The organism is Streptomyces fulvorobeus (assembly GCF_013167895.1).
Classification (GTDB): domain Bacteria; phylum Actinomycetota; class Actinomycetes; order Streptomycetales; family Streptomycetaceae; genus Streptomyces; species Streptomyces fulvorobeus.
Genome location: NZ_BLWC01000001.1, coordinates 6,391,809 through 6,507,151, shown reverse-complemented (window position 1 = coordinate 6,507,151; position 115,343 = coordinate 6,391,809). Strand labels below are relative to the sequence as shown.

24 protein-coding genes and 4 pseudogenes (2 of these 28 cut by a window edge) are annotated in these 115,343 nt (G+C 72.2%); 5 read left to right on the top strand and 23 right to left on the bottom strand.

Features of this window, described 5'->3' with window-relative positions:
• A protein-coding gene (locus Sfulv_RS28995) for an IS630 family transposase (RefSeq protein ID WP_218900487.1) crosses the window boundary here: on the top strand, positions 1-88 show its 3' portion. 1,256 nt of this gene lie to the left of the window's left edge; 88 of the gene's 1,344 nt are visible here — the last part of the coding sequence; its start codon lies off the left edge, out of view; its stop codon occupies positions 86-88.
• Between the two features lie 247 nt (positions 89-335).
• Here the strand turns inward: Sfulv_RS28995 and Sfulv_RS31325 are convergent.
• From Sfulv_RS31325 to Sfulv_RS28870, 19 genes and pseudogenes are all read right to left on the bottom strand, one after another.
• Positions 336-844: pseudogene (locus Sfulv_RS31325) on the bottom strand (SRPBCC domain-containing protein).
• Entirely contained in the window at positions 841-1,218 is a 378-nt protein-coding gene (locus Sfulv_RS28985; RefSeq protein WP_173317357.1) for an ArsR/SmtB family transcription factor, read from the bottom strand. The pseudogene Sfulv_RS31325 and the gene Sfulv_RS28985 overlap by 4 nt, the downstream one beginning before the upstream one ends.
• Positions 1,219-1,607: 389 nt before the next feature.
• Positions 1,608-2,381: a transposase gene (locus Sfulv_RS28980; RefSeq protein WP_173317354.1), complete on the bottom strand. Its 774-nt coding sequence runs from the start codon at positions 2,379-2,381 to the stop codon at positions 1,608-1,610.
• A gap of 613 nt (positions 2,382-2,994) precedes the next feature.
• Complete coding sequence (locus Sfulv_RS28975; protein WP_256669190.1) at positions 2,995-3,945, bottom strand: PfkB family carbohydrate kinase; 951 nt, start codon at positions 3,943-3,945, stop codon at positions 2,995-2,997.
• Positions 3,942-4,931 (bottom strand): zinc-dependent alcohol dehydrogenase family protein, encoded by a 990-nt coding sequence (locus tag Sfulv_RS28970; RefSeq protein WP_173317352.1) that lies wholly within the window; start codon positions 4,929-4,931, stop codon positions 3,942-3,944. Before Sfulv_RS28970 ends, Sfulv_RS28975 begins: the two co-directional genes overlap by 4 nt.
• The gene (locus Sfulv_RS28965) at positions 4,928-5,812 is read right to left on the bottom strand and encodes a carbohydrate ABC transporter permease (RefSeq protein WP_173317350.1); all 885 of its coding nucleotides are present in this window, start codon (positions 5,810-5,812) and stop codon (positions 4,928-4,930) included. The genes Sfulv_RS28970 and Sfulv_RS28965 overlap by 4 nt, the downstream gene beginning before the upstream one ends.
• Positions 5,809-6,792: a carbohydrate ABC transporter permease gene (locus Sfulv_RS28960; RefSeq protein WP_173317348.1), complete on the bottom strand. Its 984-nt coding sequence runs from the start codon at positions 6,790-6,792 to the stop codon at positions 5,809-5,811. Before Sfulv_RS28960 ends, Sfulv_RS28965 begins: the two co-directional genes overlap by 4 nt.
• Positions 6,789-8,156, bottom strand: coding sequence for an ABC transporter substrate-binding protein (locus Sfulv_RS28955; RefSeq protein ID WP_173317346.1), 1,368 nt, complete (start codon positions 8,154-8,156; stop codon positions 6,789-6,791). The genes Sfulv_RS28960 and Sfulv_RS28955 overlap by 4 nt, the downstream gene beginning before the upstream one ends.
• Before the next feature lie 85 nt (positions 8,157-8,241).
• Entirely contained in the window at positions 8,242-9,003 is a 762-nt protein-coding gene (locus tag Sfulv_RS28950; RefSeq protein ID WP_173317344.1) for a DeoR/GlpR family DNA-binding transcription regulator, read from the bottom strand.
• Between the two features lie 497 nt (positions 9,004-9,500).
• Complete coding sequence (locus Sfulv_RS28945; protein ID WP_173317342.1) at positions 9,501-9,749, bottom strand: DUF6545 domain-containing protein; 249 nt, start codon at positions 9,747-9,749, stop codon at positions 9,501-9,503.
• Between the two features lie 671 nt (positions 9,750-10,420).
• Complete coding sequence (locus tag Sfulv_RS28940) at positions 10,421-11,065, bottom strand: helix-turn-helix transcriptional regulator (RefSeq protein ID WP_256669308.1); 645 nt, start codon at positions 11,063-11,065, stop codon at positions 10,421-10,423.
• Positions 11,066-11,483: 418 nt separating this feature from the next.
• Entirely contained in the window at positions 11,484-14,264 is a 2,781-nt protein-coding gene (locus Sfulv_RS28935) for a helix-turn-helix transcriptional regulator (RefSeq protein WP_173317340.1), read from the bottom strand.
• Positions 14,265-15,011: 747 nt separating this feature from the next.
• A complete protein-coding gene (locus Sfulv_RS28930; RefSeq protein WP_256669189.1) occupies positions 15,012-16,907 on the bottom strand; it encodes a helix-turn-helix transcriptional regulator in 1,896 nt (631 codons plus the stop codon).
• On the bottom strand, positions 16,868-17,914 hold the full coding sequence (locus tag Sfulv_RS31015) for an AAA family ATPase (RefSeq protein WP_256669188.1): 1,047 nt from the start codon (positions 17,912-17,914) through the stop codon (positions 16,868-16,870). Before Sfulv_RS31015 ends, Sfulv_RS28930 begins: the two co-directional genes overlap by 40 nt.
• Before the next feature lie 367 nt (positions 17,915-18,281).
• The gene (locus Sfulv_RS28925; RefSeq protein WP_173317339.1) at positions 18,282-19,046 is read right to left on the bottom strand and encodes a thioesterase II family protein; all 765 of its coding nucleotides are present in this window, start codon (positions 19,044-19,046) and stop codon (positions 18,282-18,284) included.
• 365 nt (positions 19,047-19,411) lie between these two features.
• Complete coding sequence (locus Sfulv_RS28920; protein ID WP_256669307.1) at positions 19,412-34,576, bottom strand: type I polyketide synthase; 15,165 nt, start codon at positions 34,574-34,576, stop codon at positions 19,412-19,414.
• The gene (locus tag Sfulv_RS31010) at positions 34,573-52,158 is read right to left on the bottom strand and encodes a type I polyketide synthase (protein WP_256669184.1); all 17,586 of its coding nucleotides are present in this window, start codon (positions 52,156-52,158) and stop codon (positions 34,573-34,575) included. The genes Sfulv_RS28920 and Sfulv_RS31010 overlap by 4 nt, the downstream gene beginning before the upstream one ends.
• Positions 52,159-52,247: 89 nt before the next feature.
• Positions 52,248-61,862, bottom strand: a complete 9,615-nt coding sequence (locus Sfulv_RS31320; RefSeq protein ID WP_305961395.1) for a type I polyketide synthase — start codon at positions 61,860-61,862, stop codon at positions 52,248-52,250.
• 295 nt (positions 61,863-62,157) lie between these two features.
• Positions 62,158-65,964: pseudogene (locus Sfulv_RS28870) on the bottom strand (type I polyketide synthase); the annotation flags it as partial.
• Positions 65,965-66,239: 275 nt separating this feature from the next.
• On the opposite strand from Sfulv_RS28870, the gene Sfulv_RS28865 reads away from it, so the two are divergent.
• The 4 genes from Sfulv_RS28865 to Sfulv_RS28850 all read left to right on the top strand — a co-directional run bounded on the left by Sfulv_RS28865 (position 66,240) and on the right by Sfulv_RS28850 (position 70,199).
• A complete protein-coding gene (locus Sfulv_RS28865) occupies positions 66,240-67,643 on the top strand; it encodes a glycosyltransferase (RefSeq protein ID WP_173317338.1) in 1,404 nt (467 codons plus the stop codon).
• Between the two features lie 12 nt (positions 67,644-67,655).
• Positions 67,656-68,711, top strand: coding sequence for a DegT/DnrJ/EryC1/StrS family aminotransferase (locus Sfulv_RS28860; protein ID WP_173317337.1), 1,056 nt, complete (start codon positions 67,656-67,658; stop codon positions 68,709-68,711).
• A gap of 31 nt (positions 68,712-68,742) precedes the next feature.
• Entirely contained in the window at positions 68,743-69,918 is a 1,176-nt protein-coding gene (locus tag Sfulv_RS28855) for a cytochrome P450 (protein ID WP_173317336.1), read from the top strand.
• Between the two features lie 86 nt (positions 69,919-70,004).
• Entirely contained in the window at positions 70,005-70,199 is a 195-nt protein-coding gene (locus tag Sfulv_RS28850; protein WP_173317335.1) for a ferredoxin, read from the top strand.
• A 21-nt stretch (positions 70,200-70,220) separates the two neighbouring features.
• On the opposite strand, the gene Sfulv_RS28845 is transcribed toward Sfulv_RS28850, so the two are convergent.
• The 4 genes and pseudogenes from Sfulv_RS28845 to Sfulv_RS31775 all read right to left on the bottom strand — a co-directional run.
• Positions 70,221-71,405: a cytochrome P450 gene (locus tag Sfulv_RS28845; protein ID WP_173317334.1), complete on the bottom strand. Its 1,185-nt coding sequence runs from the start codon at positions 71,403-71,405 to the stop codon at positions 70,221-70,223.
• 101 nt (positions 71,406-71,506) lie between these two features.
• A pseudogene (locus Sfulv_RS28840) lies at positions 71,507-77,674 on the bottom strand (type I polyketide synthase); the annotation flags it as partial.
• 50 nt (positions 77,675-77,724) lie between these two features.
• The gene (locus Sfulv_RS28835; RefSeq protein WP_173317331.1) at positions 77,725-94,017 is read right to left on the bottom strand and encodes a type I polyketide synthase; all 16,293 of its coding nucleotides are present in this window, start codon (positions 94,015-94,017) and stop codon (positions 77,725-77,727) included.
• Between the two features lie 273 nt (positions 94,018-94,290).
• A pseudogene (locus Sfulv_RS31775) lies at positions 94,291-115,343 on the bottom strand (type I polyketide synthase) (its annotated part continues 7,174 nt past the right edge of the window); the annotation flags it as partial.

Below are 115,343 nucleotides of genomic sequence, written 5' to 3'. Positions count from 1 at the left end.
GACCAAGACAGCCGACGAGATTCTCAACTCTCTCGCCGACTACCTCACCAAGGTCGGAACCACCGGCCAGAAAACAGAGCAGAACTAACCCTCAAGATTTCTGGCGCATCACACTAGTGCTGTGACCTCATAGGTTCGCCGGGTTGGTGGTTGGGGCGGTTGGATGTGCGGTGATGCCCGATGCCGTCTGGTGGAGGTGCGGTGGCCGAGCCCTGTCCGTGTGCGCAGACTGACCGACCAGGAAAGGCAGAGGCTGCTGCAGGTTGTGCGCCGGGGCAGCAGCCCGCCGGCGTCCGACAGAAATGCAGCCCTCGTACTTGGCGTCCTCGTCGGGCTCAGCTGAACATGTCGAGGTAGTGCTGTGCGTGGACCGGGTGGTAGTCGCCGAAGTCGACGGATGCCGGGTCACCGCCGGTCTCGGCGACGACGAGCCGGTCAAGGTAGTAGTCCCAGCCGGGGCCGACTCCGCCCGCCATCGCTGGGTCGTCGCCGACGGTCTGGGTGAAGGTGAGTGTGGTGGTGCCCTCGTGCTCAACGAGCGTGAGAGTCATGTGCCAGATGAGTTCCTGGCCGGGCACCTGCGACTTGAGGACCAGACGGTGGGGGCCTGGCACTCCTGGATGGTGAGGAGCTCGGCCTGGTGCTCGTCGCCTTCGTAGAGCATCCGGAAGTCGACCGAGCCGGTCGACGGGTCGCCAATCCATTCGCCGATCCATCGGGCCAGACGGTCCGGCTCGGTAACCGCCGCCCAGACGTCCTTGATGCCGGCCCGGAAGGTGCGGTCGAAGGCGATGCTGTCCAGGCCGTCGACGGTCACGCGACGCCCGGTGGGGGTACTGGTCATGCGGATTCCTCCTGAGGTCTTCCGGTGCCGGGATCTGCGTCGGTGCCGGCCCGGCGGTCGTGGACGGTTCTGCGGACCTCCAGGTCGAGGGCGTCGAAGGCGCTCGCGGGGATCGGAGGGCGGCGCCCGGCGAGCTCGTCGAGCAGGACGCGGACCGGGGCGAGGCCCGCGCGGGCGAGCGCGTAGTGGCGCTCGCGCCCGTGGTCCTCGACGGTGACCAACCCTGCCTCGGTGAGGAGTCGCAGATGTTTGCTCACCGCGGGCCGGCTGATCGGGTGCTGTGCGGCAAGGTCGACCACTCGGGCCGAGCCGGAGGCGAGTGCGCGCAGCAGGTCACGGCGTACGGGGTCGGCCAGGGCGATGAACGGGTCCACCCCTTATTGGTAACCTATTGGATACCAATCGGCAAGTCCTCGACTCCACACCTCCGGAAGTCCCCGAACAAGGAAGCGACCTCCCGGCGGGCCACTCCCCGCACCCGGCGCAGCGTGACCAGCACGATGAGTACGGCAATGCCTTCCACCAGGGCGGCACGTGCATCTGCGACCTCATCGAGGGGGCCACCCTCCGGACGCGACTACTACTGACCGCTCCCGCACCGACCGTGCCCCGGGCCTCTCGGTCAGGCCCGTCGTCGGCCGAACGCGGGCGCGCCCCTGCGACACGGAGTGAAAGGCGTCTGCACCCCCTCCCTCTTGCGCACGTTCTAGAGGTTGTCCCGTAAATGATCTGAGGTGTGCAGGATGACCTGCTCGTTTGCCTGTCATCTGGTGAGGGTGAGGTTGTACAGGCGTGCGATGCCGAGCATGGCGTGGTGGACGCCTTCGCCTTTGAGTCGGCAGTCGCGCAGGATCTTCCGGCTCTTCATGCGGGCGAAGGTGTGCTCGACGCGGGCGCGGGCCTTGCGGTGGGAGGCGTTGTGTTCCTCCTTCCAGGCCGGCAGTTCTTCATTGTTGTGTCGACGGTAGTGCGGGATTGTCAGACCGGTGCCCCGGTAGCCGCCGTCGGCGATCACGGTGGGGGTGGTTCCGACGGCGGTCTTCGTGCCGGAGTCTTCCCAGGCCCGGCAGTCGTTGCGGTTGCCGGGCAGCGGCTTGCCGACGGCGACGACCAGACGGGTGTCGGCGTCGATGACGACCTGATGGTTGGTGGAGTAGCGGTAGTTCTTGCTGGAGGCGGCCACGGTCCGGTCGCGGGTGGGGACCAGCGTGCCGTCCACGATGAGCACGGTGTTCTTGCGGAACCGCCGTCGGGGCTGGAGCGCGAGAGCCGGTCCGAGGTGGTCCACGATCCGGTCGGCCGCCGACTTGGAGACGCCGAACAGCAGGGCGAGCTGGCGCAGGGTGAGGTTGGTGCGCCAGTACGCGGCCACCAGCAGCACCCGGTCCTCGAGCGGCAGCGACCACGGCCGGCCCTTGCGGACCGGATCGGCTCCCTCGCGCCGCAACGCGGTGATCAACTTGCTGAACTGCCGCGGACTCAGCCCGGTGAACGGACCTGTCCACGAGGGCTCCGACGCCATGATCACACCAGCCACGGCAAGATCATCTCACCTCTGACCAGCAGTTACGGGACAACCTCTAGGAGAGCGACAGAAGGCCAGTGGTGTCGACCTTGACGATCTGAGCGGTGTCGATCCCTCCCAGCTCCGCCAAGTAGCACGGGGCGGCGCGATGCCTCGCGAATGAGGGTGAAAGCAGGGCCGGGCTGTGCTTGCGTCGCCCGATGCAGTAAGAGAGCGTCAGCCCCGCGAGGTTCTGACCTGCATAAACGCGAGAGTCGACCCGACCCGGGGATTGGGATGATCCGACCAGCCTGGAACCCGGTTCAAGTCGCGCCCGGTGAGTCCGGTTTCGCCAGATGATCCAGCGGCGGATCACGCTGCCTGCTCTTCGTGGCCGATGTGATCGGTGCGGTCGATGGTGGCCGCACAACGGCGCGCCTGCGGGCGGGAGTTGGGCTTGGCGCCTACGACGGATCTGCTGGGCGACGTCGCTGGCGAAACCCGGTCGCGCGCCGCCGCGGACCTCGTGCGCTCCTTCGCGGGCGGGGCGTGCGAAGGCGGCTTGAGCCGCACGGCTATGGCGGCCGGGCGAGCCTGATCCCCAGGTCCGCCCGGCCGCCGGGCCGGTGTTCTGTTGAGCTGCGGCTCAGCTACGGGCCGGCTGCGACACCGAAGGCTCGGTACCGGCGCGCCCGCACACCGAGGCCGCGACCCCGGCAGCGAAGGCGAGCGTCTCCCGCACCTGCTCCTGGCTGAGCGCCGGGGCGGCGCCCACCCGGTGCGCGCCCGAGGTGATGAGGGCGCTGAGCACGGCTGCCGTGAAAGCGTCCCCGGCGCCGATGGTGTTCACCACGTCCACCGGGACCGCCGGCACCGAGACCGGGGGCCCGGTCGGCGGGTACGCCGTGCTGCCGCCGGCGCCGCGGGTCAGCACCACCAGACGGCCGCCCGCGGCCAGTGACCGGCAGGTGGCCTCCGGTTCGGCGTCCGGCCACAGCCGGGCCAGGTCCTCGTCGCTGGCCTTGACGACATGCGCCAGGTCGCACAGTTCACGCAGCCGGGCGTGGCCGTGGTCCGGGCCCAGCGTGCGGTCCTGGCGGACATTGGGGTCGACGACGAGCAGCGAGCTCTCGGCCGCCGCGCGGGCGGTCGCCGCCACCGCCTCGGCCGCCGGTGCGACGACGGCGGCGAGCCCGCCGACGTACACCGCCGCGAAACGGGAGACCTCGGCGGTCCGTTCGGGCAGCTCGAACGTGGCGGTGTCCTGGAGGTGGAAGTGGTAGCCGGTGCCGTGCGCGCCCGGGTCGGCGACCGCCAGGGCGGTGGGGTGCGTGGAGCGCGCGGTGAGCGTCAGGCCGACGCCCGCCGCCTCCAGCCGCGCCTCGATGGTGCGCGCGAACCCGTCGGCGCCGAGCCCCCCGGCGAAGGAGACCGGGGTCCCCAGCCGGGCCAGCGCGACGGCGACGTTGGCCGGCGCCCCGCCGGGCTGGGCGCGCAGCAGGTCGGCCGCGTCCTCGGCGTCCGGCCCCGGCGGCGCGGGGACCAGGTCGATGAGGGCCTCGCCCATCACCAGGACGGCGTCGGGGCCGCCGGTCACGGCTGGACCACGATCTTGCGGCCCTGGCCCGCCTTGAACTGGTCGATGGCCTGCGGGTACTGCTCCAGCGGCAGCCGGTCGCTGATGAACACCGCCGGGTCGAGGACTCCGGCGGCGAACAGCGCGGCGGCCCGCTCGAAGCTGTGCAGGACCGCCATGGAACCGGCGATGGTGATCTCCTGGTTGTAGATCCGGTACGGCTCGATGACCGCCGTCGTGGCGTAGTCCGCGACACCGAACTGCAGGAACGTGCCGCCCTTGGCAACGCGGCCGATGCCGTCCTGGATGGCCCGCGCGTTGCCGGTCGCGTCGATGACGACGTCCCAGCCGCGCGGCTGGTCCAGTTCGTCCGCGGCGGCGCCCGACCGGGAGCAGCCGAGCAGGTCCGCGGTGGCGAGCCGGTCCGGGTTGACATCGAGAACATCGACGGCCGCCGCTCCGGTGCGTTTGGCGAGCTCCAGCATCATGAGGCCCATCGTTCCCGAGCCGTAGATCAGCACCTCGACGCCGAGGTTGCCGCGCAGGACGTCGTAGCCGCGTACGGCGCACGACAGCGGCTCGATCAGCGCCGCGTCCCTGACGTCGATGTGCTCGGGCAGCCGTACGCAGTTGGCGACGGGCGCCACCGCGAACTCGGCCGCGCCGCCGGCCACGGTCACGCCGATGGCCGCCCACCGGTCGCAGAGGTTGCCTCGGCCGGAGCGGCAGTAGCGGCATTCGTGGCAGTGCAGGGAGGGGTCGACCGCGACCCGGTCACCGACGGCCAGTTCGGTCACGTCCGCGCCGACGCCGACGATCTCACCGGCGAACTCGTGCCCGGGGACGATCGGCAGGGTGGGCGCGAACTCGCCCTGCAGGATGTGCAGATCGGTACCGCACAGCCCGCAGGAGGCGACCTTCACGACGACCTCACGGCGGCCGGGCGTCGGGTCCGGGACGGTCGTGACGGACACCTTGCCGGGGGCTTCGACGATCGCTGCTCTCATTTCACAGCTCCAAGCGACAGGCCCTGGACGAGTTTGTCCTGGGCGGCGAAACCGGCGGCGAGCACCGGCAGGGAAACGACGACGGAGGCGGCGCACAGCTGGGCGAGGAACAGGCCCTGGCTGGTGACGAAGCCCGTCAGATAGACGGGGGCGGTCTGGGCGACCACCCCGGTGAGGACCCGGGCGAAGAGCAGTTCGTTCCAGCTGAAGATGAAGCAGATCAGCGCGGTGGCGGCGATCCCGGGGGCCGCGATCGGTGCCACCACCCGGAAGAGGATCGCCGGCAGCCGGGCGCCGTCCATCTGCGCGGCCTCGATGATGGACACCGGCACGTCGGCGAGGAAGGACTGCATCATCCACACCGCGATCGGAAGGTTCATCGAGGTGTAGAGGATGACGAGCAGCCAGACGTTGTCCAGCATCCCGACGTTCTTGGCGAACAGATAGACCGGCAGCAGCCCGGCGACGACCGGCAGCATCTTGGTGGACAGGAAGAAGAACATCACGTCGGTCCACTTGCGGACCCGCCTGATGGACAGCGCATACGCCGCGGGCAGCGCCAGGACCAGGACGAAGAGCGTGGAGAAGAGGCTGGCGGTGACGGAGTTGATCAGCGGCGGCCAGGGGCTGGCGCCGGCGCTGAAGAACTCCCGGTAGCCGTCGAGCGTCAGCGGCGCCAGGATCGACGGCGGGTTGGTCGCCGCGTCCGGCTCCGAGTGCAGCGAGGTGAGCAGCATCCACAGTGCGGGCAGGCAGAAGGCGATGCCCGCCACCCAGGCCAGCAGGCCGAGCGCGCCGGAACGCCGGTTGCCGCGGCGCGCGGTGGGCGCGAGGACGCGTGGGGTCACGGTGGGGGCGGGTGGGGCGGCCGGGGCGGTCATGCGCGGTTCGCCTCCTCGTTAAAGAGAGACGAGACGACGCGCAGCGCGAAGGTGGCGATCACGATCGTGCCGAGCACGACGACGACTCCCGCGGCTGACGCCAGCCCGTACTCGTGGGCCTGGTAGAAGGTCTGGTAGATGGTGTACGGAAGGTTGGCGGTGCCGAGTCCGCCCGAGGTGATGGTGAACACGGCGTCGAAGTTCTGGACGATGTAGACGGAGCCCAGCAGGATGCCCAGTTCGAGGTAGCGGCGCAGGTGGGGCAGTGTCAGATAGCGGAAGATCTGCCAGGGGCTCGCGCCGTCCAGCCGGGCCGCCTCCATCATGTCGACGGGCCTGCTCTGCAGCCCGGCGAGCAGGATCAGCATCATGAACGGCGTCCACTGCCAGATGAGGGCGATCTCCACCGCGGCCAGCGGCATCTGCGACGTCCACTCCGGCTGGGCCGGTGAGGAGTCGCCGAAGAGCCCGGCGATCCACGCCCAGGCCCCGTTGAGGAGACCGTACTCCGGGTTGTACAGGGCGTGCTTCCACAGCAGTGCGGCGGAGACGGGCACGATCAGGAAGGGCGTGATGAGCAGGGTGCGCACGAAACCCCGGCCGAAGAAGGTCCGGTCGAGCAGCAGGGCCAGGAGCAGTCCCGCCACCACGCTGACGATCACCACCGTGACGGTGAGCAGCACGGTGGTGAGCACCGATTCGCGCAGCGCCGCGTCGGTTGCCACCGACTGGTAATTGGACAGTCCGGTGAAGGCCCGATCGTCGGGGTCGAGCGAGTTCCAGTCGAAGAGCGAGATCACCAGCGTCGCCACGAAGGGCAGTTGGGTGACGACGATCAGGAAGATCAGGGCGGGCATGAGGGGGGCGCGGGTGGCCCAGGCGCGAGCCCGCCCGGACCGGACACGGACGGGCGCGGCCGGTTCGGTGGAGCGCGCGGGGCGCGCGGGTGCTTGCGGCGGCGTGCCGACGGGGGCGCTCATCGGTACTCCTCGGCGACCTTCTCGGCCAGTTTCTGCGAGGCGCGCAGGGCCTGGTCCACCGATTGGTGTCCCGCGATGGCCTCGCTGATCTCCTGGGCGACCTTGGTGCCGAGGTCGGTGAACTCGGGCACGCCGACGAACTGGATGCCGGCCGTGGGGCGGGGCTGGACGCCGGGATTGCGCGGCTGGGCGCTCGCTATCGCCTGGTGGGTGACCTCGGCGAAGGCCGAAGCGGCCTTGCGGTACTCGGGGTGGGCGTAGGTCGAGGCCCGTTTGCCGGCCGGCACATTGGCCCAGCCCGCCTGCTGACCCGCCAGCGTCTCGTACTCCTTGCCGGACGCCCAGGAGATGAACTCCCATGCCTTGTCGTGCTTCTTGGACGCCTCCTGCATGCCCCACGCCCAGGTGTAGAGCCAGCCGGAGCTCTCGGTCCTGTCCACGGGTGCCGGTACGTAGCCGATCTTCCCCTTGACCGGTGAGCCCTCGGCCTCCAGCGACCCGGCGCCCGCGGTGGCGTCGTACCACATCGCCGAATTGCCCTGCGTCATGTTGTTGAGGCACTCGGCGTAGCCGGCCTGCGCCGCCCCGGCCTCGCCGTGTTCCCGCACGAGGTCGACGTAGAACTTGGTGGCCTTCTTGAACTCCGGTGCGGTCAGGCGCGGTTCCCAGTCCTCGGTGAACCAGGTGCCGCCCATGGTGTTGACGACCGTGGTGAGCGGTGCGATGACCTCGCCCCAGCCGGGCAGGCCGCGCAGGCAGATGCCCTTCATCCCGCCCTGCGCGCCGTCCGCCTCGGCCGCGAGGTCGGCGACCTGCTGCCAGGTGGGTTTCGGCGGCATTTTCAGTCCCTTCTCGGCGAAGACGTCCTTGCGGTACATCAGGAAGGAGGACTCGCCGTAGAAGGGCTCGGCGTAGAGCTTGCCGTCCTCGGCGGTGAGCGAGTCGCGCAGGGGCTTGAGGATGTCGTCCTGGTCGAAGGCGGTGTCCTGGGCGGCGTAGTCGTCGAGTTGGCGCAGCCAGCCGTTCTTCGCGAAGAACGGCACTTCGAAGTTGCTGATGGTGGCCACGTCGTACTGGCCCGCCTGGTTGGAGAAGTCCTGGCTGATCTTGTCGCGTACGTCGTTCTCCGGCAGCACCGTGAAGTTGATCTTGATACCGGTCTCCTTGGTGAAGTGCTCGGCGGTGAGCTTCTGCAACTCGACCATCTGCGGGTTGTTCACCATGAGTACGTTCAGGGCGTCACCGCCGCCGAAGGAGGTGCCGCCGGCTCCGGCGCACCCGGCGACGAGCGTCATCACCGCCACGACGGCTGTGCCCGGGCCGACACGCGCGCCTGGGCCGCGTGGTCGTTGCTTGAGGTGCATGGGTTCTCCCGGTGGTTGAGCATGGCGGACCGGCCCCCGGCGGTCGGGGGCACAGTCCGGTGGGGGGACGTGAGGGGCTGCGGGGTCAGACGCGGATGACCTGCGGGCCCAGGAGCGAGTAGCGCTGCGCCTCCGCCGAGGGCAGCCCCGCGTCGGTGACGATCGCCTCGAAGTCGCCGACCTCGGCGTACCGGCAGAAGCTCACCGCGCCGAATTTCGTGTGGACGCCGACGAACACCCGCCTGCGCGCGCTGCGCATGGCCTGCGCCTTGACTTCGCCGACGGCCGGGTCGGGGGTTGTCAGACCGTATTCGCGCGAGATCCCGTTCGCGCCGACGTACGCCAGGTCGATGACGAAGTCGGCGAGCATCCTGGTCGCCCAGTGGTCGACGGTGGCCATGGTGGAGCCGCGGACCCGGCCACCGAGCAGCAGCACGCTGGTCTTCTCCGCGTCCGCCAGCACCGTCGCCACGGCGAGCGAGGCGGTCACCACCGTCAACGGCCGGTCGCGCGGCAGTGCCTTGGCCACGAGCTGCGGGGTGAAGCCCTCGTCGATGAACACGGTCTCCGCGTCACCGAGCAGTTCGGCCGCGGCCGCCCCGATCCGTGACTTCTGCGGCACCAGGCGGGTGATGCGGGTGGCGAGGGTGGTCTCGAACCCGGCGCTCTCCACCGGATAGGCGCCGCCGTGCGTGCGCCGCACCAGGCCGTGTTCCTCCAGTGCGCGAAGGTCGCGGCGGACGGTCTCCCTGGCCACCATCAGCTCCACGGCCAGCGCGGTCACGCCGACCGATCCGTCGCGTCTGGCAACCTCCAGGATGGCCCGTCGGCGTTCGTCGGTGTCCACGACCCACACTTCCCTGTTTCTTCTGCTGCCCGTTGATGCGGCCCGGCGTCCGTTCGGGCCCGTGCGTCGTTTGTACAAGGAGGCGACCCGCCGCGACCAGCGTCTTCGCCAGACGTACTGCGCCCGTTCGTGCCCGCTTCGCCAATATCGTCGTCGCTGGTCACCTGGACGGTCGTGCGACGGGCCGCCGCCGGTGCTGCCCGGTTGGGCGCCTGGGCGTGCCCGTTTGGCGCCCGATGCGATGCGGGCGCCGGTGCGCGGCACGGGAATCGGGGGCGGCGCGGCTGACTTGACGACGTAGGGGACGGCCCGTGAACGGCGGGAGCGCCCGGTCCGTATTGCTACCGATCATCCCGTCTGGTCCTTGACGCACCCGACGGGACCTGGAAGCACGGGAATGACCGGTAGAGCCCGGATCGGCGCACCGGGACACAAGGAGGGCCCGGCTCGGGCAACCGGGCGGGGAACGAAGCCGGTTGCGTCGTTCTGCCGGACCGTCACCTCCGGCAGCCATAGGGCTCCGCGTGCCGGTGGAGTCGCTGGAACTCCTCCGCCACGTTCTCCAGCCACGTCAGCTCGTCCCAGAAGTCCGCCCCCGCCTGCGCCGTGCCCTGCGCGTAGGGCTGAAGCGCCCGCTGCCCGTCCCGGATCTCGATGAGGATGCGGTAGAGGCGGGTCTGGAGATCGCGGATCCATACCCGGCCGGGGCCCTCGTGGACCGGTGCACGCCGGGTTCCAAGGTGCACGTCGTGTCCGACGCGGACGGACCGCCTCCACGCGTCGGGCTCTCCGCGGCCAACACTCTCTCGGGCTCGCCGCAGCAATCTGCCGCTACAAACGTTTCCTCAAACCGACCATGAGGACTCCACCCAAGGGCGAGATACCGCGCACTGGGCCCCGACCGCCGCCGCACCCCACGGGCAACACAGGTCGATGCGGGCACGAGAACCACAAGCAGAGACACCCAAACTCACATGGCGGCCATTCCATTGGGACACCGGGCGCCTTAAATTTGGCCATCGCACCTAATTACCGAGGAAGCCCCGGCTCCCCTATCGCAGGTACACGTGAACAGGCGAAGCAGAAGTCTTGTCGCAGCAGAACGATATGAATCAACGGATTCACGGATGGTTCCCCGGGCCTGCTTCCCGCAGGACGCACCATCGGTAACACCGATTCCCCGAAAGCCACAGCAAGCGGGCAACCTCGCCGCACAAACGGTCGCACAAGGAGCTATCTCCGTGCAATGGGCAACCAAATGCGTGGGTAGCGGGCCGAAAGAGCGGACCGGGAGTGCGGGCGGAACGCAGGAACCCGCCGGACCGTGGTATTTTCCACGATCCGGCGGGTTCCTGCGTCTGCTGCGGTTGCTGCCCTCGGCGGGCGTGGCCGTTGGCGGTCGGCTACGCCCGCGCCGCTACTTGACGAAGTCCTCGACGACCTTGGGCGGCCAGGTGCCGACGTTGAGGACGCCCATGGAGTAGGCGCGGGAGACCAGGGCGGCCCGGTTGGGCACCCGGAGCTTCCGGAGCAGCCCGGTGACGTGGTACTCGACCCCCTGCCGGCTCAGGTAGAGCCTGGAAGCCAGGGGAATAGTGGACTGACCTGCGGCGATGCCTTCGAGTATGCGGGCGTCGATCTCGGAGAGGATCTTCTTGCGATGGGTCACGACGCCCGCGTCCTGTCCCTCGTCCGAGGAGCTCATGAGCACCAGGATCGCGGCCACGTCGGGGGTGTCCCCGCTCACGGCCGCGGCGGTGAGAGTTCCGGCGAAGGCGGAGTCCTCCGGCCCCACCGCCACCACGTGCGAGGCGAACCGCTGGCGCTTGCCCTCCACGAGCCGGGAGAACTGGCGCATCAGCGGCTGCTGGACACTGGGGTGCACCAGGTCGCGGAAGTTGCGGCCGCAGACGTCGGCCGAGGAGTCGCCGAAGCGCCGGAAGAACTCCTCGTTCGCCTGCTGGACGGTGAGTGTGGGATCGAGTGACGCCATGCACAGCCCCGACTGGTCGAAGTGCTGGGCGTGTGCGTACCCGTTCTGGCCGGGTTCGAGGTCACTTATTATGATCTGAGCCGATTCTGCGGGTACAGCAATCACCACGAGGCCGCCATCCTTTCGGGTCCCCCGATTCACTGAGCATATTGAACATTTTCCTGCGCGTAGGATAACTCTGCCGGTCGGGCCTCACTCACCCTCATCAAGGGTTATCCGTTACCGAATGGAGAGTAGGTAGTGGCATGGTTGGACGTCAACAAGCCCCCTCTTCGCGTAGCTAAAGCTGTGGTCCCAAGCATGGATGGTTCGGTGGTCCGCGAAGGCGCCGGGACAGGAAGTGCTCGACATGCCGCATTGGCGGCATCCACCCAATTCGGTCCGACTTGAGGTTCTCTTGAGGTTGGCGGCGGTGAGCCGGACAGGGCCATGCGAGACGGCAGGCACGGCTTTCTGTAGCATGCCGCTGACAGTTGAGCGCGGGAGCCTACGCGGGGAGGGTGTCCGCCAGCTCATGGCGGCCCGAGATGCCAAGTTTCCTATAGCAATTCGTCAGATGTTTCTCTACGGCCCGTGAACTCACTCCGAATTCATCCGCAATTTCCTGGTTGGTGAGGCCCCGGCTCGCCAGGGTGATCACCTTGCGCTCGCTGCGGGTGAGGATCGCGGTCTTCGGTTCCGTGGGGGCGCCCAGACCGTTTTCCGCCCGTTCGACCAGCCACGGGGCACCGCAGGCCGCCGCGAGGGTGCCCGCCTCGCGCAGTACGGCCTCCGCCTCGGGGCCGCTGCCCAGCTGCCGTCCCAGCAGTACGAGCGTCCTGGCGAGTTCGAGCCCGAACGACGAATCGCGCAGGACCGTGACGGCCTCGCGCAGCAGGGGGACGCCCTGGGCGCCCTGCAGCCAGCCCATCAGCCGCAGGGCGCGGCCCAGCGCGGCGGGTGCCCCCCACGAACGGGCCCAGGCGAGTTCCTCCTCGGCGAGCCGCAGCGCGGAACGGGAGTCACCGAGGCGCTGATAGAGACCGATGGCCTGCGGGCGCCAGGGGAAGAGCGCCGAATTGCGCCATCCCGATACGTCCAGTTGCCGACCGCACGCGAGCAGACTCTCCAGCGCCTGCGCCCGCAGGCCCCGCTGGGCGTCCACCGATGCCCGCAGAATCCGCAGCGAGGCCGCCAGGGCCAGACCCGTCGGCCTGCGCCGCCCGGCCCTGGCCAGGACCTGCTCGCTGAGCAACGGATCGCGCAGTTCGAGCACCACAGAGGACAGGATTATCGTGGACACCTCACGCCAGTTGGCGTCGGGCAGCGCCAGAGCGCGCTCGACGTATTCGCGGGCCAGAGTGGGTTTGCTCTGCGAGACCAGGACGAACGCCCGCTCCGCGAAGAGGAGCACCGCGTCGGCACCGGCCGGGTTGCGCCGTCGGTTCCGATGCTGGGTGGAGAGCCAGGTAGCCACGGTCTCCACCGACTCGGCGGCGAACAACGTGGCGACCACCAGGGGAAGCACCGTGTTCGCACACCCCGATGCGACCGGCTCGCGCTCCAGGATCCGGCCGGCCGTGCGAGCCGCCTCGGCCGCCGGCAGGCGGCCGGTGAGGGTGACGGAGAAGAGCAGCACGGTCATCAGTTCGCGTTCGGCCGCGGAATACACCGGGGGCTCCTGCCCCAGCCCGTGCAGACGCTCCACGGACGAGGCCAGTTCGCCCGGGTTCTCGTGCCCGCAGTGCCGCAGCCGGGCTTCCAGTCGCAGTCCCAGCTCGCGCGTCGGACCGTCCAGTCCGGCGTGCGGGCCGAGTCCCTCGGCGGCCCTGCGCAGCAGCTCGGTGGTGGAGGAGTGCACCGCGCCGAGCAGCGGCGGCGGTATACACAGGACGGCGACGGCCCGGTCGCGTGCCGTCGCCAGCAGAGGGATGGCCTGCACGACATGGCGCAAACAGGCTTCGGGGTCGAAGTCCGCCTCAGCGGTGGCCAGTTCGACCAGCAGCCCGGCCCGGGCCTGACCCTGGGCACGGTGGCTGAGCAGCACCCGGCGCAGATAGCGGGCGGCACGCTCGGGCGCGCCCTGCCGTATCGCGGTGGCGGCCGCGGCCCGCAGTACTGTCGTCGCCCAGGGACGACCGATGGCGGTGGTGGCCATCAGGTGGTCGGCGATCTGCTCGGTGGGACGGCCGTTGGTGTACAGCAGGTCCGCGGCGGCGGCGTGCCGCCGCTCGCGCTCGGCCACCGTCAAGGTGGATTCCACGGCATCCTGCACGACGCGGTGCACGAAGCGCAGTTCGCCTGCGTCGGTGAGCAGTCCAGCCTCGCGCAGCGCGCGCCGCGCTGTGCCCAAGCCGTCTTCGTCCACTCCGGCCAGTTCCCTGATGAGCGCCGGGTCCCCCTGGCCGCCGAAGGCGGCGACCGCCACGGCCACCTCGCGCACCACACGTGGCCGGGTCCGCAGATGGCTCGCCAGCCGCTCCCGGAGCCCTGCGGGCCGCAGGGCGCGCACCCGGTCGGCGTGTTCGTCGGCCACAGTGTGGCCCTGTGCTTCCATGCCCAGCAGAAGCGATGTCAGGAACAGCGGGTTGCCGCGGCTCACCTCATGGCAGGCGCGTACGTACTCCTCGTGTCCGGCCGCGCCGCACCGTTCGAGGATCATGGCCCGGACGGCGTCGCGCGACAGCGCGGCGGGGCGCAGGGTCCGCGTGGCGTCGACGAGCTGACGCACCAGGGCAGGGCCCGCTCCCTGATCGCCGTCCAGCAGCGTCCAGACGAGCATCACCCGCAGACCCTCCAACTGTCCGGCCAGGCGGGCGAGCCAGCGCAGGGAGGAGGAGTCCGCCCACTGGAGGTCGTCGACGAGGATCAGCAGCGGGGTGTGCTCACTGACGTCGGCCAGAAGCGAGCGCAGGCCGTGCAGGCATTCCTCGAACGCGGCTGCGGAGGGCGGGTGCACCGTCGGCAGATCGTCGACGCCGGACATCAGCCGGGCCACGCGGTCGGGCCGCCGCGCCCACCGGTTGCGTTCCGTCTCGGTCGCGCCGGACAGCAGACTGTCGAGCAGCTGGCGCACCACGCCGAACGCGAAGTCCCGCTCCATCGGGGCGGCGTTCGCCCGCAGGACGCGTACGTCCGCGGCGCAGGCCGTACGGGCAAGTTCGCGCAGCAAAGCGGTTCTGCCGATGCCGAGCGGCCCCGCCAGCAGGATCACCGAGGAGTCGCCTTCCTGGGCGGCTCGCAGCGCGGCTCTCAGCCGGTCCAGCTCTCCTTCCCGCTCAAGAAGCATCGCTCGGCCGATCTCTCATGTCCCTCAGCTGCACACACAGTTCCTGACGCCCGGTGACACCGAGCTTTCGACGGGCAACCCCCGAAAGCGGGTGCATCACGCATCCGTCCTGGGAGAGCCGATCCGCGATCTCCCGGTTGGTCTGTTTTCGGACGGTGCAGGCGGCCGCGCCCCGGCCAATGTTCCGTGGATTGCTCGACCGCCGGGGCGGGGTGGCGGCCACCGGTGTCTCCCCTCGTTCTGTGCAGCCGGACGCTGTCGCCACCGGCCGGCTCGGCGGACCCGACCGGTGACCCACCGTCGGCGTCCGGCGCGGGGGCGGTGGACAGGCCCGCGTCACGGGCCGGACACCGCACGTCCGCCCCGTGGGCGGACGGCTTCTCGGGGCCGCCTCGACCGAGTTAGGCAACGATGTCATGGCTCGATCGAACCGGCGGTCACGCTGCCGGCCCGGAGCCGGGGCCGGCCGGGCACAGAGCGGTCGCGGCCCGGTCTTACCGACATGCCGGACGGCCGCGTACAGCACGTCGGGCCTCGCGCGGCCCAGCCGCCCCACCCGGGGCTCCCAGCCCCAGCGCCCCTCGTCCGGGGCGGCGGACGGGAAGACCGGTGTCCTGCGCGCACGGCGCTGTCCAGGCGGACAAACACTTCCCCGGTAGCCGTCCGGCCCGCATGTCGGCTCCAGGGGTCGCACAGTCGGATTATCGGTGTTCTGGCCAGTCACACGCACGGCCCCGCCCGTTCGCCTCAGCGTCGCCAACGTGATTCGGATTCCCGGCCGGGACGTGGCCCCTCAGGGATGTCCGGTGTGCACAGCGCGGCCCCGAGTTCGGTACGCCCACTCACGCCCAGCTTTCGGTAGACACCGGTCAAATGCGTCTCAATAGTGCGTACGGTGACGAACAGGGCTTCTGCGATGGCGCGGTTGCTGGCGCCGGCCGCGGCGAGACCCGCCACCCTGCGTTCCATTCCGGTCAGCATGTCCAGAGGCGAGGCGCTCATCTTCCGCATCCTGCCGCCCGCGGTGACCAGTAGTCTGCGCGCGGCGCCACCGAGCGCCAGGGCTCCGCAGCGCTGCGCGAGGTCGGTGGCGGTGCGCAGATGCTCCCGGGCGCCGCGGTGGTCGCCCGTCTTCAACAGGGCGCGGCCGAGGATGAATTCGGCCTTGGCGTGATCCGCCCTGGCAGGCGAATCCGCCAGGGCGGCGACCGCTTCGGTGAGCGTCTCGATGCCCGCGGCGCCGGGGGTGATCGCTCCGCGGGCGAGTGCGGCGAGCCCGAGTGCGCGCGGTGTGCCCCAGCGCTGGGCCAGTTCGGTGCCGTACTCGGTCATCTCGCCCGCTTCGCCACCCCGGTTCATGACCGCCAGCAGACAGGCCGCCTCGGACCACCAGGGCGCGAAGACCGGATTGCTGAACCGGGACTCATCGAGGGACCGGCCGCATTCGAGATACAGGGCGAGAGCCGCGTCCCAGTCACCGACCGCCCAGCGGGCCCGCGCCCGCGCCATCAGACTCAGGTGGTACTGCAGTACGTACCGCTCAAGACCGGAGCGTCTGATCGCGCGGAACACCGTCTCGGCCTGTTCGGCCTCTCCCCGCTCGACCAGGAGGGTCGCGAACGTGATCTGCGGCAGTGCGCTGCCGCTCCCCCACTTCTCCGCTCCGACGATCTCGAACGCGGTCTGCGCGTCGGCCAGCGCGTCGGGAAACGCGCCCGCTCCGTGCAGCACCAGGGCGCGGGTGGACAGGGCGAGCACGAAGGTCCAGACCGCGGCGTTCTCCTGGCTGCGCTCCAGCGTGCGGTCCAGCGCGCCCAGCGACCCTTCGACCTCGTCGGCGAGGCTGAGGGCGAAGGAGGAGGCGAGCGACGACCATGCCTCCGGCTCACCCCCGGGCGAGGTGAGCGCGCGACGGGCCTGCTCGACCGTCTGTTCCGCCGAGCGACCGTCCATCGCGGACAGGACGGTCATCATCGCGAGCATCTGGCGCTGGGCGGGCGTGTCTCCGGGAGGCGCGGTCAGCAGCGCGGCCCGGTCCAGCGTCGCGGCGACGGTCGACTTCTCGTCCGACCCTACGATCAGCAGGGTCGACTCGACCAGTGTGTGCAGTTCACGGTCGGACGGGTCCGGGCAGGGCCCCAGTTCGGCCTCCAGCTCCGCCAGAACCGCTTCGAGGACTCGCACGCCTTCGGGCGAGCGCTGAACGGCCAGGCAGACCATGCCGTACCGCACGGCGGCCATGGCCCTGGTCCGTACGTCGTCGGCCAGGCCCAGTGCCTCTTCGAGCACCCGGATGGCGTCCGGCGGATTGGTCTCCGCGAGCGATGCCGCCAGCTGGATACGTACCGGCACACTGTCCGGTTCCGCCTCAAGCACCCGGTGCAGATAGCGGACGGCGGCTTCGGGCGCGCCCCGCCCCTCGGCCTGGGCAGCCGCCTCACGGAGCACCGCCGGCATCCAGGGTTGTGTGAGGGCCGGCAGGAGCATGAGCCGGCCCGCGACCTCCTCGGCGGGCCGCCCGGCGTCACTCAGCAGCAGCGCGGCTCTGGTGCGCAGCTCGGCCAGTGCCTCCGCGCCGACGGGTTCGAGCGCGGACGCGCGGATCACGTCGTGCGCCAGGTCCGCACGGTCCGCCGCGAGCACCTCGGCACGCCGCAGTACGGCGATGCCCTGTGCGACGCGCGCGGGGGCACTTCGGCGAGCATGCCGACCAGCTCGGGGGTCTCCTCGCCCAGGACCGCGATGGCACGCGCCACCTCCCGCACCCACAGCGGCAGGCTGTCCAGCAGCGCGATCACGGAGGACGCGATCACGGAGGCCCCCACCTCGGCGACTCTGCGTACTCCTTCTTCGTCCGGCCGCACGCCCCTGGCGCGCAGCTCGCCCAGGAGCCGGCTGAGCCTGAGGGGGTTGCCGCCGGAGACGGTGGCGGCGCGGTCGGCGAAAGCCGATGCGACCGGCGTCCGGAAGACCTGCCGCGCCAGCTGCCCGACGGCGGCGCGAGTGAGCGGCGCCAGCCTCACCATGGTGGGGCTGCGCTGCGCCGCGATGTCGGCCAGCACGGAGGGGGCGACCGGTTCGGCCTCACTGCGGTGGGCGAGCACCACCAGCAGCGGAAGATCCTCCGCGCGCCGCAGCAGGAAGTCCACCCAGGCCAGGGAGCGTTCGTCGCACCAGTGCACGTCGTCGAGCACAAGGACGAGCGGGCGGTCCACCATCAGGTTGGCCGCTAACCAGTACAACCCGTGCAGCGCCGGATAGGCGGCGGAGGCGCTGGGGTTTTCCTGGTCGATCTGTCCGGAGGTGAGCGCGGGCAGAGCACGACGGGCGGGGCCGCGCAGCAGAGGGGAGCTCCTGGCGTCCGCACCGCTCAGCCCCAGCGAACCGAACAGCTCGCGCACGCCCCCGTACCCCGTCCCCGCGACAACTTCGCCGCAGGAGCCGTTCAGCACGGTCATGTCGCGGCACGTGTCGCTGTTGAGGAACGTCTGGAGGAGGCTGGTTTTCCCAATGCCCGCGGGACCGGAAAGGATCACCAGCCCCGCGCGCCCGGAGCGTGCGGCCTCGGCCTGCCGGGTCAGAACCCGCAGCTCATGACTGCGCCCGACCAGGGCGCTGGACAAACCGGAGAGGTCGGCCTGTTCCAGCATCGAGGTCTCCTCGCCTCTCGGGGAACGCGACGGGCGCAGTCACACGTCGCCGCTTTCCGCCCCATCCCGCAAAAGCAGTTGACACGCAACGATGAACGGACGTGAGATACATGATCACAAATCCCGCACCATAGATCACGCGACGCCGCCCGGAATGCGGCGTACACCTACGCGAACTGGTCGAGTGCCCTCCGCGCCGGTGACCAACGCGCCGTACGGGAGCCGTATTTGGGCTCGGTCGCACGGGCACCGGCCGTGCGGGCGGCACTGGCGGCCGGGCATCCGGCCGGCCCCCACGAGAAGGCGGACCGGACGCGAACGGACGAGTGGACGCCCCCGGGGAGCGCTCACCCGGACGGGCGGCCGCTCACCTGCCGGTGGACAGATGTTTCCGCAGTAACGCGATCACCGCCGGAGCCTGTGCACTCAGGTAGAAGTGCCCGCCGGGGAAGACCTTCAGATCGAAGGCGCCCGTGGTGTGCCGGCTCCAGTCCTCAGCCTCGTCCAGCGAGGTTTTCGGGTCACTGTCGCCGGTGAGCGCCGAGATCGGGGCCCGTACCGTTGTGTCCGGGTCGCAGCGGTAGGTCTCGATGGCCTGATAGTCGCTGCGGATCGCGGGGAGGATCATCCGAAGAATCTCCTCGTCGCCGAGCAGCGCCGTGTTCGTACCGGACAGCAGCTTCAGCTCCGCGACGATGCCGTCGTCGCTGCGTGTGTGCACACTCTCGTCGCGGTGGCGGGACGGTGCGCGCCGGCCCGAGACGAACAGATGGGAGAGTTCACCGCCGTCGGCCTCGAAACGCCGCGCGACCTCGAAGGCGATCGTCGCGCCCATGCTGTGCCCGAAGAACGTGGTGGGCCGGGCCCTGAGCTGCTTGCGCAACGCCTCGTAGACCTGGTCGGCCAGGACTTCCAGATCGCCGGGGCTGGTTTCCTTGCGCCGGTCCTGACGGCCGGGGTACTGAACCGCGAACACCTCTGCCACGGAGGAGAGCTGAGCGGAGACCGGGAAGTAGAAAGACGCCGAGCCACCCGCGTGGGGAAACAGAAGAGTTGCTCCGAGCTGTCCGGTGCCGGATGGAAGCACCGTGCCCAGAGACTCTCCTCGGTGGAGGTCGTCATCGTCTTGCATCCTCCTAGAGCTGGGCCGGACGCCCTGAACCGCGCAGCGGTCCGGGGACCGGACCACTGTCACGAGAGCGCGCCGGAACGCCGCACACCGCGCGCACCTTGCCCGCGCCGATGCAGCCGACGTTCCATGCGGTGCTCCTGCCGAACAGAGCGGACGGACGACTGACGTCGCCCGCCTCGCCGGCCGGTACTGCCGACCCGGTGGCCGACGCCCCCATTCCACTAGGCGGGACAGTGGGAAATTCCCTAGTCTCTGCGCGGACATTGGTGACGGAACCCCCTCGTGAGGGCACGAACCGCCTGCAAGTCCCCCGTGGGCGGAGGCTTCGGGGAGGGAGTTCCGCCCCTGCCCGAAGCCTCCGCGGTTCAGGACAGTCCGAGTTCGTCGTCCAGGAGAGCGAACACGTCGTCGTCCGACGCCGCCTCCAGGTCGAGCTCTCCGGTGTCGTTCGCCGACTCCCGGCGCAGCTCGGCCCACTTCGTCCGCAGCACCTCGATCCGTCCGGCGACGTGCTTGAACTCCTGCGCGTCGACCGTCATCTCCGTGATCGCCTTCTCCAGACGGTCGAGCACGGCAAGCACCGATCCGGCGCCGCCGGCCTCCTCCGTCACGAGCCGGGACCACAGGTGGTCCACGACGGCGACGGGGGTGGGGTAGTCGAACAGCAGGGTGGCCGGCAGGCGCAGCCCGGTGGCCGCGTTCAGCCGGTTCCTGAACTCCACCGCCGTCAGGGAGTCGAAGCCCAGTTCCTGGAACTGCCGCGAGGCCCCTACCGCCGACCCGCCCGCGTGCCCCAGAACCGCTGCCGCCTGATCGCGGACCAGCGTCAGAAGAACGTCGCGCCGCTCCTCCTCCGGCATGGCGTTCAGCCGCTGACCGAGCGACTCGGCCGACTGCGGAGCTGCGGTCACCGCCCGCCGGGACGGCGTACGGATCAGCCCGCGGAGCAGAGCCGGTATCTCACCCTGCGTCCTGAGAGCGGCCAGGTCCAGCCGCACGGGCAGTACGAGGGCCCGCTCTCCGGCGAGTGCGGTGTCGAACAGGGTGAGGCCCTGCTCCACGGAAAGCGGAGGCATACCCGAACGGGCCAGCCGCTGCATATCCGCCTCACTCACACCCCCCGTCATGCCACCCGCCTGGTCCCACGGACCCCACGCCAACGACACACCCGCCAGACCCTCGGCCCGACGCCGCGCCACCAACCCGTCCAGGAACGCATTCGCCGCCGCGTAATTACCCTGCCCCGCCCCACCGAACACACCAGCCACCGACGAGAACACCACAAACGCCGACAACCCAGCCTCACGCGTCAACTCATGCAGATGCCACGCCGCATCCACCTTCGGACGCAACACCCCATCCAGCCGCTCCCGCGTCAGCGAACCCACCACACCGTCATCCAGCACACCCGCCGCATGCACCACAGCCGACAACGGACACTCAACCGACACACCGGCCAGCAACTCCGCCACAGCCACCCGATCAGCGACATCACACGCCACAACAGACACCGACGCACCCCGCGCCGACAGCTCCGCGACCAACTCAGCCGCACCCACAGCCTCCGCACCCCGCCTGCTCACCAACAGCAGATGACGCACACCACGCTCCACCACCAAATGCCGGGCCAAAACCGCACCCAACCCACCCGTACCACCAGTAACCAGGACCGTACCCTCACCGAACCCCACCACAGGGGCCTCGTCAGTCTCTCCTGTCTCGCCGTCTGCCGGGACGACTGGCTCCGGGAGCGGCACGCGGTCCAGCCTGGCGGCCCTGACCTCGCCGCCCCGGAGGACCACCTGCGGTTCGTCGGAGCCGAGAGCCCGCAGGGCCGGCGCCGATACGTCGGCGCCGGCCGCCGGGTCGAGATCCAGCAGTCCGAAGCAGCCCGGGTTCTCCGAGTGCGCCGCTCGGACCAGACCCCACACGGTGGCTGCCGCCAGGTCGGCCACCGTGCCGCCGTCCACGGCCACAGCGCCGCGGGTGACGAACACCAGCCGCGAGCCGGCGAACCGCTCCTCAGCCAACCAGCCCTGCACCAGAGCCAGGACCTCAGCGGCCAGCGCGTGCGCCGACCCCGGGATGTCGCTGCCGGACGTATCGGCGACACCGACCAGAACAGTGCTCGGCACCGGGGACTCCCCCGCCGCCAGCGCCACCGGATCGGCGTACGTCTCCACGCTCGCACCGGACTCGGCCAGTACGTCGGCGAGGCCGAACGGATCCGGGCCGAGGACGGCGACCGGCTGCTGGACATCCAGCGCGGTCACGGCCGTGACCGGCATCCACTCCACACCGAACAGGCAATCCCTGCCGACTCCGGCGGGCCCGTTCAGCTGTTCGCTGGAGACCCTCCGCACCAGCAGCGAGGCGACCGAGGCGACCGGCACCCCGGAGGTGTCGGCGGCGGCCACGGAGACCGCGTCCTTGCCGAGCGGCGCGAGCCGCACCCGCAGAGTCGAGGCGCCTGTCGCGTGCAGCGACACGCCCTCCCACGAGAACGGCAGACCACCACCGCCCTCGCTGCTCGCCTCACCGACGAGCATGGAAGCGTGCAGCGCCGAGTCGAGCAGAGCGGGGTGCAGACCGAACGCGGCCGCATCACCCTGCGCGCTCTCCGGCAGGCTCACCTCGGCGAAGACCTCACCGTCCCGCCGCCACGCGGCCCGCAGACCCTGGAACACCGGGCCGTAAGCGAAGCCCAGCTCGGCGAACCGCTCGTAGCAGCCCTCGACGTCCAGCGCTTCCGCACCCGCAGGCGGCCACACCGTCGCATCGAAGCCGCTCTCCGTTTCTTCGGAACGGCCGGTCAGTTCGCCCGTGGCGTGCTGCGTCCACGGTGCGTCCGCCGCTCCTTCGGGACGGGAGTAGACGCCGACGGAACGCCGGCCCGACTCGTCGGGGGTACCGACTGCGACCTGCAGCTGCACCGCTCCGCGCTCCGGAAGGGTCAGCGGCGCGGCCAGCGTCAGCTCCTCCACCCGGTCGCAGCCGACCTCGTCACCCGCCCGGATTGCCAGCTCCAGCAGAGCCGTCCCCGGAAGGAGGACCCGGCCCATCACCACATGGTCGGCGAGCCACGGGTGCGACTGGACCGACAACCTCCCGGTGAACAGCACCCCTTGGCCCGCGGCGAGTTCGACGGCCGCACCCAGCAACGGATGCTCGGCCGAACCGAGCCCCGCACCTCGTACGTCCCCGGCCGCACTGGCCTGCGAACCGGCCGGCCAGAACCACTGGTGCTGGAAGGCGTACGTCGGCAACTCGACCCGACGCGCGCCCGTTCCGGCGAACACCGCGGTCCAGTCGGGCACCGTACCGCGCACGTGGAGGCGAGCCAGCGCGGTGAGCGCGGTCAATTCCTCGTCCCGGTCCTTGCGGAGCATCGGTATGAGCGCCGCGTCCTCAGGTGCGGATTCCTGGGCCATGGCGGAGAGCACGCCGTCCGGGCCCAGCTCCAGGAACGTGGTCACGCCCTGTTCGGCGAGGTTCCGGATGCCGTCGGTGAAGCGCACGGCCTCGCGGACGTGACGTACCCAGTACCCGGCCGAACACAGCTCCTCGGCGCTCGCCACCACCCCCGTCAGGTTCGACACCACCGGGATGACCGGCTCGGCAAACGACAGACCCTCCGCGACCGTCCGGAACTCCTCCAGCATCGGATCCATCAACGGCGAGTGGAACGCGTGCGAAACCCGCAGACGCGTCGTCTTACGCCCCAGCTCGGCCAGTTGCGCCGCGACCTCCAGGACCTTCTGCTCGTCACCGGAGATCACCACGGACGACGGGCCGTTGACGGCCGCGATCGAGACCTGGCCCTCCCGCTCGGCCAGCAGCGCCAGCACCTCGTCCTCCACCGCCTGCACCGCCACCATCGCACCACCGGCCGGCAGCGCCTGCATCAGCCTCGCCCGCGCCACCACCAGCCGGGCCGCGTCCTTGAGCGAGAACACCCCCGCCACATGCGCCGCCGCGATCTCACCGATGGAGTGCCCCGCCACGAAGTCGGGCTTGACACCCCACGACTCCACCAGCCGGAACAGCGCCACCTCGATGGCGAACAACGCGGGCTGAGTGAAGCCCGTTTCGTTCAGGAGCTCGGCGTCCTCGCCCCACATCACCTCACGCAGCGAACGGCCCAACTCGCCGTCCAGCAGCACCAGTACGGAATCCAGCGCCTCCGCGAACACCGGGAAGCGGCCGTACAACTCCCGGCCCATCCCCAACCGCTGCGAACCCTGACCCGAGAACAACACCGCCGACCTGCCACCGACCACCGCACCCGACACCACCGAAAGATGCGGGGCACTGGATGCCAAAGCCGCGAGGGCTCGTACCGCATCGGCAGAGTCACCCGCCAGCACCACCGCACGGTGCTCGAACACCGACCGGCTCGTCACCAGCGAGTAACCGACGTCCACCGGACGGGGAGCCGTCTCGGCGTCCACCACCGACAGCAACCGTGCCGCCTGGGCAGCCAGCGCCTCCGGCGTCCTGCCGGACAGGACCCACGGCACCACGCCCGGTGATGCGGACGTGGAAGCGGCCGGGTCGTGCACGATCTCGGCGACCTGCTCGGGCTGTTCCAGGATGATGTGCGCGTTCGTACCGCTGATCCCGAAGGACGACACACCCGCGCGCCTCGCCCTGCCCGCTTCCGGCCACGGGGCCGACTCGGTCAGCAGCTCCACGGCACCGGCCGACCAGTCCACATGGGACGACGGCTCGCTCACGTGCAGGGTCTGCGGGAGCACTCCGTGCCGCATCGCCATCACCATCTTGATGACACCGGCGACACCGGCGGCGGCCTGGGTGTGGCCGATGTTGGACTTCACCGAGCCCAGCAGCAACGGCCGGTCCTCGTCACGGTCCCGCCCGTACGTCGCCAACAACGCCTGCGCCTCGATCGGGTCACCCAGTGACGTACCGGTGCCATGCGCCTCGACCACATCCACGTCCCCGGCCGACAACCCGCCGCTGGCAAGCGCCTGACGGATCACACGCTGCTGCGAGGGACCGTTGGGCGCCGTCAGACCGTTGGACGCACCGTCCTGATTGACCGCACTGCCCCGCACCACGGCCAGAATCTCGTGACCGTTGCGCACCGCGTCGGACTGCCGCTCCAGCACCACCATGCCCACGCCCTCCGACCAGCCGACACCGTCGGCCGACTCGGAGAACGCCTTGCACCGGCCATCGGGTGACAGACCCCGCTGCCGGGAGAACTCCACGAACGTGCCGGGGGTCGACATGACCGTCACACCGCCGGCCAGGGCCAGGGTGCATTCACCACTGCGCAGGGCTTGAGCGGCCAGGTGCATGGCCACCAGCGAGGACGAACACGCCGTGTCCACCGTCACCGCCGGACCCTCAAGACCCAGGGTGTACGACACCCGGCCCGAGGCGACACTCCCGGCGCTGCCCTGGCCCTGGTGGCCCTCGAACTGCTTGCCGTTCAGGGTGGTGCCGTAGTCGTTGTACATCACACCGGCATACACGCCGGTCCGGCTTTCCCGCAGCGACGCCGGGTCGATGCCTGCTCGCTCGATCGCCTCCCACGACGCTTCGAGCAGCAGTCGCTGCTGGGAGTCCGTCGCCATCGCCTCACGCGGCGACATCCCGAAGAACGCCGGGTCGAAATCGCCCGCGTTCTGGAGGAAACCGCCCGACCGGGTGTACGACGTGCCCGCGTGGGCCGGGTCGGGGTTGTAGAGCCCGTCGACGTCCCAGCCCCGGTTGGTCGGGAAGCCGGAAACAGCATCCGTCCCCTCCGTGACCAGTCGCCACAGATCCTCCGGCGAGGCGACCTCACCCGGGTACCGGCAGCTCATGCCCACGACCACGATCGGATCGTCGGCCACCGGCGGCAGCACCCCGACCGGGACCGCGGCCTGGGTGTCGGTGCCGAACAGCTCGTCCCTGAGGTGGTCGGCCAGCGCTGTCGCGGTCGGGTAGTCGAAGATCAGCGTGGCGGTCAATCGCAGACCTGTCACCGCGCTCAACTGGTTCCGCAGTTCCACCGCCATCAGCGAGTCGAAGCCCAATTCCCTGAACTGGGACGTGGGGCTCACGGCTGCCACACCGGTGTGGCCGAGCACAAGAGCGACCTGATCGCGCACGAGATCCAGCAGTGCCTCGCGGCGGGCAGCCGCGGTCAGTCCGGCCAGTCGGGCGAGCAGCCCCTGGGCAGTGACCGATCCCGCGACCGCGCTCCGACGGGAGTGAAGGCGGGTTCGAACCAACGCCCGCAGAAGCGAGGGCGCTTCGCCCTGCGATCGCAGGGTGGCGAGATCCAGCCGGACCGGCACCACTGCGGTCTCGCCCGAGGCGAGTGCGGTGTCGAACAGGGTGAGGCCCTGCTCCACGGAAAGCGGAGGCATACCCGAACGGGCCAGCCGCTGCATATCCGCCTCACTCACACCCCCCGTCATGCCACCCGCCTGGTCCCACGGACCCCACGCCAACGACACACCCGCCAGACCCTCGGCCCGACGCCGCGCCACCAACCCGTCCAGGAACGCATTCGCCGCCGCGTAATTACCCTGCCCCGCCCCACCGAACACACCAGCCACCGACGAGAACACCACAAACGCCGACAACCCAGCCTCACGCGTCAACTCATGCAGATGCCACGCCGCATCCACCTTCGGACGCAACACCCCATCCAGCCGCTCCCGCGTCAGCGAACCCACCACACCGTCATCCAGCACACCCGCCGCATGCACCACAGCCGACAACGGACACTCAACCGACACACCGGCCAGCAACTCCGCCACAGCCACCCGATCAGCGACATCACACGCCACAACAGACACCGACGCACCCCGCGCCGACAGCTCCGCGACCAACTCAGCCGCACCCACAGCCTCCGCACCCCGCCTGCTCACCAACAGCAGATGACGCACACCACGCTCCACCACCAAATGCCGGGCCAAAACCGCACCCAACCCACCCGTACCACCAGTAACCAGGACCGTACCCTCACCGAACCCCACCACAGATGCCTCGTTCCCGTCCTGACTCTCGTCACTGGGGAGGGACACGCGGGTGAGTCGTCCAGCGCGGACGATGTCGTCGCTGATGATCAGTTGCGGTTCGTCGCTGCCGAGTGCCTTTCGCAGCGCGGACGGGGACGGAGCGCCGGTGGCGAGGTCCAGCAGTCCGAAGCTGCCGGGGTTCTCCGTCTGTGCCGTCCGCACCAGCCCCCATACGGAGGCCGCCGCCAGGTCGGCCACCGTGCCGCCGTCCACGGCCACAGCGCCGCGCGTGACGAACACCAGCCGCGAGCCGGCGAACCGCTCCTCAGCCAACCAGCCCTGCACCAGAGCCAGGACCTCAGCCGTGAGTGTGTGAACCGACTCCACGACATCGCTCTCGCCCGTACTGGCGATGCTCACCAGAACAGTGGCCGGTACCGGGGGTTCACCGGCCGTCAGCGCCGCCGGATCGGCGTATGTCTGCGCATTGGTACCGCACTTGGCCAGTACCTCGGCGAGGCCGAACGCATCCGGGCCGAGGACGACGACCGAGCCCGGGGCGTGCGCCTCGGACACCGCCGTCACCGGCATCCACTGCAGGCCGAACAGCGAGTCCGCGGCCCCATCGGCGGAGCCGTTCAGTTCCTCCTTCGTCACCGCGCGTACAAGCAGTGAGTCGACTGAGGCGACCGGCGCCCCGGACAGGTCGGCCACGGAGATCGACACCGCGTCCCGACCGGTCACCGGAGCGATCCGCACCCGCAGCGCGGAAGCACCCGACGCGACGAGCGACACACCCTCCCACGAGAACGGCAGACCACCACCGCCCTCGCCGCTCGCCTCACCGACGAGCATGGAAGCGTGCAGCGCCGAGTCCAGCAGAGCCGGATGCAGACCGAACGCGGCCGCATCACCCTGCGCGCTCTCCGGCAGGCCCACCTCGGCGAAGACCTCACCGCCCCGCCGCCACGCGGCCCGCAGACCCTGGAACACCGGGCCGTAAGCGAAGCCCAGCTCCGCGAACCGCTCGTAGCAGCCCCCGACGTCCAGCGCCTCCGCACCCGCAGGCGGCCACACCGCAGTATCGAAGTCATCAGCCGATGCCTGGTCACCCACCGCCAAAACACCCGAGGCATGCTGCGTCCAGGGTGAGTCCGCGCCCTCCAGGCGGGAGTGAATCTCCACCGAACGCCGGCCCGACTCGTCGGGAGCACCGACTGCGACCTGAACCTGAACCGCACCATGGTCGGGCAGGACGAGCGGCGCGGCCAGTGTCAGCTCCTCGACGCGATCACAGCCGACCTCGTCGCCCGCCCGGATCGCCAGCTCCAGCAGAGCCGTCCCCGGAAGGAGGACCCGGCCCATCACCACATGGTCGGCGAGCCACGGCTGCGCCTGTACGGACAGTCGGCCTGTGACCAACGCGCCTTCGGTTCCGGCCAATTCAACCGTGGCACCCAGAAGCGGGTGTCCAGCGGATTCCAGCCCGGCGGCGCGTACGTCCCCAGTGCCCCCGAGGGGCCCGGCCGGCCAGAACCATTGGCGTTGGAAGGCATAGGTGGGTACAGCAACTCGTCGCGCCCCGGTGAACAACGCCGTCCACTCTGTCGGAACACCCCGGACGTGCAGCTGAGCCAGCGCGGTGAGCGCGGTCAGTTCCTCGTCCCTGCCCTTGCGGAGTGCCGGTACGGTCACGGCCCCCTCGGGCACGGATTCCTGGGCCATGGCGGAGAGCACCCCGTCCGGGCCCAGTTCCAGGAACGTGGTCACGCCCTGTTCGGTGAGGGTCCGGATGCCGTCGGCGAAGCGCACGGCCTCACGGACATGCCGCACCCAGTACCCGGCCGAACACAGCTCCTCGGCCGACGCCACCACCCCGGTCAGGTTCGACACCACCGGGATGACCGGCTCGGCATACGACAGGCTCTCCGCGACCGTCCGGAACTCCTCCAGCATCGGATCCATCAACGGCGAGTGGAACGCGTGCGAGACCCGCAGCCAGGTGGCCTTGCGGCCGTCCTCCTCCAGTCGCGCCGCGACCTCCAGGACCACGTCCTCATGACCGGAGATCACTACGGACGACGGGCCGTTGACCGCCGCAATAGAGACCTGGCCCTCCCGCTCGGCCAGCAGCGCCAGCACCTCGTCCTCCGCCGCCCGCACCGCCACCATCGCACCACCCGCCGGCAGCGCCTGCATCAGTTGCGCCCGCGCCGCCACCAGCCGGGCCGCGTCCTTGAGCGAGAACACCCCCGCCACATGCGCGGCGGCGATCTCACCGATGGAATGCCCGGCCACGAAATCGGGCTTGACACCCCACGACTCCACCAGGCGGAACAACGCCACCTCGATGGCGAACAACGCCGGCTGAGTGAAGCCCGTCTCATTCAGCAGCTCGACGTCCTCGCCCCACATCACCTCACGCAGCGGGCGCTCCAGCAGCGGACCCAGTACAGCCAGAGCCGCATCCAGCGCCTCGGCAAACACCGGGAAGCGGCCGTACAACTCCCGGCCCATCCCCAACCGCTGCGAACCCTGACCCGAGAACAACACCGCCGACCTGCCACCGACCACCGCACCCGACACCACCGAAAGATGCGGGGCACCGGATGCCAAAGCCGCGAGGGCTCGTACCGCATCGGCGGAGGCGCCCGGCAGCACCACCGCGCGGTGGTCGAACTTCGAGCGGCCCGTGGCCAGCGAATAGCCGACATCCACCGGCCGCAGCTCCGGCCGCTCCTCCAACGAAGCCAGCAGCCTGGCGGCCTGGCCGCGCAGCGCCTCCGGCGTCTTGCCGGAGAGAATCCACGGCGCCGCACCGGACTCGGCGGCAGAGGTTTCCGTACCGTCCAGGACGGTTCCCTGAATGACGTGCGCCGGCTGCTCCAGGATCACGTGCGCGTTGGTGCCGCTGATGCCGAAGGACGAGACGCCGGCGCGGCGCCTGCGGCCGGTCTCGGGCCACGGCGTCGACTCGGTCAGCAGCTCCACGGCGCCCGCGGACCAGTCCACGTGCGAGGACGGGGCGTCCACGTGCAGCGTCTGCGGGAGCACACCGTGCCGCATTGCCATGATCATCTTGATGACACCGGCGACACCGGCGGCGGCCTGAGTGTGGCCGATGTTCGACTTCACCGAGCCCAGCAGCAACGGCCGGCCCTCGTCACGGTCCCGCCCGTACGTCGCCAACAACGCCTGCGCCTCGATCGGGTCACCCAACGTGGTGCCCGTACCGTGCGCCTCGACCACATCCACGTCGTCCATCGACAGACCGCCGCTGGCAAGCGCCTGACGGATCACACGCTGCTGCGAGGGACCGTTGGGCGCCGTCAGACCGTTGGACGCACCGTCCTGGTTGACCGCACTGCCCCGCACCACGGCCAGGATCTCGTGCCCGTTGCGCACCGCGTCGGACTGCCGCTCCAGCACCACCATGCCCACGCCCTCCGACCAGCCGACACCGTCGGCCGACTCGGAGAACGCCTTGCACCGGCCATCGGCCGACAGACCCCGCTGCCGGGCGAAGTCCACGAACACCGCCGGAGTCGACATCACCGTCACACCACCGGCCAGCGCCAGCGAGCACTCACCACTGCGCAGCGCCTGCATCGCCCAGTGCATCGCCACCAGCGACGACGAACACGCCGTGTCCACCGTCACCGCCGGACCCTCAAGACCCAGGGTGTACGACACTCGGCCCGACGCCAGACTGGGGGAGCTGCCACTGCCCTGGAAGCCCTCGAACTCCGGGCCTGCCAGCACTGCGCTGTAGTCGTTGTACATGACACCGGCGAAGACGCCGGTCGCGCTGCCCCTCAGCGAGACCGGGTCGATGCCCGCCCGCTCGATCGCTTCCCACGACGTCTCCAACAGCAGTCGCTGCTGGGAGTCGGTCGCCAGCGCCTCGCGCGGGCTCATCCCGAAGAACGCCGGGTCGAATTCGCCCGCGTCGTGCAGGAATCCGCCCGAGCGGGTGTAGGAGGTGCCCTTGTGGTCGGGGTCCGGGTCGAAGAGTCCGTCGACGTCCCAACCACGGTTGGTCGGGAAGGCCGAGATCACATCACTGCCTTCGGTGACCAGTCGCCACAGGTCCTCGGGTGAGGTCACCCCGCCCGGATACCGGCAGCTCATGCCCACGACCACGATCGGGTCGTCGGCCACCGACTGCGCAGACGCCGCGATCGGGAGAGCCACTGTCGCGTCCGCACCGAGCAATTCGTCGAGCAGGTGGGCGACCAGTGTCTCGACCGTCGGGTAGTCGAAGACCAGCGTGGCCGACAGCCGCAGCCCGGTCACGGTGTTGAGCCGGTTGCGCAGTTCGACGGCCGTGAGCGAGTCGAAGCCCAGCTCGCGGAAGGCACGCTCCGGGTTGACCGCATTGGCGTCCGCATGCCCCAGAACCAGCGCGACCTGCCCACGCACCAGGTCCAGCAACACCTCCTGGCGCTCCACCACCGTCAGCGCCGACAGCCGCTCCACCAGACCCGCAGCCACCCCGCCCACCGCAGCAACCGCACGACGCGACCGCACCCGGACCAACGACCGCAACAGCACCGGAACATCACCCAGCGCCCGCAACACCGCAAGATCCAACCGCACCGGCGCCACCACAGCATCACCCGCAGCCAACGCCGCATCGAACAACGCCACACCCAACGCCACCGACAACGCCGGCACACCCGCACGAGCCATCCGCTCGGCATCAGCCTCCGCCAGAGTCCCGGTCATCCCACCGGACTGCTCCCACGGACCCCACGCCAACGACACACCCGGCAGACCCTCCGCCCGCCGACGCTCCATCAACGCATCCAAAAACGCATTGCCCGCCGCGTAATTGCCCTGCCCCGCACTACCGAACATCGCCGCGACCGACGAGAACACCACAAACGCCGACAACCCAGCACCACGGGTCAGCTCATGCAGATTCCACGCCGCATCCACCTTCGGCCGCAACACGGCATCCAGCCGCTCCGGCGTCAGCGAACCCACCACACCGTCGTCCAGCACACCCGCCGCATGAATCACCGCGGAGACGGTGTGCTGGGCGAGCAGAGCCGAGAGCGCACTCCGGTCAGAGACATCGCACGCCTCGACCAGGACCTCGGCACCCAGCTCCGACAGCTCACCCACCAACTCCTCGACGCCCTCGGCGCCCAGGCCCCGACGGCTGACCAACAGCAGACGGCGCACACCGTGCTCCGTCACCAGATGACGGGCCACCACCGCGCCCAGACCACCCGTACCACCAGTGATCAGCACACGGCCATCACCACCCCACACCGGACTCACGTCCTGGTCCGCAGGCGCCCTGCGAACCAGCCGACCGACCAGAACACCACCGCCCCGCACGATCACCTGCGGCTCATCCGCACTCAGCGCGATCAAAGGCAGCGTGACCGGTCCCGCCGGATCCAGATCCACCAAACCGAAGCAACCCGGATTCTCCGACTGCGCCGACCGCACGAGGCCACGTGCGGCCGCCGCTGCCAGGTCATGGCCTTCCACCGCGCCCCGCGTCACGAAGACGAAGCGGGACTCCGCGAACCTCTCGTCCGACAGCCGCTCCTGGATCTGCTCCAGAACCCGATGCGTCAGCGACCGCGTCGCGTCCGCAGTGTCAGCGCCCCGCTCCCCCGCCACCGGGATCAGCACCACTGTCGGCATGACGGAGTCACGTGCAGTCAACGCCCCCGGGTTTGCGGCCTGTTCAGAGTGTGCGCCCATGTCCCGAAGGGCGTCGGCCAGGCCGAACACGTCCTCGCCCGCCACCGCCAAGCTCTGCGGCTCCCCTGCCGAGGACGCAGAAGCCGGCACCGGCACCCAGTCGAGCCGGAACAACGCGTCCCTGGTCAGCCCAGCCGCGTCATCCAGACCCTCCGTCGACAACGCACGCATCGCCAGCGACTCCACCGACGCGACCAACGCCCCGGACAGATCCGCCACCACGATCGACAACGCGCCACCCACCTCACGCACCAGCCTCACCCGGACCGCAGAGGCACCCGACGCCAGCAGCGACACTCCACTCCACGAGAACGGCACACCACCACCCTCACCCGACGAGTCCAAGAACCACCCCGCATGCAACACAGAGTCCAGCAGGGCAGGATGCAGGCCGAACGCCTCCGCATCGCTCCCCGCACTCTCCGGCAGGCTCACCTCGGCGAAGACCTCGCCATCCCGCCGCCACGCGGCCCGCAGACCCTGGAAGACCGGGCCGTAAGCAAAGCCCAGCTCGGCAAAGCGCTCGTAGCAGCCCTCGACATCCACCGCCACGGCGCCCGCAGGCGGCCACACCGCCGCATCAAAGCCGTCAACGGATGCCCGGCCTCCGACTGCCAGCACACCCGAGGCATGCTGCGTCCAGGGCGAGTCCGCGCCCTCCGGTCGAGAGTGGATTCCCACCGAACGCCGGCCCGACTCATCGGGAGTACCGATCGCGACCTGCACCTGAACCGCACCGCGCTCCGGGAGGGCGAGCGGCGCTGCCAGGGTCAGTTCGTCGACCCGGTCGCAGCCGACCTCGTCGCCCGCTCGGACCGCCAACTCCAGCAACGCCGTGCCCGGCACCAGGACCCGGCCCCTCACGGCATGATCGGCCAACCACGGATGCGACTGGATCGCCAAGCGGCTGGTGAACAGCACGCCCTCGCCTTCGGCCAGCTCCACTATGCCGTTGAGCAGGGGGTGACCGGCCGACACCAGTCCGACCGCCGCCGCGTCATCAGCGCCGCCGCGCAGGCTCCGAGGCCAGAACGACTGGTGCTCGAAGGCGTACGTCGGAACATCCACCCGCGACGCCCCGGTGCCCTCGAAGAACCGCGCCCAGTCCACCACCACGCCACACACGTGCAGTTGGGACAACGCCGCAACAACCGACAGCTCCTCGGACCGGTTCTTACGAAGCATTGGTACGAGCGCCGCGTCTTCAGGTGCGGATTCCTGGGCCATGGCGGAGAGCACGCCGTCCGGGCCCAGTTCCAGGAACGTGGTCACGTCATGTTCGGCGAGGGTCCGGATGCCGTCGGCGAAGCGCACGGCCTCGCGGACGTGACGTACCCAGTACCCGGCCGAACACAGCTCCTCGGCGCTCGCCACGGCGCCGGTCAGGTGGGAGACCACCGCGATGCGCGGAGCCTCGTACGACAGGCTCTCCGCGACCGTGCGGAACTCCTCCAGCATCGGATCCATCAACGGCGAGTGGAAGGCGTGCGAGACCCGCAGGCGCGTCGTCTTGCGCCCCTGCTCCGCCAGCCGCGCCGCGACCTCCAGGACCTTCTGCTCGTCACCGGAGATGACCATGGACGAGGGGCCGTTGACGGCCGCGATCGACACACCCTCGACCAGCAGCGGCAGGACCTCGTCCTCCGCCGCCCGCACCGCCACCATCGCACCACCGGCCGGCAGCGCCTGCATCAGCCGCGCCCGCGCCGCCACCAGCTTGCAGGCATCCTCCAGCGAGAACACCCCCGCCACATGCGCCGCCGCGATCTCACCAATGGAATGCCCGGCCACGAAATCGGGCTTGACACCCCACGACTCCACCAGCCGGAACAACGCCACCTCGATGGCGAACAACGCCGGCTGAGTGAAGCCCGTCTCGTTCAACAGCTCGACGTCCTCGCCCCACATCACCTCACGCAGCGGGCGCTCCAGCAGCGGACCCAGTACAGCCAGAGCCGCATCCAGCGCCTCGGCAAACACCGGGAAGCGGCCGTACAACTCCCGGCCCATCCCCAACCGCTGCGAACCCTGACCCGAGAACAACACCGCCGACCTGCCACCGACCACCGCACCCGACACCACCGAGGCATCCCCAGCACCGGACGCAAGAGCAGTCAGCGCGGCCACCGCATCAGCGGACTCACCCGCCAGCACCACCGCACGGTGCTCGAACTTCGACCGGCCTGTGGCCAGCGAGTACCCGACGTCCACCGGCCGCAGCTCCGGCCGCTCCTCCATCGAAGCCAGCAGCCTGGCGGCCTGGCCGCGCAGCGCCTCCGGCGTCTTGCCGGACAGCACCCACGGCACCGCACCCAGCTCCACCACGGGAGCCTTGGGCCTCTTCACCACTGTTCCCTGGATGACGTGCGCCGGCTGCTCCAGGATCACGTGCGCGTTCGTACCACTGATCCCGAAGGACGACACCGCCCCGCGTCGGACACGGCCGGTCTCGGGCCACGGCGTCGACTCGGTCAGCAGCTCCACGGCGCCCGCGGACCAGTCCACGTGCGAGGACGGAGCGTCCACATGCAGCGTCTGCGGAAGCACACCGTGCCGCATCGCCATGATCATCTTGATGACACCGGCGACACCGGCGGCGGCCTGGGTGTGGCCGATGTTCGACTTCACCGAGCCCAGCAGCAACGGCCGGCCCTCGTCACGGTCCCGCCCGTACGTCGCCAACAACGCCTGCGCCTCGATCGGGTCACCCAACGTGGTGCCCGTACCGTGCGCCTCGACCACATCCACGTCCCCGGCCGACAACCCGCCGCTGGCAAGCGCCTGACGAATCACACGCTGCTGCGAGGGACCGTTGGGCGCCGTCAGACCGTTGGACGCACCGTCCTGATTGACCGCACTGCCCGCACCACGGCCAGAATCTCGTGACCGTTGCGCACCGCGTCGGACTGCCGCTCCAGCACCACCATGCCGACACCCTCCGACCAGCCGACACCGTCGGCCGACTCGGAGAACGCCTTGCACCGGCCATCGGGTGACAGACCCCGCTGCCGGGAGAAGTCGACGAACACCGTCGGGGTCGACATCACCGTCACACCACCGGCCAGGGCCAGCGAGCACTCACCGCTGCGCAGCGCCTGCATCGCCCAGTGCATGGCCACCAGCGACGACGAACACGCCGTGTCCACCGTCACCGCCGGGCCCTCAAGACCCAGGGTGTACGACACCCGGCCCGACGCCAGACTCGTACTTCCGCCTCCCTGGAAGCCCTCGAACTCCGGGCCGCCCAGCAGAGAGGTGTAGTCGCTGTACATGACACCTGCGAACACGCCGGTGTCGCTGCCCTTGAGCGAGACCGGGTCGATCCCGGAACGCTCGATCGCCTCCCACGACGCTTCGAGCAGCAGCCGCTGCTGGGAGTCGGTCGCCAGCGCCTCGCGCGGGCTCATCCCGAAGAACGCCGGGTCGAACTCATCTGCCGTGTGCAGGAACCCGCCTTGGCGCGTGTACGAGGTACCCATGTGGTCGGGGTCGGGGTTGTAGAGCCCGTCGACGTCCCAGCCACGATTGGTCGGGAAGCCGGAAACAGCATCCGCCCCCTCCGTGACCAGTCGCCACAGATCCTCGGGTGAGGTCACCCCGCCCGGGTACCGGCAGCTCATGCCCACGACCACGATCGGGTCGTCGGCCACCGAAGCCGTGCGCGTCGCGACCGGTGCAACAACCGTCGCGTCCGATCCCAGCAGTTCGTCGAGCAGGTGGTCAACGAGTGTCTGAACGGTCGGGTAGTCGAAGGCCATCGTGGCCGGGAGACGCAACCCGCTTGCTGTATTGAGCCGGTTGCGCAGTTCGACGGCCGTGAGCGAGTCGAAGCCCAGCTCGCGGAAGGCACGCTCCGGGTTGACCGCATTGGCGTCCGCATGCCCCAGAACCAGCGCGACCTGCCCACGCACCAGGTCCAGCAACACCTCCTGGCGCTCCACCACCGTCAGCGCCGACAGCCGCTCCACCAGACCCGCAGCCACCCCGCCCACCGCAGCAACCGCACGACGCGACCGCACCCGGACCAACGACCGCAACAGCACCGGAACATCACCCAGCGCCCGCAACACCGCAAGATCCAACCGCACCGGCGCCACCACAGCATCACCCGCAGCCAACGCCGCATCGAACAACGCCACACCCAACGCCACCGACAACGCCGGCACACCCGCACGAGCCATCCGCTCGGCATCAGCCTCCGCCAGAGTCCCGGTCATCCCACCGGACTGCTCCCACGGACCCCACGCCAACGACACACCCGGCAGACCCTCCGCCCGCCGACGCTCCATCAACGCATCCAAAAACGCATTGCCCGCCGCGTAATTGCCCTGCCCCGCACTACCGAACATCGCCGCGACCGACGAGAACACCACAAACGCCGACAACCCAGCACCACGGGTCAGCTCATGCAGATTCCACGCCGCATCCACCTTCGGCCGCAACACGGCATCCAGCCGCTCCGGCGTCAGCGAACCCACCACACCGTCGTCCAGCACACCGGCCGCATGAATCACCGCGGAGACACTGTGGCGTGCCAGCAGGTCCACGAGCGCGTCACGGTCGGCCACGTCGCACGCCTCGACCACCACCTCGGCACCCAGCTGCGACAGCTCACCCACCAACTCCTCGACGCCCTCGGCGCCCAGGCCCCGACGGCTGACCAGCAACAGACGGCGCACACCGTGCTCCGTCACCAGATGACGGGCCACCACCGCGCCCAGACCACCCGTACCACCAGTGATCAGCACACGGCCGTCACCACCCCACACCGGCCCCGCCGCGATCTCGCCCGCCGCCCTGCGGACCAGCCGACCGACCAGAACACCACCGTCCCGCACGATCACCTGCGGTTCATCCGCACTCAGCGCGATCGAAGGAAGCGTGACCGGTCCCGCCGGATCCAGATCCACCAGACCGAAGCAACCCGGATTCTCCGACAGCGCCGACCGCACCAGACCCCACACCGAGGCCGCCGCCACATCCGAACCACCCACCGCGCCCCGCGTCACAAAGACGAAGCGGGACTCCGCGAACCTCTCGTCCGACAGCCGCTCCTGGATCTGCTCCAGAACCCGATGCGTCAGCGAATGGGCCGTAGCAGCCACATCGGTCGACTCTCCAGCCACCGGGATCAGCACCACATCCGGCACCTGCGCTCCGTTGGTGCCCAACTCGCGGAGAGATGCCGCGAGTTCTGTCTCGGATCCTGCGTCCCGAAGGGCGTCGGCCAGGCCGAACACGTCCTCGCCCGCCACCGCCAAGCTCTGCGGCTCCCCTGCCGAGGACGCAGAAGCCGGCACCGGCACCCAGTCGAGCCGGAACAACGCGTCCCTGGTCAGCCCAGCCGCGTCATCCAGACCCTCCGTCGACAACGCACGCATCGCCAGCGACTCCACCGACGCGACCAACGCCCCGGACAGATCCGCCACCACGATCGACAACGCGCCACCCACCTCACGCACCAGCCTCACCCGGACCGCAGAGGCACCCGACGCCAGCAGCGACACTCCACTCCACGAGAACGGCACACCACCACCCTCACCCGACGAGTCCAAGAACCACCCCGCATGCAACACAGAGTCCAGCAGGGCAGGATGCAGGCCGAACGCCTCCGCATCGCTCCCCGCACTCTCCGGCAGGCTCACCTCGGCGAAGACCTCGCCATCCCGCCGCCACGCGGCCCGCAGACCCTGGAAGACCGGGCCGTAGGCGAAGCCTTCGGCCGTGCGAGCCTCGTAGAACCCGTCCAGTTCGACGGGGTCGGCACCGGTCGGCGGCCAGACCGACGCATCGAAATCAGCAGCGGAATCGGCCGGGTGCCCTTCGGCGAGTACGCCCGTCGCGTGCTGGGTCCATGCTGCTTCCACCTCGCCCTCAAGACGCGAGTGGACCGCGACGGTGCGCCGACCCGACTCGTCCGCCACACCTACCCGCACCTGCATCTGGACCGCGCCTCGCTCCGGAAGGGCGAGCGGCGCGGCGAGCGTCAGTTCTTCCACTCGGTCGCAGCCGACCTCGTCGCCCGCTCGGATCGCCAGCTCCAGGAACGCCGTGCCCGGCAGCAGGACCCGGCCCATCACCGCGTGATCGGCCAACCAGGTGTGCGAGTGCCCCGACAGCCTGCCGGTGAACAGCACACCCTCGTCGTCGGCCAGCTCCACTACACCGTTGAGCAGGGGGTGACCGGCCGACACCAGACCGACCGCCGCCGCGTCATCAGCGCCGCCGCGCAGGCTCCGAGGCCAGAACATCTGGTGCTCGAAGGCGTACGTCGGAACATCCACCCGCGACGCCCCGGTGCCCTCGAAGAACCGCGCCCAGTCCACCACCACGCCACACACATGCAGTTGGGACAACGCCGCGACAGCCGACAGCTCCTCGTCCCGGTTCTTACGGAGAACGGGCACTGTCACGGCCTCGTCCGGTGCCGATTCCCGGGCCATGGCGGAGAGCACGCCGTCCGGGCCCAGTTCCAGGAACGTGGTCACGCCCTGTTCGGCGAGGGTCCGGATGCCGTCGGCGAAGCGCACGGCCTCACGGACATGCCGCACCCAGTACCCGGCCGAACACAACTCCTCGGCCGACGCCACCACCCCCGTCAGGTTCGACACCACCGGAATGACCGGCTCGGCATATGACAGACCCTCCGCGACCGTCCGGAACTCCTCCAGCATCGGATCCATCAACGGCGAGTGGAACGCGTGCGAAACCCGCAGCCGCGTCGTCTTACGCCCCAGCTCGGCCAGTTGCGCCGCGACCTCCAGGACCTTCTGCTCGTCACCGGAGATCACCACGGACGACGGGCCGTTGACGGCCGCGATCGAGACCTGGCCCTCCCGCTCGGCCAGCAGCGCCAGCACCTCGTCCTCCGCCGCCCGCACCGCCACCATCGCACCACCCGCCGGCAGCGCCTGCATCAGCCTCGCCCGCGCCACCACCAGCCGGGCCGCGTCCTTGAGCGAGAACACCCCCGCCACATGCGCCGCCGCGATCTCACCGATGGAGTGCCCCGCCACGAAATCGGGCTTGACACCCCACGACTCCACCAGCCGGAACAACGCCACCTCAACCGCGAACAACGCGGGCTGAGTGAAGCCCGTTTCGTTCAGGAGCTCGGCGTCCCCGCCCCACATCACCTCACGCAGCGAACGGCCCAACTCGCCCTCGAACTGCACCAGTACCGAATCCAGCGCCTCCGCGAACACCGGGAACCGGCCGTACAACTCCCGGCCCATCCCCAACCGCTGCGAACCCTGACCCGAGAACAACACCGCCGACCTGCCACCGACCACCGCACCCGACACCACCAACGGATCCGGCTCACCGACCGCCAGCGCTGCCAGTGCGCGGATCGTCTCCGTGCGCTCGCCGGTCGGTACCACCGCGCGGTGCTCGAACTTCGAGCGGCCCGTGGCCAGCGAGTAACCGACGTCCACCGGCCGCAGCTCCGGCCGTGCCTGGATGTAGGAGAGAAGCCTGGCGGCCTGGCCGCGCAGCGCCTCCGGTGTCTTGCCGGACAGCACCCACGGCACCACACCCAACTCCACCACGGGAGCCTCGGCCCCCGTCACCACCGTTCCCTGGATGACGCGCGCCGGCTGCTCCAGGATGACGTGCGCGTTCGTACCGCTGATCCCGAATGACGACACACCCGCACGCCGCACACGACCGGCCTCCGGCCACGGCGTCGGCTCCGTCAGCAACTCCACCGCGCCCGCGGACCAGTCCACGTGCGAGGACGGCTCGGTCACGTTCAGGGTCTGCGGCAGCATCTCGTGCCGCATCGCCATGATCATCTTGATGACACCCGCCGCACCCGCGGCAGCCTGCGTGTGTCCCAGGTTCGACTTCACCGAGCCCAGCCGGAGCGGGCGCTCCGGGTCGCGGTCGCGTCCGTACGTCGCGATCAGGGCCTGCGCCTCGATCGGGTCGCCCAGCGTGGTGCCCGTACCGTGCGCCTCCACCGCGTCGACCTCGGCGGGCGAGAGTCCGCCGCTCGCGAGCGCCTGGCGGATCACTCGCTGCTGTGAGGGACCGTTCGGCGCCGTCATGCCGTTGGACGCGCCGTCCTGATTGACCGCGCTGCCGCGCACCACGGCCAGGATCTCGTGGCCGTTGCGCAGCGCGTCGGACTGCCGCTCCAGGAGGAGCATGCCGATGCCCTCGGACCAGCCGACGCCGTCGGCCGACTCGGAGAAGGGCTTGGACCGGCCGTCGGGGGCCAGCCCCCGCTGACGGGAGAATTCCACGAAGGTGTCGGGGACCGACATCACGGTGACACCACCAGCCAGGGCCAGCGAGCACTCACCACTGCGCAGTGCCTGCGCGGCCAGATGCATCGCCACGAGCGACGACGAACACGCCGTGTCCACCGTCACCGCCGGACCCTCGAATCCGAAGGTGTACGAGACCCGGCCGGAGGCGACGCTCAGTGCGCTGCCCTGGCCCTGGAAGCCCTCGAACTCCTTGCCGCTCAGTTTGGTGTTGTAGCCGCCGTACATCACACCGGCGAATACGGCGGTTTGACTCTCGCGCAGCGACACGGGGTCGATGCCGGCCCGCTCGATCGCCTCCCACGACGTCTCCAGCAGCAGCCGCTGCTGGGAGTCGGTCGCCATCGCCTCACGCGGTGACATCCCGAAGAACGCCGGATCGAACTCGCCCGCGTCATGCAGGAATCCGCCCGCGCGGGTGTAGGAGGTGCCCATGTGCTCGGGGTCGGGGTGGTAGAGAGCTTCGACGTCCCAGCCGCGGTTGACCGGGAAGTCGGTGACGACGTCGGTGCCCTCCGTGACCACGCGCCACAGATCCTCCGGCGTGCTGATACCGCCGGGGAAGCGGCAGCTCATGCCCACGATCACTACCGGATCGTCGTCGAGCATGGCCTCGGAGAGTCCCGGTCCGGACGTCGTCGCGTCCGTGTCTGCGGGCTCGGGGCCGACGAGTTCGTCGAGCAGGTGGTCAGCCAGGGCCTCGACGGTCGGGTAGTCGAAGACCATCGTCGCGGGCAGCCGCAGTCCGGTTGTCGTGTTCAGCCGGTTGCGCAGTTCGACGGCGGTCAGCGAGTCGAAGCCCAGGTCACGGAACGCGCGCGTCGGGTCGACTCCGTCCCCGCTCGTATGGCCGAGCACCAGAGCGGCCTGGTCCCGTACCAAGGTGAGCAGCGCTTCGTGCCGTTCAGCACGCTCCAGCTTGCCGAGTCGCTCGGCGAGGCCCGCGTCCGTACGGGTCCCGGGGCCCGTGACTGCCGTACGTCGTGTGCCTGGGCGGACCAGACCTCGCAGCAGTGGTGCGACGGCTTCCTTGGCACGCAGCGCGGACAGGTCCAGTCGTACGGGCGCCACTGCGGCCTGGCCGGTGGCCAGGGCGGCGTCGAACAGTGCGAGGCCCTGGTCGACCGAGAGCAGGGGCATGCCCGCCTCGGCGGCCCGGCGCAGATCGGCCTCTCCGAGACCGCTCGTCATGCCGGCGCCCTGGTTCCAGGCGCCCCAGGCGAGCGAGACGCCCGGCAGGCCCTCGGCCTGCCGGTGCGCGGCGAGCGCGTCGAGGAAGGTGTTGCCTGCTGCGTAGTTGGCCTGGCCCGCGCCTCCGATGACTCCGGAGACCGAGGAGTAGAGGACGAAGGCGGCGAGGTCCAGGCCGCAGGTCAGCTCGTGCAAATTCCACGCCGCGTCCACCTTCGGACGCAGCACCCCCGCCAACCGCTCCGCACTCAGCGAACCGACCACACCGTCATCCAGCACACCCGCCGTATGCACCACCGCCGTCAACGGATGCTCCACCGCCACCGACGCCAACAACCCCGCCAACGCCTCACGATCAGCCACATCGCACGCCACCACCTCAACGCGCGCACCCAACACCCGCAACTCGTCCGCCAGCTCCACCGCCCCCGGCGCCTCCCACCCACGCCGACTGGTCAACAGCAGATGCCGCACCCCACGCTCCGCCACCAAATGACGCGCCAGCACCCCACCCAGACCACCCGTACCACCCGTCACCAACACCGTGCCCCGCGCATCCCACACCCGCGGCATCGACAACACGATCTTGCCCACATGCCGCGCCAGACTCATGAACCGAAACGCCTCCCGCGCCCGGCGCACATCCCACACCCGCACCGGCAACGGCTCCACAACCCCACGCCCGAACCACTCCACCACCACCGACAGCATCCGCTGGATCCCCACCGGATCCACCCACCCCAGGTCGAACGCCCGGTACTCCACCCCCACCGGCACATCCCCCGCCGCCCGCACATCCGTCTTGCCCATCTCCAGGAAACGCCCACCCGCACCCACCAGACGCAACGACGCATCCACGAACTCACCCGCCAACGAGTTCAGAACAACATCCACACCCCCACCACTGACCGCACGGAACGCCCCCTCGAACTCCGTCGACCGCGACGACGCAATGTGATCGTCCGCCACCCCCAACGACCGCAACACCTCCCACTTGCCCTCACTGGCCGTCGCGAAGACCTCCGCACCCAGATGACGCGCCACCTGAACCGCCGCCATACCCACACCGCCCGCACCGGCATGGATCAGCACCTTCTCCCCCGGCCGCACCCCACCCAACTCCACCAACGCGTAATACGCCGTCAAAAACACCAACGGCACCGACGCCGCAACCTCCCACGACCACCCCTCAGGGATGGGGGCGAGCAGCCGGGCGTCACCGACCACGAGGGAGCCGAAGCCACCGGACACCAGTCCCATGACCGAGTCGCCGGGCATCAGGTCCGTCACCTCGGGACCGACTTCGGTCACCACACCCGCGGCCTCGCGCCCCATGCGTCCGGCGTCGCCGGGGTACATGTCGAGCGCCTTGAGGACGTCGCGGAAGTTCACACCGGCGGCCCGGACCTCGATCCGCACCTCGTGGCCGGTCAGCGGCTCAAGCACCTCGGGGAACGGTGTCAGGGCCAGTCCGTCCAGGCTGCCCTTCGTCTCGCTGTCCAGCCGCCACGGCACTCCGGCCGGCGGCACGAGCCTCGTTCCCGACTCCAGCCGGGCGAGGCGGCCCGCACGGATTCCGTTGTCGCGGATGACCAGTTGGGGCTCATCGACGGTCAGTGCGTGGGCGAGCTGCACGAAGGTGTCGTCGGTGAGGCCGAGGTCCACCAGACCGAAGCAGCCGGGGTTCTCCGTCTGCGCGGAGCGCACCAGGCCCCACACCGAGGAGGCGGCGACATCCGTGATGTCCTCGTCGCCGGACGCGGTCGCGCCACGGGTGACGAACACCAGCCGCGAGTCGGCGAACCGTTCGCCGGCCAGCCACTCCTGAACGAGCGTCAGTGCTTCGGTGGTCAGAGCGTGGACCGACTCCACGACATCGCCCCGGTCCCTACCGGCAACGCTCACCAGCACGGCGCCCGGCACCGGTGCGTCACCGGCTGCCAGAGATGCGAGGTCGGTGTACGTCTCGACGCTCGCTCCCGTTCCGCTGAGCCCGTCGACGAGCCCGAACGTGTCGGGTCCTATCAGAGCGACGGCTTCATGCGCCTCGGCGCCCGGCGGCACCGGAACCCAGTCGAGGCCGAACAGCGCCTCCCTGGCCAGCGCGGCGTCCGCGCTCAGCTCTTCGTTCGACACCGCGCGGACGAGCAGGGAGTCGACTGAGGCGACCGGCGCCCCGGACAGGTCGGCCACGGAGATCGACACCGCGTCCCGACCGGTCACCGGAGCGATCCGCACCCGCAGCGCGGAAGCACCCGACGCGACGAGCGACACACCCTCCCACGAGAACGGCAGACCACCACCGCCCTCGCCGCTCGCCTCACCGACGAGCATGGAAGCGTGCAGCGCCGAGTCCAGCAGAGCCGGATGCAGACCGAACGCGGCCGCATCACCCTGCGCGCTCTCCGGCAGGCCCACCTCGGCGAAGACCTCACCGCCCCGCCGCCACGCGGCCCGCAGACCCTGGAACACCGGGCCGTAAGCGAAGCCCAGCTCCGCGAACCGTTCGTAGCAGCCCTCGACGTCCAGCGCTTCCGCACCCGCAGGCGGCCACACCGCTGTATCGAAGTCATCAGCCGATGCCTGGTCACCCACCGCCAAAACACCCGAGGCATGCTGCGTCCACGGCTGCTCGTCGGCGCCGTCGAGCCGGGAGTGCACGGTGATCGGACGCCGGTCGCCGTCGTCCGCGGCTCCGACGCGCACCTGTACCCGGATCGCGCCGTCCTCGGGCAGCACCAGGGGGGCCGCGAGCGTGAGCTCCTCGACCCGGTCGCAACCGACCTCGTCACCGGCGCGGAACGCCAGCTCCAGCAGCGCGGTGCCCGGCACCAGGACCCGGCCCATGACCGCGTGATCGGCGAGCCAGGGGTGCGACTGGACGGACAGCCGCCCTGTCACCAACGCGCCCTCGCCCTGCGCGAGTTCGACGGTCGCGCCGAGCAACGGGTGCCCGGCCGCTCCCAGTCCGGCGGCGCGCACGTCACCGGCGGCGTCGGTCTGCGAACCGGCCGGCCAGATCCATTGGTGCTGGAAGGGGTACGTGGGGAGGTCGACCGGCACGGCGCCCGTACCGGCGAACACGGTGAGCCAGTCCACGGCGGTGCCTCGCACATGCAGCTGGGCCAGTGCGGCGAGCATCGTCGGATCTTCCGCCCGGTCCTTGCGGAGTGCCGGTACGGTCACGGCCCCCTCGGACACGGACTCCTGCGCCATGGCGGAGAGCACCCCGTCCGGGCCCAGTTCCAGGAACGTGGTCACGCCCTGTTCGGTGAGGGTCCGGATGCCGTCGGCGAAGCGCACGGCCTCACGGACATGCCGCACCCAGTACCCGGCCGAGCACAGCTCCTCGGCCGACGCCACCACCCCGGTCAGGTTCGACACCACCGGGATGACCGGCTCGGCATACGACAGGCTCTCCGCGACCGTCCGGAACTCCTCCAGCATCGGATCCATCAACGGCGAGTGGAACGCGTGCGAAACCCGCAGACGCGTCGTCTTGCGCCCAAGCTCCGCCAGCCGCGCCGCGACCTCCAGGACCTTCTGCTCGTCACCGGAGATGACCATGGACGAGGGGCCGTTGACGGCCGCGATCGAGACCTGGCCCTCCCGCTCGGCCAGCAGCGGCAGCACCTCGTGCTCCGCCGCCTGCACCGCCACCATCGCACCACCGGCCGGCAGCGCCTGCATCAGTTGCGCCCGCGCCGCCACCAGCTTGCAGGCATCCTCCAGCGAGAAAACCCCCGCCACATGCGCCGCCGCGATCTCACCGATGGAATGCCCCGCCACGAAATCGGGCTTGACACCCCACGACTCCACCAGGCGGAACAACGCCACCTCAATGGCGAACAACGCGGGCTGAGTGAAGCCCGTTGCGTTCAGGAGCTCGGCGTCCCCGCCCCACATCACCTCACGCAGCGAACGGCCCAACTCGCCGTCCAGCAGCACCAGTACCGAATCCAGCGCCTCCGCGAACACCGGGAACCGGCCGTACAACTCCCGGCCCATCCCCAACCGCTGCGAACCCTGACCCGAGAACAACACCGCCGACCTGCCACCGACCACCGCACCCGACACCACCGAGGCATCCCCAGCACCGGACGCAAGAGCAGTCAGCGCGGCCACCGCATCAGCGGACTCACCCGCCAGCACCACCGCACGGTGCTCGAACACCGACCGGCTCGTCACCAGCGAGTAACCGACGTCCACCGGACGGGGAGCCGTCTCGGCGTCCACCACCGACAGCAGCCGCGCCGCCTGGGCAGCCAGCGCCTCCGGCGTCCTGCCGGACAGGACCCACGGCACCACGCCCGGCTCCTGCGCCGTGGGCGTGCCTTCGACGACCACGGCGCCGTGGATGATGTTCGGCGACTGCTCCAGGATGACATGCGCGTTCGTACCGCTGATGCCGAACGACGACACACCGGCGCGCCGCACACGACCGGCCTCCGGCCATGGCGTGGGCTCCGTCAGCAGCTCCACCGCGCCCGCCGACCACTCCACATGTGAGGACGGCTCGGTCACATGCAGGGTCTGCGGGAGCACGCCGTGCCGCATCGCCATCACCATCTTGATGACACCGGCGACACCGGCGGCGGCCTGAGTGTGGCCGATGTTGGACTTCACCGAGCCCAGCAGCAACGGCCGGCCCTCGTCACGGTCCCGCCCGTACGTCGCCAACAACGCCTGCGCCTCGATCGGGTCACCCAACGTGGTGCCCGTACCGTGCGCCTCGACCACATCCACGTCCCCGGCCGACAACCCGCCGCTGGCAAGCGCCTGACGGATCACACGCTGCTGCGAGGGACCGTTGGGCGCCGTCAGACCGTTGGACGCACCGTCCTGATTGACCGCACTGCCCCGCACCACGGCCAGCACCTGGTGGCCGTTGCGCCGGGCGTCGGAGAGGCGCTCCAGCACCAGCATGCCGACGCCCTCCGACCAGGCGACACCGTCGGCGGACTCGGAGAACGCCTTGGAGCGGCCGTCGGGGGCCAGGCCGCGGGCCCGGGAGAACTCGACGAAGGTGCTCGGGGTGGACATGACAGTGACACCGCCCGCCAGTGCCAGCGAGCACTCGCCGCTCCGCAGGGCCTGGGCCGCGAGGTGCATGCCGACCAGGGAGGAGGAGCACGCCGTGTCCACCGTCACCGCCGGGCCCTCCAGGCCCAGGGTGTACGACACCCGGCCGGAGGCCACGCTCGGTGCGCTGCCGTTGCCCCGGAAGGCTTCGTACTCCTCGCCCGTGAGCAGCGGCCCGTAGTCGTTGTACATCACACCGGCGAAGACGCCGGTCGCGCTGCCCTTCAGCGAGATTGGGTCGATGCCCGCCCGCTCGATCGCCTCCCACGACGTCTCCAGCAGCAGCCGCTGCTGGGAGTCGGTCGCCATGGCCTCACGCGGGCTCATCCCGAAGAACGCCGGGTCGAAGTCGCCCGCTGTGTGCAGGAATCCGCCTTCGCGGACGTGGGTGCGGCCGGGGTGGTCGGGGTCCGGGTCGTAGAGGCCGTCGAGGTCCCAGCCGCGGTTGGTGGGGAAGCCGGAGATGGCGTCGCCGCCCTCCGTGACGAGTCGCCAGAGGTCCTCGGGCGAAGTCACTCCGCCCGGGTACCGGCAGGCCATGCCGACGATGGCGATCGCGTCGTCGCCGCCCGGGGGCAGGGCGACGGCGGCCGGCGCCGCAGGTGTCTCCTCCGTGGTGCCGAGCAGTTCGTGGCGCATGTGGTCGGCGAGGGCGCTCGGGGTCGGGTAGTCGAAGACCATGGTCGCGGGGAGCCGCAGGCCGGTCACGGTGTTGAGGCCGTTGCGCAGTTCGACGGCGGTCAGGGAGTCGAAGCCGAGGTCCTGGAACTGGCGGGACGCCTCGACGTCCGTCGCGTCGGCGTGTCCCAGTACCCGGGCTATCTGGCCGCGGACCAGGTCGAGGAGGACGTCACGGCGTTCGGCGGCGTTCAGTCCGGCCAGGCGCTCGGCGAGGCCGCCGGCGGTCTGCGAGATCTGGGCGGCGGCGCGGCGGCCCGGGGTGCGGATGAGGCCGCGCAGCAGGGGCGGGATGTCGCCCTGGGCGCGCAGGACGGGCAGGTCGAGGCGTACGGGTGCGAGGGCCGCGGTGTCCGTGGCGAGGGCGGCGTCGAACAGGGCCAGGCCCTGGGGGACGGTCAGAGGCGGCATACCGGAGCGGGCGATGCGTTCGACGTCGATGTCGGTGAGCGTGCCGGTCATGCCGACGCTCCGGGTCCAGGGGCCCCAGGCAAGGGAGTGGGCCGGCAGTCCGTGGTTCTGCCGGTGGGTGGCCAGGGCGTCCAGGAAGGCGTTGCTCGCCGCGTAGTTGGCCTGTCCGGGGCTGCCGAGGGTGGCCGCGACGGAGGAGAAGAGGACGAACGCGGCCAGGTCGAGGTCCCGGGTCAGCTCGTGGAGGTGCCATGCCGCGTCGGCTTTCGGGCGCAGCACGCTGTCGAGCCGCTGGGGGGTCAGCGAGCCGATGACGCCGTCGTCGACGACTCCGGCGGTGTGGACGACGGCAGTGAGCGGGTGGTCGGCGGGGACGGTCTCCAGCAGGTCCGCCAGTGCGGTCCGGTCGGTGACGTCACAGGGTGCCACGGTCACTTGGGCGCCCTGTGCGGCGAGTTCGTCCCGGAGTTCCTCGGCGCCTGCGGCGGCGAGGCCGCGGCGGCTGGCGAGCAGCAGGTGGCGTACGCCGTGCTCGGTGACGAGGTGGCGGGCGAGGACGCCGCCGAGGCCGCCGGTGCCGCCGGTGATGAGGACAGTGCCCTCGGCGTCCCAGGAGGGGCGCACGGCGGGGGCCTGGACGCGGGTCAGGCGGGCGGCGAGCAGCTGTGTGCCGCGGACCGCGAGGTCGGGCTCGTCGGACGCGGCCGCCAGTGCGGAGCGCAGGAGGGCCGGCACGGCCTCCAGAGGGGGAGAGGCCGTGCCGGGGTCGATGTCCAGGAGGCCGAGGCGTCCCGGGTTCTCGGTCCTGGCCGTTCGTACGAGGCCGTGGACCGAGGCGGCTGCGAGGTCGTCGCCGGTGTGCGCGCCCTGGGTGACGAAGACCAGGCGTGCGTCGGCGAAGCGGTCCTCGTCGAGCCAGTGGTGGAGGTGGGCGAGGGCGGTGGCGCCCAGGGCGTGGGTCGCCGCCACGACGCCGTCGTCCGTGGTGCCGGGTGCGCCGTTCGCGGTGAGGAGGACCACGGCGGGGACCGGTTCGTCCGAGGCGGCGAGTGCGGTCAGACCGGGGTGGGTGGCGACGGGGACGCCCGCGGTGCGCAGGTGGTCCGCCAGGCCGAGGTGGTCGGTGCCGATCACGGCGACCGCGTCGGGTGCGGCGGGGGCCGGGGCCTTCGTTTCGGTCCAGTCCACGCGGAACAGGGAGTCGCGGTGGATGGGGCCGGTGGCGTCGAGGTCGGCGGTGGGGACCGCGCGCGAGACGAGGGAGTCCACGGAGAGGACCGGGCCGCCCGCGGTGTCGTAGATCGCGATGGAGACGGTGTCGTCGCCGGCGGGGGCGAGGCGGGCGCGTACCGCCGTGGCGCCGGAGGCGGTCAGTGACACGCCCTCCCAGGCGAACGGCAGCCCGCCGCGGCTGATCGCGCCGAGGTCGGTGAAGGCCGCCGCGTGCTGGGCGGCGTCGAGCAGGGCCGGGTGGAGGCCGAAGGCGCTCGCGTCGGTGCCGGAGTCCTCGGGGAGGGTGACCTCGGCGTACACCTCGTCGCCGCGCCGCCAGGCGGCGCGCAGTCCGCGGAAGGCGGGGCCGTAGTCGAAGCCGAGTGCGGCGAGCCGTTCGTAGCAGCCGTCGAGGTCGACGGGGTCCGCACCGGGGGGCGGCCACACGGTGGCGTCGAAGCCGGGGTCGGGGCCGACCGCGCCGGGCGCCAGGAATCCGCCGGCGTGCTGGGACCAGGGAAGGTCGAAGCCGTCCTCGGCGCGGGAGTAGACGCCGAGCGGGCGGCGGCCGTCGGCGTCGGCGGCGCCGACGCGTACCTGGAGCTGGACGGCGCCGTGCTCGGGGAAGGCGAGCGGCGCGGCGAGGGCGAGTTCCTCGACGCGGGCGCAGTCGACCTCGTCGCCGGCGCGGATGGCCAGTTCGACGAAGGCCGTACCGGGCAGCAGGGCGCGCCCGCGTACGCCGTGGTCGGCGAGCCAGGGGTGGGTCCGCAGGGAGAGCCTGCTGGTGAACAGCGCGCCCTCGCCGTCGGCGAGTTCGACGGCGGCGCCGAGCAGGGGGTGTCCGGCGGAGCCGAGGCCGGCGGCGCGCATGTCGCCGGAGGTGTCGAGGGCGGTCGCGGGCCAGAAGCGGCGGCGCTGGAACGGGTAGGTGGGCAGGTCGACGCGCTGGGCGCCGGAGCCTTCGTAGAGGCCGGACCAGCGGACGGTGGCGCCGCGCACGTGCACCCGTGCGAGGGCGGTGACCGCGGCGAGTTCCTCCGGGCGGTCCTTGCGCAGCAGCGGCACGATCTGCGCCTGCTCGGTCAGAGAGTCCTGGGCCATGGCGGAGAGCACGCCGTCGGGGCCCAGTTCCAGCAGGGTGGTGACGCCGCGTCCGGTGAGGGTGTCGATGCCGTCGGCGAACCGTACGGCTTCGCGCACGTGCCGTACCCAGTAGGCGGCGGAGCACAGTTCCTCGACGTCGGCGATCCGACCGGTCACGTTCGACACGACGGGGATGCGGGGCTCGGTGTAGGTCAGGCTCTGCGCGACGGCGCGGAACTCGTCGAGCATCGGTTCCATGAGCGGCGAGTGGAAGGCGTGGGAGACGCGCAGGCGCGTCGTCTTGCGGCCCTGCGCCTCGAAGTGCGCGGCGATGTCCTGTACGGCGTTCTCGTCGCCGGAGATCACCACGGAGGCGGGTCCGTTGACGGCGGCGATGGAGACCCGCTCGGTGAGCAGCGGGGTGATCTCGTCCTCGGTGGCGCGGACGGCGGTCATGACGCCGCCGGCGGGCAGGGCGGCCATCAGTGAGGCGCGGGCGGCGACGAGGCGGCAGGCGTCCTCCAGGGAGAAGACGCCCGCCACGTGGGCGGCGGCTATCTCGCCGATGGAGTGGCCTCCGACGAAGTCGGGGGCCGGGCCGAGCGAGGTGACGAGGCGGTACAGGGCGACCTCGACGGCGAAGAGCGCGGGCTGGGTCCAGCGGGTCTCGTCGAGCGGTTCGGGGTCGCTTCCCCAGACGATGTCGCGCAGCGGTCGGTCGAGATGGGGGGCGAGTGCGTCGGCGGCGGCGTTGAATGCCTGGGCGAACACCGGGAACCGGGCGTGGAGTTCGCGTCCCATGCCGAGGCGCTGGGATCCCTGGCCGGAGAACAGGACGGCGAGCAGTCCCTCGTCGGCCACGCCCTCGGCGATCTGCGTGGGCTCGGGGGCGCCGGGCAGCAGGACGGAGCGGTATTCGAAGGCTGAGCGGCCGGTGGCGAGGGAGTGACCGATGTCGACGGGCCGCACGCCGGGGTTGCGCTCGATGAAGGAGAGCAGCCGGGTGCGCTGCTCGGCCAGGGCGGCGGCGGACCGGCCGGAGAGGGCCCAGGGGATGACGGCGGGTACGGCGCTGTCGTCGGCGGGGGCGGTCTCGGGGAGGGCCGGGGCCTGTTCGAGGATCACATGGGCGTTGGTGCCGCTGACGCCGAACGAGGAGACGGCGGCGCGCCGGGCGCGGCCCGTCTCGGGCCACTGGGCGGGCTGGTCGAGCAGTTCGACCGCGCCGGTGGTCCAGTCCACGTCGTGGGAGGGTTCGCCCGCGTGGAGGCTGCGCGGCATCAGACCGTGCCGCAACGCCATGATCATTTTGATGACGCCGGCGGCGCCGGAGGCCGCCATCGTGTGCCCGATGTTCGACTTGACCGACCCCAGCCGCAGCGGGTGTTCGCGGTCCTGCCCGTAGGTGGCCAGCAGTGCCTGGGCCTCGATGGGGTCGCCGAGCGTGGTGCCCGTGCCGTGGGCCTCGACGAGGTCCACGTCGGCGGGTGTCAGCCGGGCGTTCTCCAGGGCCGCCCGGATGACGCGCCGCTGGGAGGGGCCGTGGGGCGCGGACAGGCCGTTGGAGGCGCCGTCCTGGTTGATCGCGCTGCCGCGCAGCACGGCCAGAACGGGGTGTCCGGCACGCTGGGCGTCGGAGAGCCGCTCCAGTACGAGGACGGCCGCGCCCTCGCCCCAGCCGGTGCCGTCGGCGTCCAGGGAGAAGGACTTGCAGCGGCCGTCGGCGGCCAATCCGCTCTGCGCGGTGAAGGAGACGAAGGGGCCGGGCGTCGACATCACGGAGGCGCCGCCCGCCAGGGCCATGCTGCATTCGCCGTTGCGCAGGGACTGCGCCGCCCAGTGCAGGGCGACCAGGGAGGAGGAGCAGGCGGTGTCGACGGTGACGGCGGGGCCTTCGGCCCCGAGGGTGTAGGAGAGCCGTCCGGAGATGACGCTCGCGGCGTGCCCGGTGGTGGAGAACTGCTCCGCGTCCTCGTCGGAGGCGTTGATGACCGCGGCGTAGTCCTGCCCGGCGGTGCCGACGAACACGCCGGCGCGGCTGCCGCGCAGGGTCAGCGGGTCGATGCCGGCGCGCTCCAGAGCCTCCCAGGCGACCTCCAGCAGCAGTCGCTGCTGGGGGTCCATGGCGACGGCCTCACGGGGTGAGATCCCGAAGAATCCCGGGTCGAAGTCCGCCATGTCGTAGAGGAAGGCGCCCTCCCGGGCGAGGCTGTGGCCCGGGCCGTCCCCCGCGAGGCGTTCCAGGTCCCAGCCCCGGTCGGCGGGGAAGCCCCCCATGACGTCGCGGCCCTCGGTGACCAGGTCCCACAGGTCCTCGGGGGAGGTCACGCCGCCGGGGTAGCGGCAGCCGATCCCGACGACGGCGATGGGCTCCTCGGCGGCCGCCACCAGTTGCTGGTTCTGCTGACGGAGCCGCTCGATCTCCTTCAGCGACGACCGCAGCGCCTCGACGTACTTGTTGGGGGACGTGCTCATCGAACTCTCCAGGTCTCTTTCGGTTTGCAGATGCCGCACAGCCGGCGACGTCCGTCCGGCGCGGCCGGGCGGACGTCGCCGAGGGGCCGCTACATGTCGGTGGCGAGCCGCAGCAGGCCTTCGGCGTCCATGTCGTCGAGGTCCTCGGTCGGGCCCTCGCCGTCGAGAGGCCCGGTGGCCGCGTCGGGGGCATCGGCGGTGGCGAGTTTGAGCACCATGTCCAGAAGTCCTGCTTTTCGGAGTCTGCTGATGGGTACGGAGGCGAGCACGTCGCGGATCTCCGCGTCGGGATCGTCGGCCCGGTCGTCGGCGTGCCCGGGGGCGGCGCCGAAGATCAGCGAGCCGATGTGCCGGGCCAGGGTGGCCGGGGTCGGATGGTCGAAGACCAGGGCCGCCGGCAGTGGCAGGCCCAGGGCCGTCCGCAGCCGGTTGCGCAGCTCGACGGCCGTCACCGAGTCGAAGCCGACGTCACGGAAGGCGCGGGTGGCAGGAATGGCGTCGGTCGCGTCGTGGCCCAGGGTCGCGGACGCTTCGGCGCGTACCGCTTCGAGCAGGGCCCGGTCGCGTTCGGCGGTGGGCAGGGTGTCGAGCCGCTGCCTGAGGGGCGGCACAGCGGTTCCGTCGTCGGTGGGGACTTCGTCGCCCGCAGACAGGGCCCGGCCGGCCTCGGGGATCCCGGTGAGCAGCGGGCTGGGCCGCGCCGCGGTGAAGCTGGGGGTGAAGCGTTCCCAGTCCATCAGCGTCACGGTGAGCGCCGTGTCGTCGTCCTCCAGCATCCGCTGGAGTGCGGCGATCGCCAGCGGCGGCTCCATGGGCATGACGCCCTGGCGCCGCAGCCGCTCGTGGACCTCGTCGACCGTGGCCATGCCGACCTCGGCCCAGGTGCCCCAGGCGACGGAGGCGGCGGTCAGGCCCTCGGCCCTGCGGTGTTCGGCCAGGGCGTCGAGGAACGCGTTGGCCGCCGCGTAGCCGGGCTGGCCGCCACTGCCCCAGGTGGCCGCGCCCGACGAGAACAGCACGAAGGCGTCCAGGTCGAGGCCGCGGGTCAGTTCGTGCAGGTGCAGGGCGGCGCTGAGCTTGGACCGCATCAGGGCGTCCAGCTGCTCCAGCGTCAGCGACTCCACGGAGGCGTCGCCCTCGGCCACGCCGGCGGCGTGGAAGACCGAGGCGAGGGGGAACTCGGCGGGGATCGCGGCCAGCACGCCGGCCAGCGCGTCGCGGTCGGCGGCGTCGCAGGCGGCGATGGTGACGCGGGCGCCCAGGCCCTCCAGTTCGGCGCGGAGCGCGGCCGCGCCGGGCGCGTCCTCGCCGCGGCGGCTGGTCAGCACCACGTGTCCGGCGCCGCGCTCGATCATCCAGCGGGCGACCCGGCCGCCGATGCCGCCGGTGCCGCCGGTGATCAGGGTGGTGCCCCGGCCGTGCCAGCGGCGCTCGGGGCGGTCCGCGGTGGGCGCCGCGTGGGTGAGGCGGCGGCCGTAGATCCCGGACGGGCGGACCGCGATCTGGTCCTCCGCGTCCAGGCCCGCCAGTACGGCGGTCAGCCGGGCCCCGGCCCGCGCGTCCAGCGTCTCCGGGAGGTCGACCAGACCGCCCCAGCGGTCCGGGTGCTCCAGCGCGACCACCCGGCCCAGGCCCCACAGGGCACTCTGCACGGGCCGGGTGAGCCGGTCGTCCTTGCCCACCGACACCGCGCCGCGGGTGGCGCACCACAGCGGGGCGCGCAGTTCCGCGTCGCCCAGTGCCTGGACGAGAGTGAGCGTCAGGGCCAGTCCTGCGGGCACGGACGGGTGGTTCGGGTGGCGCTCCTCGACGAGCGCCAGCAGGGACAGTACGCCGGTGAACTCCGTTCCGTCGGCGGTCAGTTCCTTGAGTCGCTTGGCCCAGGCGGCGCGGCCCGCGCCGTCGTTGCCGCCACCGCCCTCCGCCTCCAGCCGGACCGTGTCCGGGCCGAGCAGGGCCAGTACGGAGGTGATCCAGGCGTCGTCGGCCCGGTCCGCCGGTACCACGGCGAGCCAGCGGCCCGTGGGAGCGGCGGTGACCGGCTCGTTCAGCCGGGTCCAGTCGACGCGGTAGCGCCAGGCGTTGACGGCCGAGCGTTCCCGGGACTTGGCGCGCCACGCCGACAGGGTGGGCAGTACCTCCCCGAGCGAGGAGCGTGCCCCGTCCTCGGCGACACCGAGTTCGTCGGCCAGGGACTCCAGGTCCGCGCTCTCGACGAGGTCCCAGAAGGCGGTGTCCGTCCCGGCGCCGTCGCCCGGGGCCGCGGTGGCGTTCGTGGCCCTGGGCTCGGGCCAGAACTTGCGGTGCTGGAAGGCGTAGGTCGGCAGGTCGACGGGGACGGCGGCGCCGGCCGGGAACGCCGTGCGCCAGTCCACCGCCGTGCCGTGCGCGTGGGCCTCGGCGAGGGAGGCCAGGAAGCGCCGGATGCCGCCTTCGTCGCGGCGCAGAGTGCCGAGCACCACGGCGGAGTCGGCGACAGCCTCCTCCACCGTCTCCTGGGTCTCCTGAACGGGGGCGGCCAGCACCGGGTGCGGGCTCATCTCGATGAAGACGCGGTGCCCGTCCGCGAGCAGCGCACGGGTCGCCTCCTCCATCCGCACGGTCGTGCGCAGGTTGGTGTACCAGTACGCGCCGTCGAAGGCGGCGTCCGTCAGGCGGGCGCCGGTGACCGTCGAGTAGAACGGCACGCGCGGGCTCGCGGAGACGACCGGCGCCAGTACGCGGGAGAGCTCGTCGCGCACGGCTTCGACATGTGCGCTGTGCGAGGCGTAGTCCACCGACACCTTGCGGGCGCGGACGCCCTGCTGTCCGCAGGCGGCGTGCAGTTCGTCCAGCGCGGCGGCGTCGCCGGAGACGATGACCGACGAGGGCCCGTTGACGGCCGCGACGGACAGCAGTTCGCCCCAGGGCTCCAGCAGGTCGGTCACCCGCTCCACCGGCGCGGCCAGCGACATCATGCCGCCGAGCCCGGAGAGCTGGGGCAGTGCCTGGCTGCGCAGGGCCACGACGGCGGCGGCGTCCGCCAGCGTCAGCGCGCCCGCCACGTACGCGGCGGCGATCTCGCCCTGCGAGTGGCCGACGACGGCCGAGGGCTCGACTCCGTACGAGCGCCAGAGCGCGGTCAGCGCCACCATGGTCGAGAACAGCGCGGGCTGGACGACGTCCACCCGTTCGAGCAGCGCCGGGTCTCCCTCGCCGGCCAGGACCTCGTGCAGGGACCAGTCGATGTACGGGGCGAGGGCGTCGGCGCAGTCGTCCACGGCCGCGCGGAACACCTCGGAGTCGGCGAGCAGTTCGCGGCCCATGCCCCACCACTGGGAGCCCTGGCCGGGGTAGACGAACACCGGTCCCCCGGCGCCCTCACCGACGGCGCCCTGGACGACGTCTGCCGCGCTGCGGCCGGTGGCCAGTGCTTCGAGGGAGCGCAGGAAGTCCTCGCGGGTCCGGCCGATCACGACCGCGCGGTGGTCGAAGGTCGTACGGGTGGTCGCCAGCGACCAGCCCACCCGCGCGGGCGACAGGCCGGGGTCGGCGTCGGCGAGGGCGAGGAGCCGGGCCGCCTGGTCGCGGAGGGCCGCCTCGGACTTCGCGGAGACCGGCCACGGTACGACCTGCGCGTCGGCGGGGCCACCGGTTGCCGTGTCAACGCCTTCCCTGGGCACGCCTGTTGTGTCGGCGTCCGTGGTGCCGGTATCCGCGGTCCCGGCTTCGGCCGGGGGTGCCTGCTCCACGATCAGGTGGGCGTTGGTGCCGCTGATCCCGAAGGAGGACACTCCGGCGCGCCTGGGCCGGTCGGTCTGCGGCCACGGGGTCCGCCCGGTCAGCAGTTCCACCGCTCCGGACGTCCAGTCCACGTGCGTGGAGGGGGTGCCGGTGTGCAGGGTGCCCGGCAGGACGCCCTCGCGCATGGCCATGACCATCTTGATGACGCCGGCGACTCCGGCGGCGGCCTGGGTGTGACCGATGTTGGACTTGAGCGAGCCGAGCCACAGCGGGCGCTCGGGGTCGCGGCCCTGACCGTAGGTGGCGAGCACGGCCTGCGCCTCGATGGGGTCGCCGAGCCTGGTGCCCGTGCCGTGCGCCTCCACCGTGTCCACGTCCGCGCCGGTGATCGCCGCGTTGGCGAGGGCCTGGCGGATGACCTGCTGCTGGGCGGGCCCGTTGGGGGCGGTGAGACCGTTGGACGCGCCGTCCTGGTTGATCGCCGAGCCGCGGATCACGGCGAGGACGCGGTGGCCGTTGCGCCGGGCGTCGGAGAGACGCTCCAGCAGGACCAGACCGACGCCCTCCGCAAGGGTCATGCCGTCGGCGGCGTCGGAGAACGGCTTGCAGCGGCCGTCGAGCGCGAGCGCCCGCTGCCTGCTGAAGCCCACGAAGGCGTGCGGGGTGCCCATCACGGCCGCGCCGCCCGCCAGCGCGAGGGTGCTCTCCCCGCTGCGCAGCGACTGGCAGGCGAGATGCACGGCCACCAGTGAGGACGAGCAGGCGGTGTCGACGGTGACCGCCGGTCCTTCGAGCCGGTACAGGTACGACACGCGGCCGGACAGCACGCTGGCCGCGGTGCCGGTGACCATGTGCACCTCGGAGCCCTCGGCGCCGTTGTGCGCGGTTGTCGCGTAGTCCTGGTGGCTCGCGCCGATGAAGGTGCCCGTGGTGGTGCCCCGCAACGAGTCCAGGTCGATCCCGGCCCGCTCGAAGGCCTCCCAGGAGGTCTCCAGCAGCAGGCGCTGCTGCGGGTCCATCGACACGGCCTCACGCGGCGAGATCCCGAAGAACGCGGGGTCGAACTCGGCGGCCTCGTGCAGGAATCCGCCCTGGACGGAGTACGTGCGGCCCTGCCGGTCGGGGTCGGGGTCGTAGAGCCCCTGGGCGTCCCAGTTGCGGTCGGCGGGGAATTCGGAGATCGCGTCCGCGCCGTCCAGGGCGAGGCGGATCAGCTCCTCCGGAGTGTTCGCGCCGCCGGGGTAGCGGCAGCTCATGCCGATGATGGCGATCGGGTCGTCGTCGGCCGCCGCCCCCGCGGGCGTGGCGCGCGCCGCGACGGCTTCCTCGCGTCCCTCGCCCAGGGCGGCGCCCTTGAGGAAACCGGCGAGTGCGACCGGGTTGGGGAAGTCGAAGACGAGGGTCGACGGCAGGGTCAGGCCGGTGGCCGCGACGATGCGGTTGCGCAGGTCGACGGCGGTGACCGAGTCGAAGCCGATGTCGCGGAAGGCCCGCCGCTCGGGGAAGGACTCCGCGGAGGCGTGGCCCAGGACGGCGGCCGCCTCGGTGCGGACGAGGGTGAGCAGGAGGCGTTCCTGTTCGGCGTCCGTCAGGGCGTGCAGCCGCGCCGCGAGGTCGCTCACCGCGGGCAGACCGGCGGCCTGCCGCGGGGCGGGGGCGAGCTGACGGGCGACCTCGGGCACCTCGTCGAAAAGGCGTGTGGGGCGGCCGGTGGTGAAGACGGGGTAGTAGGTGTCCCAGTCGATGTCGGTGAGCCCGATGACGGTCTCGTCGTCGTCCAGGGCCCTGCCCAGGGCGCTCAGCGCCTGCTGCGGGTCCAGGTAGGCCAGGCCGCTGCGGCGGATGTGGTGCGGGTCGGCCAGCTCGCGTTCGATGTCGTCGGGCCACTTGCCCCAGTGCACCGAGGTGGTGCGCAGACCGCGGGCGCGGCGGTCGACCGCGAGCGCCGAGAGGTAGGCGTTGCCCGCGACATAGGCGGCGTGGTGGCCGCTGCCCCACATGCCGGCGGTGGAGGAGTACAGAACGAAGTCGTCGAGCTCGTCGTGGTCGAGGAGTTCGTCGAGGTGCTGGGCGCCGGTGACCTTGGCGTGCACGACGTCGGAGAAGGACTCCATCGTGGTCTCGGCGAGGGTGTGGAGCTCGATGACGGCCGCGGTGTGGATGACCGTGCGTACGGTACGGCCGTCGGCCTTGAGGGCCGCCAGGAGCGCGGCGACGGAGTCGCGGTCGGTCACGTCGCAGGCGACGGCCGCGGCCTCGGTGCCCGACGCGGCCAGTTCCGCGATCAGTTCGGCCGCGCCGGGGGCGTCGGCGCCCCGGCGGCTGGCGAGCACCACATGGCCGGCGCCCCGGCCGGCGAGCCAGCGGGCGAGGTCGGGTGCCAGGGTGCCGGAGCCGCCGGTGACCAGGGTCGTACCGCGCGGGGTCCACGTACGGGAGGGGCCCCGTCCGCCGGACTTGGCGCGCACGATGCGCCGGGTGAAGACCCCGGAGGGGCGGACGGCGAGCTGGTCCTCGTCGCCGAGCGCGCCCGCGAGGGCGGAGACCACGCGTCCGGCCGCCCGCCGGTCCAGCGTCGGCGGCAGGTCGATGACGCCGCCCCAGCGGTGCGGGTGTTCCAGGGCCGTGGTCCAGCCCACGCCGACGATCTGGGCCTGCATCGGGTGGGTCAGCGCGTCCGACCGGCCGGTGGAGACCGCGCCGCGGGTGAGGAACCACAGCGGCGCACTCACGCCGGCGTCGCCCAGTGCCTGGACGAGCGGGACGGTCAGGGCGAGGCCGAGGGTGAGGCCCGGGTGGCGCCCGCTGCGCTCCTCGGCCGCGGCGAGGGTGGAGACGATCCCGGTGAGTTCGCCGGTGGTGGCCAGCAGTTCGGCGAGGGTGGCGCGGTCCGTGTGCGTGTCGTCCAGGACCAGGCGGGTCACCTCGGCGCCCGCTTCGGCCAGCAGGCCGGTGGTCTCGCTGTCGTCGGTGCCCTCGGCGGACACGACGAGCCAGGTACCCGTCAGGGTCCGCCGGGGGACCTTGGCCAGCGGCGACCAGGTCACCCGGTAGCGCCAGGAGTCGGTTCTGGTCGCTTCGTTGCGCGACTTGCGCCAGGAGGACAGGGCGGGCAGCACGGCGGCCACCGCGTCCTCGTCCGTCCGCAGGGTCGAGGCCAGCGCGCTGAGGTCCTCCCCCTCGACGGCCGCCCAGAACCGGGCGTCCTGCGGGTCGGCTGTGGCGTCCCGGTCGTCCGCGGCGGGGGTGTTCCAGAAGCGTTCGTGCTGGAAGGCGTAGGTGGGCAGGTCGATGCGGCGGGCGTCGGTGCCCGTGAAGAGCCCGGCCCAGTCGACGTCGATGCCGCGTACGTGGACCTCGGCGGCGGAAAGCAGGAAGCGCGCGAGTCCGTCGCGTCCACGGCGCAGCGTGCCGGTGGCGACGGCCGGCTCGCCGTACGCCTCGGTCATGTCCTGTACCGACATGGTCAGTACGGGGTGCGAGCTGACCTCGATGAACGCGCGGTGGCCGTCGGCGAGCAGGTCACCGACCGCTTCGGCGAACCGTACTGTCCGGCGCAGGTTCGTGTACCAGTAGGCAGCGTCCATCGTTTTGGTGTCCAGCCAGTCGCCGGTCACCGTGGAGAAGAACGGGACGTCGCTGGTGCGTGGGGCGACCGGTGCGAGGACGTCGAGGAGTTCGTCGCGGAGGTTCTCGACCTGCGCGGAGTGCGAGGCGTAGTCCACCGCGACGCGGCGCACCCGGATGTCCTCGGCCGTCAGCAGCGCCCAGAGTTCGTCCAGCGCGCCGGGCTCGCCGGAGACGATCACCGAGCGCGGCCCGTTGACGGCGGCGACCGACACCCGGCCCTGCCAGTCCGTCAGCCGGCCCTCGACCTCGTCGACGGGGAGCGGTATCGACATCATCCCGCCGTGGCCGGCCAGGGTGCGGCCGATCGCTCGGCTGCGCAGCGCGACCACCCGGGCGCCGTCCTCCAGGCAGAGCGCGCCGGAGACGACGGCCGCGGCGATCTCGCCCTGCGAGTGGCCGACGACCGCGTCGGGCTCCACCCCGTGGGCGCGCCACAGGGCGGCGAGGGAGACCATCACGGCGAAGGACGCGGGCTGTACGACGTCGACGCGCTCCAGGGACGGTGCGCCGTCCGCGCCGCGCAGCACATCCTCCAGGGACCAGTCCACGAACGCGCCGAGCGCGGTGGCGCATTCGGCGATCCGCTCGGCGAAGACCGGTGACTCCTCCAGCAGCCGGGCACCCATGCCCACCCACTGGGAGCCCTGGCCGGGGAAGACGAACACCGTCCTGCCCTCGACGTCGGCCGTGCCTTGGACGAGATCCCGCCAGGACTGACCGGTGCCCAGGGCGGTGGTCCCGGCGAGGAGTTCCTCGTGGTCGGCGCCGACCACCACGGCCCTGTTCTCCAGAAGCGCGCGCGAGGCGACCAGGGTGTGGCCGACGTCGGCCGGCCGCGCCGGCGGGGCGCTCTCCAGGTGCGCCACCAGGGCGGCGGCCTGGTCACGGACCGCCGGCTCGCCGCGGCCGGACAGGATCCAGGGCAGGGCGGCGGCGGTGAAGGGCGCCGCGGCGGGCTCGTCCGTCCCGGCCGGCCCGGGGGCCTCCTCCAGCAGGGCGTGGGCGTTGGTGCCGCTGATGCCGAACGAGGACACCGCGCAGCGGCGCGGCCGTCCGGTGACCGGCCAGGTCACGGAGTCGGTCAGGAGGCGTACCGCACCGGAGGACCAGTCGACGTGCGAGGAGGGCGTCTGCGCGTGCAGGGTCGCGGGCAGCACCCCGTTGCGCAGCGCCATGACCATCTTGATGACGCCGGCGACTCCGGCGGCGGCCTGGGTGTGACCGATGTTGGACTTGAGCGAGCCGAGCCACAGCGGGCGCTCGGGGTCGCGGCCCTGACCGTAGGTGGCCAGCAGGGCCTGCGCCTCGATGGGGTCGCCGAGCCTGGTGCCCGTGCCGTGCGCCTCGACGGCGTCGATGTCGGCGCCGGTGAGTCCGGCGGTGGCGAGGGCCTGGTGGACCACGCGTTCCTGGGAGGGGCCGTTGGGGGCGGTGAGGCCGTTGGAGGCACCGTCCTGGTTGACCGCCGAGCCGCGCAGCACCGCGAGGACGCGGTGGCCGTTGCGCCGGGCGTCCGAGAGGCGTTCCGCGACGAGTACGCCGACGCCCTCGCCCCAGCCCGTACCGTCCGCGTCCTCGGAGAACGCCTTGCAGCGCCCGTCGGCGGCCAGGCCGCCCTGCTTGCTGAACTCCACGAAGACCGAGGGTTCGCTGAGCACGGTGACGCCGCCGATGACGGCGAGCGAGGACTCGCCGTTGCGCAGCGACTGCGCCGCGACGTGCAGGGCGACCAGCGAGGAGGAGCAGGCGGTGTCGACCGTGAGGGCGGGACCTTCGAGCCCCAGGGTGTAGGCGATGCGTCCCGACAGCACGCTGGCGGCGGTGCCGGTCAGGGCGTGTCCCTGGAGTTCGCCCGCGGCGGCCGCCGAGGGCGCGCCCCAGTGGTAGGCGCCGACGAACACCCCGGCACGGCTGCCGCGCAGCGCGGTCGGGGCGATCCCCGCGCGCTCCAGGGCCTCCCAGGTCACTTCCAGCAGCAGTCGCTGCTGGGGGTCCATGGCCAGTGCCTCGCGCGGGGAGATGCCGAAGAAGCCGGCGTCGAATTCGGGCGCCTCGTAAAGGAATCCGCCTTCGTGGGTGGCGCTGTTTCCTTCGCCGGACCCGGTGAGCCGGTCGATGTCCCAGCCGCGGTCCGAGGGGAATCCCGATATGGCGTCGCCACCGGATGCGACGAGTTCCCACAGGGCCTCAGGGGAGCGGACTCCGCCGGGCAGCCTGCAGCTCATTCCGACAATGGCGATGGGCTCATTGTCCTTGAGTTCCAGTTCTCCGATGCGCTGACGCGCACGACGGAGATCGGAAGTGACTCGCCTCAAGTAGTCGACGACTTTGTCCTGCTGGTCTTCTGGCACCGGTCCGTCCTCATCATCGGGTCGCGAACGAAAGCAGCAATTCTTATGTGGTTTCGAACTCTTCATCGATGATGTCGAGCAGTCTGTCGACCGACACCGTGTCGATGTCCTCGCCGGACGTGCTCGGCGAGGAGGGGCTGGATTGCCGCAGGGCGGAGACGAGTTTCTCCAGACGGTCGGCGATCATCCGGCGTTCGGAACCGTCCGACGCCGCCTGGACGACAGCCTCGAACCTGGCGATCTCGTCGCTGGCGGACCCCGTCGCCGGGGCGGCGGGCGCCGCGAGGACCGTCGCGAGACGGCCGGCGAGCCGTGCGGGGGTCGGGAAGTTGTAGACGAGGGTGCTGGGCAGGGTCCGGCCGGCGAGTGCGCCGAGCCGGTCGCAGAGCTCGACGCCCGCGAGGGAGTCGAAGCCCAGCTCCTTGAATGCCTGGTGGGCGCCGATGGCGTCCGGGCTGCCGTGGCCGAGCACCGCGGCGGCCTCGGTCCTTACGAGAGCGAGCAGATGGCGCTCCCGCTTGGCCTCGGGGAGCCGCTCCAGCTGCTCGGACAGGGCGGGCGCGCGGTCGTCCCCCGCGCCCGGTGCGGCTGCCGGTGGCCGAGTGGTGCGGGTGGTGACAGAGTCCGTCCCCGCCCTGAGCCGGGGGATCGGCAGAACGGGGAGGAACTCGTCGGCCGACAGCGGGCGGACCCGCAGGCTCTCGGCGGTGAGCACCGGGGCCCCGCAGCAGTCGGCGGCAGCGAGCCGCAGCACGCTGCCCGGCTCGTCCGTGCAGGGGGCGATCCGCACCCGCAGGGCAGAGGCGCCCGCCGCGTGCAGGGACACTCCGCGCCAGCGGTCCGGCAAGCTGCCGTCCTCCGTCATGGCGGCGTGCCGCGCGGCGTCCAGCAGGGCGGGGTGCAGTCCGTACGCGGCAGCGTCGGCCGCCTCGGCGGGCAGGGCGACGTCGGCGAAGGTCTCCTCGCCGCGGCGCCACAGCGCGCGCAGCCCCCGGAAGGCCGGGCCGTACGCGAAGCCCTGGTCGGCGAGGCGTTTGTAGTACCCCTCCAGCTCCACCGGGTCGGCGCCCCGCGGCGGCCAGACGTCGGAGCCGAGGTCCGCGCAGACCGGCGGCCCCTCGTGAGCGGGGACGAGGACACCCGTCGCGTGCCGGGTCCACGGCTCGTCGACGGCGCCCTCCGGCCTGGAGTGGACGGTGACGGCGCGCCGCCCGATGCCGTCCGCCGCACCGAGGCGCACTTGCAGACGTACGGAGCGGTCCTCGGTCAGGACCAGCGGCCGGGTGGGGATCAGTTCCTCGACCCGGTCGCAGCCCGCCTCGTCGCCGGCCCGGACCACCAGCTCGAGCAGGACCGTTTGCGGCAGCGTGATCCGTCCGGCGATGACGTGCTGGGCGAGCCAGGGGTGGGTGCGGGCACAGAGCTCCCCGGTGAACACCAGGCCCTCGCCGTCGGCGAGTTCCAGGGTGCCGCCGAGCAGCGGGTGCCCGGTGGCGCCCGTCCCCCGGTTTCCGGCGCCCGCGGGCGGGGCGGGCCAGTGGCGCTCGTGCTGGAATGCGTAGGTCGGCAGGTCGACCCGCCGGGCGGCGGTGTCCGCGAAGAAGGCCGTCCAGTCGACGGGGACCCCGGCGGTGTGCAGCCGGCCCAGGGTGGCGACGAGAGCGGCCTCCTCGGGCTGGTCCTTGCGCAGCGTGGGGACGACGGTCATGGATCGGGCAGCCTCACCGAGGCTCTCCCTGGCCATGGCGCTCAGTGCGCTGCCGGGGCCAAGCTCCAGCAGGACGTCCACGTTCTCCTCGCCGAGCGCGGTGACACCGTCGGCGAAGCGCACCGCCTCGCGCACATGGCGTACCCAGTAGTCGGGGGTGCACAGCAGGGTGCTGGCCGGTGCGCCGGTGAGGTTGGAGACGACCGGGACGGTCGGCTCGTGGAAGGTAAGGGACTCCACGACGCCACGGAAGTCCGCCAGCATCGGATCCATCAGCGGCGAGTGAAAGGCGTGCGACACCGGCAGCCGGCTGGTTTTGCGCCCCTGGTCGGCGAAGTGTGCGGCGATCTCCAGGGCCGCGCTCTCCTCGCCCGCGATCACCACGGACGCGGGCCCGTTGACCGCGGCGACCGAGGCCCGGTCGGCGCGGCCGGCGAGCAGCGGCAGGACCTCGTCCTCGGCGGCCTGCACGGCGACCATCGCGCCGCCGGCGGGCAGGGCCTGCATCAGTGCGGCGCGCGCGGCGACCAGCCGGCAGGCGTCGGCCAGCGGGAGGACGCCCGCGACATGGGCCGCGGTGATCTCACCGACCGAGTGGCCGCCCACCACGGCGGGCCGGATGCCCAGGGACTCCACCAGCCGGAACAGGGCCGTCTCGACGGCGAACAGCGCGGGCTGGGTCCAGCCCGTACGGTCCAGCTCCTTCGGGTCCTCGCCCCACATGATGTCGCGCAGCGGGCGGTCGAGGTGCCGGTCCAGTTCGTCCACCACCGTGTCCAGGGCGCGCGCGAAGACCGGGAAGCGCGCGTGGAGTTCGCGTCCCATGCCCAGGCGCTGGCTGCCCTGGCCGGGGAAGAGGATCGCCACGGCGCCGTCACCGGCCTCGCCGCGGGCGACTTCCGTCACGTCCTGCCCGTGCGGCCCGTGTGCGAGCAGGGCCGCGCGGTGCCGGAGCGCGGCGCGGCCCGTCGCCAGGGAATGGCCGATGTCGAGGGCGGTGAGGCCGGGGGCGTCGGCCACGAAGTCGCCGAGCCGGGTCAGCTGGTCCGCCAGCGCCGCTTCGGTCCGGGCCGATACGACCCAGGGCACCACCGCGGGCGCGGGGCGGGCGAGGGCCGCTCCGGCTCCTCGGGGCCTGCTCGACGATGACGTGCGCGTTGGTGCCGCTGATGCCGAAGGACGACACGCCGGCGCGCCGCGGCCGTCCCACGGGGTGCCACGGGGCCTGTTCGGTCAGCAGCTCGACGGCGCCGTCCGTCCAGTCGACGTGGGAGGTGGGCCTGCCGACATGCAGGGTCCGCGGCATCACACCGTGGCGCAGGGCCATCACCGTCTTGATGAATCCCGCGATGCCGGCCGCGGCCTGGGCGTGCCCGATGTTCGACTTGAGGGAACCCAGCCGCAGCGGCCGGCCGGGCGGGCGGTCCTGTCCGTACGTCGCCAGCAGCGCCTGCGCCTCGATGGGGTCGCCGAGCTTCGTGCCGGTGCCGTGTGCCTCGACCATGTCGACGTCGGAGGCGCGGAGTCCCGCGTCGGCCAGTGCCTGGCGGATCACGTGCTCCTGCGACCGGCCGCTGGGGGAGGTCAGGCCGTTGGAGGCACCGTCCTGGTTGGTGGCGCTGCCGCGCAGGACGGCGAGCACCCGGTGGCCGCGGGCCCGTGCGCCGGAGAGCCGTTCCAGGACGACGACGCCGACCCCCTCGGCCCAGGCCGTGCCGTCCGCGTCCTCGGAGAACGCCTTGCAGCGCCCGTCGGGGGCCAGCCCGCCCTGGCGGGAGTAGCCGACGAAGCCCACCGGGGTGGACATCACCGTGACACCGCCGGCCAGCGCCATCGAGCACTCCCCCGCGCGCAGCGAGCGCGCCGCCCAGTGCAGGGCGACCAGCGAGGAGGAGGAGGCGGTGTCGACGGTGACCGCGGGCCCTTCGAGGCCCAGGGTGTAGGCGAGCCGCCCGGAGGCGACGGCCGGCGACAGGCCGGTCATGGCATGGCCCGCGAGGTCCTCCGGGGACCGCTGGGTGACGGTGGCGTAGTCCTGGCCGCCGGTGCCGACGAACACACCGGTCGGGCTGCCGTTCAGGCCGTGGGGGTCGATCCCCGCCCGTTCGATCGCCTCCCAGGCGGTTTCCAGCACCAGCCGCTGCTGCGGGTCGGTGGAGACGGCCTCGCGCGGTGACATGCCGAAGAATCCGGCGTCGAAGTCGGCGGCCCCGTACAGGAAACCGCCCTCGCGGGTCACACTGCGGCCCGGCCCCTCACCGGCCAGCGCCTCCAGGTCCCAGCCGCGGTCCGCCGGGAAGCCGGAGATCGCGTCACGGCCCGACAGGACCAGGTCCCACAGCTCCTCGGGGAGCGCACTCCCCCCGGGTAGCGGCATGCCATCCCGACGACCACTACCGGGTCTTCGTCGGCTCCGATCGTCATGACGTTGCACACCCCTAGGAAGTCGGGCCCGGACACCTCTGTGTTCCGGATCGTAGGGGCGTGAACGCTGTACTTTTCCCTAAGGAATTCAAGGACTCCGCACGGAAGACTAGGGATTCTCCGGAACGTGGTGTGAGACCAAGTAACTGCTCCGCTTCAACGCGCGGCGCGGCCACCCGGCGACCGGCCGAGTGGAGACCTGTGGCGCCTGCCGTTGGGGCTGCCACTTCCGGAGGGTGTTGTCCATGGGCTCGAGTCGGCGGCCTATCCTGTTCGTCAGCTATGCCGAAAGCGGTCTCCTGAACCCGTTGCTCGTACTCGCGGAGGAATTGTCCCGCCGCGGTGTGGAGGATCTGTGGTTCGCGACCGACGAAAAAGGCCGCTCCGATATCGCCGCGGCCACGGTGAAAACGCCCGTGGAATTCGCTTCGCTCGGTGAGGTGGTGCCGCAGATGTCGGCCGTCACCTGGGACGACGAGACCTACCGCGAGGTGACGCAGCGCTCGCGGTTCAAGGCGCACCGCGCGGTCATCAAGCACTCCTTCGAACCGGCGTCCCGGGTGGAGAAGTACAAGCGCCTCGAAGCCATTGTCGACGAGGTGCGGCCGGCGCTGATGGTCATCGAGTCCATGTGCCAGTTCGGATACGAGCTGGCCATCACGAAGGGCATTCCCTTTGTGCTCGGCGTCCCGTTCGTGCCGAGCAATGTCCTGACATCGCACGTTCCGTTCGCCAAGTCGTACACACCGGGCGGCTTCCCGGTGCCGCACTCCGGGCTGCCGCTGGACATGACGTTCGCGCAGCGGGTGGAGAACCAGCTGTTCAGGCTGCGGACGCTGGGGATGTTCATGACCTCCTCGATGCGCAAGGTGGTCGAGGAGGACAACCGGATCCGCAAGGAGCTGGGGATCTCGCCCGAGGCACGCCAGATGATGGCGCGGATCGACCACTCCGAGATGGTGCTGTGCTACTCGGTGCCCGAGCTGGACTACCCCTTCCCGGTGCCGGACAAGATGCGGCTTGTCGGCGCCATGGTGCCGCCGCTGCCGCAGGCTCCGGACGACGACGGTCTCTCCGACTGGCTCGACGCCCAGCAGTCCGTGGTCTACATGGGTTTCGGCACGATAACCCGGCTGACGCGCGAGCAGGTCGGCGCGCTGGTGGACGTGGCGCGGCGGCTGGCGGACGGACACTCCGTCCTGTGGAAACTCCCCAAGGAGCAGCAGGAGTTGCTGCCGCCGCGCGAGGAGCTGCCGGACAATCTGCGGATCGAGAACTGGGTCCCCTCCCAGCTCGATGTGCTGGCCCATCCGAAGGTCGAGGTCTTCTTCACCCACGCGGGCGGCAACGGCTACCACGAGGGCCTGTACTTCGGTAAGCCGCTGGTGGTACGTCCGCTGTGGGTCGACTGCGACGACCAGGCGGTGCGGGGCCAGGACTTCGGGGTCAGCCTGACCCTCGACCACCCGCAGACCGTCGACGCCGACGACGTCGTCGACAAGATCACCCGGGTGCTCACGGACAGCACGTTCCGCGAGCGTGCCGAGCACTTCTCGAAGCTGCTGCGGGCCGCGGGCGGCCGGGCCGCCGCCGCGGATCTCCTTCTCGGCCTTCCCGTCCTGTCCGAACCCGCTCTCGCCAACGACTGATCGAGGGATCCGATGTCATACACACAGCCCGTGTCCATACCCTGGCTCGGCGGGCGTGAACTCGAATATGTGACGGACGCCGTCAGCGGCGGCTGGATCTCTTCGCAGGGACCGTACGTCAAGAAGTTCGAGACCGCGTTCGCCGCATACAACGGGAGCACGCACGGCGTCGCGTGCTCCTCCGGGACGACGGCGCTGACCCTGGCGCTGCGTGCGCTCGGGGTCGGCCCCGGCGACGAGGTCATCGTCCCCGAGTTCACAATGATCGCCTCGGCCTGGGCGGTGTCCTACACGGGCGCCACCCCCGTCTTCGTGGACTGCGGGGACGACCTCAACATCGATGTCTCACACATCGAGGAGAAGATCACCCCCCGCACCAAGGCAATCATGCCGGTGCACGTCTACGGCCGCCGGTGCGACATGGACCCGATCATGGATCTGGCGCATCAGTACGGCCTCCGAGTGGTGGAGGACTCCGCCGAGGCACACGGCGTGCGGCCGGTCGCCGACATCGCCTGCTTCTCCCTCTTCGCCAACAAGATCATCACCGCTGGGGAGGGCGGGATCTGTCTCACCGACGACCCCTATCTCGCCGAACAGATGGCTCATCTGCGGGCGATGGCCTTCACCAAGGACCACAGCTTCCTGCACAAGAAGCTGGCCTACAACTTCCGTATGACAAGCATGCAGGCGGCCGTCGCGCTGGCGCAGACCGAGCAGCTCGACTCCATCCTGGCCACCCGCCGGGAGATAGAGCGCCGTTACGACGAGGGCCTGAGCGGTATCGACGGGATCACCCTGATGCCGCCACGCGATGTGCTGTGGATGTACGACCTGCGCGCCGAACGCCGCGACGAGCTGATGGACTTCCTCAGGGACGAGGGCGTCGAGACGCGGCTGTTCTTCAAGCCGATGAGCCGCCAGCCCGGCTATCTCGACCCCGTCTGGCCCTCGCTCAACGCGAGCCGCTTCAGCGAGGACGGCTTCTACCTGCCGACCCACACCGGACTGACCGAGGATGACCAGGAGTTCATCGTCGGGAAGGTCCGCAAATTCTACGCCGCCTGAGGCGTGTCCGGCTCCCAGGGAAATTGAGAAGATGACAACTGTCGACAAGTGTCCGGTCGCCTTCCCGCTGCGGCAGCCCGGCCAGTCCTTCCCACCGCCCCAGTATCTGCAATTCCGTAAGCAGCAAGGGCTGGTGAGCACCACCCTTCCCTCCGGTGAGCACGTGTGGCTGGTGACCCGGCACGAGGACGTCCGCGAGGTGCTCACCGATCCGCGGATCAGCTCCAACCCCTCGCACCCCGGCTTCCCCCGCGCCGCGAAGACCGGCGGTGTGCCGTCCCAGGACGAGGTGCCCGGCTGGTTCGTGGCCCTGGACCCGCCGGAGCACGGGCGGTTTCGCAAGACGCTGATTCCCGAGTTCACCGTCCGCAAGGTCAGGGAGATGCGTCCGGCCATCCAGCAGATCGTGGACGAGCGCATCGACGCGATGCTCGCGGCGGGCAACACCGGCGATCTGATCGCGGACTTCGCGCTGTCCGTGCCGTCCTTGGTGATCTCCACACTGCTCGGCGTGCCCCACGCCGACCGGGACTTCTTCGAGACCAAGACCCGGGTCCTGGTCACGCTCACCTCCACGGACGAGCAGCGGCAGGCGGCCTCCAAGGCACTGCTGCGCTACCTCAACCGGCTGATCGTCATCAAACAGAAGCGGCCGGGCGACGACCTGATCAGCCGGCTGCTGGCCGACGGGACGCTCGGCAAGCAGGAGCTGTCCGGCGTGTCGATGCTGCTGCTGATCGCCGGGCACGAGACGACGGCGAACAACATCGGGCTCGGGGTGGTCACCCTGCTGTCCCACCCGCAGTGGATCGGCGACGAGCGGGCCGTCGAGGAGCTGCTGCGCTACTACTCGGTGGCCGACCTGGTCGCCTTCCGGGTGGCCGTGGAGGACGTCGAGATCGGCGGGCAGCTCATCCGGGCCGGCGAGGGCATCATCCCGCTGGTCGCCGCCGCCAACCATGACGGGACCGTCTTCGAGCGCCCCGACGAGTTCGACCCCAGCCGCTCCGCCCGCTCGCACGTGGCGTTCGGCTACGGGGTGCACCAGTGCCTGGGCCAGAATCTGGTCAGGGTCGAGATGGACATCGCCTACCGGACGCTGTTCGAGCGGATCCCCACGCTGGAGCTGGCCGTTCCGATGACGGAGCTGCCGATCAAGTACGACGGGGTGCTGTACGGGCTGCACTCCCTGCCCGTCCGCTGGTAGCCGCGCCACCGCACACCAGACGCCGGGGCCGCCCACGACGGGCGGCCCCGGCACGACCGCAGTTTCAACCGACGGAGGAATGAAAAGTGCGCATCAGGGTGGACACCGATCGCTGTGTGGGGGCCGGACAGTGCGTCCTGTCGGCTCCCGACGTCTTCGACCAGGACGATCTGGGGATCGTCATGGTCCTGGCCGAGCCGGCGGACGAGCCGGCCCGGGAGGCGGCGCGGCAGGCCGGCGTGATCTGCCCGTCCCAGGCGATCACCGTGGGCGAGAGCTGACCGGTCGCCCCTGCCGGGGCGCTACCAGGTGACCGGCACCTCGGTGAGCCCTGCCGAGAGCCTCCCGCCGAGTACCTGAAGCTCCTCGATGGGACGCGCGAGCCGCAGTCCGGGCAGGCGGGTGAAGAGCAGGGTGTACGCCGTCTGGAGCTGCATGCGCGCCAGCGGGGCGCCGATGCAGTGCCACATCCCGTGACCGAACGTCAGGTGGGCGTTGGGCGAGCGGGTGATGTCGAACACCTCGGGATCGTCGAAGACCCGGCTGTCGAAGTTGGAGAGGGTGAAGTCGAGCAGCACCAGCTCCCCGAAGCGGATGGTGACGCCACCGATCTCGACGTCCTCGGTGGCGTAGCGCGGCAGGACCGAGCCGCCGGCCTTCGCCGACCGCAGGATCTCCTCCACGGCGCCCGCCATCACCTTCGGGTCCGCCATGGCCGCCGCGAGCTGATCGGGGTGGATGCCGAAGAGCATCACGCCGAGATCGATGTGGCTGGCGACGGCCTCGAGTCCGGCGAACAGCACCCCGGCCGCGACGGGACCGATGCGCGCGTCCGAGGGCTCCTTCACGCACAGCCGTGAGATCACGTCGTCGCCGGGGTCGGCCCTCCTGCGGCCCGCCAGCTCCACCAGGTAGCCGAAGAGGTCCTGCTGCCCGTCCTGGACAGTGTCCGGGTCGTCCAGCCCGCCCATCTGCGAGAGCAGGCGGGCGAGCAGCTCACGGTCCTCGGCGGGCACACCGATGAGTTCACCGAGCACGGCCAGCGAGAACGGCATCGAGAAGCCGCCCTGCAGATCCGCCGGCGGCCCCTGCGCGACGAAGCTCTCCAGCACGGTTTCGGCGATGGCCTCGACCTTCGGCCTCATGTTGAGCACGCGCCGCGCGGAGAAGTTCGGGGTGAGCATGGCGCGGGTCTCGCTGTGCAGCTTGCGCGCCACTTCGGCGTCGTCGCTGACGAGCATGTCCAGGAACGGGTTGTGGACATAGCGCGGGGCGTTCGCCGGGTCGGGGTGCGCGCGGGCCAGCCGCTCGTCGCGGAGCAGCTCCTTGAGTTCGGCGTGGCGTGTCACCAGCCATCCCTCGTCGCCGGCGGGGGTGCGCACCCGGCAGACGGCGCCGCTGGTCTGGAGCTCGCGCAGCAGGGGGCTCAGCCGCAGGACGGTGGGCTGCGCTCCCTTGAGGGACGGCAGCTCCTGGGACGTGGTCATGGGGGGTCTCCGTAAGTTGTCAGGTGGCCCGGGAGGGCCGGATGTGGCTTATGGGGGCGCAGGGGGCGGGGGCGGGGTCCCCGCCGCCCGCCCCCGGACGGTCACGCCTCCGTGGTGGCGGGCAGGCCGCCGAGCCACTCCTCGATGGTCCGCGCCGTCAGCGCGGAGTGTTCCTTGGCGAGGGACAGGTGGTCGGCGTCGATCTCACAGATGTCGTCCGCGGGTACGCCCGCGGTGTCGAACAGGAAGCCGTCGTGCGACCGCGTGCACCGCACGAGCATCGTCGGCGCGGTCGAAGGCACCGTCTCGATGTCGGTCATCGCCATGAACCAGTGCGCCATCGCGGAGAGCCTGGCGCTGTTCAGCGTCACCGACGGCGAGTCGATGTCGGCCAGGTAGTACCGGGTGGTCCGGTCGAGGTCCTTGCCCTCGCCCGGCTGGTAGCGGATGCTCGCGGTGTCCAGCAGGACGATCCCCTCGGGCTTGACGCCCCAGGTCTCCTCCAGCACCCCGGCGGCCAGGTAGGCGAGCGAGCCGCCCGTGGAGTGCCCCACCAGGACGAAGGGCTCGCCGTCGCTGGCGTGCAGGGCGCTCTCCGCCACGATGCGGGCCGCGGCCTCGCTGGTGGCCGGCAGCAGCTCGCCGGGTGCGAAGCCCATGAGCGGCAGCGCGCTGACGTGCCGCTTGCCGCGGAAGTGCGCCGCGATGCGCGCGTACTGGTGTACGCCGCCGGTGGCGCCGGGGGCGCTGACGAAGACCAGCCGGGGCGTGGACGGGCCCTCCGCCAGGACGACCGGGAGCGACAGCTCCTCCAGGTCGGCGGGGGACTCGAAGCTGGGCCGGGTGTCGGCGACGGCCTTCAGCATCCGCATGCCCTGGACCATCTTCCCGGCCTTGACCGCCCCGTAGAACAGGCCCTCCAGCGTCTCGTCCGTGTCCGGGCTCCGGCTCGCGGCGGCGGACGTGGAGCCTCCCGACGGTGCGCCCGGAGCGAGCTGCCCGGCCAGTTCGCCGTGGAGCATCCGCGCGAGCTTCACGGGGGTCGCGTGGTCGAACACCACCGAGCTCGGCAGCCGCAGTCCGAGCGCCTCGCCGAGCTGGTTGCGCAGCCCGACGGAGACCAGCGAGTCGAACCCCAGCTCCAGAAAGCCGCGTTCGGGGTCCACACCGCTGGAGTCGGGGTGCCCGAGCAGCGCGGCGGAGTAGCCCACCACCAGCTCGACGAGCAGGCGCTCCTGCTCGGCGGGCTTGAGGTGGCGCAGCCGTTCGCGCAGGGTGACCGGCGAGCGGTCCGCCGCGGCGGCGGAGCGGCGGGCGCGCGGGACCAGCTCCCGCCACAGCGCCGGCAGTGCCTGCTGCTCGCGCAGTCCGGCGACGTTGATCCGGGTGGGCACGACCGTGGCGCGGTCGCGCAGGAGCGCGGCGTCGAAGAGTGCGTGGCCCTGGTCGACGGCCAGCGGCGGCATGCCACCCCGGGCCATGCGCTCCAGGTCGGTGGCGCTGACATGACTGGTCATGCCGCTGCCCCGGCCCCAGGGGCCCCAGGCGAGGGAGACGGCGGGCAGGTCCTGGTCCCTGCGGTGCTGGGCGAGCGCGTCCAGGTAGGCGTTGGCCGCGGCGTAGTTGCCCTGCCCGGGGCCGCCGAGGACACCGGAGACCGAGGAGTACAGGACGAACCCGGCGAGATCCAGCTCACGGGTGGCCTCGTGCAGATGCCAGGCCGCGTCCACCTTCGGCCGCAGGACGCGCTCCATCAGCTCCGGGGTGAGCGAGCCGGTCATCGCGTCGCCGAGCACACCGGCGGTGTGGACGACGGCGGTCAGCGGATGCGCCGCGTCCACCCCGGCCAGCAGCACGCTCACCGCGGCTCGGTCCGCCAGGTCGCAGGAGACCACGGTGGCCTCGGCGCCCAGCTCGGCCAGGGAGGCCACCAGCTCACTCGCGCCGGGAGCCTGCGGCCCGCTCCTGCTGGCCAGCAGGAGGCGGCGTACGCCGTGCCCGGAGGCCAGGTGGCGGGCCAGCTCGCTGCCGAGGCCGCCGGTCCCGCCGGTGATCAGTACGGTGCCCTCGGGGTCCCAGGCGCGGGCCGCGCCCCGGGTCTCGGGCGTCTCCTCGGTGTCGGGCAGCCGGGTGAGGCGACCCGCCCTGATCGTGTGGTCGCGCACCACCAGCTGCTGCTCGTCGAGGGTGAGCAGTCCGGGCAGGACGCCCACCGACTGGAAGGCGTCGTCCATGTCGACCAGCAGGAAGCTGCCGGGGTTCTCCGTCTGCGCCGACCGTACGAGGCCCCAGACCGCGGCGGCGGCCAGGTCCCGGATCTCCTCGCCGTCGACGGCGACGGCGCCGCGGGTGACGAACACCAGGCGCGCGCCGGCCAGGCGCGGCTCGTCCAGCCACTCCTGGAGCAGGCCCAGGACGCGGGCGGTGAGGGCACGTACCGCCTCGGGCCCGGGGACCTGCGGGTCGCCCACCACGGGCACCAGGAAGACGTCCGGGGCGACGCCGCTGTCGCCGACCGCGCCGGTCAGGGACTCCGCGTAGGCGCTGACGGTTTCGTCGGCGCGGTGCATCGCGTAGCCCAGGTCGAGTTCGTCGTCGCCGACGACCGCCCAGCGGGTGCCGGTGGTGGCCTCCGGTGTGGCCACGGGCATCCAATCGAGCGCCAGGAAGGCGCCCTTGTCGGTGCCGCCTGCCGAGGGCGTGGCCGCCGGGCGCTGCCCGCCGGGCGCGCCCAGGGTCAGCGTGTCGACGGAGAGCAACGGGGCGCCCGTCGCGTCGGCCGCCGTCAGGGTCACCTCGTCGGGGCCGGTCGCGGTGATCCGTACACGCAGGGCGGAGGCAGCCGTGGCGTGCAGGGTCAGTCCACTCCAGGACAGGGGGACGACCGGGGCCGCGAGGGCGTCGGGGTCCAGGCAGCCCGCCGCGCGGATCGCGGCGTCCAGCAGCGCGGGGTGGATTCCGTACGCGCCGGCGTCCTCGGCCGGTGTGGGCAGCGCCGCCTCGGCGAAGATCTCGCCGTCGCGCCGCCAGACGCCCGACAGCCCCCGGAACACCGGTCCGTAGTCCAGTCCGGCGCCGGAGAGCCGCTCGTACAGAGCGTCGGTGCCGACCGGCTCGGCGCCGCTCGGCGGCCAGTCCGCGGTGTCGAGTCCGCCGGGCTCGTCGGCCGGTCCGGCGGTCGCCAGGACGCCCCGGGCGTGGGCCGTCCAGGGCTCGGTGTCCCCTTCGGCGGGCCGGGAGTGCACGGTCAGCGCGCGGCGGCCCGTCTCGTCCGGGGCGCCCACGCGCACCTGCACGGTGAGGGCGCCGTGCTCGGGCGGAGCCAACGGGGCGAGCAGGGTCAATTCCTCGACGCGGTCCTGGCCGGCCTGGTCACCGGCGCGTACGGCGAGTTCGGCCAGGGCTGTGCCCGGCAGGACGATCCGGCCGTCGACCCGGTGGTCGGCGAGCCAGGGGTGGGACTGCGCCGACAGTCTGCCGGTGAGCAGGATCTCGTCGGAGTCGGCGATCGTGACCGCGGCGCCGAGCAGCGGATGCCCGGCGGCGATCAGGCCCAGGCCCGAGGCGTCACCGGTGGCGGCGCGCAGCGTGGGCCAGTACCGGCGGCGCTGGAACGCGTACGTCGGGAGCTCGACCCGGCGCGCGCCCGTGCCGGCGAACAGCGCGGCCCAGTCGACGGCGACTCCGCGCGTGAACAGTGCGGCGAGAGCGGTGACGGCCGAGGTCTCCTCGGAGGTGTCCTTGCGCAGCACGGGCAGCGCCGCCACGGCCGGGTCCTGGACGGACTCCGGTACGAGGGCGGAGAGCACCGCGTCCGGGCCCAGTTCCAGGAACGTCCCCACACCGCGGCCGGCCAGGGTCCGCACCCCGTCGCCGAACCGTACGGCCTCGCGGACGTGGCGCACCCAGTAGCCGGGGTCGGCGAGTTCACCGGCGGTGGCCACTTCCCCGGTCAGGTTGGACACTACGGGGACCGACGGCTCACCGTAGGTCAGCGACTCGGCCACGGCGCGGAAGGCGTCGAGCATGGGCTCCATGAGCGGCGAGTGGAACGCGTGGCTGACCGCGAGCCGGGTGGTCCTGCGGCCCTGCAGGTCAAGCCGGTCCGCGAGGCGGAGCACCGCGGCCTCCTCGCCGGAGACGACGACCGCGTCCGGGCCGTTGACCGCGGCGATGGACACCCCGTCGGTCAGCAGCGGCAGGACCTCGGCCTCGGTGGCGCGTACGGCGACCATCGCGCCGCCCGCGGGCAGCTCGCGCATCAGGCGGGCCCGCGCGCAGACCAGCCGGCAGGCGTCCTCCAGCGAGAACACCCCGGCGAGGTGCGCGGCCGTGATCTCGCCGACGGAGTGCCCGGCCAGGAAGTCCGGCCGCACGCCCCAGGAGCCGACCAGCCGGTACAGCGCGGCCCCGACGGCGAACAGGGCGGGCTGGGCGAAGCCGGTGTCGTTCAGCGCCTCGGGGTCCGTGCCCCACATGACCTCGCGCAACGGCCGGTCCAGCTCCTTGTCCAGCCGGGCCAGTACCTCGTCCAGCGCCTCGGCGAAGACGGGGAAACGCGCGTACAGTTCGCGGCCCATGCCGATGCGCTGCGCGCCCTGGCCGGAGAACAGCACGGCCACGGCGCCCTTGCCGGGCACCCCGCGCGCCGCCTCGACCAGTGCGCCGCCCTCGCCCGCGGCGGCCAGGAGCACCGCGCGGTGCTCGAACGTGGAGCGGGTGGTGGCGAGGGAGAAGCCGACGTCCAGCGGGTCGCGGCCCGGTACGTCCGCGAGGGCGCGGACGCGCGCCAGCTGGGCGTCGAGCGCGGCCTCGTCGCGGCCCGACACGGGCCAGGGCACGGTCGTGGGCGCGAGCTCCGGCGCGGTGGCGGGCTCGTCGGCCTCCTCGGCGGGCGGGGCCTGTTCGAGGAGCACATGCGCGTTGGTGCCGCTGATGCCGAACGACGACACTCCGGCGCGGCGCACCCGCTCGCCCTGCGGCCACGGGACCGGCTCGGTCAGCAGCCGTACGTCACCGGCCTCCCAGTCCACGTGCGAGGAGGGCGCGTCCACGTGCAGGGTCCGGGGCAGCACCCCTTCGCGCAGCGCGAGCACCATTTTCATCACGCCCGCGACACCCGCGGCCGCCTGGGTGTGGCCGATGTTGGACTTGACCGTGCCCAGCCACAGCGGGCGCTGCTCCTCGCGGTCCTGGCCGTAGGTGGCCAGCAGGGCGCCCGCCTCGATGGGGTCGCCCAGAGTGGTGCCCGTGCCGTGCGCCTCGACGGCGTCGACATCGGCTGGTGAGAGGCCGGCCCCGGCCAGGGCCTGGCGGATGACACGCTGCTGGGAGGGGCCGTTGGGGGCGCTCAGACCGTTGGACGCGCCGTCCTGGTTGACCGCGCTGCCGCGCAGCACCGCCAGGACGGGGTGTCCGTTGCGCCGGGCGTCGGACAGCCGCTCGACGAGCAGCATGCCCGCGCCCTCGGACCAGGCGGTGCCGTCGGCGGAGTCGGAGAATGCCTTGCAGCGTCCGTCGGCGGCAAGGCCGCCCTGGACACTGAAGCCGACGAAGCTGGAGGAGGTCGCCATCACGGTGGCGCCGCCGGCCAGCGCCAGCGAGCACTCGCCGTTGCGGACGGCCTGGGCGGCCAGGTGCAGGGTCACCAGCGAGGACGAGCACGCCGTGTCGAGGGTGACCGCCGGGCCCTCCAGACCGAGGACGAAGGACAGCCGGCCCGACAGGACGCTGGCCGCCAGTCCGTTGCCCGCGTAGCCGCCCATGTCGTCGCGCGAGGCGAGCACCAGGTGGGTGTAGTCCTGGGAGTTGGTTCCGACGAAGACGCCGGTCCTGCTGCCGCGCAGCGTGTTCGGGTCGATGCCCGAACGCTCGATGGCCTCCCAGGACACTTCCAGGAGCAGCCGCTGCTGCGGGTCCATGGCGAGGGCCTCGCGCGGAGATATGCCGAAGAAGGCGGGGTCGAAGTGCGGCGCCTCGTGCAGGAAGCCGCCCTCCTGGGTGGCGCTGCGCCCCTCGCCGTCGCCGGCGAGGGCCTCCAGGTCCCAGCCCCGGTCGTCGGGGAACCCGGAGATCGCGCTCCGGCCGGAGGAGAGCAGTTCCCAGAAGTCCTCGGGAGACCGGACGCCGCCGGGGAACCTGCACCCCATTCCGACGATCGCCACCGGTTCGTGGCGGCCGGATTGGGCTTCCTGGAGCCGTTGGCGGGTCTGGTGCAGATCCGTCGTGACCCACTTCAGGTATTCGACGAGTTTCTTTTCGTCCGGCATCGTCCGTGAACCTTCCTCAGATGTTGGCATGCGCGGGGAGTGGGCCCCTGTCAGGAGTCCGTCGACCGGCCGAGTTCGTTGTCGATGAAGGCGAGGATCTCGTCGGCGCTGGCGGCCTCGATCCGTTCGGTGACGACGGCCCCGCCGGTCTCGGGTGCGGCCTCGTCCCACCTGGCGAGCAGGCGGCGCAGCCTCCCGGCGACTCCGGTCCTGGTCACCTCGTCGATCCCGCCTTCGGTGAGTGCCGCCTCCAGCCGGTCGAGCGCGGTCAGCGGCGAGGTGTCCGCGCCGGGGGTGTCCGCGCCGAACAGGGCCGGGGCGAGGTGCCTGGCGACGGCGAGCGGCGTGGGGTGGTCGAACACGAGGGTGGAGGGGAGCCGTACGCCGGTGGACGCGGCCAGCCTGGTGCGCAGCTCCACCGCCATCAGCGAGTCGAAGCCCAGCCGGCTGAAGTCCCGGTCGGCCGGGACCGCGTCCGCGGAGGGGTGCCCCAGTACGGCGGCGGTGTCGGACCGCACCAGTTCGACCAGTGCCCTCTCCCGGTCCTGCTCACCCAGTGCGTGCAGGCGGTCCGCCAGGGGGACGGCGCGGGCGTGGGGCGAGGCCGTGCGGCGGCCCGTGGCCATCAGCCCGCGCAGGATCGCGGGGACCTGGGCCGGCTGGGGCGCTCCGGCGGCCATCCGCACCGGGACGACCAGCGCCTCGTCGCGCGCCATGGCGGCGTCGAACAGGGCGAGGCCCTGTTCCACCGACAGCGCGGCGTGCTCCGAGCGGGACATCCGCCGCAGGTCGGTTTCGTTCAGCGTGCTGGTCATGCCGCTGTTCTGGGCCCAGGGGCCCCAGGCCAGTGAGACGGCGGGCAGGCCGAGGGCGGCGCGGTGCCCGGCCAGCGCGTCCAGGAACGCGTTGGCGGCGGCGTAGTTGCCCTGGCCCGGTCCCCCGGTGACGCCGGCGACCGAGGAGTACAGGACGAACGCGGCCGGCTCGTGGCCGAGGCTCAGCGTCGCCTCGTGCAGCCACCAGGCCGCGTCCGCCTTGGGACGCAGGACCCGGTCCACCAGATCGGGGGTGAGCGAGCCGATCGTGGCGTCGCCCAGCACTCCGGCGGTGTGCACCACCGCGGTGAGCGGGTGTTCGCCCGGCAGACCCGACAGCAGCGTGTAGAGCGCCGTACGGTCGCCGACGTCGCAGGCCGCGACGGTCACCTCGGCGCCCAGGGAGGTCAGTTCGGCCCGCAGTTCCCGCGCCCCGGGTGCGTCGAGGCCGCGACGGCCGGCCAGCAGCAGGTGCTTGATGCCGTGCGCGGTCACCAGGTGGGTGGCGAGCGCGCTGCCGAGGCCGCCGGTGCCTCCGGTGATCAGTACGGTGCCGTCGCGGTCCCAGGAGCCGACCCCGTCCGGGGCCGGGGCGGCGCTGCTGCCGGGCAGGCGGGACAGGCGGGCCACCCGTACGACGCCGTCGCGCAGCACCGCCTGGGACTCACCGGCGTCCAACAGCCCCGGCAGCGCGGTGAGCGCCGCGGGGAGGGCGTCGGGGTCGTCGAGGTCGAGCAGGAAGAAGCTGTCGGGCTCCTCCAGTTGGGCGGAGCGCACCAGACCCCACACAGGGGCGGCGGCCAGATCGCGCAGGTGCTCGGTGCCGACGCCGACCGCGCCACGGGTGACGAACACCAGCCGCGCCGCGGCGGCCCGGGGATCGGCCGACCAGGTGCGCAGCAGATCGAGGGCGGCGGCGGTCGTGATCCGCAGGGCGTCCGGGACGCTCCCGGCCTCGGCCGGCTCCCCGGTGAGGGGGGCCAGTACAACATCGGGGAACGGCCCGTCGGCCGCCAGCAGCGAGGTCAGCGACCCGGCGCGTGCGGTGGACACCCCGTCCACCGCGTCCAGCGCGGCCGTCAGGCCCGCCGGGTCCGCGCCGACGACCGCCCAGCGCAGGGTGGCCGGGGGCGCGGACGCCGCCGCGGGCACCGGTGTCGTCTCCCATGCGACGCCGAGCAGCGGAGCGGGCTCCGTGGCCGGCGCGGCCTCCGGCGCGGCGGCGAGCGGGCGGACGGTCAGCGAGCGGGCGGAGAGCACCGGTGCGCCCTGCGGGTCGACGGCCGTCAGTGAGACGGTGTCCTCGCCGGTGGCGGTCAGCCGTACCCGTAGCGCCGTGGCGGCGCCCGCGTGCAGGGTCAGCCCGTGCCAGGCGACGGCTTCGACTCCCCCGGCCCGCGCTTCCGCGTCGAGCAGTGCGGCCGCGCGGACGGCGGTCTCCAGCAGCGTCGGGTGCAGGGTGAAGGCCCCGTCCGCGCCCGCCTCCTCGGCGAGCGAGACTTCCGCGTACACCGCGCCGTCCAGCCGCCAGGCCGCTCCGGTCCCGGCCGGTCCGGTGGCGTGAGCGAACGGGAGGGCTTCGGCGCCCGCGGGCGGCCAGGCGGTGGTGTCGAACGGTGTGTCCGGCGTCGTTGTCCGGTCACCGGCGCTCAGCACTCCGGTGGCGTGGCGGGTCCACGGCAGGTCCTCGGTGGACTCCCTGCGGGCGTGCACGTCCAGGGGCCGGCGGCCCGCCTCGTCGGCGGCGCCCACCCGTACCTGGATGCGCACGGCGCCCTCGTCCGGTACGAACAGCCCGCTCTCCAGGGTCAGTTCCTCGACCAGCGCGCAGCCGACCTCGTCACCGGCGCGTACGGCCAGTTCGGCGAGGGCCGCGGCGGGCAGCGGCACATGGCCTTCCGCGGTCCGGTGGGCCGCCAGCCAGGGCAGCGCCGGAAGCGACAGGCGGCCGGTGAGGACCACGTCGTCGGAGCCGGCCACCGTGGTCGCGGCGCCCAGCAGCGGGTGTCCGGCGGCCACCAGGCCGAGGCCGGAGGCGTCGCCTGGCGCGGCCACGGACGTCCGGGGCCAGTAGCGCTCGCGCTGGAACGCGTAGGTCGGCAGTTCGGTGCGCCGGGCGCCGGTGCCGGAGAAGACACCGCTCCAGTCGGCCGCGACGCCGTGGGCGTGCAGTCGGGCCAGGGCGGTGAGGGCGGTCGCTTCCTCGGGCCTGTCCTTGCGCAGGACGGGCACCACGACGCTCTCGTCGGGCACGCAGGCGCGGACCAGGGCGCACAGCACTCCGTCGGGGCCCAGCTCCAGGAAGGCGCCGACGCCGTTGCCCGCGAGGGTGCGGACGCCGTCGGCGAAGCGGACCGCCTCGCGCACGTGCCGTACCCAGTAGTCGGCGGTGCCCAGTCGGCCGTCCGTGGCCGGCTCGCCCGTCAGGTTCGACACGAGCGCGATGCGCGGCGGGTGGTAGGTGAGCTTCTCGGCGACCGCCCGGAACTCCTCCAGCATCGGGTCCGTCAGGGGCGAGTGGAACGCGTGGCTCACCGGGAGCCGGCTCGTCCTGCGTCCCTGGGCCGTCAGCCGCTCGGCGGCCTTCAGCACCCGGTCCTCGTCGCCGGAGATCACCACCGCCGTGGGACCGTTGACGGCGGCGATCGCCACCCGGTCGCACAGCAGCGGCCGGACCTCGTCCTCCGTCGCCTCGACGGCGACCATGGCGCCGCCCTCGGGCAGCGCGTCCATCAGCCGGGCGCGGGCGGTGACCAGGCGGGCCGCGTCCTCCAGCGAGAACACCCCCGCCACGTGCGCGGCGGCGATCTCACCGACGGAGTGCCCGGCCACGAAGTCCGGGGTCACCCCCCAGGACTCCACCAGCCGGAACAAGGCCACCTCGACCGCGAACAGCGCGGGCTGGGTGTACGCGGTGCGGTTGAGCAGTCCGGCGTCCTCGCCCCAGATCACCTCGCGCAGCGGGCGGTCCGCATCCGCGTCCAGGTGGGCCAGGACGGAGTCGAGGGCGTCGGCGAACACCGGGAAGCGTGCGTACAGTTCGCGGCCCATGCCCAGCCGCTGGCTGCCCTGGCCGGAGAAGAGGACGGCCGTCGGGCGTTCCACGGCCACTCCCCTGGCCACCACCGGCGCGGACGCGTCCGCGCCGGTGGCCGGGGACAGCAGCACGGCCCGGTGCTCGAAGGCCGACCGGCCCTCGAACAGCGACCGTCCGATGTCGGCCGGGGACAGGTCGGGGCGGGCCGCCACGAAGGACCGCAGCCGCTCCAGTTGTGCGTCGAGCGCCGCTTCGCTCTTGGCCGCCACGAGCCACGGCACGACGGCGGGTGCCGTCCCGGAGGCATGCGGGGCGGCCACCGGTTCGGCGGGCGGGGCCTGCTCCAGGATGACGTGCGCGTTGGTGCCACTGATGCCGAAGGACGACACACCGGCCCGGCGGGCGCGCCCGGTCTCCGGCCACGCGCGCGGCCCGGTCAGCAGCTCGACGGCGCCCGAGGCCCAGTCGACCCGGGTCGAGGGCTCGCTGACGTGCAGCGTCCGGGGCAGTGTGCCGTGCCGCAGCGCCAGCACCGTCTTCAGGACGCCGGCGACACCGGCGGCGGCCTGGGTGTGTCCGAGGTTGGACTTGACCGATCCGAGCAGCAGGGGGCGCTCGGTGTCCCGGTCGCGCCCGTAGGTCGCCAGGAGGGCTCCGGCCTCGATGGGGTCGCCCAGCGTGGTGCCGGTGCCGTGCGCCTCGACGGCGTCCACGTCGGCCGTGGTGAGGCCGCCGGCGGCCAGGGCCTGGCGGATGACGCGCTGCTGGGAGGGGCCGTTGGGGGCGGTGAGCCCGTTGGACGCGCCGTCCTGGTTGACGGCGGAACCCCGCAGGACGGCCAGGATCTCGTGGCCGTTGCGCCGGGCGTCGGACATCCGCTCGACGACGATCACCCCGACGCCCTCCGACCATCCGGTGCCGTCGGCCGAGTCGGAGAACGCCTTGCAGCGTCCGTCCGGGGCGAGTCCGCCCTGCCGGGTGAATCCGGCGAAGCTCGTCGCGGTCGACATCACGGTGACGCCGCCGACCAGTGCCATGGAGCACTCGTCGGCGCGCAGCGCCTGGGCGGCCCAGTGCAGGGCGACCAGCGAGGAGGAGCAGGCGGTGTCCACGGTGACGGCGGGGCCCTCGAAGCCGAAGGCGTAGGAGAGCCTGCCGGAGATGACGCTGGCGGCCAGCCCCGTCCCGGCGTGGGCCTCCACGTCCTCGTTCGCCTTGAGGATCAGGTTGGCGTAGTCCTGGCCGTTGGTGCCGACGAACACACCCGTCCGGCTGCCGCGCAGTGCGGCCGGGTCGGTCCCGGTCCGCTCGAACGCCTCCCAGGCGGTCTCCAGCAGCAGCCGCTGCTGCGGGTCCATGGCGAGGGCCTCACGCGGGGAGATGTCGAAGAAGCCGGGGTCGAAGTCGGCGGCGTCGTAGAGGAATCCGCCTTCGCGGGTGGCGCTGCGGCCCTGGCCGGCGCCCGCGAGGACGTCGAGGTTCCAGCCGCGGTCGGTGGGGAACTCGGCGATCCCGTCGCGGCCCTCGGTGAGCAGTTGCCACAGGTCCTCGGGCGAGCGCACCCCGCCGGGGAAGCGGCAGGCCATGCCGACGACGACGACCGGATCGTCGGTGACCGCGGTGGGGGCGGCGGGTGTGGCGGATGCCGGGGCACTGTCGTCGCCGAGCAGTTCGGCGACGAGGTGGCCGGCCAGCGCGTGTGCGGTCGGGTAGTCGAAGACCAGACCTGCGGGGAGCGCCAGACCGGTCGTCCGGGCGAGCCGGTTGCTCAGTTCGACCGCGGTCAGCGAGTCGAAGCCGAGGTCGCGGAAGGCCTTGTCGCCCTTGATCGCGTCGGCTCCGGTGTGGCCGAGTACCGCGGCGGCCTGGGTGCGGACGAGGTCGAGCAGTACGGCGGTCCGCCGGGGTCCGGTGGCCTCGCGCAGCTGCTCGCGCAGCCCGGAGGCGGCCGTCGCGCCTTCGCGGTGCGCCTCGTGCACCGCCGTCAGCGCCTTGCGCGCCTCGGGCAGGTCGGCGAGCAGCGGGCTGGGGCGCAGGCTCAGCAGGGCGTTCAGCAGCTGCGGCTGCTGAAGGTCGGCGAGGACCACGGTCGGTTCGGGTTCCACGACGACGTGGAGCAGGGCGGAGACGGCCAGCTCCGGGTCGAGCGCGCCGGGTCCGTCCGCGGGGGTGGCGTGGCCGGCGTGGGCCGACTGGCCCGCCATGCCGCCGCCGCCCCAGGCGCCCCAGGCGATCGAGGTCGCGGGCAGGCCGAGGGTGCGGCGCCGCTCGGCCAGTGCGTCGAGGACGGCGTTGGCCGCCGCGTAGTTGGCCTGGCCGGGGTTGCCGACGGAGCCCGCCACCGAGGAGAACAGAGCGAACACCGACAGGTCGAGTTCGCGGGTCAGTTCGTCGAGCAGCAGGGCGGAGGCGACCTTGGAGCGGAACACCGTGTCGAACCGCTCGGCCGTCAGCCCGGCCAGCACCCCGTCGTCCAGCACACCCGCCGTGTGCACCACTCCGGTCAGCGGACAGTCCTCGGGGACGGCCGCGAGAACCGCGGTCAGGTCGTCGCGGTCGGCCGCGTCACCGGCGGTGAGGGTGACCCGGGCGCCGAGAGCGACCAGTTCGTCCCGCAGTTCCTCGGCGCCGGGGGCCTGCGGCCCGCGACGGCTCAGCAGCACCAGGTGCGGCACGCCCTCCCTCGCCAGCCGCCGCGCGACATGAGCGCCGAGCGCGCCCGTGCCACCGGTGACGAGCACCGTGCCGGAGGGCCGCCACCGCTCCTCGGTGGGGTCCGCGCCCGCGCTCTGCGGGGTGGGCGCGGTGACCATCCGGCGGCCGAACACGCCCGAGGCGCGGACCGCGACCTGGTCCTCGCCGTCCTGGCCGGTCAGTACGGCGAGGAAGCGGCGTACCGTCCGCGCGTCGAGTTCTTCGGGCAGGTCGACCAGTCCGCCCCAGCGCTGGGGCTGTTCGAGGGCCGCGACGCGGCCGAGACCCCATACCGCGGCCTGCGCCGGACTGGCGAGCGGCTCGGAGCGGACGGTGGAGACGGCGCCACGTGTGACGGCCCACAGGGGGGCCGTGAGACCCGCGTCACCGAGAGCCCGGGTGAGGGCGGCGGTGGCGGTCAGGCCCGCCGGCACGCCGCAGGGGCCGGCCGACTCGTCGAGGGCCAGCAGCGACAGCACGCCCGCGATCCCGGCCGGGGCGTCGGACGCGGCCTCGGTGAGCCGCTCGACGAGTCCGGTCGTGCCGGCGTCCACGCGTACGGCGGCCTGGCCGAGCGCGTCGACGAGCGAGGTCACCCACGCGTCGGCGGTGCCGGCCGCGGGCGTCAGCACCAGCCAGGTCCCCGGCAGGGGCCCGGCGGAGCCGCTGACCGCCAGCGGCTTCCAGCTCTGCCGGTAGCGCCACGCGTCCACGGCGGAGCGGGCCTTGCGGCGCGTGCGCCACGACGACAGGGCGGGCAGTACGGCCCCGAGTGAGGCGCCGTCCACGTCGAGCCCCGCCGCGAGGGACTCCAGGTCCTCCCGTTCCACCGCGGCCCAGAACTCCGCGTCGGCCGGGTCCGTGCCGTCGGCGGGGGCCGCGGTGACGAGCTCGGGCCAGAACCGTTCGCGCTGGAAGGCGTAGGTCGGCACGTCGGACTGCCGGGCGCCGGTGCCCTCGAAGAGCTTGGTCCAGTCGAGGGCACCACCCGCGACATGGAACTGGGAGAGCGCGGTGACCAGCGCGGTTTCCTCGCCGCGGTCCTTGCGCAGCGCCGGGACGACCACGGCGGTCGCGGGCGCGCTCTCGCGGGTCATAGCGGAGAGCACGCCGTCGGGGCCCAGCTCCAGGAACGTGGTCACGCCCTGTTCGGCGAGGGCGCGGATGCCGTCGCCGAAGCGCACGGCCTCGCGGACATGGCGTACCCAGTACGCGGCGGAGCACAGTTCACCGGCGGATGCCACGGCTCCGGTCAGGTTCGACACCACGGGGAGGGTGGGCTCGGTGTACGACAGGCTCTCCGCGACCGTTCGGAACTCCTCCAGCATCGGGTCCATCAGCGGCGAGTGGAAGGCGTGGGACACCCGCAGCCGGGTGGCCTTGCGGCCGTCCTCCTCCAGTCGCGCCGCGACGGCCAGGACCTCGTCCTCGTGGCCGGAGATCACCACCGACGAGGGGCCGTTGACCGCGGCGATCGACACCCCGCCGGACAGCAGTGGCAGGACCTCGTCCTCCGTCGCCCGTACCGCGACCATCGCGCCGCCGGCCGGCAGTGCCTGCATCAGCCGTGCCCGCGCCGCCACCAGCGTGCAGGCGTCCTCCAGCGAGAACACCCCGGCCACGTGCGCGGCGGCGATCTCACCGACGGAGTGCCCGGCCACGAAGTCCGGGGTCACCCCCCAGGACTCCACCAGCCGGAACAAGGCCACCTCGACCGCGAACAGCGCGGGCTGGGTGTAGCCCGTCCCGTCGAGCAGCTCGGCGTCGTCACCCCACATCACCGCCCCCAGCGGGCGGCCCGTCTCGCCTTCCAGCGCGGCGAGTACGGAGTCCAGTGCCTGGGCGAACACCGGGAAGCGGCCGTACAGCTCCCGGCCCATCCCCAGCCGTTGCGAGCCCTGCCCGGAGAACAGCAGCGCCGTCGTCTGTTCGGTGGCCAGGCCCCGGGCGATCTCCGCGATGCCCTCTGTGGTCGCCAGCAGTACCGCGCGGTGCTCGAAGAGGGAGCGGCCCGTCGCCAGCGAGTGGCCGACGTCGACCGCGGCCCGCCGGGTGTGCTCCCGTGCGAAGTGCCGCAGCCGGCCGATCTGTCCGTCCAGCGCCGCTTCGCTCTTGGCCGATACGAGCCACGGCACGACGTCCGAGGTGGTTCGGGGGGCCGTCTGCGCGTCGGTGTCCGGCTCCGGGTCCGCCTGTTCCAGGACGACGTGCGCGTTCGTTCCACTGATGCCGAAGGACGAGACGCCGGCCCGGCGGGCGCGTCCGGTCTGCGGCCACGCGGTGTTGTCGGCCAGCAGTTGCACGGCGCCGGCCGACCAGTCGACGTGCGTCGAGGGCTCGGTCACGTGCAGCGTCCTCGGGAGCGTCCCGTGGCGCAGGGCCATCACCGTCTTGACCAGACCGGCGGCGCCCGCCGCGGCCTGGGTGTGGCCGATGTTGGACTTCACGGAGCCCAGCAGCAGCGGCAGTTCCTGGTCGCGGTCCTGGCCGTAGGTGGCCAGCAGCGCCTGCGCCTCGATCGGGTCGCCGAGCGGTGTTCCGGTGCCGTGGGCCTCCACGGCGTCCACGTCGGCCGGAGACAGTCCGGCGTTGGCGAGCGCCTGACGGATCACCCGCTGCTGCGCGGGGCCGTTGGGCGCCGTCAGACCGTTGGACGCGCCGTCCTGGTTGACGGCGCTGCCGCGTACGACCGCCAGTACCTTGTGCCCGTTGCGCCGTGCGTCCGACAGCCGTTCCAGGACCAGCACGGCCGCGCCCTCGGACCAGCCCGTGCCGTCGGCGGAGTCGGAGAATGCCTTGCACCGGCCATCGCCGGCCAGTCCGCCCATCCGGGAGAAGCCGGCGAAGTTGGCGGAGGTGGCCATTACCGTCACGCCGCCCGCGAGGGCGAGCGAGCACTCGCCGCTGCGCAGGGCCTGGGCCGCGAGGTGCAGGGAGACGAGGGAGGACGAGCATGCGGTGTCGACCGACATCGCCGGGCCCTCCAGGCCGAGCGTGTAGGCCAGCCGGCCGGAGACGACACTGACCGCGAGGCCGGTGGTGGCGTGGCCCGCCATGTCGTCCTTCGCCCGCATGACGAGGCCGGCGTAGTCCTGGCCGCTGACGCCGACGAAGACTCCGGTGCGACTGCCGCGCAGGGTGGCCGGGTCGATGCCCGCCCGTTCGGCGGCCTCCCAGGAGACTTCGAGCAGGACGCGCTGCTGCGGGTCCATGGCGACGGCCTCGCGCGGTGAGATGCCGAAGAATCCGGCGTCGAAGTCGGCGACGTCCCGGAGGAATCCGCCCTGGCCCTCGGTCGCGCCGATGGTGGTGTCGGCCTGCCAGCCGCGGTCGTCGGGGAAGCCGGAGATGGCGTCCCCGCCGGAGAGCACCAGGTCCCAGAGGCCTTCGGGCGAATCCACGCCGCCGGGGAAGCGGCAGCCCATGCCGACGATCGCGATCGGATCGTCGGCGGCGTCGGAGTCGTCGCGCGACTCGCGTACGGCGACCGTCGCGGCGACGCCGTCGCCTACCAGCTGGTCGAGCAGCTGGGCGGCGAGCCGGGCCGGTGTCGGGTAGTCGAAGATCAGGGTCGCGGGCAGTGTCAGTCCGGTGGCGCTCGCCAGCCGGTTGCGCAGTTCGACGGCGGTCAGCGAGTCGAAGCCGAGCTGGCGGAACTCCCGCTCCACGGCGATGCCTTCGGGCGAGGAGTGGGCAAGCACCGCCGCGGCCTCGGTGCGGACGAGGTCGGCGAGCAGCCGGGGCCGCTCGTCCTCGCGCAGCGCCGCGAGCCGCTCGACGAGGCTCGCGCGCGACACCGCCGAGGCTCCGCCCTTGGCGGCGCGGCGGCCGCTGCGCACCAGGCCGCGCAGGAGGGCGGGGACGCCGTCAGCGGACGGGATCGTACCGCCGGAGACGGCCAGCGGGACGATCAGTGCCTCGTCGCTCGTGGTCGCGGCGTCGAACAGTGCGAGGCCGCGCTCCACCGCGATCAGCGGCATTCCGGAGCCGCTGCTGACGCGGCGCACGTCGTGGTCCTCCAGCGCGGCGGTCATGCCCACGCCCTGTTCCCAGGCGCCCCAGGCCAGGGAGAGGCCGGGCAGGCCGAGGGCGCGGCGGTGGGCGGCCAGGGCGTCGAGGAAGGTGTTGCCCGCCGCGTAGTTGGCCTGTCCGGGGCTGCCCATGACGCCGGCGGTGGACGAGTAGAGGACGAAGGCGGCGAGGCCCAGGCCGCGGGTCAGCTCGTGCAAATTCCACGCCGCGTCCACCTTCGGACGCAGCACCCCCGCCAACCGCTCCGCACTCAGCGAACCGACCACACCGTCATCCAGCACACCCGCCGTATGCACCACCGCCGTCAACGGATGCTCCACCGCCACCGACGCCAACAACCCCGCCAGCGCCTCACGATCAGCCACATCGCACGCCACCACCTCAACGCGCGCACCCAACACCCGCAACTCGTCCGCCAGCTCCACCGCCCCCGGCGCCTCCCACCCACGCCGACTGGTCAACAGCAGATGCCGCACCCCACGCTCCGCCACCAAATGACGCGCCAGCACCCCACCCAGACCACCCGTACCACCCGTCACCAACACCGTGCCCCGCGCATCCCACACCCGCGGCATCGACAACACGATCTTGCCCACATGCCGCGCCAGACTCATGAACCGAAACGCCTCCCGCGCCCGGCGCACATCCCACACCCGCACCGGCAACGGCTCCACAACCCCACGCCCGAACCACTCCACCACCACCGACAGCATCCGCTGGATCCCCACCGGATCCACCCACCCCAGGTCGAACGCCCGGTACTCCACCCCCGCCGGCACATCCCCCGCCGCCCGCACATCCGTCTTGCCCATCTCCAGGAAACGCCCACCCGCACCCACCAGACGCAACGACGCATCCACGAACTCACCCGCCAACGAGTTCAGAACAACATCCACACCCCCACCACTGACCGCACGGAACGCCCCCTCGAACTCCGTCGACCGCGACGACGCAATGTGATCGTCCGCCACCCCCAACGACCGCAACACCTCCCACTTGCCCTCACTGGCCGTCGCGAAGACCTCCGCACCCAGATGACGCGCCACCTGAACCGCCGCCATACCCACACCGCCCGCACCGGCATGGATCAGCACCTTCTCCCCCGGCCGCACCCCACCCAACTCCACCAACGCGTAATACGCCGTCAAAAACACCAACGGCACCGACGCCGCAACCTCCCACGACCACCCCTCGGGGATGGGGGTCATCATGCGTTCGTCGCCCACCACATGGGTGCCGAAGCCGCCGAAGAGCATGCCCATGACCCGGTCGCCGACGTTCAGTCCGGTGACGTCGGGTCCGGTCTCGACCACGACGCCGGCCGCCTCGGAGCCGAACAGTCCGGCGTCGCCGGGGTACATGCCCAGGGCGTTGAGGACGTCGCGGAAGTTGACACCGGCGGCGCGGACCTCGATCCGCACCTGGTGACCGGTCAGCGGCTCAAGGACCTCGGGGAAGGGTGCCAGGGTCAGCCCGTCCAGGCTGCCCTTGGCCCTGCTGTCCAGCCGCCAGGGCCCGCCCGTCGGGGGCACCAGGCCCGTGCCGGACTCCAGCCGGGCGAGCCGTCCCACCCGCAGCGCGCCTTCGCGGACCAGTGCCTGAGGCTCGTCGGCGTCCACCAGGCCCGGCAGTCCGGGGAGTACGGGCGCCGACTCGTCGGCGTCGTCGGCGTCCACGAGCAGGAACCGTCCGGGGTTCTCCGCCTGCGCGGAGCGCACCAGGCCCCACACCGAGGAGGCGGCGACATCCGTGATGTCCTCGTCTCCGGACGCGGTCGCGCCACGGGTGACGAACACCAGCCGCGAGTCGGCGAACCGCTCCTCGGCCAGCCACTGCTGCACCAGGGTCAGGGTGTGGAGGGCGAGTTCGTGGGCCGACTCCGCGCCGCGCGCGCTGTCGCCCCGGAGCGGCACGACCACGATGGCCGGAACGGCCGCGTCGTCGCGGGCCGCCAGGTCGGCGAGGGTGGCCGCCGGGGCGCCGAGGCTGACGGCGCCGGTCGACGCGAGGGCCGCGCCCAGCCCGAGTTCGTCGGTGCCGAGTACCACCCAGGTGGTGTCCGCGGGCACCTTCTCCGGCGTGCCGGGCACCCAGTCGACGCGGAAGAGGGAGTTCAGTTCGTCGCGACGGCCGGTGTCGGCGGGCTGCGGCCCGGCTGCCCGCAGGATCAGCGAGTCCACGGAGATCACCGGTTCGCCCTGTACGTCGACGGCGGCGAGCTGTACGGAGTCCTGGCCGTTGCTGGTCACCCGGACGCGCAGGGTGGAGGCCCCGGAGGCGTGCAGGGCGACCCCGTTCCATGCGAAGGGCAGAAGACTGCGGTCGTCGCCGTCCGCGCTGGCGAAGACCGTGCTGTGCAGGACGGAGTCGAGCAGGGCCGGGTGCACACCGAAGTCACCGGCGTCGCCGACAGCGCGGTCGAGGGCGACCTCGGCGAAGATCTCCGTATCCCGGCGCCAGACGGCGCGCAGACCGCGGAAGACCGGGCCGTAGTCGAGTCCGTTGCTCGCGTAGCGGTCGTAGAGCCCTTCGATGTCCACCACGGTGGCGCCCTTGGGCGGCCATACGGCTCCGTCGAAGGCGAGTACCTGCTCGCCGTTGCCGATCCGCCCGGAGGCGTGCAGCGTCCACTCGTCGTCGCGGGCGTCAGCGGGGCGGGTGTAGAAGCGCAGCTCGCGGCGGCCCTCCTCGTCCGCGCCACCGATGGAGATCTGCACCTGGACGGCGCCGGTGCGCGGCAGGATGAGCGGGGCGGACAGCATCAGTTCTTCGACGCGGTCGCAACCGGCCTGGTCGGCGGCCCTGATGGCGAGTTCGAGGAAGCCGGTGCCGGGGAAGAAGACCATCCCGCTGACGACGTGGTCGGCCAGCCAGGGGTGGGTGGCCAGCGAGAGGGTGCCCGTCAGCAGAAGTTCGTCGGACCCTGCGACGGACATGGCGGCGCCGAGCAGCGGGTGGTTGGCGGACGTGAGTCCGAGACCGGTGGCGTCGGCCGGCTGGAAGGTCGTCTTCGGCCAGTAGCGCTCGTGCTGGAAGGCGTACGTCGGCAGATCCACCGGCTGGGCGCCGGTGCCCGCGAAGAACGCCGCCCACTCCACCTTCACGCCTCGGACGTGCAGGTGGGACAGCGCGGTGACGAGCGTGTCTTCCTCGTCACGCCCCTTGCGGAGTGCCGGTACGGTCACGGCCCCCTCGGACACTGACTCCTGCGCCATGGCGGAGAGCACCCCGTCCGGGCCCAGTTCCAGGAACGTGGTCACGCCCTGTTCGGCGAGGGTCCGGACGCCGTCGGCGAAGCGCACGGCCTCACGGACATGCCGCACCCAGTACCCGGCCGAACACAGCTCCTCGGCCGACGCCACCACCCCCGTCAGGTTCGACACCACCGGAATGACCGGCTCGGCATACGACAGACCCTCCGCGACCGTCCGGAACTCCTCCAGCATCGGATCCATCAACGGCGAGTGGAACGCGTGCGAGACCCGCAGGCGCGTCGTCTTACGCCCCAGCTCCGCCAGTTGCGCCGCCACCTCCAGGACCGCCCGCTCGTCACCGGAGATCACCACGGACGACGGGCCGTTGACGGCCGCGATCGAGACCTGGCCCTCCCGCTCGGCCAGCAGCGGCAGCACCTCGTCCTCCGCCGCCCGCACCGCCACCATCGCACCACCGGCCGGCAGCGCCTGCATCAGCCTCGCCCGCGCCGCCACCAGCTTGCAGGCATCCTCCAGCGAGAAAACCCCCGCCACATGCGCCGCCGCGATCTCACCGATGGAGTGCCCCGCCACGAAGTCCGGGACCACACCCCACGACTCCACCAGCCGGAACAACGCCACCTCAACCGCGAACAACGCGGGCTGAGTGAAGCCCGTTTCGTTCAGGAGCTCGGCGTCCTCGCCCCACATCACCTCACGCAGCGAACGGCCCAACTCGCCCTCGAACTGCACCAGTACGGAATCCAGCGCCTCCGCGAACACCGGGAACCGGCCGTACAACTCCCGGCCCATCCCCAACCGCTGCGAACCCTGACCCGAGAACAACACCGCACTCTTCGTGCGTCCCGAGACCAGGCCCTCCACCGTGCCGGACGCCGTGCCGTTCGTGAGCCAGGCCGCCAGTGCCGCACGCCCTGAGCCGCCGTCCTCGTCCGCGACGACGGCGAGGCGGTGCTCCAGGCTCGCCCTGGACGTCGCCAGGGACAGTGCGGTGTCCACCGCGCGCAGGCCGGGCTCGCGCTCCAGCCTGCTGAGCAGCGCGGCGGCCTGGTCGCGGAGTGCTTCGGCGGTCCGGCCGGAGACGATCCACGGCACCGCGGTCGCGCGGCGCGCGGGGGCGGTCTCCTCCGGCTCGGCGGGGGTCGTGTCGGCGTGCGGCGCCTGCTCGACGATCACATGGGCGTTGGTGCCACTGACTCCGAAGGAGGAGACACCGGAGCGGCGCGGGCGGCCGGAGTCCGGCCACTCGCGCGCTTCGGTGAGCAGTTCGACCTTGCCCGCCGACCAGTCGACGTGCGAGGACGGCTCGTCCGCGTGCAGGGTCTTCGGCACGACGCCGTGCCGCATCGCCATGACCATCTTGATGACGCCGGCGACGCCGGAAGCGGCCTGCGTGTGGCCGATGTTGGACTTCACGGAACCGAGCAGCAGCGGGCGGTCCCGGTCCTGGCCGTAGCCCGCGAGCAGGCTCTGCGCCTCGATGGGGTCGCCCAGCGGCGTGCCGGTGCCGTGGGCCTCCACGGCGTCCACGTCGGCCGGGCCGAGGTTGGCGTTGGCGAGTGCCTGACGGATCACGCGCTGCTGCGAGGGGCCGTTGGGCGCGGTGAAGCCGTTGGAGGCGCCGTCCTGGTTGACCGCGGAGCCCCGGATCACGGCGAGGACGGGGTGTCCGTTGCGCTGTGCGTCGGACAGGCGCTCCAGCATCAGGACGCCGGCGCCCTCGGACCAGCCGGTGCCGTCGGCCGACTCCGAGAATGCCTTGCAGCGGCCGTCCCTGGCGAGGCCGCCCTGTCGGCTGAACTCGATGAGCGAGCCGGGGGTGGACATCACGTTGACGCCACCGGCGAGCGCCAGTCCGCACTCGCCGTTGCGCAGGGACTGCACCGCCAGGTGGAGCGCGACGAGGGAGGACGAGCACGCGGTGTCGACGGTGATGGCCGGGCCTTCGAGGCCGAGCGCGTAGGAGAGCCGTCCCGACACGGCGCTGGCGGCGATGCCGGTGCCGACGTCACCGGTCGCGTCGTCCAGCGACCTGACCAGGAGGTAGGCGTAGTCCTGCCCGTTGGTGCCGATGAAGGCGCCGGTACGGGTGCCGCGCAGCCGGGTGGCGTCGATGCCGGACCGCTCGATGGCCTCCCAGGTCGTCTCCAGCAGCAGCCGCTGCTGGGGGTCCATGGTGACGGCCTCGCGGGGCGAGATGCCGAAGAACCCCGGGTCGAAGTCGGGCACGCAGCTGAGGAATCCGCCCTGCTGGCTGACGGAGGTGCCGCGCTCGTCGGTGGTGCTCTCGCGCAGCGCGTCCAGGTCCCATCCGCGGTCGGTGGGGAATCCGGAGATGGCGTCGGTACCGGAGGCGACGAGCTCCCAGAGGTCCTCCGGGGAGTAGACCTCTCCGGGGAACCGGCAGCTCATTCCCACGATGGCGATGGGTTCCCTGGCCGCGGCGACGAACATTCTGTTTTGTCGCCGCAGTCGCTCGGACTCCTTCATCGCGGCGCGGAGTGCTTCCACGACGCCGGCGGCGGGGGCGTTCTCGGTGGGGGCGTTCATGGTCTGCTCCGTCACTCTCGCGCTACAGGTCGGACTGGCCGTTGAGCGCGGCCCGTACCAGGTCTGCCACTGCCATCGAGTCGATGGACTCGTCGGACGTGTCGTCTTTCGCCGGGGCGCTCCCGCCCCGTCCTGCCAGCTGGAGCAGCGGTTCCAGCACACCGATGTCCCGCAGTTGTGCCAGCGGTACCGAGGCCAGCAGCGCCCGGATCTCCGCTTCTTCTCCGTCGGTCCCTGCCGCGTCCTCGGGCATCAGCTGTCCGAGGACGTGTTCGGCGAGGGAGGTGGAGGTGGGGTGGTCGAAGACCAGCGTCGCGGACAGGTTCAGGCCGGTCGCCTTGTTCAGCTGGTTGCGCAGCTCGACGGCTCCGAGCGAGTCGACTCCCAGGTCCCGGAAGGACTTCTCGGCGCCGACCGCGTCCGTGTCCGGATAGCTGAGTACCTGAGCGGCCTGGGTGCGGACCAGGTCCACGACGGTCTCCAGGCGCCGGTTCACCGAGAGGGCGGCGAGCCGGTACCGCAGCCCGGTCCCGGCGGCGGTGTCCACGGGCGCAGCCGTGGCGGCCACCATGCTGTCGTATCCGGGGAACTCCCGGAGCAGGGCGCTGGGCCTGGCCGTGCCGAAGGCCGCGACGAAGCGGTCCAGCGCGACCTCCGCGACGACCGCGGTCGGCTCGGGTTCCATGACCAGCCTGAGCATGGTCTCGCAGGCCAGTTCCGGGTCCATGGCGCCGATTCCGGCGCGCTTGGCGGCCTCGTCGGCCCCGGCTCCTTCTGCCATTCCGCCGCCTCCCCAGGCTCCCCAGGCGACCGAGGTCGCCGGGAGGTCCTGGGCCCTGCGCCGCTCGGCGAGGGCGTCCAGGACCGAGTTGGCCGCCGCGTAGTTGGCCTGGCCGGGGTTGCCCACGGCCGCCGAGGCGGATGAGAAGAGCACGAACGCCGCGAGGTCCGATCCACGGGTCAGTTCGTCGAGCAGGAGGGCCGAGGCGACCTTCGAGCGGAAGACCGCCTCGAACCGCTCCGGGGTGAGCCGGTCGAGTACTCCGTCGTCCAGTACACCGGCGGCGTGGATCACTCCGGTGAGCGGGTGCTCGGCCGGGATGTCCGCGAGTACGGCGGACAGTTGGACGCGGTCCGCGACATCGCAGGCCGCGACGGTGACCGTGGTGCCGAGGCCGTCGAGCCGGGCCCGCAGCGCGTCGGCGCCGGGCGCCGCGAGGCCGCTGCGACTGAGCAGCACCAGGTGCTGCACGCCGTCCTTGGCGAGCCGGAGGGCGACCTGCGCGCCGAGGGCGCCGGTGCCTCCTGTGATCAGCACGGTGCCGGTCGGGTCCCAGGTGCGGGCGGTCCTCTTTCCGGGGGCCTGTACGAGGCGCCGGGCGAGCACCGCGGAGGTGCGTACCGCGAGCTGGTCCTCGCCGTCGAGGCCGGCCAGTGCTCCGGCGAAGCCGACGGCGGTCCGCTCGTCGAGGGTCTCCGGGAGGTCGATCAGACCGCCCCAGCGCTCCGGGTACTCCAGCGCGGCGACCCGGCCGAGCCCCCATACGGCGGCCTGCAGCGGGTGGTCCACGGTGTCCGCGCGGTTCACGGACACGGCGCCCCGGGTGGCGCACCACAGCGGGGCCCCGATGGCGGCGTCGCCGAGCGCCTGGAGCAGCACGGCGGTGAGTGCGACTCCCCCGGGCACGCTGCCCGATGCGGTCTCCCGCAGGGCCAGGAGCGAGAGGACACCGGCGAAGCGGGTGCCGTCCGCGGTGCGTGCGCGGAGCTCCCCGGCCAGTGCGGCGCGGTCGGGGTCGGCCACCGGCAGCCGTACGACTCGGGTGCCCAGCGTGTCGAGCGCGGAGCCCACCCAGGGGTCCTCGGCGAACTCGGCGGGGATCACGGCGAGCCAGGTGCCCGTCAGGGCCTTGCGGTTCGCGGTGGCTCCGCCGGTCAGGGCCTTCCAGACGATCCGGTGGCGCCAGCCCTCCATGACCGATTCGTCGTTCTGCTGCCGCCGCCAGTCGAACAGGGCGGGCAGCACCTTCGAGAGGGCGTCGCCCTCGACGTCCAAGGTGGCCTCCAGCGAGGCGAAGTCCTCCTGTTCCACGGCGTCCCAGAAGGCACGGTCCGTGGTCCGGGTGTCCTGCGCGTCGCCGGCCGTGGGGGTGACGCCGGGCATGACGTCCGGCCAGAAACGGCCGCGCTGGAAGGCGTACGTCGGCAGGTCCAGCCACTGGGCTCCGGTGTCCGCGAAGAACGCGGACCAGCGGGGGCCCGCTCCGTGGACGTGCAGCCGGGCGAGCGCGGTGACGAGGGTGGTTTCCTCGTCGCGGTCCTTGCGCAGGGCCGGTACGACGACGGCGCCCTGCGGTGCCGTCTCCTGGGCCATGGCGGCGAGGACGCCGTCCGGGCCCAGCTCCAGGAACGTGGTCACGCCCCGGTCGGTGAGGGTCTGTACACCGTCGGCGAAGCGCACGGCTTCACGGACGTGGCGTACCCAGTACCCGGCCGAGCACAGTTCCTCGGCGCTCGCCACGGCGCCGGTCAGGTGGGAGACCACTGCGATGCGCGGAGCCTCGTACGCCAGGCTCTCCGCGACCGTGCGGAACTCCTCCAGCATCGGATCCATCAACGGCGAGTGGAAGGCGTGCGACACGCGCAGGCGCGTCGTCTTACGCCCCAGCTCGGCCAGTTGGGCCGCGACCTTCACCGCCGCCTGCTCGTCTCCGGAGATCACCACGGAAGCGGGGCCGTTGACGGCCGCGATCGACACACCCTCGACCAGCAGCGGCAGGACCTCGTCCTCCGTCGCCTGCACCGCCACCATCGCACCACCGGCCGGCAGCGCCTGCATCAGCCGCGCCCGCGCCGCCACCAGCTTGCAGGCATCCTCCAGCGAGAAAACCCCCGCCACATGCGCCGCCGCGATCTCACCGATGGAGTGCCCCGCCACGAAGTCGGGCTTGACACCCCACGACTCCACCAGCCGGAACAGCGCCACCTCGATGGCGAACAACGCCGGCTGAGTGAAGCCCGTCTCGTTCAACAGCTCGACGTCCTCGCCCCACATCACCTCACGCAGCGGGCGCTCCAGCAGCGGACCCAGTACAGCCAGAGCCGAATCCAGCGCCTCGGCAAACACCGGGAAGCGGCCGTACAACTCCCGGCCCATCCCCAACCGCTGCGAACCCTGACCCGAGAAGAGGAACGCGCGCTTTCCGACCCGCTCCACCTGGTGCTCGACCAGCCCGGGGGCCGTACGTCCCTCCGCCAGGGCGGTGAGCCCCGCCAGCAGGCATGCACGGTCGGTGGTCGTCAGGGCAGCCCGGTGGTCGAAGGCCGTGCGGGTCGTCGCCAGGGAGAACGCCAGGTCGGTCAGGGCGGCGTCCGGTCGTTCGGTCACCTGGGTGAGCAGCCTGCGGGCCTGGGCGCGCAGCGCGTTCTCGGACTTGCCGGAGAGCAGCACCGGCAGCGCCCCGGGTTCGCGGGCCGGGCCGTGCGGGGTGGTGACCGTGGGGTCGGTCCCGGCGGGCGGCGCCTGTTCCAGGATGACGTGGGCGTTCGTGCCGCTCGCGCCGAACGAGGAGACCGCGGCGCGGCGCGGGCGGTCGGACTCGGGCCAGGCGACCGGCTCGGTGAGCAGCCGGGCGGCGCCCGCCGTCCAGTCGACCTGAGTGGTCGGCGTCTCGGCGTAGAGCGACCTCGGCAGGGTGCCGTGCCGCATCGCCATCACCATCTTGATCACGCCGGCGACGCCGGAGGCGGCCTGGCTGTGACCGATGTTGCTCTTCAGCGAGCCGAGCAGCACCGGGCGCTCGGGGTCGCGGCCCTGGCCGTAGGTGGCCAGCAGCGCCTGCGCCTCGATCGGGTCTCCGAGCTTGGTGCCGGTGCCGTGGGCCTCGACGGCGTCGACCTCGGTGGCCGTCAGACCGGAATTGGCGAGGGCCTGGCGGATGACCCGCTGCTGGGCGGGTCCGCTGGGTGCCGTCAGGCCGTTGGAGGCACCGTCCTGGTTGATGGCGGAGCCGCGCAGGACCGCCAGGACGTGGTGGCCGTTGCGCTGGGCGTCGGAGAGCCGCTCGACGACGAGCATGCCCACACCCTCGGACCAGCCGGTGCCGTCGGCCGAGTCGGAGAATGCCTTGCAGCGGCCGTCGTCGGACAGCGCGCCCTGGGCGCTGAATTCGACGAAGCCCGCCGGGGTGGCCATGACGGTCACCCCGCCGGCCAGGGCGATGGAGCACTCGCCCGAGCGCAGGGCCTGGGCCGCGAGGTGCAGGGCGACCAGCGACGAGGAGCACGCCGTGTCGACGGAGACCGTGGGTCCCTGAAGGCCGAAGGAGTACGCGATGCGGCCGGACAGGAGGCTGGCCGACTGGGCCGTCTCCCACTGTCCCGCCTCGGCCGGCGGCCGGTAGTCGCCGCTGCCGCCTCCGACGTAGACGCCGGTGGTGCTCCCCCGCAGGGTCGCCGCGTCGATGCCCGCCCGCTCCAGTGCCTCCCAGGCGGCTTCGAGCACGATGCGCTGCTGCGGGTCCATCACTATGGCCTCGCGCGGCGAGATGCCGAACACGGCGGGGTCGAAGTCGGCGGCGTCGTAGAGGAAACCGCCGTTTCCGGTGGTGCTGCGGCCGCGGCCGCCCTCCGGCGGGCCGCCGAGCAGGGTGTCGAGGTCCCAGCCGCGGTCGGTGGGGAACTCGCCCACGGCGTCGGTCTCGTCGAGTACGAGCTGCCACAGGTCCTCGGGCGAGCCGACGCCACCCGGGTAGCGGCAGGCCATGCCGACGATGACGACGGGGTCGTCCCCGGTGTGCGCCGAGGGCACGACGAGGGCCGTGGTGTCCGGCAGTGCGCCGAGCAGCAGGCTGCGCAGGTGCAGGGCGAGTTCGGCCGGGGTCGGGTGGTCGAAGACCAGGGTGGCGGGCAGGGTGACACCGGTGGCGGCCGTGAGCTGGTTGCGCAGGTCGACGGCGGTCAGCGAGTCGAAGCCGAGGTCCCGGAAGGGCAGGTCGGACTCGACGGCGTCGGTGTTCGAGTGGCCCAGGACCACGGCGACCTTGTCGGTGACCAGGGCCAGCAGGGCGTCGTCGCGCTCCGTCTCGGGCAGCGCGAGCAGGCCGCGCCGGTAGGCGTCGTCCGCCGAGCGCTCGTCGCCGCGGTCGGTGTCGGCGGCGGCGATGGCGGTGCGCGCTTCGGGCAGGTCGGCCAGCAGGGCGGTGCGGCGGCCTTCGGTGAAGGCCGGGGCGAAGGTCTCCCAGCGCACATCGGCGATGGTGACAGCCGGTTCGCCGTCGGCGACGGCCCGGCCGAGCGCGGCGAGCGCCGCGTCGGGGTCGAGTACGGGCAGGCCGCTCAGCCGCAGGTGCGCGGCCATGGAGGGCTCGACCAGGTCCGACCAGGCGCTCCAGGAGACGGCGAGGGCGGTGGCGCCGCGGTCGCGGCGCCGGCGGGCGAGGGCGTCGAGGTACGCGCCGTGCGCGGCCTGCGCGGCCTGGCCCCGGACGCCCCAGACTCCGGCGATCGTGCCGAAGAGGACGAAGGCGTCGAGCGGCCGGTCACCGAGTACGGCGTCGAGCTGGACCGCTCCGGCGAGGGCGGCGGTGAGCCCCGCCTCTCCGGCGCCGATGCCGTCGGTGCCCGCCTCCGCGTGGATCACCGCGGTGAGCGGCAGGTCCGCGGGGAGCGTGGCCAGCAGGGCGGTCAGCGCGTCGTGGTCGGAGACGTCGCAGACGGCGAAGGTGACCGTGGCTCCGAGCTGTTCCAGTTCGGCTTGGAGCTCCTCGGTCCCGGCGAGGTCGGCCGCGTGGCGGCCGGTCAGGACGAGGTGCCGGGCGCCGTCGCGGGCCAGCCGGCGGGCGGCCCGGCCGCCCATCGCCGCGGCGCCGCCGGTGATGAGGACGGTGCCGGTGGGCCGCCAGGAGTCGCCGGACGGGTTGGCCGTCGTGGCGGTTGTACGGACCAGGCGGCGCCCGAGGGTCGCGGTGGCGCGGACCGCGATCTGGTCCTCGCCGTCGCGGTGGGTCAGGGCCGCCGCGAAGGCGGCGCCCGTGCGGTCGTCGAGCGTGGCGGGGAGGTCGATCAGCCCGCCCCAGCGGTCGGGGTGTTCCAGTGCGGCGACCCGGCCGAGCCCCCATACGGCAGCCTGTCCGGCGGCCCGCAGCGGCTCGGCGGCGGACACGGACACCGCGCCCCGGGTGACGCACCACAGCGGCGCGTCGATTCCCGCCGCGCCCAGGGCCGTCAGCAGCGCCTCGGGCCAGGCCGCCTCCGGCGGCAGGCCGGTGGCGTGCGTGGTGCCGGTGGCGAGCAGCGAGACGACTCCGGCGAAGCCCGCTGCGTCGCGGTCCTCGCGGGCCGAGGTGAGCAGCCGCGTCAGGTCCGCGGCGTCGGGCCTGGCGTTCACCCGTACGACGTCCGCGCCCAGCGCCTCGGCGGCGGCGTCCGTCCACGGGGACGGGTCACCGGCGGGCAGCAGCACGAGCCAGGTGCCGGACGGTGCGGCGGTCCGTGCGGGCAGCGGGGTCCAGGTCTCGCGGTAGCGCCAGTCGGCGCCGGCGGACTGCTCGCCGCGGCTGCGGCGCCACGCGGAGAGCGCGGGCACCATCGTGGTGACGGTGTCGCCGTCCAGATCGAGCGAGGCGGCCAGCGACTCGACGTCCTGGCGCTCGACGGCCGACCAGAACGCGGCGTCCACCGGGTCCGGCACGCCGACGGCGGCGATGGCCGCGGGCTCCGGCCAGTACCGCTCGCGCTGGAAGGCATACGTCGGCAGTTCGATCCGGCGCGCTCCCAGGCCCTCGAAGAACGCGGACCAGCGCGGTCCCGTCCCGTGGGTGTGCAAGGCGGCCAGTGCGGCGACGACGGCCGCTTCCTCGCTCTGGTCCTTACGCAGGAACGGCACGACCAGGGGCGCCGGCTGGGCCCCGTCCAGGCTCTGCTGGGCCATCGCGGAGAGCACTCCGTCCGGGCCCAGCTCGACGAAGGCGCCGACTCCGGCGTCCCGCAAGGTCCGTATCCCGTCGGCGAACCGTACGGCCTCGCGCACGTGCCGCACCCAGTAGGCGGGCGAGCGCAGCTCGTCGGCGGTCGCCAGGATTCCGGTGAGGTTGGAGACCACCGGGATACGGGGCTCTTCGAAGGTCAGTGTCTCGGCGACCCGGGCGAAGTCCGCGAGTATCGCGTCCATCAGCGGCGAGTGGAAGGCGTGCGAGACCCGCAGCCGCCGGGTGCGGCGGCCGTCGGCGGCGAACACCTCGGCGACCAGCAGCACGGCGTCCTCGGCGCCCGCGACGACCAGCGAGCGGGGGCCGTTGACCGCGGCGATCGACACGTTCGCGTCGAGCAGCGGGGCGACCTCGTCCTCGGTGGCCTCGACGGCGACCATCGCGCCGCCCTGCGGGAGCGCCTGCATCAGGCTGGCGCGGGCCGCGACCAGGCGGCAGGCGTCGGCCAGGGAGAACACGCCCGCCACGTGGGCGGCGGTGATCTCACCGATGGAGTGTCCGGCGACGAAGTCCGGGGTGATGCCCCACGACTCGGCGAGGCGGAACAGGGCTACCTCGACGGCGAACAGGGCGGGCTGGGTCCAGCCGGTCTCGTCGAGGAGTTCCGCCTCGAAGGTTCCCGGGAGGGCGAACAGCACTTTCCTGAGGGGGAATTCCAGCTCCGTGTCCAGGTGGGCGAGGACGGCGTCCAGCGCTTCGGCGAAGACGGGGAACCGCTCGTACAGCTCGCGGCCCATGGCGGCGCGCTGGCTGCCCTGGCCGGAGAAGAGGAACGCCGTCTTTCCGGGGGTGCGGCCGGCGACTCCGCGTGCGCCCTCGTGCACACCGTCCGCGTCGGCCAGCAGCACCGCGCGGTGCGGGAAGACCGTGCGGTCGGTGGCGAGCGAGCGGCCGATGTCCAGCGGGGACAGGCCGGTGTTCAGCGCGGCGAAGCCGGTGATCCGGTCGATCTGGGCCTGAAGGGCCTCACGCGTGCGGCCGGAGACGATCCACGGCACGACGGCGGGGGTGGGGGCCGGCTCGGCGGGCTGCTCCCGGGGCGCTGCGAGCGCCGGTGCCTGCTCGACGATGACGTGCGCGTTCGTACCGCTGACGCCGAACGCCGAGACTCCGGCGCGGCGTGGGCGGCCGGTCTCGGGCCAGGCGGTCTGTTCGGTCAGCAGCTCCACCGCGCCCGCCGACCAGTCCACGTGCGCGGACGGGGTACCGATGTGCAGGGACTGGGGCAGGGTGCCGTGGTGCATCGCCATCAGCATCTTGATGACACCGGCGACACCGGCGGCGGCCTGGGTGTGGCCAATGTTCGACTTGACGGTGCCCAGCAGCAGTGGGCGCTCCCGGTCCTGCCCGTAGGCGGTGAGCAGCGCCTGGGCCTCGATCGGGTCGCCCAGCGTGGTGCCGGTGCCGTGGGCCTCGACGGCGTCGATGTGGGCGGGGGTCAGTCCGGCGTCGGCGAGCGCCTGCTGGATGACCCGCTGCTGGGAGGGGCCGTTGGGGGCGGTCAGGCCGTTGGACGCGCCGTCCTGGTTGACGGCGGTCGAGCGGATGATGCCCCGTACCTCGTGCCCGTTGCGTACGGCGTCGGAGAGCCGCTCCAGGACCAGGATGCCGACGCCCTCGGACCAGGCGGTGCCGTCGGCGCTGTCGGAGAACGCCTTGCACCGGCCGTCGGGGGCCAGTCCGCCCTGCCGGGAGAACTCGACGAAGGAGTCGGGGCTCGACATCACCGAGACACCACCGGCGATCACCAGGGAGCACTCGCCCGCGCTCAGGGCCTTGCCGGCCCAGTGCATCGCGACCAGCGAGGAGGAGCAGGCGGTGTCGACGGTGACGGCCGGGCCCTCCAGGCCGAGCGCGTAGGAGAGCCGGCCCGACATGACGCTGGCGGTGTTGCCGGTGGCCACGTAGCCCTGTACGTCGGACAGCGACCGGCGCAGCAGGTTGGGGTAGTCCTGGCCGTTGGTGCCGACGAAGACGCCGGTGCGGGAGCCGCGCAGGGCCGAGGGGTCGATGCCCGCCCGCTCCAGCGCCTCCCAGGTGGCCTCCAGCAGCAGGCGCTGCTGGGGGTCCATGGCGAGCGCCTCACGCGGCGAGATGCCGAAGAAGCGGGCGTCGAAGTCGGCGACCCGGGTGAGGAATCCGCCTTCGAGGGTGTCCGACGCACCCGCTCCGAGCGCCTCGATGTCCCAGCCGCGGTCGTCGGGGAAGCGGGTGATGCCGTCCCCGCCCTCGACGAGCAGTTGCCACAGTTCCTCGGGCGAGCCGACCCCGCCGGGGAAGCGGCAGCTCATGCCGACAACGGCGATCGGGTCGTCGTGCACGGGCCTGCCGCTCGCCGCCGGGGCGGCGGCGCGCTCGGGCAGCGAGCCGAGGATCTCGGCGAGCAGGAAGTCCGCCATCTCGCGCGGGGTCGGCCGGTCGTAGACCAGGGACACCGGCAGGCTGAGCCCGGTGACGGCGGCCAGGGTGTTGCGCAGTTCGAGCGTGGTCAGCGAGTCGAAGCCCAGGTCGCGGAAGGCCCGGTCGTCCTCGATGGCGCCGGGGTCGCTGTGGCCGAGCACGGCGGCGACCTGGGTGCGCAGCAGGTCGAGTACGAACGCGCCGCGCTCGGCGTCCGGGAGCTCCTGGAGGCGCCGTCGCAGCCGCGTGTCGTCGCCGGTGGCGCCGGTCGGCGCGGTGGCCGACTGCCGTACTTCCGGCAGGTCGCCGACGAGCGGCAGCGGGCGGGCCGAGGCGAACGCCGGGACGAAGCGGGCCCAGTCGATGTCGGCGAGGGCGAGGGCGGTGTCGTCCTGCTCGATGGCGCGGAGCAGGGCGCGTACGGCGGGTTCCGGCGCGAGCGGCTCGAAACCGCCGCGCCGGACGCGCCGCTCGATCTCCGCCGCGTCGGCGACCATGCCCGATCCGGCCCAGGGGCCCCAGGCGACGGAGAGCGCGGTGCGGCCGTGGGCCCGCCGGTACTCGGCGAGAGCGTCCAGATAGGCGTTGGCCGCGGCGTAGTTGCCCTGTCCGGGGGCGCCGAAGACACCGGCGGTGGAGGAGAAGAGGACGAACGCGGACAGCGGGAGGTGGGCGGTCAGCTCGTGCAGGTTGAGGGCGGAGGCGACCTTGGCGTCCAGTACGGTCCGGAAGCTGTCCGGGGTCAGGGTGTCCACCACGCCGTCCTCCACGACACCGGCCGTGTGGATCACCGCGTGGAGCGGGGCGTCGTCGGGGAGGGAGTCGAGCAGGGCGGCCAGGGCGTCGCGGTCGGCGACGTCGCAGGCGGCGATGGTGACCCGGGCGCCGAGGCCGGTCAGTTCGCCGCGCAGCGCGTCCGCGCCGGGGGCGTCCTCGCCGCGGCGGCTGACGAGCAGCAGGTGTTCGGCGCCGGCGCGGGCCAGGCCGCGGGCGACGTGTCCGCCGAGGCCGCCGGTGCCGCCGGTGATCAGGGTGGTGCCCGAAGGGTCGAAGGTGGGCGCGGTGCTCTGCGCCGCGGGGCTGTGGGCGAGGCGGCGTACGAACACGCCGGAGGCGCGTAGGGCGGCCTCGCTCTCCCCGGCGGTCCCGGCCAGGACGCCGCGCAGCCTGCGCGCGCTGTGGGTGTCGAGCTGCTCGGGCAGGTCGACGCAGCCGCCCCAGCGGTCGGGCTGTTCGAGGGCCACGACGCGGCCCAGGCCCCATACGGCGGCCTGGTCGAGTCCGACGACCGGCTCGGAGCGGCCCACGGAGACGGCGCCCCGGGTGACGGCCCACAGGCGGGCGTCGATGCCCGCATCGCCGAGTGCCTGTACGGCGACGGTGGTCAGGAGGAGGGAGTCGGGCACTCCGGTGCGGGCGAGTCCGCCGCAGCCGGCGAGGCCGAGCAGCGACAGGACCCCGGCGAACTCGCCGTGTTCGGCGCGCAGTGCGGCGAGCCGTTCGGCGAGCGCGGCCCGGTCGGGGCCGACGTCCTCGCACAGGACCGTCTGTGTCGCGAGGGCGGCGACGACATCGGCGGACCACTCGGCCTCGTCGGTGCCGGGCGGGGTGAGGACCAGCCAGCGTCCGGTGAGCGCGGTGGGGGCGGTGGGTCCGGTCTGCGGCTTCCAGGTGACCCGGTAGCGCCAGGCGTCCACCTGCGACTGCTCGTCGCGGCGGCGGCGCCAGGCGGTGAGCGCCGGGACCATCGCGGTGACGGTCGCATCGTCGAGGCCCAGCGAGGCGACGAGTGAGCCGACGTCGTCGCGCTCGACCGCCGACCAGAACTCGGCGTCGGCGGCGCTGCCCGCGCCCGCGGGTCCGGCGGTGGGGGCGGCGAGGGCGTCGGGCCAGTACCGCTCGCGCTGGAAGGCGTAGGTGGGCAGCGCGATCCGGCGGGCGTCGCTGTCCGCGAAGTATGCCGTCCAGTCGATGTCCACGCCGTGGGCGTGGGCTCCGGCCAGCGCGGTGGTGACGGTCTGCTCCTCGGGCCGGCCGCTCCGCAGCAGCGGCAGCAGCGCGGTGTGCGGCTCGTCGGTGAGGCTGTCGCGGGCCATGCCGCAGAGCACACCGTCGGGGCCGAGCTCCAGGAAGGTGCGGACCTGGCCCTGCGCGGAGAGCCAGTTGATGCCGTCGGCGAAGCGGACGGCCCGGCGCACGTGCTGGACCCAGTACTCCGGGTCGGTCATCTGGTCCTCGGCGGCGAGGCCGCCGGTGAGGTGGGAGACGAGGGGGATCACCGGCGGGTGGTAGGTGACGCCCCGCGCGACGCGGGCGAAGTCGTCGAGCATGCCGTCCATGAGTGGCGAGTGGAAGGCGTGGCTCACCCTCAGCCGCTTGGTCCTGCGGCCGCGCGCCCCCAGGGTCGCGGCGATGTCGAGGACGGTGTCCTCGACGCCGGCGACGACCAGTGACGCCGGGCCGTTGACGGCGGCGACGGACACCTCGTCCTCGTGGCCCTCCAGCAGCGGCAGGACCTCGTCCTCGGCGGCCTCCAGGGAGATCATCGCGCCGCCCTCGGGCAGCGCCTGCATCAGCCGTCCGCGCGCCGCCACCAGGGCGCACGCGTCCGGCAGGGTGAGCACGCCCGCGACGTGCGCGGCGGCGAGCTCCCCGACGGAGTGCCCGGCGAGGTAGTCGGGGGTGATGCCCCACGACTCGGTGAGCCGGAACAGGGCCACCTCGACGGCGAACAGCGCGGGCTGCGCGTACTCGGTGCGGTCGAGCAGGGCCGCCTCGGGCGAGCCCTCGGCGGAGAACAGGATCTCGCGCAGCGGCCGGTCCAGGGCGCCGTCCATCCGGGCCAGTACAGCGTCGAGGGCGTCGGCGAAGACGGGGTGGCGCTCGTACAGCTCCCGTCCCATGCCGGGCCTCTGGCTGCCCTGTCCGGTGAACAGGAACGCCGTACGGCCGCGGGCCGTGCCGCCCTGGACCACACCGGGTCCGGGCAGTCCGTCGCGCAGCGCCAGCAGGCCGCGCAGCAGTTCGTCGCGCTCCCCCGCCACCACGGCGGCGCGGCGCTCCAGGCCGGCCCGGGAGGTGGCCAGGGAGAAGGCGAGGTCGGTCAGGGGGTGTCGGGGTGCTCCTCGACCAGGGCGAGCAGCCGTCCGGCCTGGGCGCGAAGGGCGGCCTCGCTGCGGGCGGAGACCACCAGCGGCAGTGCGCCGGGGCGGGGCGGGCGGGCGGTGGCCGGCCGTGCGGCGGGCTCCTCGGCGGGTGCCTGTTCGAGGATCGCGTGCACATTGGTGCCGCTGAGCCCGAACGAGGAGACGGCGCCGCGGCGCGGACGGCCGGTCTCGGGCCAGTCGGTGCGCTCGGTGAGCAGGTCGATGGCGCCGGAGGACCAGTCCACGTGCGAGGACGGGGTGTCGATGTGGAGGGTCTTCGGTACGACGCCCTCCTGCAGGGCGTGCACCATCTTGATCACGCTGGCGACGCCGGAGGCCATCTGGGTGTGGCCGATGTTGGTCTTGACCGAGCCGAGGAGCAGGGGCCGTTCGCCGTCCCGGTCCTGGCCGTAGGTGGTGAGCAGGGCCTGGGCCTCGATGGGGTCGCCCAGGGCGGTCCCGGTGCCGTGGCCCTCGATGACGTCGACCTCGCGGGACCGCAGGCCGGCATTGGCCAGGGCCTGGCGGATGACGCGCTGCTGGGAGGGGCCGTTGGGGGCGGTGAGGCCGTTGGAGGCGCCGTCCTGGTTGACGGCGGAGCCGCGGACCACGGCGAGCACGGGGTGGCCGTTGCGGCGGGCGTCGGAGAGACGCTCCAGCAGGACCAGACCGACGCCCTCCGCGAGGGTCATGCCGTCGGCGGCCTCGGCGTACGCCTTGCAGCGGCCGTCGGTGGCAAGGGCCCGCTGGCGGCTGAAGCCGACGAAGGCGCTGGGAGTGGACATGATGCTGACGCCGCCCGCGAGCGCCAGGGTGCTCTCGCCGTTGCGCAGGGACTGGCAGGCCAGGTGCAGGGCGACCAGGGAGGACGAGCAGGCGGTGTCGAGGGTGACGGCCGGCCCCTCGAAGCCGAAGAGGTAGTTGACCCGGCCGGACAGCACGCTGGAGAGCGTGCCGGTGATCATGTGGCCTTCGGAGCCCTCGGAGGAGTTGGCCACGCTGGAGGCGTAGTCCTGGTAGCTGGCGCCGATGAAGGTACCGGTGAGGCTGGAGCGCTGGGAGAGGATGTCGATCCCGGCGTGCTCGAAGGCTTCCCAGGCCGTCTCCAGCAGGAGGCGCTGCTGCGGGTCCATCGACATCGCCTCGCGCGGCGAGATGCCGAAGAAGCCCGGGTCGAACTCGGCGACGTCCTGCAGGAATCCGCCCTGCACCGAGTAGGTCTTGCCGGACCGGTCGGGGTCCGGGTCGTAGAGCCCCTCGGCGTCCCAGCCCCGGTCGGCGGGGAAGACGGAGACGGCGTCGGTGCCGTCCAGGGTGAGCTTCCACAGCTCCTCGGGCGAGGTGACCCCGCCGGGGTAGCGGCAGCCCATGCCGACGATGACGATGGGGTCGTCGTCGGTCGCGGCGGCGGACGCGGTCGCCGCGGGCGTTCCGGCGCTCTGGGCCCCGGCCAGCTCGGTGCGGAGGAACCCGGCCAGTGCGGCGGGGTTGGGGTGGTCGAAGACCATGGTCGTCGGCAGCGTCAGTCCGGTGACGGACGCGAGGCGGTTGCGCAGTCCGACAGCGGTGAGCGAGTCGAAGCCCACGTCACGGAAGGCACGCTGCTCCGGCAGGGCGTCGGGGGTCGACAGGCCCAGCACGGCCATGGCCTCGGTGCGTACGACCTCCAGGACCAGCCGCTCCTGCTCGGCGGCGGACAGCGCCCGCAGCCGGGCGGCGAACTCGCCCTCCACCACGGTGCCGGTGCTCTGCTCGGCTGCCTCGGTGAGGGCCCGGACCTCGGGGATCTCGGCGAACAGGTTCGTGGGGCGGCTGGAGGTGAAGACGGGGTAGTACGTCGCCCAGTCGACGTCGGCGACCGCAACGGCCGTCTCGTCGTCGTCCAGGGCCCGCTTCAGTCCGCTCAGCGCCAGCTGCGGGTCCATGAACTCCAGGCCACTGCGGCGGATCGTCTGCGGGTCGACGCGGCCGGCCTTGATGTCGTCGGCCCAGATGCCCCAGGAGAGTGAGGTGGCGCGCAGGCCGCGGGCGCGGCGGTGGGCGGCGAGCGCGGCGAGGTAGGCGTTGCCGGCCACATAGGCGGCGTGCGCCCCGCTGCCCCACATGCCGGCGGTGGACGAGTAGAGGATCAGGTCGTCCAGGTCCTCGTGGTCGAGGAGTTCGTCCAGGACCCGGGCACCGGTCACCTTGGCGTCCAGGACACGGGAGAAGGCGTCCATGGTGGTCTCGGCCAGCGGGAACAGCTCGATGAGCGCGGCGGTGTGCACGACCGTGCGCACGGTGCGGCCCTCCGCCTTGAGCTGGGCGAGGAGAGCGGCGACGGCGTCGCGGTCGGTGATGTCGCACGCGACGGCGGTGGCCGGGGTGCCCGACGCGGCGAGTTCCGCGACGAGTTCGGCCATGCCCGGGGCGTCCGCGCCGCGGCGGCTCATCAGCACCAGGTGCTCGGCGCCCCGCCCGGCCAGCCAACGGGCCAGGTGGGGGGCGAGGGTGCCCGAGCCGCCGGTGATCAGGATGGTGCCGCGCGGCGTCCAGTCGCGGCCCGGGTCCTGCGCGTCGGCCGCGGCCCGGACGATGCGCCGGGTGAAGATTCCGGAGGCACGGACGGCGAGCTGGTCCTCGTCGCCCAGGGCGCCGGAGAGTGCGGAGGCCAGCCGTCCGGCGGCGCGCGGGTCTAGTTCGCGCGGCAGGTCGACGACGCCGCCCCAGCGCTGCGGGTGCTCCAGCGCGGTGGTCCAGCCGACGCCGGTGACCAATGCCTGGGTGGGGGACGTGATCTCGTCGGAGCGGCCGGTGGAGACCGCGCCCCGGGTGAGGAACCACAGCGGTGCCTCGATTCCGGCGTCGCCCAGGGCCTGGACCAGGGAGACGGTCAGGGCCAGGCCGAGCGGCAGCACGGGGGTGCGCTCGTCCGGCTCCTCGGCGGCGGCGAGCGTGGAGACGACGCCAGTGATCTCCCCGGCGCCGGCCAGCCGTTCGGCGAGCACCGCGCGGTCCACGCACGTCCCGTCCAGGACGAGGCGGGTGACCGCGGCGCCCTGGCCGCTCAGCGCGTCGGCGACCTCGTCCGTGTCGTGGCCGTGGCCTTCGGCGCCGACCAGCAGCCAGGTGCCGGACAGCGACCGCTGCGGGACGTTGCCGACGGGGCTCCAGGACACCCGGTAGCGCCAGGAGTCGACGGTGGAGCGGTCCTTGCGGGACCTGCGCCACGAGGAGAGGGCCGGCAGGACCGCGGCCACGGAGGTCTCGTCCGTGCCCAGGGCGGAGGTGAGCGCGGAGAGGTCCTGCTGCTCCACGGCGGCCCAGAATGCGGCGTCGGCGGGGTCGGCGGAGACCGCCGGCTCGGCGACGGGAGGGACGGCCCAGAGCTGTTCGTGCTGGAACGCGTAGGTGGGCAGGTCGACCCGGCGGGCTCCGGAGTCCTCGAAGATCCCTGCCCAGTCGATGTCGACGCCGCGGACGAAGACCTCGGCCGCCGAGAGCAGGAAGCGGGACACGCTGTCCTGGTCCCGGCGCAGCGTGCCGGTGGCGACGCCCGGTTCGGCCGTCTCGTCGATCATGTCCTGTACGGCCATGGTCAGTACGGGGTGCGAGCTGACCTCGATGAAGGCGCGGTGCCCGGCCGCCAGCAGATCGTGCACGGCGTCGGCGAACAGGACCCTCTGGCGCAGGTTGCGGAACCAGTAGCCCGCGTCCATCCCCTCGGTGTCCAGCCAGTCGCCGGTCGTCGTGGAGAAGAACGGGACCTCACTGGCGCGCGGGGCGATCGGCGCGAGGACGTCGAGGAGTTCGTCGTGGAGGTTTTCGACCTGGACGGAGTGCGAGGCGTAGTCCACGGCGATCCGCCGCACGCGTACCTCGTCGGCGGTCAGCTCCTCCGACAGCCCGTCCAGCGCCTCGGGCTCGCCGGAGACGACGACCGAGCGCGGTCCGTTGACGGCGGCGACGGACACCCGGCCCTGCCAGGCGTCCAGGCGGCTCTCCAGCTGCTCCACAGGCAGCGCCACCGACATCATCCCGCCGTGGCCGGCCAGGGTGCGGCCGATGGCCTTGCTGCGCAGCGTCACGACCCGGGCGCCGTCCTGGAGGGACAGCGCGCCGGAGACGACGGCCGCGGCGATCTCGCCCTGCGAGTGGCCGACGACGGCGGCGGGTTCGACGCCGCGGGACCGCCACAGGGCGGCCAGCGACACCATGACCGCGAACGAGGCGGGCTGCACGACGTCGACGCGCTCCAGGGTGGGCGCGCCCTCCTTGCCCTGCAGTACGTCGATGAGCGACCAGTCGACGAACTCGCCGATGGCCGCGGCGCATTCGGCGATCCGCTCGGCGAAGACCGGTGACTCGGTCAGCAGCCGGGCGCCCATGCCCACCCACTGGGAGCCCTGGCCGGGGAAGACGAACACCGTCCTGCCCTCGACGTCGGCGATCCCGCGGGCCACCACGGCGGACGGTCCGTCGGCCGCGACGGCGCGCAGGGCGTCCATCGGGTCGGCGTCCTCGGTGGGGACCACCACGGCACGGTGTTCGAAGACCGCGCGGGAGGAGACGAGCGAGTGGCCGACGTCGAGCGCGCGTGGCGCGGGGCTCGCGGTCTCCAGGTGCGACAGGAGCCGGGCCGCCTGTGCGCGCAGCGCGGCGGCGGTCTTCGCCGAGACCGTCCACGGTACGACGCCGCCGGCCACCGGCACGGGCTCGGCGGCGGGGGCCGCCTCGGGCTCGGCGGCGGGGGGCGCCTGTTCGATCAGGGTGTGGGCGTTGGTGCCGCTGATGCCGAACGAGGAGACGGCGGCGCGGCGCGGCCGGCCGGTCTCGGGCCACTCGACGGCCTCGTGCAGCAGCCGCACGGAGCCGGAGTCCCAGTCCACGTGCGAGGACGGGTTGTCGGCGTGCAGGGTCCTGGGCAGCAGGCCGTGGCGCAGCGCCATGACCATCTTGATGACACTGGCGACACCGGCGGCGGACTGGGTGTGGCCGATGTTCGACTTGACCGAGCCGAGCAACAGCGAGCGCTCCGGGTCGCGGTCCCTGCCGTAGGTGGCAAGCAGGGCCTGCGCCTCGATCGGGTCGCCCAGTGGCGTACCGGTTCCGTGCGCCTCCACCACGTCGATGTCCGAGGGGGCCAGACGGGCGTTGGCCAATGCCTGGCGCATCACCCGCTGCTGGGCGGGCCCGTTGGGGGCGGTGAGGCCGTTGGACGCGCCGTCCTGGTTGATCGCCGAGCCGCGGATCACCGCGAGGACGGGGTGTCCGTTGCGCCGGGCGTCGGAGAGCCGTTCGACCAGCAGAATGCCGACGCCCTCGGCGAGGGTCATGCCGTCCGCCTCGTCGGAGAACGCCTTGCAGCGGCCGTCCCGGGCCAGGGCCCGCTGGCGGCTGAAGGCGATGAAGGGGGCGGGGGTGGTCATGATCGTGGCGCCGCCCGCGACGGCGAGCGTGGACTCCCCGTTGCGCAGCGACTGGCAGGCCAGGTGCAGCGCGACCAGGGACGAGGAGCAGGCGGTGTCGACGGTGACGGCGGGGCCTTCGAGGCCCATGACGTAGGAGATGCGGCCGGACAGGACGCTGGGGATGCTGCCGGTGACCATGTGGCCCTCGGCGCCGTCGCCGGCGCCCAGTCCGTAGTCCTGGTAGCTGGAGCCGATGAAGGTGCCGGTGAGGCTTCCGCGGGCCGCGGCGGGGTCGATCCCGGCGCGCTCGAAGGTCTCCCAGGTGGTCTCCAGCAGCAGCCGCTGCTGGGGGTCCATCACCAGCGCCTCGCGTGGCGAGATGCCGAAGAACGTCGGGTCGAACGCGTCGGCCTCGTGCAGGAAGCCGCCGAGGGTGGAGTAGGTCTTGCCCGGCCGGTCCGGGTCGGGGTCCAAGAGCCCCTCGGCGTCCCAGCCGCGGTTGACGGGGAAGTCCGACACGGCGTCCGCGCCGTCGGTGACCAGGTCCCACAGCTGCTCGGGCGAGTCGGCGCCGCCGGGGAAGCGGCAGCCCATCCCGATGATGGCGATGGGTTCGTCGTCGGCGGCGCCGGTGGCGACCGGCCCGGCCACGTCGAGGACGGCGCCGAGGATCTCGGCCAGAAGGTACTGCGCCAGCTCCAGCGGGGTCGGGTAGTCGAAGACCATGGTGCTGGGCAGGGTGAGGCCGGTGGTGGCGGCCAGTCGCTTGCGCAGCTCGACGGCGGTCAGCGAGTCGAAGCCGATGTCGCGGAAGGCGCGTCCTTCCGCGACGCTGTCGGCGGAGCCGTGGCCGAGGACGACGGCGGCCTCGCTGCGGACCAGGTCGGACAGGTGCCGGATCTGCTCGGGCTCGGACAGGGCGCGTACCCGTGTGACGAACTCGGAGGTGTCGCCGGTGTCGGCCGCGCCTGCCGCATCGGCGAGCGCCCGTACCTCGGGCAGGCCGTCGAGGAGCGCGCTGGGGCGCGCCGAGGTGAACACCGGTGCGTAGCGGTCCCAGTCGACGTCCGCCACGGTGACGGTGGTGTCGCCCCGGACGACGGCGCGCCCCAGTTCGGTCATCGCGAGGGCCGGCTCCAGGAAGCCGAGTCCCTGGCGCTTCAGGGTGCCGGAGACCGCTTCGTCGGTGGCCATACCCGCTTCGGCCCAGGGGCCCCAGGCCACGGAGGTGGCAGCCAGTCCGCGGGCGCGCCGGTGCTCGGCGAGGGCGTCGAGGTAGGCGTTGGCGGCGCCGTAGGCGCTCTGGCCTCCGCTGCCCCAGACACCGGCGATGGATCCGAAGAGGACGAACAGGTCGAGTTCGCGGTCCCCGAGCAGTGCGTCGAGGTGTGCGGCCCCGGCGAGCTTCGCGGAGGTGAGGTCTGCGAACTCGGCGGGGGTCAGCCCGTCGAGGGGTCCGTACTGGCCGACGCCCGCGGTGTGCACCACGCCGGTCAGGGGCAGCTCGTCCGGGACGGCGGCGAGCACGGCGGCCAGCGCGTCCCGGTCGGCGGCGTCGCAGGCGACGATCTCGACGCGGGCGCCCAGCTCCTCCAGTTCGGCGCGCAGGGCGTCGGCGCCGGGGGCGTCGGGTCCCCGCCTGCTGGTGAGGACGAGGTTCTCGGCGCCGGAGCGGGCCAGCCAGCGGCCGACCTCCGCGCCGAGGCCACCGGTGCCGCCGGTCACCAGCACGGTGCCGCGGGCGCTGAACTCCGCGGCGCCGGGAAGGGCGTCGGCGGTGTACCGGACGAGACGGCGGCCCAGGACCCCGCCGGCGCGGAGCGCCACCTGGTCCTCGCCGTCGGGAACGTTCTTGACGGCGAGGACGCCCGCGAGCCGCTGCGCGGTCCGCTCGTCGAGCTCCTCGGGCAGGTCGACGAGCCCGCCCCAGAGCCGGGGGTGCTCCAGGGCCACGGTCCGTCCGAGCCCCCAGGCCGCGGCCTGGGCGGGGTGGGTGAGGGGGTCGGCGGACCCGGTGGACACCGCGCCGCGGGTGGCCGTCCACAGCCGCCCGTGGGATCCCGTGTCGTGCAGGGCCTGGACGAGCGTGAGCGTCAGCGCGAGGCCGTGGCTGAGCGGCGTGCACGTCTCACCGGGGCGCTCGTCCAGCGGGAGCAGGGAGAGCACGTTGGCCGCGCTGTCGAAGCCTTCGGTGGCTTCGAGCCGGGCGGCGAGCACCTGCCGGTCGACGCACGCGAGGTCCAGGGTGAGGCGGTGCACCCGCGCGCCGTGCGCGCTCAGGGTGCCCGCCAGCTGCTCGACAAGCTCGCCCGCACCCCCGGCGTCCTCGGCGTCTCCGGTGACGAGCAGCCAGGTGCCGTCGAGGACCGGGGCGGCGAACGTGTTGAGCTGGGCCCACTCGACGCGGTAGCGCAGCGAGTCGAGCCGGGACTGCTCCTGCTTGCCGCGCCGCCAGGAGGTCAGGGCGGGCAGCAGGGAGCCGAGGGAGTCGTGCTCCTGTTCGCCCAGGCCGAGGATGGCGGCCAGCTCGTCGGCGTCGCCGCGCTCCACGGCGGCCCACAGCCGCTGGTCGGCCGGGTCGGCGTCGCCCGGGGCCACGGCCGCGGCGGGCAGCTGCGGCCAGTAGTACTCGTGCTGGAAGGCGTAGGTGGGCAGGTCGACGCGGCGGGCGCCGCTGTCCGCGAAGTACGCCGTCCAGTCCACGGGGAGGCCCTGGACCTGGAGCCGGGCGAGCGCGGTGGTGACGGCCAGCGCCTCGCCGCGGTCGGCGCGGCAGAGCGGGACGAGTTCGGCGTCGTACGTGTCGCCGAGGGTGTCCTGGGCCATGGCGGACAGCGGTCCGTCGGGGCCCAGTTCCAGGAAGGTGGTCGTACCGGCGTCGCGCAGGGTGCGGACGCAGTCGGCGAAGCGGACGGTGTCGCTGACGTGGGTGACCCAGTACTCCGCCGAGCACACCTGCTCGTCGGTGGCGAGGGCGCCGGTCACGTTGGAGACCAGCGGGATGCGCGGCGCGTGGAAGGTGAGCCCTTCGACGACGGCGCGGAACGCGTCGAGCATTCCGGCCATGCGCGGCGAGTGGAAGGCATGGCTCACCCGCAGCCGTTTGGTCTTGCGCCCGAGCTCGTCGAACGCGGCGGCGATCTCCAGGACCGCGTCCTCGTCGCCGGAGACGACGACCGACTCCGGTCCGTTGACCGCGGCGATCGACACGGTGTCCTCGCGGCCGGCCAGCAGCGGCGTGACCTCGTCCTCGGTGGCCCGGACGGCGACCATCGCACCGCCGGTGGGCAGCGCCTGCATCAAGCTCGCGCGGGCCGCGACCAGGGCGCAGGCGTCGGCGAGCGACAGGACGCCCGCGGCGTGGGCCGCCGCGAGCTCACCGATGGAGTGGCCCGCCACGA

Excerpts from the sequence above, each read along its gene's own strand:
- Sfulv_RS28955 (WP_173317346.1), bottom strand. The coding sequence starts at position 8,156 with ATGCACCTCAAGCAACGACCACGCGGCCCAGGCGCGCGTGTCGGCCCG.
- Sfulv_RS28855 (WP_173317336.1), top strand. The coding sequence starts at position 68,743 with ATGACAACTGTCGACAAGTGTCCGGTCGCCTTCCCGCTGCGGCAGCCC.
- Sfulv_RS28970 (WP_173317352.1), bottom strand. The coding sequence starts at position 4,931 with ATGAGAGCAGCGATCGTCGAAGCCCCCGGCAAGGTGTCCGTCACGACC.
- Sfulv_RS28925 (WP_173317339.1), bottom strand. The coding sequence starts at position 19,046 with ATGCAAGACGATGACGACCTCCACCGAGGAGAGTCTCTGGGCACGGTG.
- Sfulv_RS28865 (WP_173317338.1), top strand. The coding sequence starts at position 66,240 with ATGGGCTCGAGTCGGCGGCCTATCCTGTTCGTCAGCTATGCCGAAAGC.
- Sfulv_RS28965 (WP_173317350.1), bottom strand. The coding sequence starts at position 5,812 with ATGACCGCCCCGGCCGCCCCACCCGCCCCCACCGTGACCCCACGCGTC.
- Sfulv_RS28960 (WP_173317348.1), bottom strand. The coding sequence starts at position 6,792 with ATGAGCGCCCCCGTCGGCACGCCGCCGCAAGCACCCGCGCGCCCCGCG.
- Sfulv_RS28860 (WP_173317337.1), top strand. The coding sequence starts at position 67,656 with ATGTCATACACACAGCCCGTGTCCATACCCTGGCTCGGCGGGCGTGAA.
- Sfulv_RS28845 (WP_173317334.1), bottom strand. The coding sequence starts at position 71,405 with ATGACCACGTCCCAGGAGCTGCCGTCCCTCAAGGGAGCGCAGCCCACC.
- Sfulv_RS31015 (WP_256669188.1), bottom strand. The coding sequence starts at position 17,914 with ATGCTGGAACAGGCCGACCTCTCCGGTTTGTCCAGCGCCCTGGTCGGG.
- Sfulv_RS28935 (WP_173317340.1), bottom strand. The coding sequence starts at position 14,264 with ATGCTTCTTGAGCGGGAAGGAGAGCTGGACCGGCTGAGAGCCGCGCTG.
- Sfulv_RS31010 (WP_256669184.1), bottom strand. The coding sequence starts at position 52,158 with ATGAGCACGTCCCCCAACAAGTACGTCGAGGCGCTGCGGTCGTCGCTG.
- Sfulv_RS28835 (WP_173317331.1), bottom strand. The coding sequence starts at position 94,017 with ATGAACGCCCCCACCGAGAACGCCCCCGCCGCCGGCGTCGTGGAAGCA.